This is a genomic window from Nonomuraea sp. NPDC052129 (assembly GCF_040680095.1).
Classification (GTDB): domain Bacteria; phylum Actinomycetota; class Actinomycetes; order Streptosporangiales; family Streptosporangiaceae; genus Nonomuraea.
This window is the reverse complement of record NZ_JBFAVX010000035.1, coordinates 1-109,457: the sequence shown is the minus strand read 5'-3', so window position 1 is coordinate 109,457 and position 109,457 is coordinate 1. Positions and strand designations below refer to the sequence as shown.

Sequence of the window (109,457 nt, the reverse complement as noted above, 5' to 3'; positions counted from 1 at the left end):
TCTCGACTATTGCCTCGCGGCAGGAGACGCGGGGCAGAAGGCCGGTCGGTGGAGGGACTGGGCCTGCTATTACCCCCCAGAGGGTTACGACCTCTGGGTCCTACTGCCCTAGCCAACGCTCACCACAACCGAGAAACCTGTCAGGTCAACAGGAGGGACTTGCCCAGGGTGTCGCGGTTCTCGAGGGCGGCGTGCGCTTCGGCGGCGTGTTCCAGCGGGAACGTCTGGCCGATGAGCGGACGGATCCGGCCGGCTACCGCCTCTTTCAGCGCTCGCCGCGCCCACGTCTTTCGATGCGGCTGGCCCTCGACAAGCTGCTCCATACCGATCGAGGTCACCCCGCGTCGCGCCGCCTCGTCACGGTCGATCTCGGTGAACCCGCCGCCGGAGAATCCGTAGTTGGAGTACGTGCCGCCCGGCTCCACCAGGTCGAAGACGGCCCGGCCGAGCTCCCCGCCGACGCCGTCGAAGACCACGTCCACCCTGCCGACCTGGTCGAGCCAGCCGGGCGTGGTGTAGTCGACCACCACGTCGGCGCCGAGCTCCTCGACGGCCTTGAGCTTGCGGGCGCCACGGGCGGCGCCGATGACCCGGGCACCGGCGGCGTGGGCGAGCTGCACCAGCCCGCTGCCCAGGCCGCCGGCGGCGGGTTGGACCAACACGGTCGCGCCGGGCCGCAGGTCGACCCGGTCGAAGAGCTGCATCGCCCCGGCGCCGTCGTGCAGCAACGCCAACGCTTCCCGCGTCCCCAAGCCATCCGGGATCGGGATGAGGTTCTCCAGCGTTGTGCTGATCTGCTCGGCGTACGCGCCGTTCTCGACGTCGGCGAGGACCCGCCGGCCGATCCACTCCCGATCGACGCCCTCGCCGACCGCGCTGACCCGCCCCGCCGCACCTACGCCCGGCACGTAGGGCAGCTGCACCGGGAAGATCTCACCGGCCAGCCCGCCGCGGATCACCGTGTCGATCGACAGGACTCCGGCGGCCTCGACGTCGACGACGACCTCACCCGGCCCAGGGTCCGGGTCCGGCACGGTCGCGATCCGCAAGACCTCCGGGCCGCCGAACTCCGCCACTCGTACAACTCGCACAGCTGCTCACTTTCCTCGCTTGACGACTACGAGCCTCAGTCTGGAACCTCAACTTCGGTTGAGGTCAAGCGCGGCCATTCACCGCTGACCGATCAGGGCCGCTACGCCTGGAGGTCGGCGAGGCGCTGCGCGGCATCCCCTGACTTCTGGTCGGGAAAGGCTTGATTTGTGAGATAGATCGCTCGTAGAGTCGGAATAGTGTCCTGTTAACTACGGTTAAGTGGTCCTGTGAGGTTCATCGTCCTGTCTGTGTGGCTTGTTGAGCGGCTGCACATCGATCTCTGTCGTCTGACCGGCTCCCTCTGTCGCTGACCGCGCTCTGACGAGCGCTGGATTCCCCGACCCCTCACCCGCCCCCCTTTCGCATGCCTTCTTAGGCATGCCGTCTTTCGGAGCCTTCCTCATCGTGAAGAGATTCTCTTTTTCCCTGCAGTTGCTGCTGGGCCTGGTCGTGGGCGTGGCCCTCGGCTTCGCCGCCCGTATCTGGGACCTCGCCTGGCTGGCCACCACGCTCACCGAAGTCGGAAAACTCTTTGTTCAGCTGCTGAAGCTGGCCGTGCCGCCGCTGGTGTTCACCGCCGTGGTGGTCAGCGTCGCCAACCTCCGCAACGTCAACGGCGCGGCCCGGCTGGCGGGCAAGACGCTGTTCTGGTTCCTGGCCACCGCGCTGATCGCCGTCATCATCGGCATCGGCCTCGGTCTGATCATCAACCCGGGCCAGGGCATCACCCTGAACACGGCGGGCGCGAAGGCGCCCGAGAACGTCGGCACCTGGGTCGACTTCCTCACCGGCATCATCCCGACGAACATCGTGACGGCGTTCACCGAGCTCAACGTCCTCCAGATCGTCTTCCTGGGGATCGTCCTCGGCGCGGCGGCCATCGCGATCGGCGAGAAGGCCGAGCCGTTCCTCACCTTCAGCCGTTCCATCCTCGAACTGGTCCAGAAGGCGCTGTGGTGGGTCATCCGCCTGGCCCCCATCGGGACCGCCGGCCTGATCGGCAAGTCGGTCGCCACGTACGGCTGGGACCTGATCGCGCCGCTGGCCAAGTTCAGTCTCGGCGTCTACATCGGCTGCTTCATCGTCCTGCTGGCCGTCTACCCGACGCTGCTCGCGGTGGTCGGCAAGGTCAACCCCATCACGTTCTTCCGCAACGCGTGGCCCGCGATCGAGCTGGCCTTCGTCTCCCGCTCCTCGGTCGGCACGCTGCCGCTGACGCAGAAGGTCACCATCGAGCGCCTGGGCGTCGACCGCGACTACGCCTCCTTCGCCGTGCCGTTCGGCGCGACCACCAAGATGGACGGCTGCGCCTCGATCTACCCGGCGCTGGCGGCGATCTTCGTGGCGCAGGTGTTCAACGTCCCGCTGGGGATCGGCGAGTACCTGTTGATCGCGTTCGTCTCCGTGGTCGGCTCGGCCGCGACGGCCGGTCTGACCGGCGCGATCGTCATGCTCACGCTGACGCTGAGCACCCTTGGCCTGCCGCTTGAGGGCGTCGGCCTGCTGCTGGCCATCGACCCGATCCTCGACATGATCCGCACCGCGACCAACGTCGCGGGCCAGATGGTGGTGCCGGTCCTCGTCGCCCGCGGCGAGGGTCGTCTCGACGAGGCGGTGCTCAACGCTCCCCCGCAGTCGCTCGACGAGGCTCCGGTGAGCGCGCCGCGCTCCTCGGGCGAACCGGCGATCGCCTGACACCCTCCCCCTCCTGAAAAGACCGGGCGGCCCCGCACAAGGGCCGCCCGGTCTTGCTATTCGGTGGCGCGCAACCCTCGCATCATGGTGTCAAAGGCGTCGTCCCAGTGGCGGCGTGCCTCGTCGGTGCCACCAAGGGCGCCGCGCAGGTCGAGGCTGCACAGCCCGTGCGCGAGCGCGTTGATCCGCACGGCGAGGGCATAAGGCTCACCGGGCGCGAATTCGCCTTCCTGTACGCAGCGGGCCACGGCGGCGACGAGAGTGTCGAAGGTCGGCTGGATCAGCGCGGCCGTGGCGGCGTCGGGCTGGAAGGCGGGGATCGGCCGGCCGAACATGAGCTCGTACAGGTGCGGGTTGGCCACGGCGTTGGCCCGGTAAGCGTGGCCGAGTGCGAGCAGGTCGGCGACCGGGTCGCTGGTGTGGGGGACGGCGGCGAAGGCCTCGGCGAGGCGCTCGAAGCCGGCCAGGAACATCTCGCGGACGAGTCCGGCCTTGTCACCGAAGAGCTGGTAGACGGCCGTGGTGGACACGCCCGTCTCCTGTGCGACCCGGCGGGTGGTCAGCGCGGCCGGGCCCTCCGAGGCCAGGAGCCGGCCGCCGGCATCGACGAGTTCGTGCCGAAGCTCGCCGTAGTCACGGTTTCTCGGTCTTGCCATGGGAGCAAGATTAGCATAACGTTGTTACATAACAACGGTTTGAAACCGGCTTCCGGGGGATCAATACTATGTCTGACCTGCATGTCGTCCTTGGCGCCACCGGCGCGATCGGCTCGGCCGTCGTCGCCGAGCTCACCGCCCGCGGCCACCGGGTCCGCGCCGTCAGCCGGGGCGCGGCAGTCGACCGGCACGACGTCACCACCTCTGAGGGCGCCCTCGCCGCCTGCCAGGGCGCCGCGGTCGTCTACCAGTGCGCGCAGCCGAAGTACGAGCGCTGGGCCGAGGAGTTCCCCGGCCTCATCCGTACGATCCTGACCGGGGTGGAGGCCGCCGGGGCGAAGCTGGTCATGGCCGACAACTTGTACGTCTACGGACCCGTCGACGGCCACATGACCGAAGGCCTGCCGCACGCCGCCACCAACCCCAAGGGCCGGGCCCGCGCCAAGGTCGACGAGTTGATCCTCGACGCCCACCGGTCCGGGCGCGTCCGCGCGACCATGGGGCGCGCCTCCGACTACTACGGCCCCGGAGGCGTCAACACCACCATCGGCCCGACCGTCTTCGCCGCCGCCCTGGCCGGCAAGACCGCCCGCTGGGTCGGCGACCTCGACCAGCCGCACACCATCGCCTACCTGCCGGACATCGCCGCCGGGCTGGTCACCCTCGGCGAGCGCGCCGACGCCGACGGCCGCTCCTGGCACCTGCCCGCCGCCGAGGCGATCACCGGCCGCCAGTTCCTCGACCTCGTGCGCGCCGAGGTGGGAGGCGAGCTGAAGACCGCCGGGCTAGGCCGGGGTATGCAGCGCCTCATCGGCCTGTTCAACCCCACCGTGCGCGCACTCGGCGAAACCTGGTATCAGCGCGACCGCCCGTTCATCGCCGACGACTCGGCCTTCCGCGAAACGTTCGGACCGGTCGAGGTCACCCCGCATGCCAAGGGCATCGCCGCGACGCTCGACTGGTTTCGCCACAACGCCGGCTGATGACCGCTACTCAATACGTGCAGGCCGGTGCGATGCCAGGCTGGATGGTGACGCTTGCCGACCGGCGAAATTCGGCAGGCACGCTCCCGCGGCCGACGCACAGCACTTTCGGGGTGCCCGATAGGTTGACCAGGACGGCCTGACAGCCGGGCAGCGGCTCGTTGACGAATGCGTCGATCTCGTACTGCTGCACCGGGTACTGCCGCGGACTCTGACAAGTGGAGTACGCGATGGTGGCGGCGGCTGTGCCGCTGATCAAGGTCAGCCGCCCGGTGGCCGCGTTCGCCGTACCCGCGGTGCCCACCACTGCCACGCAGGCCAATGCCGACGCGGCGAGAAATGCCTTCACTGTCGATTTCATGGGCCAAGTGTCAATCGCGGTTGGCCGCCGATCCAGGGCATTGACCGGACATCGGCAATGCCCGGCCAGACGATCATCCGGAGAAGGCGGCGCGCAGTCGGGACCCGTTGACGATGAAGGCGACCGCGGCGATGGCGAGCGCGCAGGTGGCCTGCAGCATGGCGAACCACGCCGTGGTGACACCGGGGATCAGGTCGACGCCGATGATCGCGAGCGGCATGACGATCGAGATGATGCGTACGCGGAGAAAGGCCCCTCGCGCTCCCCGTGCGGCGAGGCCGGTCAGCCAGTAGGTCACCGCCGCGCTCGCGAGCACTCCGGCTGATCGGCCCCACATGAACGAGGTCACCGTGTGTCCGGTGATCGCGAGGATGGCGACCGTGATGAGGACCGCGGTGCTGAGCGCTCCATAGGCCGCGATGAAGATCTTCGCCTTGCCGAAGGCTCGCTGGGTGGCTTGATGGTTGGTGGTTTCCATGTCTCTTCTTCCCTCGTGTCGTCTGGAGTCGTGTCGACGTTAGGGAGCGCATGAGTCGCGCGGTATCGGCCTGGACGTACAGGTGAGTGGGGCTAGACCCACTCCACAGCCGATCTGGTGGGGACCAGGGGCGGGTGCGGTACACAGTGGAGACACCAAGCCGTACTGGCCGGATCGGCGCAGGGTCATGAAGTGAGAAGGAAGAATCATGCGACAGTGGGTGACGAGCGCCTGCGTGGGGTTCGTGCGAGCGTGCGTCGTGGTGGTCGTCGCCATGCTGGTGCCGGCCGTGTGGGCCGCTGCCGTGGCGCTGTGGTTCTGGTGGTGGGGCGGAAACCCGTGGTCGGGGATAGCGCCGTTCATATGGGCGTGTATCGGCACGCTCGCCCTGTCCCGCCCGGTGTGCCGAATGGTCCGCTCCCTGGTCGCGAAGTGGACGGGCACCGACATTCCCGCCGGATATCGGCAGGCCGGGCCGGTGACACAGATGGCGACCGGGCACTGGTGGAACGGCTACTCCTACGAGCGCACCAGCCGGGACGCCCGCATGGATCTGCAGTGGCGAACCCGGTGGCGCGATCCCGCCGTCTGGCGTGACCTGCGGTTCACGGCGATCGTGCCGATGACCGCGGGCGTGATCTGCGCGATCCCACCGGCCGGAGTCGCGGCCGCGGTCCACGGGTTGTCCCAGCCGGCGCTCTCCGCGCGCCTGGTCGGGGTGCTCGGCCTGGCCGTGGCGATCGGCGCCGCCCCGTACGCCTGGCGGTCCGTCGAGCCGGTAGCCGTCCGCTTCCTGCGCGCCTCGCCCGAGACGGCCCTGGCGGACCGGGTGGACGAGCTGACTGCCCAGCGCGCGGACATCACGATCGCGCAGGCCGCCGAGATCCGCCGGATCGAGCGGGACCTGCACGACGGAGCGCAGGCCCGCCTGGTCGCGCTCGGGCTCTCCCTGGCGACCGCGGAGAAGCTGATGGAAACCAACCCCGACCAGGCCAAGGCGCTGATGCGGGAAGCACGGGTCGGCGCCGCCACGTCACTGACCGAGCTCCGCGAGCTGGTCAAGGGAATCAACCCGCCGGTGCTGAATGAGCGAGGACTCGTCGACGCCGTACGCGCTCTCGCCCTGGACAGCCCGCTCGAAGCGACGGTCAGCACCGACCTTCAGCTACGCCTGGACCCGCCGATCGAGTCCGCCGTGTACTTCGGAGTCGCCGAACTGCTGACCAACGCCGCCAAACACGCCCATGCCACCCGGGCGCGCATCTCCATCGCCAGGGATGACACCGGCATCGTCGTGGATGTCGAGGACAACGGTCGGGGTGGGGCCGACATGTCAGCCGGCGGTGGACTAGCGGGGCTACGCCGCCGCCTCGCGGCCTTCGACGGCACTCTGGAGATCACCAGCCCGGCGGGCGGTCCGACCTGTGTGAGGATGGTGGTGCCATGCGAATCGTTGTAGCCGAAGACCTCTACCTCCTGCGTGACGGGATGGTCCGCCTCATCGAGGCGTACGGACACCAGGTCGTGGCGACGGCGACGACCGGGCCCGAGACGCTCGACGCGCTGCTGAAGTGGCGGCCTGATGTGTCCATCGTCGACGTCCGCATGCCGCCGACGCAGTCGGACGAGGGCCTGCGGGCGGCGCTCGCCGCCCGTCGCGAGCTGCCCGGACTGCCGATCCTGATCCTCTCTCAGCACGTCGAACAGCTGTACGCTCGCGAACTCCTGGCCGACGGCGCCGGAGGCATCGGCTATCTCCTGAAAGACAGCGTGTTCGACGCCGACCAGTTCATCGACGCTCTGCACCGAGTCGCCGATGGCGGGACCGCCATGGACCCGGCCGTGATCTCCAAGCTGCTGTCCCGCGGGTCCTCGACCCGGCGGCTCGGCGGACTCACCGAACGCGAACACTCCGTGCTCAGCCTCATGGCCGAAGGGCTGTCCAATCAGGCGATCGGCCAGCGGCTCTTCCTCAGTGAAAGCGCCATCAGCAAGTACACGACCTCCATGTTCGGCAAGCTCGGCATCGCCGATGACGACGGCAGCAATCGCCGCGTCCTCGCCGTCCTCACTTACCTCAACGAGCCCTGATTCGGCCTCACCTGGTGAAGAGGGCGCGGTGCAGCATGCCCCGAACCCGCCTGATGCGCCCCTCGCGGCGGACCAGGTCATCGCTGGCCACGACGCTCTCGCCCATCGAGATGGCCAGCATCAGGTCCTCGATGTCGATGACCGGGTGGACGATTCCGGCCGTACGACCTCGCTCGAGCAGCGGCTCGAAAGAAGCGGCGATGCGGCTGTAGAGGTCGGTGAACCACTGCATGTCCACCCCGGCCAGGACCTGCGCGAGGCCGCGATTCTCCACCTGCATGTCCAGCACGAAGTCAAGCAGCTTCACCACACCGTCGGGCACCTCACGCAGCTCTGCTGCATAGCGCTCGATCTGGGCGGCGTTGTCGTCGAAGACCGTGGCCACGAGCTCTTCACGAGTCGCGAAATTTCGGTAGATGGTGGTGCGGCTGACCCCGGCTACCCGCGCGACCTCTTCCAGCGCCACGTCATGACCGTGCTCGGCGAACACCTGCCGGGCCGCCGACAGCAATCGGTCTCGGTTGCGGGCAGCGTCACGCCGCATCGTCGGTGGGCCGTCTTCACGCACGGTCCAACCCTAGCGGGCATAAACGTACACAGGTGTACGGTTAGCTGCTGTGTGGTCCGGCATCTGCTGGACCACACACTTCACGCACCCAGACGTCCCTGCACGCCAGGACGTCGCATGGATCGGAGCACAACACAATGCGCGGTTTGCGGGAGAAGACGTTCATCGTGGCCGGCGGAGCGACCGGCATCGGCGCTGGTACCGCGGTCAGACTCGCCGAGGAGGGCGCCAACGTCGTCGTCGGCGACATCAACCTGCCCGGGGCGGAGTCCACCGCCGCCAAGATCACCGAGGCGGGCGGCTCGGCGATCGCGGTGCACTTCGACCTCGCCGACGAGCCGTCCATCAACGCGATGGTGGCCAGGACGATGGAAGCGTTCGGCGCGGTGCACGGCCTGTTCAATGTCGGCGCGGATCTCTCGCCGGGCAATCTCGGGCGTGACAAGTCGCTGCTCGACACCGATCTCGACGTGTGGGAGCGCACCATGGACGTCAACGTGGTCGGGTACGTCCGGACCGTCCGCGCCGTCCTGCCCCACCTGCTCGCGAACGGCGGGGGCAGCATCGTCAACACGTCCTCAGGCACCGCCGTGAGCGGCGGCGACCGCAAGCGCCCCGCCTACGCGGCCTCGAAGTCGGCCATCAACGCGCTCACGCGTCACATCGCCGGGAACTGGGGCGCCGCGGGCGTGCGCTGCAACGGCGTGATGCCCGGTCTCGTCATGGGCGAGACGCAGAAGGAACAGAACGACGTCCACCTCCAGAAGATGTTCCTGGAGATGGTCCCCACGACCCGCCTGGGCCGCCCGAGCGACCTGGCCGCGACCGTGGCCTTCCTGCTGTCGGACGACGCCGAGTGGATCAACGGCCAGGTGTGGGCCGTCGACGGCGGCGCCAACATGCGCGCCTGAACCGCCGTATTTCGCGCCCGACCCACCCCCTGCGGAGCCGAAGGGCGGGCCCGAATCACCGCCCGTGGAGCTGCGGCCAAGTGGTGGAGCCCGAGTCCTAACCCACCTGAGCGGGACGTCGCATCAGACGGCGAGCCGCCCAGATGAGGACCGTGAGCGCGAAGCCGTACACAGCGACCAGACCGTGGCCGTTGTCCCGCAGAAACCACATGAGCAGCCCGAGCGCCGGGACGCCGACTGCCAGGACCCGCTGCTTCACGCCCCTGGTGCGGGCCAGCAGGGCCAGGGCCAGTGACGCCCCAAGGAAGTAGGTGGCGCCCGAGCTGCCGGCGAAGTTACGGAATCGGTGCTGGGACCGCCCATGCCGAGCAGGGCGTCGATGCGTTCCGGAAGGAGGACGCCGGCCAGGAAAAGGATGGCGCTCGTCCACGTGCCCCAGAGCCACTGGGCGAGCGCCGCCACGATGGCGAGGGGGGCGATGTTCCAGACGGCCGACCGGGTCTGCGGGCAGGCCTACGACCCGGGCACCGCCGCCCTGACCGCGCTCCCGCCCGGCGCCACCTGGCAGGACGAGATCCAGGCCCAGGCCGGCGCGCTGCGCCACGTCATCCTGCGCCACCCCAGCGGCGCGATCCTGCTGGCCGACAGCCCCCAGATGCTCAGCCCCGGCGCCCTGTCCCTCATGGAACGCCTCCTGTCCACCCTGGAGGAGGCGGGCGTACCCGCCGGACCGCGCATCGTCGCCGCCGGCTGACTGGCCGAGTCCCGTCGCGCTCGCCGACCCGACGCCGAGGCCGCTGCCCGACCCCGTCTACCTGGACGAGGACCATCAGGAGTACGCCTGGCACTTCGACCTGAGCAACTCGTTCGTCCACTTCGACGAGGAGGTGCTCGACGGTCCGTTCTCCGGTGCTTTCGCGGACGACGTCCGTGCCGCCGCCACGCTGGACGGCGTCGACCTGCTGATTCGCGGCGCGGACCTGGCTCCCCTCCTGACCCGCCACGGGATCGACCTGACCGCCGAGGACCTCGGCGACTTCCACTACTCGATCACCGCGACCCTGCACCTGGCCACCGACGGCACCCTCCTGGACGCCCTGCGCGCCGCGCGCCGCGGTCGTTCGCCTTCCTAGCCCCTGAAGTGACCGGTGGGAGCCCGCCCAAGGGCTCCCACCTCGCGCGACGCGCTTACCACTTGCCGCCCGCCTGCTGGCGGGTCGGCGCGTTGAGGCGGTTGAAAGCGTTGGTGATGGCGATGTTGAGTACGAGTGCGGCGAGCTCCTTCTGATCGAAATGCTTGGCGGCCATGTCCCATACCTCGTTGGGCACCGGGTCGGGCCGGTCGGCGAGCCGGGTGATGGCCTCGGTCAGGGCCAGCGCGGCGCGTTCCTCCTCGCTGAACCAGGGCGTCTCACGCCATGCGACGACGGCGTGAGCCTGTTCGTCGGTGGCGCCGTGATGGCGAAGCTGCTGGGCGCCACCGGCCACGCACGGGCTGCAGCCGTTGATCTGACTGGCCCGCAGGTGGCACAGCGCCAGCAACTTCCCGTCCACTCCGGCGCCCACGATGGCCTTGTTGACGGCCATCAGCGCCTGCATCGCCTCGGGGATCAGGGTGGCCGGGTTCGGCATGCGTTCGGTGGGCATCGCTTTCTCCTTCGTGGTCATGTTCTGGCGGAAGTCAGTGGCAGTGTTCTGGCGGGAGTCAGTGGCAGTGTTCTGGCGGGAGTCAGTGGCAGTGTTCTGGCGGGAGTCAGTGGCTGTGTTCTGGCGGAAGCCAGGCTGGAGTCGGTCGTGTTCCGACGGGAGTCATCTGACCACCGGCGCGTCCGGAAGCGCCCCGTCCGTGGGACAGCGTGGGACACTCGGAATGCGGCCCAGCTGCGGAAACGACCCTCTGTTCCGTGATCGCGGGCTGGGACGGGTACCGTGTGCGGGTGTCCAGCGCACCTGAGCACCTGACCGCCCAGCTCACCCAGATCAAGGAGTTGAGCGGGCTCAGCGTGCGCGCCCTCGCCCGCCAGGCGGGCCTCAGCAGTTCCTCCCTGTCCCGGTACATGACCGGCCGGCTGGTGCCGCCCTGGGAAGCCGTCGTGGCGCTGTGCCGGGTCGTGGCCCGCGATCCCCGTCCGCTGCGCGCGGTGTGGGTCGAGGCGTCCAAGGCCGGCGCGGCGCCCAGCCCGCGCCGGAACGACCTTCCGGCCGACCTCGCCGACTTCACCGGACGCGAGAGGGAGGCGGCGCTGGTCGAGGAGTTGCTGCGTACCACGGGCGCGGTCGCGATCGACGGCATGGCGGGTGTCGGGAAGACCAGCCTCTCCGTGCACGTGGCGCACCGGCTCGCGCCGTCCTTTCCTGACGGTGGGCTCTATCTCGACCTGCGCGGCTTCACTCCGGGCCAGGAGCCGTTGGAGCCGTCGGCCGCGCTCGGCCGGCTCCTGGGCGCCCTGGGTGTCGCGCATCCCCCGGCTGACACGGTCGAACGCGCGGCGCTCTGGCGCTCGGAGCTGTCTCGGCGTCGGGCACTCGTCCTGCTCGACAACGCGGTCGACGCGGAGCACGTACGTCCGCTCCTTCCTGGTGCGGGCAAGTCCGCGGTGCTGGTCACCAGCCGCAACCGGCTGGTGAGCCTGGACGGGGTGCCCCCGGTGTCCTTGGAGGCGCTCCCTCCGGCGGACGCGGCGTCGCTGTTCGGCCGGGCTGCCGGGGTGGACCTGACCGAGGAGGAGGCGGTCGCCCAGGTGCTGCGGCAGTGCGGTGGCCTGCCGTTGGCGCTGCGGATGGCGGGTGCGAGGCTGCGGCACCGGCCGGGTTGGACGGTGGCGGTGCTGGCCGAGCGGCTGCGTGACAGCGCCAGTCGCTTCGACTCGGTGTTCGGCATGTCGCTGCAGCAGCTCGACGCGGGACAGCGCCGGGTGTTCCGGTTGCTGGGGGTGCTGCCCGGCGCCGATTTCGACGCGGCAGTGGCGGGCGCGCTCGCCGACATGACGCCGGACCGCGTCAACGCGGTTCTGGAAGAGCTGGTGGACGCGCATCTGGTCCAGGAGCCCTCGCCCGGACGGTATCGGCTGCACGACCTGATCCGGCGGTACGCGGCGGACATCGCCGCCGATGAGGAGCCACAGGCGGATGCCGCCGTACACCGTGTCTTGCGCCACTATCTGGCGCGGGCGACCACCTACGATCGGACGCTGCCCCTGCCCCACCGCAAGGAGGGCGATCCGGCGAAGGCCATGGCCTGGTTCGACACCGAGTACGCCAACCTGATCGCCTGTTTCGACGCCGCTGTCCGGCTCGGCGCGGACGAGGTGGTGGCTGAGCTGCCGCCGGCCATGCGCGTCTGGTTCTTCCGGCATCGCGGAACCGACGACCAGATACGTCTGCTCGACGCGGCCGCGGCCGCCGCCGAACGTCTCGGGCGCGACCAGCAGCGTGCCTCACTGCTCGTGGATCTCGGGTTCGCCCGCGCCGCCGCCGGACGTCTCACCGAGGCGCTCGCCGCGTACGAACTGGCCGAACAGTCCGATGTCGCCGATGACGAGCTGGCCGGCGCGCTGGCGCTGCGTACCGGCTTCGTCCACCGGGATCTCGGCGACTTCGAGGCGGCACAGGCGAAGTTCCGGCTGGCGCGCCTGCTGTTCGAGAAGATCGGGCATCGCTCCGGACTGTCCCAGGCGCTGGCCTTCGACGGATGGGTGACCCTCCACCTCGGGCGGCACAGCGAAGCCGCCGAACTCGCCCGCGCGTCACTGGCTCTGGCCGACGGGCCTGCCCGGATGACCGGGCTGGTCACGCTCGGTGTCGCCCTGGCACCGGACGACCCGGCGGAGTCGCTGCGAGCGCTGCATGAGGCGTTGGAGCTCGCCGAGGCTCAGCACAACAAGGCGTGGTGCCACAACTATCTCGGTGTCGCGCTGCGCGTCATGGGTTCGCTCGACGAGGCGCTCGAACACCATCGACAGGCCTTCGAGCTGCTGGAACCGCTGGCCGAGGCCCAGCTGGAGATCGACTTCCTGCCCGCGTACGCCGAGACGTGCCGCGCGGCGGGCCGCCACGACGAGGCGCTGGCGCTGCACGAGCGCACGATCGAGCTGGCGCGCAAGCTCGGGCGGCCGCACAATGAGAAGCTCGCGCGTGAGGCGTACCAAGCCACCACGGGTGCCGTCCCAACCCGCGAACATGGAACGGAGCCTCGTTTCCGCAGCTAGGCCGCGTTCCCGATGTCCCACGGTGTCCCACGGACGATGCGGGCCTTGACGCGTCGGTGGTCAGATAACTCCTGTCGGAACGCACCGACGAACTGCCACCCAGACGGAAGGACGCCCACCATGAGCGCCGCCAAGCAGCCCGCCAAGACCGCCAGGACCGCCACCACCGCCACCGAAGCCGACAAGAAGTACGACGGGTTCACCGACGAGGAGCGGAGCGCGATGAAGGAGCGCTCCAAGGAGCTGAAGGCGACCGCCCGGCGCGGCTCGCGCTCGGCCAAGGCCGACGGGGAGAGCGAGGTGCTCGCGAAGCTCGCCGAGATGTCGGAGCCGGACCGCGCCACCGGCGAGCGGCTGCACGCCATCATCAAGGCCAACGCGCCGGAGCTGTCGCCGAAGCTGTGGTACGGAATGCCGGCCTACGCCAGGGACGGCAAGATCGTCTGTTTCTTCCAGCCCGCGCAGAAGTTCAAGACGCGGTATGCGACGCTCGGCTTCAACGACCAGGCGTACCTCGACGACGGCACCATGTGGCCGACCGCCTTCGCCCTGACGACGTTGACCGCCGAGGACGAGGCACGGATCGGCGAGCTCGTGAAGCGGGCGGCGGGCTGAGAGGCCCGCCGCTCTGGCGGTCACCCAAAAGGCCCTGCCCGCCGCCCGGGTCTCGGGTGACTACTTTCCCAAGCCCTGGAATCTGTTCTCGATGAAGTCGCCCCATGTCGCGTTCAGCGTCATCAGCTCGCCGTCCACCATCTTCCACTGCCGGGCCTTGTGCGGCGGGTAGGCGAAGAGCACGGACGACAGGCGCCGGTAGCCCGCGGGCATGGGCCGCGTGTGCACCCGATGCGTGGACGGCCGGAAGCGTCCGTCGGAGGCGCTGGTCAGCATGCGGCCGATGTTGCACAGGACCACGTCGGTCTTGGCTATCACCGGCTCGACCCAGGTGCCGTCGTGCAGGACGTACTGGAGGCCCTGGTCGGAGGGGGGAAGCTGGAGGCCGAGCATCTGGATCCCCGAGTGCTCGTGCGCCAGCACCCGGCGGTCGCCGACGTCCCGGTAGTTGATCACCCGCAGGTTCGTCGCGTCACGCGACAGCTCCAGCTCCGGGGTGCCGTCCGGCAGCATGCCACGTACGACCTCACCGAAGCGGGAGATCAGCCTGAACGCGATGTCGAACACCTCGGTGGCGGCGGTGCCGAAGGCCGGGAAGGCGCGAATGAGGTCTCCGGCGCCGGGCGGCTGGTCGGAGATCATGGCTCCGCTGACGTGAATGAATTCCTTGGGATCCGGTACGCCGTTGGCCAGCCGGGGGATCTCCGAATTGTACGGGAAGAACCCGTGGGTGCCGCCGACGCCTAATTGCGGCACGGCTGTGTGCGCGTAATCGGAAAGGCTCGGCTCGGTCGACGCGCAGGCTGCGGCGAATTCGTTCATCATGGTCTCGACGCGGGCGCCGATGCCGGGGACCTCGGCGGCCATGAATCCCCATCCGGTCAGCTGCGACCTGATGGCTTCCGTGGCGGAAGCCATGTCCGCCTCGATTTTCGCCGACCGGACCGTGGGAACGCGACCACTGAGTTCCAGGGGAGGGATTTCCATTGTCACTCCATTTCTCGATGACTTTTTCCTGTTTGCGGTTCATACCTTTCATTGGGGGGCGGCCAAGAAAGACATATTTTTGGGGCGCAAATAAAGCGGATCAATTCTGGCGATGCTTACATGGCCTTCGGCGGCGCGGAATCCAGCCCCAGCCGCTGGGCGACCAGGGCCACCTCTGTCCGGTTGGAGCAGTTGAACTTCACCAGCAGGTTCGAGACATGCCGTTTGACGCCGTGGATGGATATCCCCATGGCCCGGCCGATCTGGTGGTTGCTCATCCCCCGCAGCAGCAGAGTCAGCACGAAGTGCTCCCGCTGGGTCAACTTCCCGTCCAGCGGCGTGGCCGGGCCGTGCACCGTAGTGGGCACGTCGCCGTGGATCAGCCGGTCGAAGGTGCGGGCCAGGCTCGCGACATTGATCTCGTCCCACAGGAGGCAGCCGGCCACGCCGTGGCGCCAGGCGAGGCGCGAGACGATCTCTCCTTGCTCCCGCACGAGGGCCAATATCCTCGGGCGGTTTCGCCGGGAACCGCCTTCCAGCACCTCCGGCAACATGGTGAGCGGTATCACCGCCACGTCGAAATCCTCGCCGGCGAGCCGCGATCTGGCCTCCGCCGCGCTCCGCCCGACCGCGGCCTTGGCGACGTTCGGCACCTTCATGAGCAGCAGTGGCAGCCCGTAATAGGAGACCTCGTTCATGGCGAGGCAGAAGACCGACAGCTTGGGGCACCCTGCCCGGTGGCCGGAAAGGGAGGCTGGGAACGGCCTGGTGACCTCCAATGTTCTCGTACTCATCGCATGATCCTCTCTTCTTGATCCATGAACCGCGGATCCCGGATTTGGTCAGATATTCGGTGGCTTACCTGAGGTCATTGTGTTGAGGAAGTGCTGGTAGAACCGGTCGGCGTCGACCGCGCGTGCGCATCTGACAGGCCGCCCGTCAGGGAGCCGGACGATCCGTCCCTGGCTCTCTCCTTGGGTGATCACGTCGCAGCGCACTGTCTCGAACGTGCAGATGTCAGGTTCGGCCAAGTAGGAAGTGGTCAGGCTGTCCCAGCAGCAGTACGGCAGGCCGGTGGTCTCCAAGGTGCCGAATGTCAGCGCGAGCAGCGATCCGGCGAGGTCGCTGACGTGCCACCCGTAGTGGCGGCCGAAGGCCCGGACGAAGTCGTGGGTCACCGGCACGAGGTTGGTCACGTCCAGGGGGAACATCGTGATGGGGACGGAGGAGTCGAAGACCCGCTTGAGCGCGTCGGGGTCCCAGAAGACGTTCCATTCCGCGGTGCCGTCGTGATCCGGCTGTCTGACGTTCCCGGCGACGTCGAGCGCGCCGCCCATGAAGACCACCTCTTCGATGCGTGACTCGACGTGCGGGTGGTGATCGAGACACCAGGCGAGGTTGGTCAGCGGGCCGGTGGCGAGCACGGTGACGGGAGCCGGAGCCTGCATGAGCCAGGTGGCGAGCTGTTCGTGCGCGGGAAGCGCGTCCGCGTCGCGGGGGCGCTCATCCTTCTGATTGAGCACGGGTAACGCGTCCGCCCGCAGGGCATCGATCCGCCAGGCGAGCGGGAACGGGTTGCGTCCGGGCAGCACGCCCACGGCCGTCGGCACGTCCCTGCCCACCAGGTCGAGGATCTTGTGGGTGGCCGACAGGGCCGGCCGGGGAAGGCAGTCGGCGGGGGTCACCGCGACTCCGCGCAGGTCGACGTTGTCGTACTGGGTCAGCAGGAGAAGCGACAGCAGGTCGTCCGGTGCGCCGTCCTGGTCCAGCAGCACCTGACGCCGACGTCTGGAGGTCTCGGTCACGGCGCCTCCCCCCGTTCTCAAGGTGTCAGTCACGGTGCCTCACCAGGTGGAAGGAGAAGTCGGTGCCCCGGTGGTAGTCCTGGGAGTACAGCAGCGGCCGGCCCGCGCTGTCGTGGTGGGTCTGGATCAGCAGCAGCCACGCGCCGTCGGCTTCGAGGCTGCCGATGCGCTCCGCCTGTGTCTGGCTGAGGGTGACGGCGCGGACCTGGGTGATCGCGTAGGCGATGTTGTGGCCGTACTCGGTGAGCAGTTGGAACAGCGACCCGGTCCAGTCCACCTCGTCCAGCGGGCGGCCGATGAGCGAGCGGGGGAACAGGTCGATCGAGTAGAGCAGCGCGTCGTCCTGGTAGCGGCGCAGGCGCTCCAGCCGGACGATGGCCTCGCTGCCAGGTAGCTGAAGCAGTTCGCGCTGGTTGCGGTCCGGTTCCGTCGCCGCGATGTCCAGCACCGTGTTGACGCCGGTGTAGCCGCGGCTGGCCAGCATCTCCGTCACGCCTTCGAGGCGGGTCAGCGGGCGGTCCAGGCTGGGCTGAGAGGTGAGATACCGGCCGTCGCCGTGGCGGGACTGGATGAGTCCTTCCTGCTCAAGGAGCTTGAACGCTTCTCTGATGCTGGTGCGGCCGACGTCGAAGAGGGTGATGAGCTCGTTCTCCGAGGGCAGTCTGTCCCCGGGGCGCAGCCCCTGTTCGACGATCAGCGCGTGGAGCCGATCACGTACCTGAATCGCGAGGGTGGGGTGTCGTCGTGTCACGTGGTTCTCTCCTGCCCGGGCGCACCTTGGAGCGGCGCGACACCGAGCTCTGCGGCTGATGGATAACTGGGAGCACAGAACCGGCGCGTGACGGAAACGGCTGCCACCCGGCAGGCGAGCCGGACTCCTTGCGCCAGGCTCGCGCCGGTGCAGAGGGCGGCCGCCAGGGCCCCGGTGAAGGCGTCACCCGCGCCGGTCGTATCCACAGCGTTCACGCTGGGTACGTCGATCAGCATAGTGCCGTGGTCGTCGGTGATCTCGGCACCGTGCTCGCCGCGGGTGACGATCACCGTGCGCCCTCTGGTTCTGCGGCGCAGGCGCTCCACCGCGTCGTCGGTGTTCTCAGCCAGCGCGGACAGCTCGCTCTCGTTGAGCACCAGCACGTCGGCCCGGCTGAGCAGGTCCTCTCCGGTTTCGCTGAGGAACGGTCCGGCCGGGCTGGGATTGAGCAGGACCCGCACGTCCGGCGAGGCAGCGGCAGCCGCCGCGGACGAGGTCGCCACGGGGATCTCGCCCTGGAGGACGAGTACGGAAGTGTCCGGCAGTTCGGACACTGTGGCGGCCGCCCGGGAAGGGGGGAGCAGGTTGGCCGCCCCCGGCCAGGTCATGACGATCTGCTGACCATGGGCGTCGACGTAGACGAAGCTACGCCCGGTCGCGATGCCGTCGGCCGTGGCGCAGCCGTCGACCTCGACGCCGTCGGCGCGCAGCGCGGCCAGCGCCGTCAGCCGGTCGGTGTCGTCTCCCAGGCAGCCGACGAAGCGGGTGGGCGCGCCCAGCCGAGCCGACGCGACCGCCACGTTCGCCGCCTTGCCGCCGTGCGCGGTGGCGTAGTCGACCGCGTCGACGCTTTCCCCCTTGGCCGGCAGGTGGTCGCCGAACATGTAGAGGTCCACGGTGTAGGCGCCGATGGCGAGGACGGTCATGAGCCGAGTCCCAACGCGCAGGGGGCGATGCTGTCGGCGTCCAGGCTCACGTGCACGTTGGGGTGGCGATGCGCGAGAGTGACCGGGAGCTGCACCTCGGGTTCGGTGGTGAGCAGGAGAACCCGCACGATGTAGCGCTTCCAGGCGCCCCCGTCGGTGATGAGGTGCAGCCTCCTGGACGAAAGGATCTCCGACATGCCCAGGGTGATGGCCATGCGGGGAATGGCCTGGGTGTAGCCGCCGGTCACCCGGTGGGAGTGGGCCATGATCGTGTCGTCGAGCAGCGGGACGATGCGCGTGGTCGAGGCGGCGAACTCCTCCAGGCCGTAGTGGTGCCAGCGCGTCGTCGGCGGCTCGTTGAAGGCCAGATGTCCCCGGTAGCCGAATCCGGCGAAGCAGGTGTCGGCGCCGCCCACCTGGCGCAGGCGCGCACCGTACGCGTCGGGGTCGAACACGTCCGGGTAGATGATGTTGTCGGGGTGGGGCCGCAGATCGGGGTCGAGCAGCTGGTAGAGGTTGCGGTCGCAGTAGCCGCGGAAGCTGAAGGGGTGTGACGGGTCCACGGGCCGGCCCTGCCAGTCGAGGAACTCATCCATGTGGAAGGCGAACACCTCGGTCCAGCTGATGCGCTCCTGATTGCAGATGCGGGCGAGGATGGGATATTGCGCCTTGGGGCCGACGGGGAGGATCCAGCGGGTAGGTTCGCCGCGCATGTTGTTCGCGCGCAGCTCGTCGGCCATCTGGCGGGCCAGCCGGTGATAGAGCTCGGTGGTATCGGCGTACACGGTCAGGGGGTGGCGGGCGATCGCCGCGAGGTCTTCGGCGGGCATGGACAACTGCTCATCGGTGAGGTCACTCGACTTGTCGGGATAGGGGTAACCAATGTGCCGCTCGCTGACGTTGGTCATGTCACTCCTCCTCACAGGGGCGGGGAGAGCAGGAATCTGGACAGGACGTTCCGGGTGACGCGTCTGATGTCGCCGTCGCAGCAGGCGAGGCTGGCAACCCAGTTGATGGATCCGGCCGCGAACACCGCGCCGCCGTTGCCGAGGCGTCGCAGGGTCATGTCGGCGCGGACGGTATGTGCGCCCAGCGCGGCCTCCTCGGTGGCCGGCTGGTAATGGTGGCTGTGCCCGCCCGCGGATGTGGCCAGCAGCAAGGTGCCGGGCGGGGTGCCGAGCTCTGGCGCGGCGCGGTCGATCTCGTCTCCGGCCGCTCCATCGAGCGCGAGCCCGCAGCGGCCCACGGAGTCCGTCTCGACACCGGCGAAGATCCAGGACGCGTCGTCGCGGTAACTGTCGGGCAGGCGGGTGTAGCCGGGTGCCGGCCCCCAGCCTTGGGCGGCGAAGCCGACGCCGAGGAGCTCCTGTGGTGCCAGGCCCCGGTGGCGCCAGAGCCCGCCGGGCTCACCGGTGGAGGTGAGGACGTCCTCGCCCGGCTCGTTGTCCCACCAGTCGCCGGCGTGGCCGCGGCGGACCTCGATGGCGTGGGGGTGGCGGGGGTCGACGCCGGTCACCCAGTAGAAGCCGTTGCCGCCGAGGTACATCAGCCGTCCGCCGCCGGATACGTACGCGCTCACGGCCGCGCGCTCCGGCGCGCTGATGTACTCGGGGTGGCTGCCGGTCATGACGACGCGGTAGCCGGCGAGCAGGCCGGCTCCGCCCGCGTGTACGTCCTCGTCCGTGAGGACGTCGAAGGCGAACCCCTCGGACCGCAGCCAGCGCAGGAGCAGGAGGTCGGCGGAGAAGTGCCGTGGCGCTCCGGTCATCCACCAGCGGTAGCCGGGGGCGAAGTTCAGCACGGGGCGGCGCCCGGAGGAGTAGTAGACGGGGCCGCCCTCCTGCCGCTGGTCGTACAGCGACAGGCCGAGCTCCCGGTGGTCGTTGAGGTAGACGTCCGTCGGCGAGAGCGTGATCCCGTGGTCGGTGACCCGCGAGTAGTCCCCGAAGTACTCGGCCTCGCTGAGCTGGCGGTGGTTGGCATAGGCCAGATAGGTGAACGTGGGCAGGACGACCGCGACCGGCGCGCGCTCCGGACCGGCGGGACGGACGACCACCGGGATGACGCAGGACTGGCTCCGGGTCCGCAGGCGGATGCCGAGCACGGTGGAGGTCGTCTCCTCGGGGATGGTCAGCGCGCACGTCTCTTTCCATCGGGCGTCGTCGAGGTCTTCGGGACTCAGCTGTACGGCGGTGCGATCCGTGTCGCTGCCCGGCCCGATCAGCCCGGCGAGTGGCCGGTTGACGGCGCGGGCGTGGTTGCCGTTCCCGCTGATGTCGGTGACGAGGCAGGCGCCCGGATCGATGGAGGCGTCCCAGAGGGCCAAGACGTCCTCACCGATGTGCTTGGCCAGCTCGGAACCGGTGGTCAGGTCGAGCAGCGGAGCGCATGTGATGATCAGGCTGCTCGTCAGCATCGGCAGGGCGATCCGTCCCGGGAAGGAGCCCGCTCCGAGCCGCAGCTCTCCGGTCTCATGCGGCAGCGCCAGGCCCGCGGCCTGCACGCTCACGCCAGGAGCACGGCCAACGGCCAACCGCACGGTGGTCGTCGACGGCGTCGCCTCCCAGGCCGCCACCAGCAGCGACCAGGATCCCCGCTGAACGGCGGTGTGCCCATGGCAGCTCAGGAGTCCCGATGCCGTCTCCACACTCGCCTCGGCCCGGTTCTCCTCGTCCAGCGCGAGCAGCAGTCGCCAGCCGGGTGTGCCCAGCTCCGCCACGACCTGGCGGGTGCCGAGCCGGTGCGGGCGAATCCACAGCGCGATGCTCCCCCTGGCGGGCACCGGGACGGAGGCTTCCAGGCAGGAGCCGGTTTTCAGGGGTTGTGGCGCGAGGGAGATCGGTGCGGCCGGGGTGCGGGTGGTTTCGTCTATCAGGTCGACGAGGTCCACGGTCCCGGCTCCCTGCGGGCCTGCGGCGTACAAGGTCAGCCGCTGTCCGGGGACGGCGGACCAGCGGTCGGCGTACCCCATCAGGCGCGGTTCCATCCGCTCACGCACCTCCTCGGCGGTACGGGATGCCGACACAGGCCGGCATGCGCAGCCGCTGGGCGACCGTGACCAGCACCAGCAGGGTGACGAGGTACGGCGTGGCGTAGATGAGCTGCGTGGGGACCGAATCGGTGCTCTGGAAGACCACGAAGGCGGCCGCGCCGAGCAGCGCCAGGGTCAAGGGCAGGCGGGGCCGCCGGCGTACGAAGACGATCGCCGCGGTCCACAGCAGCACGGCGGCCAGGAGCAGCAGTACGTGTACCGCGCTCGGCTCACGCAGTTGCAGGGCGTCGGCGTACCCGAACAGCAGGGCTCCCCCCGCCGTGCCGGCCGGGCGCCAGTTGCCGAAGATCATGGCGGCGAGCCCGATGAAGCCCCGGCCGCCGGTCTGACCCTCCCGGTAGATGGTGGAGGAGACGGTGACCAGGTACGCCCCGCCGAGTCCGGCGAGCGCACCGGACACCAGCACCCCGTAGTACCTCATCCGCTGGACCGGGACGCCGAGCGAGTCCGCCGCGGCGGGGTGCTCGCCGACGGAGCGCAGGCGCAGCCCGAAGGCGGTCTTCCATAGCACCACGAAGCTGACCGGGATCAGCGCGACGGCGAGCACGGTGAACCAGGAGACCTCGTGCAGGAATCCCCGCAGGATGCCGCTGACGTCGGGCAGGAGGAACCACCGGCTCCGCTCAAGCTGTCCGAGCAGGTCCGGCGTGCCCCAGCCGCCCGCCAGGAACGGCATGCTCACGGTGCCGATGGCACCCGTGACAGGAGGCGACTGGGTGGCTCCCGCCCCCGGCAGGCCGCTGAAGGCGATGACGGACAGGAAGCGGGCGACACCCACCGCCAGGATGTTGACGGCGATGCCGCAGACGACCTGGTCCACGCCGAACGTCACGGTGACGACCGCATGGAGCAGACCGGCGATGACGCCGCCGAGCGCACCGGCGAGCACCCCGGCCCAGACACCGTAGAAGTGGCCGGCCCAGGCCCCGCACACGGTCCCGATGATCATCATACCTTCGATGCCGAGGTTGACGACGCCCGCGCGCTCGCTCCACAGGCCGCTGAGGGCGGCCAGCCCGATGGGGACCGCCAGCCGAAGCGCGGCGCCCATCGCGCCGGAGCCGGTGAGGGCCTCGGCTCCGGTGAAGGTTCTGACGGCCGACATCGCGAGCAGGAGAATGAGTACAGCGAGCAGCCGGCCGCGCGGATTGTTCATGGTCATGTCGCGGGCCTCACCGGCTCGGGCGTGACGACCGGGACGCTCTCCTCGCGCATGAGCCGGGCGGCGCGCCTGAGGTCCATGCGGCGCACCACTTCATGGGCGCCCACGACGCTGATCACGATGACGCCCTGCATGATCGTGACGATCTCCTTGGGCAGGCCCTGGATGTCGAGGATCAGCGCCGAGCGCTCCAGGAAGCCGAACAGCAGCGCGGACAGCGCGATGCCGACCGGGGTGTTGCGGCCGAGCATGGCCACGGCGATCCCGGTGAATCCCGCCCCGGAGGGGAAGTCCACGCCGTAGCTGTAGGTGTTGCCCAGCAGGTCCGGCAGCCCGGCCAGGCCGGCCAGCCCGCCCGAGACGAGCATTGTGAGGAGGATCATGCGGCGCGGCTCGATGCCGTGGACGTGGGCCGCCGCCGGGTTCAGCCCGCTGGCCTTCAGCTCGTAGCCGTACCGCGTGCGCGTGAGCAGCAGATGCACCGCCACCCCCAGCACGACCGCGCCCAGTGCGGCCCCTCCGAGGTGGGTGCCCGCAGGCAGCGAGAGCCCGAACAATGACACCAGCCCGTCGAGTTCGGGCAGCCGGGCCGACGGCGGAAGCTCCGGCGTCGACCCGGAGGCGCTGCCGGCCGCGAAGAAGTCGGCCAGCAGGTAGGCGATGACAGCGGTGGCGACGTAGTTCAGCAGGAGCGTGGACAGCACCTCCGAGACCCCGCGCCACACCTTGAGCACCGCGGCGATCCCGGCCCAGAGGGCGCCGGCGAGCACGGCGACCAGGCCGACGAGGGCCAGGTGCAGCGGACCTGGCAGGTTCACGGACGCGCCGACGACCGCGGCGAACAGCGCGGCGACGCGGTACTGGCCTTCGACCCCGATGTTGAACAGCTTCATGCGGAAGGCCACGGCCACGGCCAGGCCGGCGAAGAAGTAGATCGTCGACCTGTTGACCGCGGAGACGAGCGAGTCCGGCCGGAGCCCGAACTCCAGCATCGTCAGGTACGCCCGTCCCGGCGAGGCGCCCACCGCGGCGAGGAGCGCCGTGGTGACCGTGAGCGCGATCAGCAGCGCGAACGCGGGAGCAGTGAGCGCGCTCGACATCCGCCTGGTGAGCGAAGCTGCGCGGGGGGACATCGGGCCTCCTCTCCTCCCGGGTCGGTCGGTCAGGGGACGACCGGGACGGTGATCCCGCCAGAGATGATCTTTTTGCGGATCTCCTCAAGACGCGACTCGACGTCGGTGAGACCGCCGCCACTCGTGGCGTAGCCCACCCCGTCCTCCTTGAGCCCGAACTCGCGCAGCCCGGAGATCGTCTTGCCCCGCACCGCCTCCTGGATGATGCGCAGGACCGCGACGTCGAGCTTCTTGGTGGCGCTGGTGAGAATCACCTGGGAGAGCCCCTGGTCGACCGTCTTGCGCTGGTCGACGTCGACCCCGATCGCCCACTTGCCCGCCGCCTTGGCCGCCTGGAACACCCCGATCCCTGAGGCGCCGGCAGCGTGGTAGACGACGTCGGCGCCGCCGTCGTACATGCCGCGAGCCGCTTCCTGGGCCTTGTCCGGCGCGGAGAATCCGCTGAAGTCGGGCGGCTGGCTCATGAACACGCTGGAGAGCTGGATCTTGGGGTTGGTCGCTCGGGCGCCGGCCGCGTACCCGGCCAGGAACTTCTGCTGAGGCGGCGTCTGCACGCCCCCGATGAAGCCGATCCGCCCGGTGCGCGACTTGAGCGCCGCGGCCACGCCGACCAGGTAGCTGGCCTGCTCTTCGCGGAAGACCACGTTGGTGACGTTCGGCAGCTTCACGGTCGCGTCGTCGATGATGACGAACTGCGTGTGGGGGAAGGCGGGCGCGATCTTCGTCAGTGGCTGGGCGTAGAAGAAGCCGACTGCCAGTACGGGGTTGTGGCCCGTCTCGGCCAGCAGCCGCAGGACCTCCTCCAGGTCCGATCCGGCCGAGTTGGGGCTGAGTTCCTTCACCGACACGCCCAGCTGCGCCTTGGCCTGGTCCACGGCGGACCCGACCGAGTCGTTGAAGGACTTGTCACCGCGTCCACCGCGGCTGTAGGCCACGCCGACCGCGATGCCGGAGTCGGCGGCCGCGCCGTTCCTGCCGGGAGCCGGGTTCACGGTGGCACAGGCCACGAGCGAACACAGCACCAGGCAGAGGGTGACTAATCGGGACACGGCGCACCTCCGCTGACCGGATCTTGGCCGGGTGAATCCCGGCTCAGCGCCCATCGTGAATACTCATCAGACAAGTGTCAAGAGTTCTCAGATGACTCGTTCCAGCCATGCGGCGACCCCGTCGTCGTCGTTGGACGCGGTCGTCTCGTCGGCCGAGGCGAGCACCGCCGCATGGGCGTTGGCGACGGCCACCGCTGTTCCCGCCCAGGTCAGCATGGGCAGATCGTTCGGCATGTCGCCGAACGCGATGACGTCCGCGCTGCCGAATCCGAGCCGCCCCGCCATCGACTCCAGGGCGGCCGCCTTGGTGACACCGGCGCGCATCACCTCGCAGAACACGTCCGCCGAGATAGTTACCTCGCACCCGGAAAGGAGCGCGCGCACGCCCTCGTAGTACTCGCGGGCGGTCCCCTCCAACTGCACCATGAGCTTGCCGACCTCGTGCCGGGCAAGCGCCTCCTCCAGGCGTGGCACCCGCCGCGCGCTCCGTGACAGGAGGGCGGGCAGTTCGAAGGCGTCCTCCAGCAGCAGCTCCATCCGGCACTCCGCGCCCAGACGCACGCCGGGAAACCGGTCGCGCAACACCGACAGCGCCGTCACCAGACGTGTCTCGGCCAGCGGGCAGTAGTCGACCACCTCCTCCCGGGCGAAGTCGAAGGTGATGGAGCCGTTGCCGCAGACCGCGATGGGCGCGCCGCCGACCGCCACGGCCACGTGCCGGGTGTCACGGACCGGCCGGGCCGTCGCGATGACGAACACGTGTCCCGCGTCCTGTACGCGGCGCACGGCCGCCCGCGTACGTTCCGACACCAGGCCACGGGAGTCCAGGAGGGTCCCGTCGAGGTCGCACACGATCATCCGGCGCTTCACAGCGGCTGCTCGGTCAGGTGCGGCGTCACCCATTTCGCGACCTGCGATTCGATGACGTCGAGGGCGCCCGCCGTCAGGACGCCGTCGATGGTCTCGGCCAGGTTCCGCCGCGGCGCCAGCCCCTGGAGGACCACCAGGTCGCCGTCCGCGAGGCCGGTGCCGGCCCGCCAGGACGACTCCGGCATAGATCTGGCCACGCTCGGCAGGTCGCGCGCGGAGGTGCGCACCGTGAGCAGCGCACATGCCGCGCCCGCGCCGACCGAACCCAGGAGCCGGGCGACCTTCTGGATTCTGGTCCGCCTGTCCGTGTCACGCCAGGCGGCCGGACTGGCGATGAGGTGGGGGACGCACGACCGCAATGTGCAAATAATCCGCATATGGTGGTGCGCCATCGCGGAATCGGGTCCATCGACATCAATGACGGCATCGGCGAGTTCGGGAATCTTGCCCTCTCCGGCACCGAAGGAATGAATCACCTCGGCCGGCAATGACCGGCTCTCGAAGAATTGCCGGGCGATTTTCGGATACTCGGTGACGACCCGGATTCCGGGCGGCAGGTCGCCGGCGCTCTCCGCCGGATGATCACCCGGAACGGCGAGCACCATCCGCCAGGGCGGATCCGCCCCCACGACGTGCGTGAACGCCTCCACGAACTCGACCTTCGCACCGGTCTCCTCGATCCAGTCGGTGCCGGTCAGGCCGAGGTCGAAGGCGCCACTCTCGACGACCAGCGGTATTTCGCGCGGTTTGTAGAACGCCACTTTCAGGCGATCGCCGTACTCGATACTCGCCCGATAACTGCGGTCCGAGGTTCTGCGTACGTCGAGACCGGCGGCGGCGAATAGACTCAGGATCGGCCGCTCAAGATACGACCCCTTGGGCAGCGCGAGCGAGACCATGCAGTCCTCCTAAGCCTGTTTCATGAGAGCTCGCAGGGCGAGGTCGATCATGCCGGTGTCGGTGGCCTCCGACGCCAGGCGCCGTAGCGTGGCCCGGTCCATCCAGCGGGCCTCGACGAACTTGTCCTGCTCGATCCGGGGCCGGGTCAGGTCGCCCGCGACGGTGGCGAGCACGTCGATCTCGCGTCTGCGCGCACCGTCGCCACCGCTCCAGTCGAAGACGTCCACCACGCCGTCCACCTTGACCAGCCGCCACCTCGTCTCCTCCTCGATCTCCCTCGCGAGTGCCGCGCACAGCGTCTCCCCCTCTTCGACGTGCCCTCCGACGATGTCCCAGCAGCCGGGAAAGAGCCGTACGTGGGGCGCGCGCCGCTGCATGAACACCGCACCGACCGGGTTGACGAGAACGGCGCCCACCACGCACCGCACGCCTTCCGCCGCCGCCTCCCGCTGGACCCGCTCGAACTCCGCCGGATGCGGAGCACAGCCGCTCATACCGCCTCCTGGTGCGCGTAGTAGGTCGCGTACAGGGCGGCGAACGGCCCGTCGCGCCGCAGCAGCTCGTCGAAGCGGCCCTCCTCGGCGACCTCGCCCTGGTCGAGGACCAGCACGCGATCGGCCCGCCGGATGGTCGAGAGCCGGTGCGCGATCACCAGCACCGTCCGGCCGGTGAACAGCCGGGACAACGCGTCCTGGATGCCCCGCTCGGTCAGCGGGTCAACGCTGGCCGTCGGCTCGTCCAACAGCAGAATGTCCGGTTCGCGGAGGAACATCCGGGCCAGGGCGATGAGCTGCCGCTGCCCGACCGACACCCCCCGGCCGCCGGCGCTCACGTGGTCGTCCAAGGACATCGGCATGCTCCGCGACCACACGTGGTGCCCCATCCGCTCGATGGCGCATTCGGCGTCCGCGCGGCTCGCCCCCGGCCGGCCGTACGCGATGTTCTCCGCGAGCGTGCCCGCGAAGACGAACGGGTGCTGAGGGACGACACCCACCCGTCGCCGGTACGCCCGCAGGTCGAGCGAGCGGATGTCGCGGCCGTCGACCAGCAGCTCGCCGCCTTGGAACTCATAAGCCCTGGCGATCAGCTTGGCCAGCGTGGACTTGCCGCCGCCGGTGTGCCCGACCACGGCGACCGTCTCCCGTGCGGCGAGCCGTACCTCGAAATCCTCGAACACCGTGCTGCCGGGCCCGTAACCGAAGCGCAGGCCGCGCGCCTCGATCTCACCGGCCAGGCCGGTCACCGGCTCGTTCCCGCGCTGGACGACGGCGTGCTCGCTGTCGATCAGCGCGAAGACCCGCTCGGCGGCCGCGAGCCCCTGCTGGAAGAGGCTCCAGAAGGCCGCCGCCTGCGTGACCGGCTGCCACAGCATGCCGAGCGCCTGCAGGGCGAAGTACCACTCCCCCGGCGAGAGGCCGCCGAGCACCGCGAACCGGCCGCCCTGGTAGAGCACCACGGCCGTGGCCAGACCGGCCAGCAGGGTCAGGACGGGCAGGATGACCGCGTAGATGAGGCCCTGTCTGACGTAGACCTGGTACGACAGCCGGTTGACCGCGTCGAAGTCGCGATACACCGTCTGTTCCCGGCCGAAGCTCTTGGCGACCGAGATGCCCATCATCGTCTCGTGCACGTTGGCGTTGACCCTGGCCATCACCCGGCGCGTGGCCGCCGCCGCCGTCCTGGCCACCCTGCGGAAGGCCAGGGCCGCGGCGAGCAGGATCGGCAGCGCCGCCAGGATGATCAGGCCGAGGTCGACGTCGATCCAGAACACCGCGCCGCCGAGCAGCAGCACCAGGAGCATCTGACTGAGCAGGTTCAGGGCGAGGGTCATCACCGAGCCGAAGCCCTCGGTGTCGCCGGTGACGCGGCTCAGCACCTTCCCGACCGAGTTCTCGTCGTAGAACGCGACGTCCTTGGCGAGCGCGGCGTCGGCGGCCTCGCATTGCAGGCGGTAGACCATCCTCCCCACCAGCCGGGCGGTGATGGCCTGGCGGGCCCAGTTCATCGCCCAGGCCAGCGCCGCCGCGGCGACCACGAACACGCACAGCTGAAGGCCCAGCCCGGCTCCCCCACCGATCTGGTCGATCATGCGGGAGATGACGATCGGCACCGAGGCGGTCAGCAGGACCGACCCCACGACAAGCACGGCCGAGCCGAGCATGGCGCCGTGCTGGGCCCGCAGGTAGCGGAGGATTCGGGCCAGCAGCCGGCGGTTGCCGTAGACGCGGTCGTACTCGTCGGCGTGCAGTCCCGCGAAGAGGTCGCTCACGTGTAGATCTCCCGGTACAGCGCGCAGCGCGCGATCAGTTCGTCGTGCGATCCCTGGTCGACGACCCGCCCGCCGTCCAGCAGCAGGATGACGTCGGCGCGCCGGATCTGTCCGGGGCGGTGCGAGACCAGCACGGTGGTACGGCCGGCCGCCGCGCGCTCGATCGCCTCGGTGATGGCCGTCTCGGTCCGGGCGTCGACCGCGCTGGTCGCGTCGTCCAGGGTGAGGACGCGCGGCTCGGTCAGCAGCGCCCTGGCGATGGCCAGCCGCTGCCGCTGGCCGCCGGACAGCGTCGTCCCGCCCTCGTTGAGGATGGTGGCGTAGCCGTGCTCCATCGCCTGTACGAACTCCTCCGCGCACGCCTGCTTGGCGACGCGCAGCACGTTCTCGTACTCGGCCTCGTCCGGCGAGCCGAAGGCGATGTTGTCCAGCACGCTCTTGGCGAACAGGAAGATCTCCTGGTCCACGTGGCCGATCTGGCGGCGCAGCGCGCCCGGTTCCCACTCGCGCACGTCCCGGCCGTCGATCAGCACCCGTCCCTCGGTGGCGTCGTACATCCGGTTGACCAGCTTGACGAGCATGCTCTTGCCGCTGCCGGTGGGTCCGACGACGGCCAGGGTGCGGCCGGCGGGCAGGTGGAAGGAGATGTCGCGCAGGATGTCCTTGCCTTCGTGGCGGAAGGACACGCGGTCGAAGGTGATCGCGCCGTGGATCTCCGCCGCCGTGCCCCGGGCGTCCTCACGCTCGGCGGGGTCGCCCTCGATGATCTGCCGCATCCGACCGGCGGCGACGAAGCCCTCCTGGATGACCGGAACGGCCTGCTCGGACATGGTGACCGGCTGCGCGAACAGCACCAGCCAGCCGAGATAGGTCACCACCTGGGCCAGACCCAGCTCGCCCTGGGAGTAGAGGTAGAGGGAGTGGAGGGCGCCGATCGCCATCGCGAGCGCGAAGCTCAGCGCCGGCAGGTAGACGGCCTGCGCTCTGCCCCGCCTGACGAACGCGTCCCGGTAGGCGGCGGCGGTGTCCCTGAACGCGTGCCGTTCGAGGTCCTCCTGCGTGGACGCCTTGACGGTGGCGATGCCGGCGAGGGTGGCGGAGAAGCGTTCGTTGAGGTCGGCGAAGGTCTCGCGGGTGCGGATGACCAGCGGGTTCAGCCGCCGCAGGTGGTAGTACAGCGCGTACGCGAACACCAGCACCAGCACACCGGGAGCCAGGAGCAGTTGGGCGTTCAAGGTGGCGATGAACAGGATCGGGACCAGCAGCGCCAGGACACCGTTGGCGGCGGTGGCGACCCCCGGGCTGAGCATGTAGTCGACGAGCCTGGCGTCGTTGATGGCCCGCGCCAGGATGTCGCCGATGCGCTGCTGGTCGTGGAAGGACATGCGTTTGGCCAGCAGGCTGCGGTACAGCTCGTCGCGTACATCCCGTTTGACCCGCTGGGCGATGATCTCCATCGAGCCGTTGGACATCAGGTCGGCGGCGAACCGGCCGGCCGCCAGCAGGCCGGCCGTGATCGCCGCCGCCCCGACCGCGGCGAGGTCGTGACGTGCGCCGGTGGCCTCGGCGAACGCCGCGCCGACCTGTACGGGGATGAGCGTCGAACAGAGGTTGGCCGCCACCGCCGTGATGGCGAACAGCAGCAGGAGCATCCTGTGCCGCCGGAGATGACCGGCGACCCATCCCCCTATGCTCCGGGACGCGACCGGTGGCGCATCACCGGCCGGTCGCGTCTCCTCAGCCATGTCTCACTCCGCTCACCGCGACTTCCGCCTACGCCCACGCCTGGACCGGATGCTTCAGCAGGCCGGAGCCGTTCTCCCCCGCCGCGTTCAGCTCCTCCATCGCCCGGTCGCAGAGCGCGGACGCCGCCAGGGCATCGGTGATCGACGGTGCGTCCTTGGCGTGGCCGTTCGTCTGGTGCCCGTCCCGCCTCCCGCGACAGGCGTCGACGAAGGCCTGGAGCTCTGGCCCGAACCCGCTGCGCGCCCAGCCGTGGTCCAGGTTGCGCGTGCTGTGCAGTTCCTGGCCGTACGGCAGGCCGTCGGACAGTTCGAGCGTCACGCGCTCCAGGGAAGGGGCGCTGTAGCGGCTGCCGTCCATGCCCTGCACCTCGACGCCCACCAGGAAGCGCTTGACATGGTTGCCCATGCGCAGCGTCGAGAGTGAGCCGTCGTCGTGACGCAGGAAGAGGTTCACCTGGAAGCGGTCGGGCGCGCCCGGGATGGCGTGCGCGTCCACCTGGACGACAGGCGAGGGCACGAACCAGCGGGCCAGGTCGAGGGCGTGCACCCCGTTGTGCCGGATCCACGCCTCCAGGGTCGTGTCCACCCCCCACTGCGGAGCGGACGGGTGGCGGCTGTAGAAATCGATGGTCACCGAGCACGGACTGGACCGGATGTCGGTGCTCAACTCGTGCAGCCGCTGGAGGGTTTCGGCGTAGCGGAAGTTGAAGCCCACCTGGACGTGCCGGCCGCTGCGGCACACCACGCCCTCCAGATCCTGGAGCGTGTCGGTGGACGGCCCGGCCGGCTTCTCGACGAAGCAGTCGACGCCGCGTTCGGCCAGCTGCCGGGTGAGCCGGTAGGAAGGCTCCGGGGGCACGGCGAGGATCGCCGCGTCCACGGTCTTGAGGTCGATCGCCTCGATGGAGTCGGCGCAGACCGCGCCGCGGGCCAGGGCTTGCACCTCGGCGGCCAGCGACAGGTCAGGGTCGACGCAGGCCACGACCTGGTAGCCGCGGATCCGCTGCAGGAAGGGGAAGAGGTTCTGCTGCATCTGGCGGCCGCAGCCGACGAGCGCGAGGCGCAGGAGATCAGCCACGGTCGGCTCCGTTCCAGTCTTGGAAGGCGCGGCGCGCCCGGTCATGGAAGTCGCTCCAATCGAGGTCACGATGGGCCAGGCTCACGAAGGACGGGTGCCCTTCGAGCAGGAGGATGCCGGCGCCGGTGAGAGCGCCGAGCAGCGCCTCACGCCGCTCCTTGTCACCAAGGAGCGCTTCGTCGTGGTAGACCAGCTCGAACATCCCGCCGCCGAGCACCGGGCGGGCGCCGAGCAGGTCCGCCACCCCCGCCTCCTTGGCGGCCGCGGAGAGAACGGCCGCCACCTCGGTGCCGATCCGGCCGACCTCCGCCCACCCGTCCGGCGCGTCCTGGGTGGGCTTCTCCAGAATGTCCCTGGTCGCCAGTGCGGCGTAAACAGCGATCATCTCCTTGGAGAACGTGCCGCTCAGCCGGGCCCGCTCCGCATGGGCGAGCAGGTCGGCGCCGCCCACCAGGATGCTCAGTGGCGCCCCGTTGGCCAGCGCCTTGCCGATCACGATCAGGTCCGAGCCGATGCCGTTGTCGTGGTCATAGCCCAGCGCCGAGATCCGGCCGCCGGTCTTGGTCTCGTCGAAGACGGTGAGCAGGCCGGCCTCGCGGCACATCGCGACGGCCTGCCGCAGCACGTCGGGTGTGGTGAACGAGGCCAGGTAGGCGTCGAAGACGAAGCAGCCCAACCGGCCCCGGTGCCGCTCCAGCAGCTCCGACAGAGACTCCAGGCGGAGATCGACCCAGTTCAGTACGGGCTCGGACTCGCCGATCCCGCGCATCCCGTCGGTGTACCGGAGCTTTTCGCGCAGTGGCGAGTGCAGCGGCTCGTGCCACTTCAGGGAGTTGGCGATCTGGGAGTCGTGCCAGCCGACATAGCCGCTGCGGACGATACCGAGCCGGCCGGTCCGCATAGCGGCCAGCCGGAAAGCCGCAGTGACGGCCTCCGAGGCGGTCTTGAAGAACGCGCCCCTATCTCCGGGCCGCTCGCCAAGCAGCCGTTCCAGATATTCCTGGTGGAAGGTGGTGAACCCCGGCATCATGATGCCGTTGGTCAGATAGCCGCCGAGAATTTCGTTGAAGAGGTCGTCCGAGTGGCCGATTATCACTGGCCCATAACCCATGACGAAGTCGATGTACGGCACGCCGTTCGCGTCCGATACCTCGCCTCCCTTACCTCGCGAGAACAGGAGCTGCTGCCCTTCTGCCCTGAACTTTTTGGTGATCTTCGAGTGAGCGATCCGCTCATATTGCAACAATGATCCTCTCCTTCCGGGCCATGCTTAATAAGATCGAAATGCAATTCCAGCGACAATACCTTCGCCCGGCCGGACTCCGTCAAGTACTCCTTTTTCCAGGGTCACCCGATATTCCGGTTTCCTCGCGCGATGAAAAGAAAAGAGATCACGCAGAGCCGATCACGCGCGGGCCAGGCGACTCGGCGGCGACATAGCAAGGCTTCGAGAGCGCCGTCAAGTGCTCCTTATTCCAGGGTTGACAAAACGGTCGCCGCATATCAAGTTGTGTGGGCCATTGTCGGCGTGATGTGGAGGCGACGTGGACCACGAAGCGACCCGGGGAAGCCCGGATATCATCGGGCGCAGTAAGCGTCTGTGGTTACTGCCCGGCGGGCGGTGCCTCGTGCAGATAATCCCCAGCCTGCGCAGTTTCACCTACCAGCGTGATGAAATCGTCGAGCGCACCGGCCCGCTGCGTCTGGCTTTCTACGAAAGGGCCGCGGCCAGGATCGAGGCCGCAGGGGTGCGGTGCGCGTTCAGGGAACGGGTCGCCGAGGACTCCTACCTCGCCGACTACTGCCCCGCGCCCCCCTTCGAAGTGATCGTGAAGAACAGGGCGACCGGCTCGACCACCCGGAAGTACCCCGGCCTGTTCGAGGACGGCGCGCCGCTGCCCCGCCCGGTCGTGAAGTTCGACTACCGGATCGACCCCGAGGACCAGCCGATCGGCGAGGACTACCTGAGGGTCCTCGGGCTGCCGGTCGATGAGATGCGCGAACGCGCGCTCGCCGTCAACGAGGTGCTGCGATCGTGGCTGCGCCCGCTGGACGTGTGGGACTTCTGCCTCATCTTCGGGCAGGCGGGCAACGGCGAGCTGACCGTCATCTCCGAGATCTCCCAGGACTGCATCCGGCTGCGGCACGAGGACGGATCCCCCCTGGACAAGGACCTGTTCCGGGACGGCGTCGAAGCAGACGAGATCGTCAACCAGTGGAGTCGCGTCCTCGATGTCATCAAGTGACGGCCGGGTCGCGCTGGTCACCGGCACCAATCGCGGCAGCGGAAAGGCCATCGCCGAGGAACTCCGCGACCGCGGCTATCGCCTCTTCTCCCTGAACCGGTCCTTGGCGAGGGAGGACTGGCTCGGGGAGCTCCGGTGCGATCTGGCCGACCCCGCGCAGATCAGGAGGGGGGTCGGCCAGGTGCTCGACGAGGCGGGCCGGATCGACGTCTGCGTGTCCAACGCGGTCGAGCGGGTTCTCGACCCGATAGCCGAGTTGAGCGAGGCGGACTGGGAACGGCTGGTCTCGATCAACCTCAGCGCCAGCTTCCACCTGGTCAAGGCCGTCCTGCCCGCGTTGCGGACCGGCCGTGGCGTCTTCGTCGCGATGGGCAGCCACGCCGGCACCCGCTACTTCGAGGGCGGCGCCGCCTACAGCGCCACCAAGGCCGGGCTGAAGGCGCTGGTCGAGACGCTGTTGCTGGAGGAACGCCGCAACGGGGTCCGGGCCTGCCTCGTCTCTCCGGGAGCCATCGCCAACCTGGACGGCGATGACTCGGCGCACAAGATGAGCACGCGGTCGGTCGCCCGCTGCGTGGGCACCATCGTCGACTCCTGGCCGACGGACCTCGTGGTGGGAGAAATAGAGGTACGCCCGGCCGATCTTGCCGAACCGCCCATCACCGGCATCGACCGTCTTCTGCATGTGTAGTTTCCGAGGAGGAATCATGCTCTCCCTCGTACTGCCGAAGGGGTCGCTGGAGCGGCGGGCCCTGCAACTGTTCGCGGCCGCGGGGCTGCCCATCCGGCGGCCCTCCGAACGGTCGTACCGTGGCGTGATCGACTACACCGGGGTGGCGCACGTCGCGTTCTACAAGCCGCGCGAGATCCCCCTGGCGGTCGAGAGCGGGACGTTCGACCTCGGACTGACCGGGGCCGACTGGATCGAGGAGACCGGGGCCAAGGTCGAGGTGGCGGAGTCCTTCGACTACTCCAGGAACACCGAGCGGCCATGGCGGCTGGTGCTCGCGGCCCCGGCCGACCACCCCGCCACCAGCGTGAGCGACCTGCCCGACGGCGTCCGCGTGGCCACCGAATACCCGAACATCGGCCGCCGCTTCTTCCAGGCCGCCGGACGGCGGGCCGAGGTGGTCGTGTCCTACGGCGCGACGGAAGCCAAGATCCCGGAACTGGCCGACGTGATGATGGACGTCGTGGAGACGGGCCATTCGCTCCGCCAGAACAACCTGCGGATCATCGAGACCATCCGGACCTGCGGCGCGCAGCTGATCGCCAACCCGGCCGCATACGCCGAGAAGGGCAAACGCGGCGTGATCCAGAACATCGCGCTGCTGCTGCGTGGCGCCTGGGTCGGCCCGTCCCACGTGCTGCTGACGGTCCGGACGCTGGCCGAAAGCCTGCCTCAGGTGGTCACCGCGATGCCCGGCCGATCGTGGCGCGCCGGGTCGGACCTGGCGGACGAGAACCTGGTCGTGCTCCAGGGGGTGCTGCTGCGCGGGGACGTCCCTGAGACGATCGACGTCCTGCTGTCGGCCGGAGCGGTCGACGTCACCGAATCGGGAATCGGCCTCCTCGCCTCGAACGTGTCGCGATGCTGATCCGTACCACGAACGACCGGCTCGTCCCCGCGGACGGAGCCGGCTGGCGCGCGTCCTCCGGCCTGCTCGAACTGTGTCTGGCCTCTCCTGTCTCCGCCGATTCCATAGTGGCGGTCACCCGCAGCGTCCTGCTCGCCGTTGACATGGATGGTCGTTCCCGGGTGCTCGACGTCGACCTCATCGGGCTGCCCGCCGAACTGCTGGCGCCACTGAGCCGGTACGCCGTCCCTCCCCGCCCGTCCACCGGCAGCGGCCCCGTCGCCTTGGACCTGGACGCGGCCTGGTTGTGGATCCATGTCCAGGACGGTCACCGCGTGTCCCGGCATCGCCGGTCCGCCGACGTGCGCTTCTCCTTCGCCGGAGCCGGACTGGTGGCCATCCAGGCGCGCCTGACCGCAGCGGCGGATGAACCAGATTAGATCGAAGGAGATTCATGGATCGCCAGCCAACGCCAGGCGTCTCGGAGCCGGGCGAGAAATCGCCGCAGCGCTCCCCGTGGGTGCTGATCGCCATCGTCTACCTCGGCGGGGTCGCCGCGGCGATGAGCCTCGGCAAGTTCGCCTCCGTCGGCCCGGCGGTGGCCGGTGAGCTCGGGCTGTCGCTGTCGGAACTGGGCTGGGTGATCTCGGCGGTCGTCGGCGTGGGCGCCGTCGTGGGCCTGCCCGCCGGATACCTGGTCCGCCGCTTCGGCACGGAGCGGTCGCTGATCACCGGGCTGGTCCTGATGGGTGCGGCGAGCGCGGCGAGCGTGTGGGCGGGCGGCTTCGGCTGGTTGCTGACCGCCAGAGGTGTCGAGGGCACCGGATACGTCCTGGTCACCATCGCCTGCCCGGCGCTGATCCTCCGCCTGGCCAGTGAACGGGACCGCGGCACCGCCCTGTCGATCTGGGCCACGTTCGTCGCCGTCGGCATCGGACTGAGCACCCTTGGGGGCGGCGTACTGGGCTCCGCTCTGGGCTGGCGTGGCTGGATCGGGCTGATCGCCGCACTGACGCTGGCGATGGCCCTGGTGGTCTGGGTACGGCTGCCACGCGGGTCCGGCCGGCTGGTGGCGGCCGGACCCGTTCCCAAGATCGGGGCCCTGAAGTGGCCGGCGGCACTCGCCCTCGCCTTCTGCCTGGGCGCGCTGGTGACCATTCCGGTGATCGTCCTGCTGCCCACGCTCCTCATCGAGGAGTACGGCCGCACGGCCACCGCCGCCGGCGCGGTGACCTCGGTGATCTCCCTGCTCAGCGCGCTCGGCGGATTGGCTGTGGGAGTGCTGCTCCGCCGTGGCACGCCGGTCCGCGTGCTCGCGCTGGTCGGCCTCCTCACCGTCCCGGCGGCCTGGCTCATGTACGGTGGCGCGGCTTCGCTGACGGCGGCGCAGGTCGGCGCGGCGATCATCTCGATGGAGAACGGCTTCCTGGGAGCCCTCGTCTTCGCCGCGCTCCCGATGGTGCTGGACCGCCTCGACCACGCCGATGTCGGTAACGGCGTCGTCGCTCAGGCGGGCAGCCTCGGGTCGTTGCTCGGTCCGCCGATGTTCGGCCTGGTGGTCGCCGGGCCGGGCTTCCAGGCCCTCGTACCGGTCATCGCCGTCGGGATGATCGCCGCCGTCGGTGCGCTGCTGCTGGTCGGCGGGCGGGCGGCCCGGTCATCGACTGAGCCCTTCAAAGCGCAACCCATGTAGCCATCGCGAACGCCGGAGGGGGCGTCAGCATGCGTGGACAGAGCCCGCTCGAAGACACCGAACAACGCCTCCTGCCCGCCCCGGCCTGGGGTCTGGTGATCGCGCTCACGCTGACCGCCGTGGCCGCCGTGTCGCTCCTGATGGTCTTCGGCTGGGGTGTCCACCCGGTGGAGCGCGCGGTGGTGGTGCCGCCGGTCGCGGAGGCGACGCCCATCCAGTCGATCCTGAGGTTGTTCCTCGCCGTGGCGGTCATCGGCGGACTGGCCTCGCTCGGCGGCATCGTGGCCCGTCGTATCGGCCAACCCTCGGTGGTGGGACAGATAGTGGCCGGGCTGCTGCTGGGGCCGTCCGCGCTGGGCGCGCTGGCGCCGGCGGCGACCGAGTTGATCATGCCCGCCGCCGCCATGCAGCATTTGAACCTGCTCGCCCAGGCCGGGCTGGCGATCTTCATCTTCACCGTGGGAACGGAGTTCGATCACACCGCCCTGGGCAGGCAACGCACTGTCGTGGGCGTCGCCGCCCTGGCGATGGTGGCCGTCCCCTTCGCCCTGGGCACGGTCGCGGCGATCCCGTTCGCTTCCGCGCTCGCCGGCCCGGCGGCGGGCAAGACGGAGTTCGTCCTGTTCATCGGGACCGCGCTGAGCGTCACCGCGTTACCCGTGCTGGCCAGGATCCTCCAGGAAGTCGGCCTGACCGGCACCCGGCTGGGCTCGCTGGCCATCCTGTGCGCCGGGATCGCCGACGTACTCGCGTGGTGTGCGCTCGCCGCGGTGATCGCACTCGCGCACGCCCGCTCACCCGCCGGCGCGCTGACCACGATGGTGCTCTCCGCCGTCCTGGTCCTCGTCGCGCTCCTCGTGGTCCGCCCCGCGCTCAGGACCCTGGCCGACAGGTACGCGGCGACCAGGTTGCCCGCGCCCGCCAGCCTCGTGCTCGTCCTGGGCCTGATCTTCTCCCTGGCGGCGGCGACGGACGTCATCGGCGCGCACGCGATCTTCGGCGCCCTCCTGGCCGGCGTGGTGATCCCCCGTAACGCCCGCGTCCTGGGCACGGTCCCCGACCGTCTCGCCTCACTCAACCGCGCGCTGCTGCTGCCGGTGTTCTTCGCCTCGATCGGGCTGCAGGCCGACGTACGCATGGCCTTCGACGACCCGACGGTGCTGTTGGGCGGGGCGGTCCTGCTGGTGGCCGCGGTCCTCGGCAAACTCGGCACCGCCGCCGTGACCGCCTGGGCCGGTGGCATGCCGGGACGGCTCGCGCTCGGCCTCGGCGTCCTCATGAACGCGCGCGGCGTCACCGAGATCGTCGTGCTCAGCACGGGGCTCAGCATCGGCGTGATCGGGCCGGGCACGTTCACCGTGCTAGTGATGATGGCGCTGATCACCACCGTGATGACGGTACCCGCACTTCGCCTGCTGGGGCTGTGCCATCCGGAGCGGACGCTCCCCGCCCCGATGCCGCGACCAGCCGAAAAGGAGCGTCTTACCTGAGCCGGCATCACGAACGCGCACGTGGTGGGCTCTTCGATGGCGGGCACCACCCGGCGGGCATGATGGCTCGCCGGGTGATGTCGCGCATCGTCAGACGACCCGGATGAACACGCGGTCGTAGCGGGTGAGGGGGAACGTGCCGTCGTCGGTGCCTTGGAGGATGATCGAGATGGTCTGGCCCGGTGTGGCGTCCGCCGGGACGGTGACGGCGGCCCGGCCGCGACCGCGGTCGGTGATCGTGGCGGTGCCGGGGTAGCTGCCTTCTTCTCGGTACTGCGACCAGCGGAGCGTCACAGAGTCCTGGTCAGGATCGGTGGTGCGGCCGGTCAGCGTGACGACGGAGCCGGGCCGGGCCCGGACGGTGTCGTTGCCGTCGATGTCGACCGTGGGCGGGTGGTTACCGTCGCGGTACTTGGGGGTCAGGGTCCACCGCATCCGGGCCGCGAAGTCGTTCTGCGCGGCTCCGGCCCATCGCAGCGTCGTGTAGTTCTTGACGTCGGCGCCGGTGTCGTCCTTCTCCGCGCCCACCATGGTCCACAGGTTCGGCGTGGTGGTCGTCTGGGTCGCCCGGCCACCCCAGCCGCCGAGCAGCGGGTTCTCCGGATCCTGGATGCCGGTGTTGAGCAGAGGGTTGAAGGCGACGTTGTCGCCCTCCGAGAGGAAGTCGTACGGCGCCAGCGGCTTGCACCAGCCGCCCGCGGCACGCTCGGGGTCGCCGAAGATGTCGAGTTGGTCGCCCGGCATCGACTGGCCGTCCAGCCATGACCGGTAGAGCGAGCCCAGCGGCCCGATCTGGATGTTCTGCTTGATCCACGCGCCGCTGAAGTAGACGCGGTCAGCCGGTAGGCCTCGGACGTTGCCCTGCCCGCGCTCGCAGTTGTAGCCCCAGGTGGCGTAGCCGGCCGCCATGTTCTCGACGCGGATCTCCGGCCAGACGGGAGCGATGTACTGGGCGTAGGTGTCGTCCTGGAATCCGCTGGCCAGGATCACCGCCTTCTTCGAGATCGCGGCCTTGACGCGAGGCCATTGCCTCGTGCTGCCGAATCGGTCCTCGATCGACTTGAGGGCCCGGGCGATCGTGTTGGTGCCGCCCCACGCCTGGAGGTACAGGGGCCGGGAATCGTGGTCCAGCAGCAGGTCGCGGATGAGGTCGGAGCCCTCGGTGTCCTTGGCCATCTCGTTCTCGAACTCGATGTTGCCGATCTTGACCTTGGCCAGCAGCTCGCCCGGCGCGGGGTAGCGGGAGTCATGCCTGCGCAGATTGGGGTAGACCTCGGCGTACGCGCGCAGGGCCTGGTCCTGGATGGTCCGCGTCCCGGTCCATCGCCATGAGGTCTGCGGCGTGGTGTACTCCCGGTTGGGGAGGAAGAACGTCGTGCCCTTGCCGTCTCCCGACCAGTGGAACTTGCCGCTGCTGTAGATGATCCCCTCGGTGTCGACCTCGTTGGTGTAGAGCAGATAGCGGATGAGCGAGGCGTAGTCGTCCTGCTCCATGTCGGTGGTGACGACCGTTCTGGGCAGGTTCCCTTCCGGGTGGAGGCTGTCGGCCTCGGCCGCCGCTGGGAGCGTGGCGACAGTCATGCCGACAGCCGCGATCACGCAGGTCAATACCCGGATAGGTCGCCTGCTCCGGGGGGCTGGGAGTCTGGAGGGGGGCACGGCAACTCCTTCTGCGAATACCTATTCACCGCTGAGTGGCGAATAGCATGCGCAGTATTCATGCTGCTCCTGGATGTCGTCAAGGTTGCCGACACATGACCAAGGGCACCCCATTGACACCTCTTTTCATCCTCCCGTAACTTGCTTGCATGTCTGATCGTGATCGCATAAACATTCATCCCCACGATGAGCCGGTCTACGGGGCCGGCATCTGGCACTTCGCCACCTATGTCGACCGGTATGCGACCGACGGCTACGGCGAGCCGAAGACGGTCTTGGACTGCATCAAGCTTGCCGGGGCAGTGGGCGACCTGTCCGTCGTCGACCTGAACTGGCCCTTTCCGCCCGGCGGCATCAGCACCGCCGAGGTGCGGGCGGCGCTCGACGAGCAGAACCTGCGCGCGATCGCGGTCACGCCCGAGTTCTACACGGGCAAGTTCGCCAAGGGCGGTTTCACCAACCCCGACCCCGCCGTACGCCAGGACGCCATCGACCTGGTGGCGGCCGCGGCCGAAGTCGGGCGTGAGCTGGGTGTCGACTACATCAAGTTGTGGCCCGGGCAGGACGGTTACGACTATCCCTTCCAGGCCGACTACACCGACCTGTGGGACAAGTCGGTCGGCGCGGTCCGCGAGCTCGCGCAGGCCTTCCCCGACTTGAAGTTCGCGATCGAGTACAAGCCGCGCGAGCCGCGCAACCGGATGGTCTTCTCCTCCGTCGCGCGCACCCTGCTCGCGATCGAGGACATGGGCGTGGACAACGTCGGCATCCTGCTCGACTTCGGCCACTCCCTGTACGGCGGCGAGACGCCGGCCGAGGCCGCCAAGATGGCGATGAGCCGCGGAAAACTCTTCGCGATCGACGTCAACGACAACTTCCGCGGCTGGGACGACGACATGGTCGTCGGCTCGGTGCACCTGCTGGAGACGTTCGAGTTCTTCTTCGCCCTGCGCGACGCCGGCTGGGAGGGCGTCTGGCAGCTCGACCAGTTCCCGTTCCGCGAGGACTCCGTCGAGGCGGCGCGGGCGGGCATCCGCACCATGCGCGCCTTCCACCACGCACTGGGCTACCTCGACCGCGACGCGCTCGCCGCCGCCCAGTCGGCGCAGGACGCCCTCGGCGCCCAGCGCATCGCGAAGCGGGCGCTCTACCGGGCACTCGCCGAGAGCGAGTCCGAATGACCGCCGTGAAGACCGCGTCCAGGCCCCTCGAACTGGACACGCCCGTCGCCAACGCCTACGTCGAGCGCAGCGCGCTCCTGCGCGCGGCCTCGCCCGCCGAGGCGGCCCCCGAGCTGGCCGGAATCGCCACCCGCATCCGGCGCGACATCCTCACGACCATCCAGGCGGCCCGGATGGGACACGTCGGTGGCGACCTGTCGGTGACGGACCTGCTGGTGACCGCCATGTGGGGGACGCTCCGGCTCGACCCGCACGACCCGGCCAACCCGCTGCGCGACCGGTTCGTGCTGAGCAAGGGCCACTGCGCCGCGGCGCTGTACTCGACGCTGGCCTCCTGCGGCTTCTTCCCCCAGGAGCGGCTCGCCGAGTACATGGCGCCGCTGTCGCCGCTGAACGGCCACCCCAACCGGGTCAAGGTGCCCGGCGTGGAGACCAACACGGGCCCGCTCGGGCACGGCTTCCCGGTCGCCACCGGCTGCGCCCTCGGCGCCAAGCTGCGCGGCGAGACCTGGCGCACCATCGTCGTCCTGGGCGACGGCGAGATGCAGGAGGGCAGCAACTGGGAGGCGGCCATGACGGCCGCCCACTACGGGCTGGACAACCTCACCGCCGTGGTCGACCGCAACCGGCTGCAGCAGGGCGCCCGCACTGAGGACACCAAGTCGCTGGAGCCGCTCGACCAGAAGTGGGCGAGCTTCGGCTGGGAGGTGCGCGTCATCGACGGCCACGACCACGCCGCGATCAAGCAGGCGTACGCGCCGTCGTCGACGGGCAAGCCCGTCGCCGTCATCGCCAACACCGTCAAGGGCAAGGGTGTCTCATTCATGGAAGACCGGGTCGAGTGGCACCACAAGGTGCCCACCGACGAGCAGGTCCAGCTCGCGCTCGAGGAGCTGAGCCGATGACCGCTCTCGCCGAGCAGGCCCCCACGTTCGACTGCCGCGTCGACTTCGGCGAGGAGCTGGCCGCCCTGGCCCGCGCCGACGAGCGGATCGTGGCGGTCTGCAATGACTCGGTCGGATCCAGCAACCTGGTCAAATTCCGCGAGGAGTTCCCCGACCGCCTGATCAACGTCGGCATCGCCGAACAGGACCTCGTCGGCGTGTCGGCCGGCCTGGCCAACGCCGGTTTCATCCCCTTCGTCTCCGCGGCGGCGCCGTTCCTCACCGGGCGCGCCCTGGAGCAGATCAAGGCGGACGTGGCCTACAGCGACCGGCACGTGGTGCTGTGCGGGCAGAGCCCGGGCATGGCGTACGGCGAGCTGGGGCCCACCCACCACTCCATCGAGGATCTGTCCTGGATGCGCGCCGTCCCCGGGCTGCGAATCGTCGTCCCGGCCGACCCGTCGCAGACTCGCGACGCCGTCCGCTGGGCCGCGGCGTCCGGTCTCCCCTCCTATATCCGGATCCCCCGCTTCAAGGTCCCCGCGGTGACACCGGCGGGCACGCCCTTCGAGGCCGGCCGGGCGACGCGCCTGGCCGAAGGCGACGACGTGACCGTGATCGCGATCGGCACGATGGTCTCGCGAGCCCTCGACGCCGCCGCGCTCCTGCGCGCGGAGGGCCTCACCGCGCGGGTGGTCAACATGACCTTCGTCGAGCCGCTGGACGTGGCCGAGGTCGTCGCCGCCGCGGAGCAGACCGGCGCGATCGTCACCGCGGAGGAGGGTCTGCTGTCCGGCGGCCTGGGCGCCGCCGTCGCCAAGGTCGTCGCGGAGCGTCATCCGGTCCCCGTACGCATGCTGGGCGTCCCGACGTTCGCACCGACGGGAAGCACGTCCTTCCTGCTCGACCACTTCGGCCTGAACGCCGAGGGCATCGTCAAGGCCGCCCGTAAGGCTTTGGGACGGGTCTGATGGAACCGCTCGTCCTCGCCATCGATCAGGGCACCGGCTCCACCAAGGCCCTGCTGGTCGACGCCGCCGGCCAGGTCGTGGCCCGCGCCAGTGCGCCGCTGTCCCAGAGCCACCCGGCTCCGGGGCTGGCGGAGCAGGACGCCGAGGAACTGCTCGGCAGCGTCCGCGACGCCGCCGCCGCCTGCCTGCGGCAGGCCGATCCGCGGGCCGTACGCGGGATCGGGCTGAGCACCCAGCGCGAGTCGGTGGTCCTGTGGGACGCGGCGACCGGACGGCCGGTCGCGCCACTGGTCGGCTGGCAGGACCAGCGCGGCGCGGACCGAGCGGCCCAGCTCTTGGACGAAGGGTACGGCGACCTGGTCCGGAGTCGTACCGGGCTCCCGCTGGACCCGATGTTCTCGGCGCTGAAGATGGGCGCCCTGCTCGACCGGCACGACCCGGCGCGCGAGCGCAGCGGGCGCGGCGAGTTGCGCCTGGGCACCGTGGACGCGTGGCTGCTCGACGCGCTCACCGGCGAATTCGTCACCGAGGTGGGCAACGCCTCCCGCACTCAGCTGCTGAACCTCGCGACCGGTGACTGGGACGACGAACTGCTGGACATCTTCGACGTCCCCCGCGCGGCGCTGGGCCGCGTCGTCGCCTCCACCGGCCCCTTCGGCACGGTCCGCGACCTGGACCCGCTGCCCGCCGGGGTGCCCGTGCTCGCGGTGCTGGGCGATTCGCACGCCGCGCTGTTCGCGCACGCGGGCTGGCGGCCGGGCGTGGTCAAGGTGACCTACGGCACGGGATCGTCGGTGATGACGGTCGCGGAGTCGCCGGGCGGCCTGGGCGGCCCAGGTGGACCGGGTGGCCCGGGTGGGTCGGGAAGCCCGGTATGCGACACGATCGCCTGGTCGACCGGGCAGCCGACGTTCGCCAGGGAGGCGAACATCCGCTCCACCGGCCGGACCCTGACCTGGCTGGCGGAGTTGCTCGGCATCTCCGCGGACCAGGTCGTCGACCTGGCGGCCGGCTCCGACGCGGGCGACGTCACCCTCGTACCGGCCTTTGGCGGCCTAGGAGCGCCGTGGTGGGACCCCCGGGCGGTGCCGGTGCTGGCCGGGTTCGATCTCGGCACCGGGCGGGAGCAGCTCGCGCGGGCGGCCCTGGAGTCGGTGGCGCACCAGGTCGACGACGTTCTGACCGCCATGCCGGGCCTGCGCCGGATCGTCGCCGACGGCGGCCTGACCCGCAGCACCGCGCTCATGCGGCTGCAGGCCGGCCTGAGCGATGTCGAGGTGGCCCGCACCCGGCATCACGAGCTGTCGGCGGGCGGCGCGGCGGACCTGGCCGGTCTCGGACTGGGCCTGTGGACCACCGCCGACCTCGAACGCCGGGCCGACGGCGACGTGGAGATCTTCACCCCTGACTGGAGCGCGGAGCACCGCAGGGCAGCCGCGGCGAGATGGCACCAGCGCCTCACGGTCGCCCGCGACCTCGGCGCACGCGCGAACGGGAGTACGTCATGACAGCAGTGCAATCCACCCGGCCCGGTCGGCTCACGCTGGGGCGTGGCAGCCTGATCGCGCTCGTGCTCGTGATCATCGCGATCATCGCCAGTACGACGTACCGCTCGGACACCGCGCCGCGCGCCGGCGAGCAGGCGAAGTTCGACCCGGCCCGCTACGGCGCCGCGACCTACGGGCCGAAGGTCGTACCGGCGATCAAGAGCAAGGCCGTCGACATCGTCACGCTGAGCAAGGCGATCGCCGACGACACGGACGCGGCCGGCCAGAAGTACGGTCACCGCGCCGGCACCGGGCCCTACAGCTACGCCGTCACGCTGACCGGCACCGCCGGTTCGGCGAAGAGCGGTCTGCTGCCGGTCGAGGTGCCCGGCATCGGCAAGGCCAGGGTCCAGGTGCAGATCGGCCCGGCGATCAACGGCACGGCGCTGCGCGACGCGGTCGGTTTCATCGCGTTCGGCCAGTTCGTCAACCAGGTCGACTACGCCGACGCGGGCACCGCCCTGAACAACGAGGTCAAGTCGAAGGTGCTGTCGTCGCTCGACGTCCCGTCGCTCGACGGCAAGAAGGTCACCGTGGTCGGCGCGATGACACCGCTGACCGCCGACGTGCTGACCATCACCCCGATCTCCGTCGAGGCGGCGTCGTGACGGCGACGCGGGACAGCGCCACGACCCCGGTGCTGCGGGCGGTCGACGTCACCAAGGTGTACGGCGGGACGCAGGCGCTCAAGGGCGTCTCGCTCGACATCGTCCCGGGGCGCGTGGTGGTGCTGTTCGGCGAGAACGGCGCCGGCAAGTCGACGCTGATGAAGATCCTCAGCGCGGTCGAGTCGCCCACCACCGGCCAGGTGGAGCTCGACGGAAAGGTCGTCGAGTTCGGCAGCGCCCGGGACGCGGCCGATCGCGGCATCTCGATCATCCATCAGGAACTCAGCCTGTGCTCGAACCTGAGCATCCAAGACAACCTGTTCCTCGGTCGGGAGCGGACCCGCAGCGGCGTCCTCGTCGACCGCGCGGCCGAGCGATCGCTGGCGGCCGGCGTGCTCCGCCGTCTGGACGGGGCGCTGAACCCCGATCTGATGGTCGGCGACCTGCGGCTGGGCCAGCAGCAACTCGTCGAGATCGCCCGCGCGCTGCTGCAGGACGCCCGGATCCTGATCATGGACGAGCCGACGTCGGCGCTGAGCGCCCCGGAGGTGGAGGTCCTCTTCCAGGTCATCCGCGAGCTCACGGCCGAAGGCGTGGCGATCGTCTACATCTCCCACCATCTGGAAGAGGCGCTCGACATCGCCGACGACGTGGCCGTGCTCCGCGACGGCTCCATGGTCGCCACGGCCGCCGCCGCCGACGTCGACCTCGCCTGGGTCGTACGCAAGATGGTCGGCCGCGACCAGGACGACCTCTTCCCGGCCCGCGAGCCCAAGCTCGGGCCCGTGGCGCTCGAGATGGTCGAGCTGTCGGTCGCCGACCCCGCCAACCCCGACCGCCTGGCCGTCGACGGCGTCTCGCTCACCGTCCGCGCCGGGGAGACCGTCGGCATCTACGGGCTCATGGGCAGCGGCCGTACCGAACTTCTGGAATGCCTGGCCGGCCGCCTGCACGCCGAATCGGGAGAGGTCCGCCTGTACGGGGAGCCGGTCGTCGGCACCGTACGGCGCCGCATCCAGGCCGGGTTGGCTCTGGTCCCCGAGGACCGCCAGCGCGACGGACTGGTCCAGACGATGAGCGTGGGCCAGAACCTGTCCCTGGCCGCGCTGACCGGTTTCGTGCGCCGCCTCTTCGTGAACCGCACGAAGGAACGCGCCGCCGTCCAGACGATGATCACCGATGTCACCGTCAAGACCAGCGGCCCCGACGCGCCGATCGGTTCGCTGAGCGGCGGCAACCAGCAGAAGGTCGTCATCGGCAAGGCCCTGATGACCGGCCCCCGCGTGCTGCTGCTCGACGAACCCTCCCGCGGCGTGGACGTCGCCGCCAAGGCCGACGTCTTCGAACTGATGGCGCGGCAGGCCGAACGCGGCCTGGCGGTGCTGTTCACCACATCTGAGACCGAAGAGGCGCTGCACATTCCCGATCGCCTGCTCGTCCTGGTCCGCGGCAGGCTGATCGCCGACCTCCGCGCCGGCGAGATCACCCGCGACCAGCTGATGAGCCTGGCCGACAGCGCCGACACCACCGAAGAGGTCAGCCAATGAGCCTGGCCGACAGCGCCGACACCACCGAAGAGGTCAGCCAATGAGCCTGGCCGACTGCGCCGACACCATCGAAGAGGTTAGCCATGGCTGACACCCTGACCAGCGACCACGCAGCCGTGCTGCGCCAACGCCGCCGGGCGGCGGCGGAGGCGCGCCGCCTGAAAACGCTCAATTCGATCTTCGAGCTACGTGCGTTCATCGCGCTCGGTGTCCTGATCATCGTCTTCGCCCTGCTGTCCGACTCCTTCCTCACCGTCGACAACCTGATCACGATGATCAAGCACGTGGCCATCAACGCCGTCCTGGCACTCGGCATGCTGCTGGTGATCCTCAAGGGCGGCATCGACCTGTCGGTCGGCTCCATCGTCGGGCTGTCGGGCGTGATCGCCGGCGAACTGCTCCAGGGCGTACATCTGAGCCTGTTCGGCGTCATCGCCTACCCGCCGGTGTGGGCGGTGGTCATCCTGTGCATCGCGGCCGGCACCGTGATGGGCAGCATCAACGGCCTCCTCATCACCAGACTGAACGTCGCGCCCTTCATCGCGACGCTGGGCATGCTGTACGTCGCGCGCGGCGCCGCTCTTCTGATCTCCGGCGGCACCACCTATCCCAAGCTCGGCGGCGACCCCAGCACCCACAACACCGGCTTCGACTGGATCGGCGGCGGCCGGCCACTCGGCCTTCCGGTGGCGATCTGGATCATGATCATCCTCGCCGCCGTCGTCGCCGTACTCCTGCGCTCGACGCCCTTCGGCCGTTGGCTCTACGCCACGGGCGGCAACGAGCGGGCCACCGAACTCACCGGCGTCCCCGTCCAGCGCGTCAAGGTGATCGTCTACATGATCTCCGGAGCCTGCGCCGCGATGTCCGGCCTCATCATCGCCTCCGAGCTCACCTCGGCCGCGCCGCAGGCCGGCGACAGTTTCGAGCTGAACGCCATCGCGGCCGTCGTCATCGGCGGGGCCGCCCTGTCCGGCGGACGCGGGAACGTACGCGGCACTCTCGTCGGCGCCCTGGTCATCGGCTTCCTCGCCGACGGCCTGGTCATCGTCGGCGTCTCGACGTTCTGGCAGATCTTCATCAAGGGCACCGTGATCATCGTCGCGGTCATCCTCGACCAGACCCAGCAGCGCTTCCAGCGCCGCGGCGCCGCCGCATCGGCGGTCGCGGTGGCGGTCGCCGACGAACCGGCGACCACCGACGACGAACCGGTCAGGCCCAGCGCCCCGGCCCGCTGACCCCTGCTCCACCCATTGCCAGATGCCAGACCGGAACGGTTTCAGAACCGGTCCCATCCCCCATCCCGCGTCCACGCCGGCGCGTCTTCCAGGAGGTAAACCATGTCCCACCCCAGCCGTCGCCTGGTCGTCCAGGCCGCGGCGGCCCTGACCACAGGGCTGCTGACGCTGACCGCATGCGGATCATCCGGCGAACCCGCGGCCTCGACGTCGTCGAGCGCCTCCTCGTCGTCGAGCGCCTCCGCGCCCAAGAGCAACCTGATCGCGATCATCACCCCCTCGCCGGACAACCCGTTCTTCAAGGCCGAGGCGGACGCGGCCAAGAAGAAGGCCGAGTCGCTCGGCTACCAGACCTCGGTGGACTCCCACGACGACGACCCGAACAAGCAGAGCGAGCTGATCGACTCGGCCATCTCGCGCAAGGCCGCGGCGATCATCCTCGACAACGCCGGCGCCGACGCCTCCATCGGCCCCGTGCAGAAGGCCACGACCGCCGGGATCCCGGTCTTCCTGATCGACCGGGAGATCAACCAGACCGGCATCGCCAAGGCCCAGATCGTCTCCAACAACGCCCAGGGAGCCCAGCTCGCCGCCCAGGAGTTCGTGAAGGGTATGAAGGAGAAGGGCAACTACGTCGAGCTGACCGGCAAGGAATCCGACACCAACGCCGGCGTGCGTTCCAAGGGCTTCGGCGACGTCATCTCGCAGTACCCGGGCCTGAAGCGGGTGGCCCAGCAGACCGCGAACTGGGACCAGCAGGAGGCTTTCAGCAAGATGGAGACCATCCTCCAGCGCAACCCGGACATTCAAGGCGTGATCGCCGGCAACGACACGATGGCACTCGGCGCCGTGGCGGCGTTGAAGGCCGCCAAGAAGAGCGGCGTCATCGTCGTCGGCTTCGACGGCAGCCCGGACGCCATCGCGCAGATCAAGGCCGGAACCATGCTCGCCACGTCCCTGCAGCCGGCCGCGCTCGGCGCCACGACCGCGGTCGAGCAGGCCGACAAGTTCGTCAAAACCGGCGCGACCGGGCAGCCGGAGAAGCAGTCGATCGACTGCGAGATCATTACGAAGGACAACGCCGACCAGTACGGCGTCTTCGCGAAACTCTGAGGCGCCGGAGGCTAGGGGCGACGACATCGCCTCTAGCCATTCCAACGTCTAGCATGCAGACCGGACGCTCCGGGCGACGCGCTCACCGGAGCGAGGAAGGACGGGGAACTCACGTGGTGATCGCTTCGACTCCCAGCCCCGACCACATGCGGCTGCTGGTCAAGGTGGCCCGCATGTACCACGAGCGCGGGCTACGCCAGCCAGAGATCGCCGCCCATCTCAACATGTCGCAGCCGCGCGTCTCGCGCCTCCTCAAAGAGGCCGCCGACCGCGCTGTCGTACGCACCGTGGTCGTCTCCCCCGACGGCGTGCACGCCGAGCTCGAGGAAGCCCTCGTCGAGCAGTACGGGCTGCGCGACGCCGTCGTCGTCGAGACCGAGGGCGTGGGGCCTGACGTCATCCCCGCGCTCGCCGCCGCGACGGCCACCTACCTCGACGCCACGCTCAAAGGCGGCGACGTCATCGGCATCTCCTCCTGGAGCGCGACGCTCCTGGAGGCGATCAACGTCATGCGGGCCAAGACGACTCCCGTCGCCGAAGAGGTCGTCCAGATAGTCGGCGGATCGGGCAGCCCCGAAGTACAACTGCACGCGACCCGCCTCACCAGCCGCCTCGCCGAGCTGACCGGAGCGCGCCCCGTCTTCGCGCCGTCGGCCGCGCTCGTCCACAGCCGCGAACTCCGCGACATGCTGTCGAAGGAACCCGCCGTCGCCGAGGTCATGAAGTCATGGTCGCGCCTCACGCTGGCCCTCCTCGGCATCGGCACCCTTGAACCCTCCCCACTGCTCCGCCGCTCCGGCAACGCCATCGCCCCCGAGGACCAGCGCCAGCTCCAGGAGCTCGGCGCCGTGGGCGACGTCTGCACCCGATACTTCGACGCCGACGGGCGAGCCGTGGAAGCCGACTTCGACGACCGCATCATCGGCATCGCCCCTGACCAGCTGCGCGCGGTGGAGCGCCGCATCGGGGTCGCGGGCGGCGCGGCCAAGCTCGCCGCGATCCGGGGAGCGGTACGCGGGCGCTGGATCAACATCCTCATCACGGACGTCGACGTGGCCCGGGCCCTGCTGGGCCGCGCGTAGACCCGCGAGCACGTGTCTCCTGCCAGCCAGTAGCGCCCAGGACCTCCCACTGAGGGCGGTCCTGAGCGCTTCCGGCTGCGAAGAAGCCGATCAGGAAGCGAATCCGAAGGCCGCAGGAGAATCAGGCAGGCCCCACTGCTGGTCGGGGTGGAGGTGGCAGTCCCAGATCACCAGCGGAGTGCCATTGGCCGTGCTGCCGTTGTTGGCCAGACCGACACACTTGGCGGTGCTGGCGGCGAAGCTGCGGATGGAGTAGATGTTGGCGCCCAGGGCCGCGAACCTCCATTGCTGGTCCGGGTGGAGGTGGCAGTCCCAGATCACCAGCGGAGTGCCATTGGCCGTGCTGCCGTTGTTCGCCAGCCCCACACACTTGCCGCTGCCGGCGAGCGTACGGATGGAGCGGTCGTTGTTGCCCTGCCAGATCTGGTCGGGGTGGAAATGACAGTCCCAGATCACGAGCGGGGTGCCGTTGGCGGTGCTGCCGTTGTTCGCCAGGCCGATGCACTTGGCGGTGCCGGCGGCGTTGCTGCGCAAGGCAGTCGAGGAAAGAGCGCTCGCCTGGGCGGCGGCCGGGAGCCCGAGGGCCATGGCTAACATGACCAGGACGGTTAACACGCGGCGCTGGAAGCCAGTCTGGTGGCGCATGTGGTCTCTTTTCGAACGGTGACGGTTCTCCTCTCTAAGGGCGTTCCATGGCCGTTCCACCGGGATGGTGCGCTAGGGGTGATCGGGCATCGGCCATAAAGAACCGCAAGCCTGGAATATCTCCGCATTTATCACGCATGGCTATGATCTTGGATCTGCGCGGATCCGCTTCACCTTCTGGGGCGCCGAGGAGGGCGGCGACCTCGGCTCCAAGTACTACGTGGCGAACCTCAGCGCCGAAGAGAAGGCCAAGATCGCGCTCTACCTGAACCTCGACATGATCGGCTCCCCGAACGGGGTCCGCGGCGTCCTGGATGGTGACGACTCACTCGGCACCAACAGCTCCAAGCCGCCGGCCGGCTCGGACACGATCGAGAAGACCTTCACCGACTACTACGCCGGGCGCAAGCTCCCGCTCAAGCAGGACGCGTTCACCGGTACCTCCGACTACCAGTCGTTCATGGACGCGGGCATCCCGGCGGGCGGCGTACGGTCCGGCACCGACACCGTCAAGACGGCTGAGGAGGCCGCTGTCTTCGGCGGCACGGCCGGGGTGGCCTATGACCCCTGCTACCACAAGGCCTGCGACACCTACAACAACGTCAACGCGACGCTCCTGAACGAGCTCGCGGATGGCGCGGCGTACGCGACTGAGACATTCGCCAACAGCGTGCCGACGGTGAAGCGCGGCAACGTACGGACACCTACCAGCCAGACCGGTGAGGATCACACCCCCGCCAGCTGATTCCGGGGGCAGCCCGGGGGGCTTACCGCCGGGCTGCCATGGCCGTTCCGATGGATCGTTCGCTCAGCCGCCGGCGGCCGCCTGCTTGATCAGCGCGACGACGGCCTCCGGCTGGGAGATGTAGATGGCGTGGCTACCCTCGGCTTCCACCACGGTGGCACCCGCCCGCTCGGACATCGTCCGCTGCAGCGGCGGCGGGATGGTCTGGTCGCCGGTAGCGACCATGTACCAGGCGGGCTTGGTGCGCCAGGCGGGTTCGGTGACCGCGGCGCCGGCCGCGCCAACGCCCCACGGCACCTGCGAGTCGGCCATGAACGCCGCCAACTCCGCCGGCAGATCGCCCGCGAACGCGCCATGGAACTTGTCCCGCTCAATAGCGAGGAACCCACCCTCCAGAGGCACGATCGGCGGCGCCGGCGCACCCGGCGGCGAGTCGGCGAGCAGCGACTGCACACTCTCGCCCTTGTCGGGCGCGAACGCGGCGACGTAGACGAGCGCCGACACCCGCGGATGAGTACCGGCCTCGGTGATGACCGAGCCACCGTAGGAGTGCCCAACGAGCACGGTGGGACCGTCCTGGAGATCCAGCACCCGCCGCGTGACCTCGGCGTCCCCCTCCAGCGTCACCGTGGGGTTCTGGACGACGCTGACCCGGTAGCCGTCCTTTTTGAGCAGGTTGTAGACACCCTGCCAGCCCGACCCGTCGACGAACGCGCCGTGCACGAGCACGACGTTGACCGCAGTGGAGCTCATGACGCTTTCTCCTCGCGTAGCGGTGGGATGCAGACGTGACTGGACGTCAACAGCCATGCGTGCGCTCTGAACTCAAGCGCCCGCCAGTTGCATCGCCTCGTCACTCACTTCCGAAGCGTAGGAGTGCGTACTTCCTAGTTTGTGAACGGCGAGTGGAACCAGCGCCCGCAGCACTGACCCGGCTGAAGGCACGCCCCGGTTTGGCGTTATGCGGAACGACCGTTGCCGTTGAGTGCTTCGCGGCGGTATTTGCGGCCGGTGGTCTCGTGCACCCCGAGCGTACGGGCGAGCGCGGCGCCGGTCATGTTGGGATCCTGAGCGAGCAAGGCCGCCACCCGCGCTCGCCGGTCGCTGTCCGCGCGGGTTTCGCCCGCCGATGCGTCTTGGTCTGCCCGTGTGGCAGCCGGTTCGGGCTCGGCGGGCGCTGACCGGCGCTCGCCTGTTTCTTGCGTCGGCTCGCCCGGGTCGATCTGCGGCGTGGCGTGCACCTCTGGCCCGGGCTGCGGCACCCGCAGCGCCTGGTCTGAGTGACCGCTCGGTACGCTCGGGGCGCTCAGGGGTGCGGGCTCGACGAGCGCTCCCTCCGACTGCCCGGCGTCGTACGCGCGCTCGGGCTCCCCCGCGTCGTACACGCGATCGGCAAGTTCGCGACCCGAGCGCACCACCCACATGATCAGCTCGTAGGAGATCACCAGCGCGATCGCCGGCCACGCGGCCAGCGCCGCGGCCAGGGGTCCCCGCTCAATCCCGTGCAAGATGTTCGCCGCCAGCGTCGCGGCAACTCCCAGTGCCAGCGCCCAGCGAGCCAGCGACGGCACCTTCAGCCGGTAGCGAGCACACCACAGCAGCACCATCGAGGAGGCGTAGATCATGCCGTCCACGGTCGCCGGGACCAGATGCGCCGACATCTCGTCCTCGGCGCCGTACTTCTCGATCACCGCCACCGCATGCCAGTACGACACCCACGCGGCCACCGCCGCGACCGCCAACACCACAACCGTCATGGACACACGGATCAGCCGATCCCCGCCCCGAGGCACCTGCTTGACCCTATTCACACCAGAAATGGTGCCATGCCCGATGTATCACTATGTGCCCATCCGTCACTTCTGCCTCAGGCAGGCGGCGTGGATGAGGGCGACAGCCGATCTGCTGGGGTCGGACCTCGGTGGACATGCCAGCCGACACGGTCGAAGATTGGCGCGTGCCTCGAACCCCACCTGGGCGCGTGTTCAACCGAGCGATCGTCGCACTGGTCGCGGCCGCCATCCTCGCGGAGGGACGGGATCTCCCGTGGACCCCGATGCAGTGGAAATGGATTGAAGTAGCCGGGAGACTCGGTTCATGAAGATCACAAAGCCCGGGGCGCCTAATGAGGAGACCCGCCGGAGGAACCTCGGGGCGTTACTACGCCATCTCCACCTGAATGGCCCGACTTCGCGTGCTGTGCTCGGGGAGAAGTTGGGGCTGAACCGCACCACGATCATGGGGCTGACCGCCGAACTTGCCGCCCTGGGCATGGTCGAAGAAAAGCTTCCCCAGGACACCCACAGAGCGGGCAGACCGTCCCTGGTGGTCAGCCCAAACACTGATCGCGTATTCGTGCTCGCCTTTGACGTGGCAGTGGACCGCCTGCTGGCCGCGCGAGTGGGCCTGGGCGGCGTGATACTCGATCGCCGTGAGGCCGTACGCCAACGCAAGTACCCCGACCTGGACGATGTCGTTGGAACTCTCGCCGAGTTCGCCCGCCAACTGCTCCGCGACGTCCCAAGCGATGCCGTGTGCGTCGGCATTGGCGCGTCGTTCTGCGGCATGATCCGGCCGGCGGACGGCACCGTGCGATTCGGCCCCAACACCGGCTGGGTAGATCAGGCATTCGGGCCGGAACTCGAGCGCCGTTTGGCCCTGGGCCTGCCTGTGCGAGTTGGCAACGAAGCTCACCTGGGCGCAGTCGCGGAGAACCAGAGGGGCGCTGGGATCGGATTCCGGAATCTCATCTATCTGCACGGCGATGTTGGCGTGGGCGGCGGCATCATCGTCGACGGCAAGCGCCTGGACGGCAATGACGGCTACGCCGCCGAAGCCGGTCACATGATCGTGAACGCACACGACGGGCGGCCGTGCGGGTGCGGTTCGCGCGGCTGCCTGGAAGCGGAGGTCGGGGAGGACGCACTGCTCAGTGCGGCCAACTGGCCCCCTGGGTTGATCGGGCGGGACGCGGTGGCGTCCGTGGTACATGCCGCTGAGCGAGGCGACGAATCCGCCAAGGCGGCGCTGACCCATGTGGGAGATTGGCTGGGTGTCGGGGTTGCCAATCTGATCAACCTGTTCAACCCGGGTGTCGTGGTCTTCGGCGGGATACTGCGCGATATTTACCGAGGGGCCTCAGCACAGGTGCAGAGTCGTATCGCCGCCAACGTACTGCCAGTTTCACGCGAACGAGTGAAACTGCGGATCGCAGCGCTGGGAGATGACACCACCCTTGTCGGCGGCGCTGAGCTGGGGTTCGCCGAGCTGCTGGACAATCCGGTTGAGGTCGTCAGCAGGGGGTATCGTCGCCAGGCTGACGCCAACATGAAATCGCAGGCTACAGGCCTTGCTTAGTGTCTCCGCTCTACCCCGAACGAGAGGCCCCGTGAATGCAGAGCGTGATGCCTCCCGAAAGGGTTGCCTCTCAGTCGTGAGTGTCCCTGGCCAGCGCCCCCCGCAGATATTCCATGTCGGTGCCAAGGGCCTTCCGGGTCGTCAGCCGTAACACCGGAACGAGCAGCGGACTGCGTAGATCCAGGTCGATGCGGTGGAGGATTCGGGTACCCTCCGGTACGCGATCGAGCCGGAAGCTGAGTTCGGCCCGTCGGAACAGGCGGGACTCCAGCAGCACGAAGGCCAATTCCCGCTCGGCGTCGTACTGGGTGATGCGAAACCGCTGGCGTTTACCCGACGGCGCGATGGTCATCGCCTCATATCCCAGGCCGACCGGCGCGGTCGACAGCGGGACCACCTCCGCGATACTGCGGTCCCAGCGGGGCGCGGTCAGCGGATCACCGAGGAAGCGCCACACCTGCCGGATGTCCTGCGGGACGACGATGGACGAGTTGAGCTGCATCAGACGACTGCCTCCTTCACAGGATGGGGCGGAACACCGCGCAGCGCGACTGCCCGAGCCGCAATATCTGCTTGGCACAGAGGCTGCCGCACTCGATCCTGCACCGCCTGGCCGCCAGGTCGTGACCGGAACGGGGGCGGGTTGGCCGAAGTAGTTGGCGAGAACGAGCTTCTCCATAGCTATGAGCGGGTCACCTTCGAGTGGCAACGGGAGCGAGAGCCAGGCGGGCATGCGCACCGCTTCAGCCCAGGCGTCGCCTACTCTGGCCTACGCGATTATCGGCAACGGGGACGACACCGGCTCAGGCCGGGGCGGGCAGCTGGATCGAGGCGAGTTTGGCCGGGTCGACCACGATGTGGATGCCAGTGATCCGGCCTTCGGCGACGGTGAAAGCGATGACCGACAGCGGCGTTCCGTCCGAGCGCCAAGACATGTGCCCCGGGATGCCGTTGACCAGCACGGGTCGTTGGCGGGCGACCTCACCGGAGAACACGCGGGCACCGGCGGCGACCTCGGTGGCGCCGAGGGTGACGACCATGCCGTCGGGGGTGTCAACTGTCAGCTTCACGTTCGGATCGAGGACCCGCAGCAGCGCTTCGAAGTCGCCACTGACTGCGGCAGCACGGAATGCCTGGACGACCTGCTGGTGCTCGCGGCCGGGGCACGCCGGCCGGTCCGTGGCGTGGACCTTGCGGCGGGCGCGGCTGGCGGCAGCGGGTGGAATCACGTTCTTGCAAGATCTTCGTGTAGGGGTGAGCAGGAGTCCGGAAAGCCTCTCAGCTGGCCCGGCCCAAGGTCACGGTGCGGGTTCCGGGTGTGAAGTCGCCGAAGGACTGTTGCCAGGACTCACCGGGCCAGTAGTACGTCACAAGGCCCTCGGCGGGCCGGTAGTGGGCGGTGTAGAGCGTTACCGTCCCCTGCTCGTCGACGGATCGATACAGCGGCGGCTTGAGCATTGCCGCCACGTCCGTACCCGCGGCGCGGATGGCTCGCAGCCGTTCCTGCGTCCGCATGGCCCGCTCCTGCTCGTCGGTTACCGGCAGGTGCTGGTGATTGGCGGCGCAGGCGTCCGGTGCCACCGTCGGGGACATATCCGGTCCCACGAACACCGTCATCGCCTTGATGGGATCGACAAGGGTGAGGTTCTGGGGGACGGCGACCGGCAGGGACCGCAGCCTGTCGACCGCCTCATCGACGGTGTCGCACGTCTCCAGTAGGTAGCGCACGAGGATGAGAATGGCGAAGCCGCGTCCGTAGACGGAACGTCCGCCCCAGGTGAGCGAGACCGCGAGACCGGCGTCGTTCATCCCGTCCAGCAAGCCCCACAGCATGTCCTGCATCCCGATCACAGGGCGCAGGAAGCAGGAGGAGACGATGGTCCCCTCGCACTGATCGGGCCGTAGGTCATAGTTGCGCAGCAGAGTGCCGTTCTGGCCGATCTGAGTGCATGCCTGGGAGAACGGCCGCAGTGCCGCATGGGTGAGGAAGACTTCCGCCTCGGGCCGGTCGAGTTGGCCGGCCAGGCGGTCCAGAACCGGGACCAGTTCTGGCATGTGCGCACGAAACAGCGCCCGAACGCGGTCCGTGCCCTCCGGAGTCCGGCCCTCCTCGGTCAGCAGGCGCTCCATGTCCTGCCACAGGGCCCGGGCGTAGGCGGCCCACCGCCCGTCGCCGCCGTCGCCGACCTCGATCGCCTGGAAGGTTTTGTGCTGTTGCCGCATGGCTGCCACTCCCCTGTGAGAATCGGACGAGGTGGGGGCAACCTAGCTAATTGGGCAGGTGTTCACCAGGTGGCCGCCATCGGCGACGGCCAGGCGCTGGATCTGATGAAGCCGCTGAACGCGAGCGTGGCCGATTCCAAGTAGGCGATCATGTCCCGCGTTGGAGAAGCCGGGAGTCAAGGGCGAGAAACGACATGTCGAGCGGTCGAAGCTGAAGCGGCTCGCCACGAGGGACTGGCTGAGCGAGAGCGAGCCGGGAGCCTTCGCCTTGACCCGGCAAGGGGTCCGGCAGCCAGGCATCATGATCGCAAGCGGCGAGGCTCTTCGCCGCGCTGGAGGGTGTCAACCACCCCCTGCAGAGAGAAGAGCCCGCATGTCACGCTACGCCGACCCGCCATCCTCGTAGGGGTTATCGAGGAGATCGAGGGGGTTGCCGCCTCCGCGAGCCTGTTCGCCGCGCCGGCGGACCCCGCCGGCGCGGCGATGACCCACGATGAGCTGGAGAATCTCCTCCCGGCCCTGATCGCAGGAGCGGCGATGGCGTTCTCCAGCGTGTTCGTGGTCAGCAACGGCCTTCGGCTGCGGAGTTTCAAGGAGAGCTGCGCAGTTTCAAGGAGAAGGGCCTTGGGCGGACTCGGCTCCGGTCCTCATTCTCTGGCTCGGCGCCCTCCAGCTCCCGCCTTGACTTATGGTGCTGCGCCCCCCACCGTAAGTCGTACATATCTGTTCGAGTTAACGAGAATCGAGGGTAATGGTGGTGGTGCTGAGCACGGAAGCCAAGCTGGTTCTCCTGGCGGCCGGACTGATCTTTCTGTTGGCGTTAGTGCTCGGCGTGTGGAAATACCGCCAGATGGCCGTCTCGGCCGAACACATGGCTCATCCCTACGTCGACATCGCGCATCGAGCCGCCTTGCTCTACTCGTTCGCTACGCTGCTGCTCGCAGTCTTTGTCGCCCTGAGCGGCTGGTCGGCGTGGGTGAACCTGGCTGCGGCGGGCATCGTGATCTTCTTCTTCGTAGCCGCAATCGGGACCTACGCTTACCACGGCTGGCGCCGTGACACCGACAACCAGTTGTGCCATCCGGTACGCGGCACAACCGCGTTCATGGTCTCGCTGATCGTCGGCGAGATCGGCGGCTTCGCCGTACTTCTGGCCGGTTTCGTGCAGGCACAACTGCTGTGACGCGGGCGGCGTTTAGAGATCATTCGTCGGGCAGCAGATAGCGCCAGGAGACCGCGAGCGAGGCACCCGACCGAGCACGGAACACCCGCCACCCGCCACGCTGGTCCGCGTCGCGCGGAATCAGTCGGATGGCGGCCATGGCGGCCTTCCCGGACAGGTCGCGGGTGCGAACGGGTGAGCCCGCGGCCCGTGGTTCAGGCACCCCCTTCGGCCAGGGTCGGGCCTTGCCACCCCTCAATGTCGTCTGCTCCGCGACCAGCCGTACGCGTCTGGACACGTAGTTCTGGCCCTTGGCCGTGATGCGCCGGGCGAGACGGTCGAAACGATCGCGTGCGTCGTACAGGGCCTTCGCGTAGGAGCCGCGCGTCTCGTCAAGGGCCGGGATCCTCACCTCTCGCTTGCCTCCCGCCGTACGGACGCCCAACACCGTGGTGGGTGCGTCCATCACTACGGGAGCGCCGGGCCGGGGCGTGGCCGTCGCCGGCTGGCCCGACATATCGCGATCAAGCGCCGCGAGCAGCTTGTTCAGATCGGCCTTCGCAAGCCGCAGGGTTCGGGCCGCATCCACGATCGCCCACCCGTCGGCGTACACGACGACCCGTGGCGGACGGATCGCGAGCAGTCCCGGGGGGAGGAAGCCGCCCTCCAGGCGCCACATGGCCACAGGCCCTTTGTCTGTCGCGACAGGTAACGCGGAATTCCATCCCGCAGGCGACGCCGAGCGGTGGGGGTGTCGGTCCGGCCGCACGATGTGGTCACGAGCAAGGCGGCGAGGATCAGTGCCAGGGGCCTGTACCTCATACCGCCCATCATGCGAGCGACGGGCGCAAGGTTCAAGCCGATGCTGTGGCTGGCGGGTGCCCGTACGTTCCCCTCTGCCACAGCGGCTGAAGCGGACATGGTGCTCCGGCGATCGGCGGGCCAGGCGGCCACTGTCATGTCAGTCCGGCCATCGCGACGGCCCAGCAGTTGGGGAGAGATAGGGGCGTCGTCTCATCGATACATGCATATTGCAACTTCGACATGTCTTCCAGAGGGCAAGCCTGCTACGACAATCCGTCGTACAAGCTCACCCCTCAGAGACGAGATTCCGATGACGGTGAACCCGAGGCCATCAGCCCGCGTACCCAATAGCACCCGCCTCCTCTAACGCCTGCGAGGTGCCCGCATTGGGACGGCGCCTGACGCGGGATGAGGCGGAAGATTCCCGGTTGGGAGGTGACATGAGCTGGACGGGCCGACGCTGGATGGTCTGGCTGCTGCTCGTCACACTCACCTCCGGCATCGTCGCCGGGCACGTTCTGGAATGCCAGGATCGGTCGGGGCACACGAGTTCGCAGCTTGTCGCATCCGGCTCTCCAGGCGATGGCGCCAGGGTGGCCTGCGCCGCATCTCACGGACCCGCGTCGATGTGCGTAGCCGTACTGACCACGGCGATCGCCTTTCTGCTGGCCCTGGCATTGCCGAGCGAGCGGCGCAGTGACGCCCGTGATGGTCGCGGCTGGAGGCTGGTACAGCAAGGGAGGGAGCCACCGGCGGCCGATCTGGCTTTTCTTTCGGTTCTGCGGATTTAGGAGGGTCGTTCCAATCCGACCCGTCCTATCCGATCCCCCATTTCCGAAGGAGAGATTCCCCATGACCGTCGCACACCGGATCACCATGCTCACCGTCGCCGGAATCGGCGCCGTCGCCCTGCTCACCGCCTGCGGCTCATCCACCCCCACGACCACCGCCGCCGGTGCGGGAGCCGCTCCGGCCGCCTCGTCGAACGACGGGGCCAGCGCAGATGTCACGAACATGGACGGCATGGACATGTCCTCGTCGAAGCCCAAGGCGGACTTCAACGATGGCGACGTGATGTTCGTCCAGATGATGCTCCCGCATCACCAGGAGGCCCTGCGGATGGCCAAGTGGGCCCAGACCAACGCCTCCAACGCCAAGGTCAAGGATCTCGCCATGAAGATGCAGATGGAGGCGCAGCCGCAGCTCAGCAAGCTCAACAACTGGCTCACCGCCTGGGATAAGGAGCCCATGGCCGACGACGACCCGATGATGACGTCGATGCCCGGCATGATGTCCTCCGCCGAGATGACCAAGATGCGGCAGATGAAGGGTGGCATGTTCGACCGCATGTTCACCCAGATGATGATCAGCCACCATCAGGGCGCCATCAAGGTGACCCAGAACGAGATCGCCAGGGGCAGCAACGCCAAGACGAAGACGATGGCCAAGACCATCCAGACGAGCCTGCGCAGCGAGCTCGCTGAGCTGAAGCAGCTGCTCCCGACGCTCTAGCCGCGGCGGATCCCGTACGGCGCCCGGCCGTACGGGGCCGAGGCATGCCAGATTCAACCAGCGGCTTTGACCTCGGAGGTCACGAAGCTGAGTTTCACTCCGCTGACCTGCCCAGTGACCTCCCAGAACCTTCCCTTCCGAAGAACGGACCGAGCGTCTGGCCAGAGGGCCGGGGAGCGCTCGGCAGCGTCACAGAACAGCCACCGGAGGTGGCGGCCGTGCGCGATGGGATCGTGGACGTGGACGACGTGGCTACAGGTGGCGCCGTTGTGGCCCGTGATGTGTGTCCGCGATGGACGAACAGCCCGCCGACAGCAGGGCAAGTTGAGCACCTGAACACTCCGGAGATGGCGCGCGTATCCACACATGGGCGGCGGCCTTCCGCTATGCCGGGTAGTACGTCCCGCCCTCGAGGCCAATCGACTCGAACAGGCTAATAAAACCCTTCACTTCGGTACTATTCGCCCCAGATCTTGGATGTTTACGAGGAGGCATCGTAGTGGCTGCGCCGACAAGGCTTGGGCAGATGGCAGGGGCCACAGCGCTGGCATTGGTCACATTAGTCTCCGCCCCCGGCACCGCCGCCGCCGCGCCGTCACCTGCCAAGGCCAGGGCCAAGTTGGTGAAGCTGAACGAGCGGGCCGACAAGGTGGTCGAGCAGTACAACCAGGCCACCGAGGCGTACAAGAAGGCCAAGCAGAAGTACGACGCGGCCAACGCCGACCTCGGCCGCAAGACGGTGCGCTCGGACGCCCTGCGCGCGGATCTCGTCACGGTGGCGGTCAACCAGTACCAGTACGGCGGCTTCGAGAACTGGCAGACCTACGCCGGCCAGGGCGAGACGCTGAGCAGCATGGCGGCACTGGGCCAGATCGCCACCGAGCGGTCGGCCAAACTACGGGCGTACGAGGACAGCATCAAGGACCTGCGCGACCGGCGCAACGAGGCCAAGAATGTCCTGGCCGAGGCCGACAAGGCGCGCGAGAAGGTGGACGACGACAAGACCGAGGTCGAGAAGCTGATCGCCCAGCAGACCAAGATCCTTCGCAAGCTCGGCGCCTTCAAGTCGGGCAATCCCAACAGCACGGGAATCAAGTACACCGGCCCGGCCTCGGGCAACGCCCGCATCGCGCTGCAGTTCGCGTTCGCGCAAGTGGGCAAGCCGTATGGGTACGGCGCCAATGGGCCGAACTCCTACGACTGCTCCAGCCTCACCCAGGCCTCCTGGCGTACCGCCGGGGTCGCCATTCCCCGCACGACGTACACACAGTGGGCCTGGGGCGCCAGTCGTCGCGTCTCGCTGGACGCCCTCCAGCCTGGGGACCTGCTGTTCAGCAAGGGCCTGGGACATATGGGCATGTACGCGGGCAACGGGAAGATGGTCCACGCGCCGCAGACCGGAGACGTGATCAAGGTCGTCGAGCTCGACGACTACTGGCGCAACCGCCTCCTCGGCGCAGTCCGCCCATAAAGCCGCCGCCGAGCCCCGCACGTCGAAATGGCGCTGGAAGTACTGGCAACGTGGAGCTATGTGCGTTGTCCACAAGGTTGCACACTGTGGCCCCGTATCAACGATCCCAAGTAGCATGAAAACAAATCGCGGCAGGAGGCCACAAGAAGATGCGGACGTTGGGCGACCTGGAGTCGGTGATCATGGACCGGATGTGGTCGTACCACCGCCCCGCCGCGGTGAGAGACGTGCTGAAGGATTTGCGACAGGATCGCGAGATCGCCTACACCACCGTGATGACCGTGATGGACAAGCTCTACAAAAAGGGCCTGCTGAAGCGCGAGCCGGTGGGTAAGGCGTACGTGTACAAGCCAGTCGGCACCAAGGAGTCCTACACCGCCGAGCTGATGCGCGAGACGCTGGCCAGCGGCGGTAACCAGGCGGCCACGCTGGTTCACTTCCTTGAGCGGCTGACCCCGGAGGAGGCTGCCGCGCTGGAATCCGCCCTTCAGGTGTTCCCGGCGCACACCCGTCGATCATGACGGTCGCCCTGGTCCTCGTCGTCTACGCCGTGGGTGCCGCCACGGTGTTGCCGCGACTGCTCGTCAAGGCCGCCTGGGCCGAGCGGGCCCCCCGATTGGCGATCTCCATGTGGCTGGCCGCGGACATCTCCGCGGTCCTCTCGGCGGTGATGGCCGCGCTGAGTGCCGCGATCCCCGGCGACGCGGTCGGGCACGGGTTGGCCAGGCTGTTCGAGGTGTGCAAGCAGTTTCTCGGCCACGGATCCGACGTCGACGTGGCCTCCGCCGGATTCCGGCTGGCCGTCCTGGTCAGCGGGTTCATCACCGCACGGACTGTGTTCTGCGTGATCAGGGTGCTGCTGACCTCACGGCGCGAGCGTGCCCGGCACTCGGAGATGCTGAGCCTGCTGGGCCGGCGTGACGGCGAGTTGGACGCGGTGGTCCTGGAGTACGACGAGCCGCTCGCGTACTGCCTGCCCGGCAGGGCGAACAAGGCCGTGATCACCACGGCGGCGCTCCACGCTCTGCCGCCCGAGCATGTGGCCGCGGTGCTGGCGCACGAGCGAGCCCATCTCCGGGGACGCCACCATCTTCTCCTTGCCCTGGCTGAAGGCCTGGCCAAGGCATTTCCTGCTCTCCCGCTGTTCGCAACGGCCAAAGCGGAGGTGGCCCGCCTGGTGGAGTTGCGGGCCGACGATGTGGCCGCGGGACAGCATCCGCGCCTGCACCTCGCCGCGGCTCTGGTCGGTCTGGCCACCGGGCGGGTGCCCGCGTTCGCGCTGGGCGCTGCAGGCGAGAACGCGTTGAGCAGGGTGCGCCGCATGCTCAATCCGGCCGCGCCGCTCCACCGCCGCGAGCGGCTGGTGGGCACGGTGGCCGTCACCTTGTTCCTCGCAGGACCGGCGGCTCTGGCGGTGTTTCCGGGGGTGAGCGCGCTGATCGCGCATCATTGCCACACGCTCTCGCTGCTCTGAGCTCAGGCGTACAGCAACTCCTGATCGATCACGAGGGCCGCGGTGACGCCCTGACCGGCGGCGATGATCACCTGGCCAGCCGGGGAACGGCATGGACGCCCGCCTGGCCATGTCGCCGGCCGCGAAGACTCCCTTCACCGAGCTCTGCCCGAACTCGTTGACCTCCACCAAGCCGTCCTTCAACATGGCGCAGCCCAGTTGCTTCGGCAGGTTGCTGCGCTGGCGGACACCCGACCCGCAGCGACTGGTAGCCGCCACCGAGGACGGCACGGTCTATGGGTCCAAGAACGGCGGGCCGGACTTCACCGCCGCCTTCCGCCCTGCCAGATCATGAACCGCTACGCCATGATCGAACGGTGACGGCCGGCATACCGCTGCTGCCTGCCTCTGGCAGAGCTTCGACGTCTCACCTGCCTGACCACGACGGCAACGCAAAGCACGCCCGCGAACACGACCCCAGACACCGCGATGCTCTCCGTGGAGGCCGTCGGCAGGACGACATCGGTCTCCTGCGCCTTCCCCGCCGCCTGCACGACCCCTTTCCGGACCAGAGGCGTCCGCGGGTTGCCGCCCGTCAGGACGAACGTCTCACCCTCCCCGAACTTCTCCTTGACCTTGCGGGGAAGGCCGTAGCCGACGACCTTGCTCTGGTCCCTGTCCTTGCGCTTGAGCCACACCTTGTCGACGTTGGCCTCGATCGTGGAGATCTGGTCTCCCTGTACCTTCTCGACGATGCCCGCATGGTCGATCCGCTCCACATCGCGTGACCCGCTCCAGTCGTAAAAGACGATGGCGCCGGGCTCCGGCTTGTCACTCCAGGCGTCCTGCTCCTTGAACCACTTGGCGTGGTCGACGGTGTAGGCGAAATCCCCCACGTACTTCTCGACGCCCGCCTGGTTGGCGGCCCAGGTAATGAACATGTCGCACCATGGGGCGGTCTTGAAGTAGGGGTCGCTGTTGTCCACGTTGGCGTAGTACCAGTTACCGAACTTGCTGTAGCCGTCGGTTTTCTCGCGATAGCCGAGATTTTTCTGGGCAGCGTCGAGCAGCCCGTCCACAATGGATGGCATAGGTCCGGGGTTTGACCCTTTCTCCTTATGGCCTACCGGGTTAGCTGACGGGTTCGGGCCAGGAGATGACGCCCTACCGCCGCATCCGTGGCGGATTCACCCCATGCGTGGATCGCTCCAGGCTCTGGTTCCCCCGTTCCCGCGGCGCGGGCCTCGGCACCAGCCGGCCGCCTCCACCGCGAAGGCAAGTCACCGGCAAGTACGAAGGACTGTAGTAGGTAGAAAGGGTGACTGGTTACCGAAATGAGATTTTTGGCATAAAAGATCTATCCAACGCAGACCGACCAATACCGTGCGCTACACGTTGTTATACGCAAGGCAAGCACCGCAGCGGGTCAACGCGTGATCACTCAATCACCCTCACCACGCCTGCGAGATTGCGCGTGTGGGCGGGCACCAGTTTGACGACGTCCCCCGTCCGCCGGGCTTGGATCATCTTTCCGTCGCCCCAGTAGATCGCGGCATGGGAAATGTAGCCCGGGTTGGTGGGGTCCAGCCGCCAGAAGATCAGGTCACCCGATCGCATCTGGGAAAACGGGACCCGGGGTCCACTGGCGAACTGCTGATGCGTCACCCGCGGCAGCCGAATGCCCGCCCTGCCAAAGGCCCACTGGATCAGGCCGGAACAGTCGAAGGCGTCAGGTCCCTCGGCGCCCCAGACATACGGGGCGCCCAGTTTGCTCTTCGCCGCCGCGCACGGTCGGCTTGGGCGTGTAGGCCCGGAAGGTCGATGGTTCCACCCCCACCGTTCCCACCCTCCTACCGCCGAGCGGTATCGCCGCCGCATCGACGATCTCCATGGAGCTCACGCCTTTGCGTACTCGAACCCGCTCGATCATTTGTTCAGGCAGCGGACGATTCGCGACCACAAGCAGGTGTGGCTCCCGCAGACGGTCGAGGGCCGCCACAACGGGCGGTTCAGGCGCCGGCGAGGCTTTGCCCGGCTTCCCGGGTCCAGCCCGAAGACGCCGGGGCGGCTTCGCCGGTCGCTCGTAGTCGACGAGGGCTAACATCCCCGCTACCAGCGTTGCAACCACGAGTCCGGCCACTAGGTACACCGCTCGGGGCAGCACGCTACTACGGTTCATAGTCACTGCGACATTATGCACAACCCGAACAGCGACACAGCGGCCCACCGCTCAGGCACGGCACCACGCCGTGGTAAAGGTAAAGGATTAATGGCTGAACCCTAGGCCACACAGGGCATTGGGGTCGGCTTCCAAAGGTTTCGCTTGCGCTGGCCATTTGGCTTGCATACCTTTACAGGCCCAAGGCCGCAGCGTTCCGATGGTGGCCTGTAATGCCGAGACCGCGTCTCGTCTGCACCGGCGTTGTGTGCAGATCGTAGCCGCGGCCGCCGAGTCCGCTTTCTCGCGGAGCCGGGGATCCACTTTCTTGGGGTGAATCGGTGCGCCCGTCCCAACGGGGCTCCGTAGGGCACTTCCACGCCCGAACCCGTCAGCTAACCCGGTAGGCGGCATGGAAGCAAGGAGCCATTCCCCGCATGTCCAAACACCTCTTGCCGAACTACGGCAGGTCCGCCCGTAAGCACGGCCTCACCCTCGCCGCAGCGGCCGTGGCCAGTGCACTCATCACCAGTACGCCCGCCTTCGCCAGCGACCACGCCAGCGAGACCCAAACTGGCGTCTCGCGGTCTGCGACTTCCTCCCAGCCCCAGCGCCAGGTCACAGCGGACGCCGTGCTGAAGCTGGCCCAGCAGCAGGTGGGGACGACGGAGAACGCCAGCGGCGGCGGCACCCGATTCCACAGCTGGTACATGACTTCCCCCAGGGCCCAGGAGACTCTGGCCCGCGACGGAGGAAGCCTTCAGGCCTACGCCAACGCTCCGTGGTGCGCCATGTTCGTCTCTTGGGTCGGTGAGCAGACCGGCGTTAGGCCGACGATGGGATGGGACGCCTATACGGTCACATGGGCGCGGTGGTTCAAGAACAACGGACGCTGGGGCACCCTTGCCAAGCCCGGAGCCGTCGTTTACTACGCATGGGGCGGCGACAAGAGCATTACTTCCATCGACCACATGGGCCTGGTGAAGAAGGACAACCGCGACGGCACCATCACCGCGATCGAAGGCAACACCGGCAATGGGAAGGTCGAGGAGCGGGTGCGACCCAAGTCCGACGTCGTCGGCTATGGCTATCCGCAGTACAAGTCCTGACATCAGGGAAGCCGTCGCTTCGGCAATTGCTGTAAGAGAGCTGCTATGCGGCTATCCGCGCATCAGCATTAGCGGCCGATCCTACTATGTCATATAGTGAAAAGTCGGCTGGCTGGTCCTCCCGGGAGGGGACAACCGCAGCCATCCGTTCGGACGTACTCGGCATTCGCCCCCGTGATGCCGGGCACGTCGTCCTAGGAGATCGACTTCCGGTCGTGCCGAGGCCTAGCCGAGAACCCCAAGCAGGTCCCGGCAAGCGCGTTCGCAGTCACGGCAGGCCTGTGCACAGATGCCACAGTGGGCGTGCTTGGTGTGCCGCCCGCACTCGTCGCCGCACGCCTTGCATGCCTGGGCGCAGGCTTCGAGGACCACACGCGTCATGTTCGCGTCATAGCCCGTGTGCCGCGAGAGCACGCGCGCAGTGGTCTCGCAGATGTCCGCGCAGTCCAGATCGCTGCGTATGCATTTGACCATTTCGGCCACCATGTCCTCACTCAGGCAGGCGTCCGCGCAGGCCGTACACGTTTGAGCGCACCGGAGACACTCTTCGATGCATTTCGTAAGCTTCGCCTGGTCGACATCACCAAGGTCCTTGGGGTAGGCGGAGAGCATCTCCCCGACTTGCAACGTCATCTCTCGTCCTCGCTTTCGCTGCACCGGCCACCGCGACGGCGGCTCAGACCTCCGTTACCCATCCCCCCGCGCACGTAACACCTCTCCCACTACACGAAGCAGTAGATAGTCGACCGCTCCGGACGGAGATGAATGCAGGGAGACGGGCCACATCCGAGCAGCAGTCTTCGCGCCGTCGCCAACCATCGCTACTATGATGGATAGGATTAGGAGGGGCGGGATGGCGCGCGGTCTTGGTGAGCTGGAGTCCGCCGTCATGGGCCACATCTGGTCATGCGACGGCCCTGTGTCTGTTCGTGAGGTGCTTCAGGCGCTGCAGCGCCGCCGGGTCCTTGCCTACACCACGGTGATGACGGTCATGGACAACCTCCACAAGAAGGGCTTGTTGCGCCGCCACCCATCCGGCCGGGCCTACCTGTACGAGCCCGTGATGAGCCACGAGGCTTACAGTGCCCAGATCATGCAGGAGGCCCTGGCCAAGGGCGGCAACCAGGCCATGACGCTCGTCCATTTCCTGGAGCGGCTCACCCCTGAGGAGCACGCTGCCCTCGATGCCGCCATTCACCGAAGCGACCAGCAGTGATCGTCGAGGGCGCCCTTGTTGCGCATGCGGCGATCACGGCATGGGGACTGCCACGACTAATCATGCGCAGCCAACGGCTTCGCGACTCTCCCCGGCTGTCGATCGCCGCGTGGCTGGCCGGCTGTGCATCGGTGATCGCGTCGGGAGCCTTGGCCGGGCTGCAGCTCGCCTTCCCCGCCCACGCCATCGGGGACGAGGTCGCCGCGCTGATCATGGCCTGTGGTGAGATGCTGTCGGGTCATGTTTCTCCGTTCACGGCCCGCCCGCTGGCCGCGCTGGCGGGCCTGTCCGTCGCCGGCGGCATCGCCATCAGGGTCGGCTGGGCCAGCCTGACCGTGCTCTGGACCGGACGGCGTTGCCGAATCAGGCACCGGAAGGCTGTCCGGCTGATCGGACGCGAGCGGCAAGAGCTCGGCGCGCTCGTCGTCCAGCACGACGAGCCCGCTGCCTATTGCGTCCCAGGCCGCCGCGCTGTGATCGTGATCACCAGTGGAGCACTCGCGGCGCTTGATCACCGTCAGGTGGCTGCGGTGCTCGCCCACGAACGGGCCCATGTGACCGGCCGTCATCACCTCCTGCTCACGGCCGCCCAGGTCGCCGCCAAGGCATTTCCCGGACTTCCCGTGTTCGCCGCGACGGGAACCGCGGTGCCCCACCTTGTAGAGCTGCTGGCCGATGACGTCGCCGCACGGAAGCATGCGCGCGGCGTAATCGCGTCGGCGCTGATAGCCGTCGCCAGGGCATCCACCCCCGCGGCCACCTTGGGAGCCGGCGGCGAGTCGACCGTCACCCGTGTCAAGCGCCTGCTCAGCCCCGTCACGCCGGCCTGCGGGCGCGACAGAGTGCTTGGCATTCTCGGTGTCAGCGGGCTGTTGGCGGCGCCGGGGTTCGCGCTGATCGTCCCCTCCTTGATCACCTTTCTGATTTCCTGCCCGGTCATCGGGTAGTCGAAAGGACCTCTCGCGATGCGTATCTGGACCAGGAGACAGTGGCTCGTTGGATTCGTGGCCGGGTGCGTCACCGCAGTGATCGTCGGCGTTCCCACCGGGATCATTCCCACCTCGTACTTTTCTCGCATGACGCCGGTGTTGTGGTGGAACTACCCGGTGTGGCTGCTCACCGCGATCCTGAGCGGTCTGATCGTCGCCACCTATGTCGCCCCGGTTCAGCCCCCGCCGAGCCAGCAGAAGAAGACGCTGAGCGGAGGGTTGCTCTCTGCCTTCGCCGTCGGCTGCCCCATATGCAACAAGCTCGTCGTCACCGCTCTCGGGACGAGCGGCGCACTCACCTACTTCGCTCCGGTGCAGCCTGTACTGGCGATCGCCTCGGTGTTCATGCTCGGCGAGGCGCTCCGCCGCCGGATGCGCGCCCTCAAGATTTGCCCTACCTACTATGAACGTTAGTAGAGATGGCTACACTCTTCCCATGCGCGATCCACGGCTAGGGATGTCTGCCTACCGTCCCGCGACGCCATGAACCGCTCGACGAGCACCCAGCCAAGCCCGCCGGTGTCTCGGAGCGGCTCCCGGCGTGCCCTGCGGAGTCGGCGGGCCCGGTTGGCCGTCGTCGTGACCGCCGTCATCGCCGTTCCAGTGCTGGCTTACGCCCTGCCCGCCATCGCGCTTGCCGGAGAGGTTCCGCCGGGCACACGTGTCGACAACGTCGACATCGGCGGTCTGTCTCCGGCCGAAGCCCGCTCCCGCTTGGAGCGGGAGTTCGGCAAACGGACCGCGCTTCCGCTCGCGCTTGTCGCGGTCGGCAAGACCAGACGGGTGACTCCCACCGACCTGGGCCTGGCCTTCGATGCAGAAGCAACCGTACGGGCCGCCCTCGACGGCGCGACCACGCCGGCGGGCATCCTCCGATCACTCTTCGGCAGCCGTCAACTCCAGCCAACGGTCACCGTGGACGAGCAGCGCCTCACCACCAAGCTCGCCGACCTGGCCAAGAGCATCGATGCCACGCCCCGCGAGGGCACCGTACGGTACCGCGGGCTCGAACCTCAGGTCGTACGGCCCAAAGCCGGACGCGCTCTCGACCGTGAAGCCGCAGGGAGAGCCATACGCGCGGCCTTCACCAGCAAACGCCAGTCAGTCGACCTGCAAGTACGTGCGCTGCCCCCCATAACCCCCGCCGCCGAAATGCAGGCTCCGCTGACCCTGGTCAACGGCGGCAAGCGGGCCACCGTATCCAGGGTTCAACTGGCCGCCGGGATGCGCTTCGTCTCTGATGGCCAGGGCAAGCTGCGCCCCTCCTACAACGCCTCCCGGATCAGGACCGACCTGGACAAGTCCCTGTTCGAGGCCGCTCAACGCCCCAGGGACGCCTCGTTCAAGATCTCGAACGGCAAGCCGCAGCTCATCCACGCCCGCGTTGGACGCGGTATCGACGTCCACGCCCTTGGCACGGCGATCTCCGCCACTCTGGCGGCGGGCGGCCGACGTGTGGACGTGCCCGTCGCCCTGACACAACCTCGGGTGATCACCGAGGCGGCCAAGAAGCTCGGCATCAAGGAGAAGGTCAGCTCCTTCACCACCCGCCATCCCTGCTGCGCGCCACGCGTGACCAACATCCACCGCATCGCCGACATCGTCGATGGATACGTGGTCAAGCCCGGCGAGACGTTCTCGCTCAACGGCCTGGTCGGCAAGCGGGACAAGGCACGCGGCTTCGTCGAGGCACCCATGATCCTTAACAACCGGTTCGTCAACGACGTCGGCGGCGGCGTCTCGCAGTTCGCCACCACCATGTTCAACGCGGTGTTCTTCGGCGGCTTCCAAGACGTGCAGCACACTCCGCACCAGTACTACATCTCCCGATACCCGGCCGGACGTGAGTCCACGGTCTCCTTCCCCCAGCCCGATTTCCGCTGGCGCAACGACTCCCCGTACGGCGTGCTGATCAAAACCTCGTACACGGGCACCTCGATCACCGTCCAGTTCTGGAGCACCAAGCGCTACGACATCGAGTCGCAAAGCTCATCCCGCTACCAGGTCAAACCCATCACCACGATCACCGACTCCGGCCCCGAGTGCATCCCGATGGGCGGCGCCGAGGGCTTCACCATCGACGTGTGGCGCATCTTCAAAGAGAACGGCAAGACCGTACGCAAGCAGCAGTTTCACACCGTGTACGCCCCCGAACCCCGCCTCACCTGCACTTAAGGGCTCTTGGGGTGGTCGGTGCGATCCGCGGCGTGGAGTCGGCGAGCGCCATGACTGGGCGTGAGCCTCAGTCCGGAGCCAGGAAGAGTGAATCTACGATACGTGATAGGAGAGTGCCTGCCGGGCACCCTCCGGTGTGAAGGAGGCAGGCCCGTGACAGGTCCCATGCATGCCCACCACGATCATCACAAGGGCTCCCGCACCGCGATCCTGGACGTGAGCGGCCTCCAGTGGGCGTCGGAGCAGAACGCCGTGGCCGCCCGGCTCGGCCGCCGGCCAGGCGTGCTCGACGTCGAGGTGAATCCGGTCGGCCAGACGGCGACGGTGGTGTTCGACCCGTCCCGGACGTCGCTGGCCGACCTCCGGAAGTGGGTGATCGAGTGCGGTTACCACTGCGCCGGGCAGGCGGTGCCGTCTCACATCTGCGACCCGATGGCCGAACCCGGCCAGCCTCGTCAAAACATACCGGGGAGCCACGCAGCGCCCGCACACGTAGAGCATCAGGCAGAACACGGCGACGGCCGGGAGCCATCCTCTCCGCACGAGATGATGGGACATGGCGGGCACGCCGGCATGTCGATGGCCGCGATGGTGGCCGACATGCGTAACCGGTTCCTGGTGGCGGCGCTGCTGTCGGTTCCGATCGTGGCGTGGTCGCCGATCGGCCGAGACGTGCTGGGCTTGAACCTGGCGGTGCCGTTCGGGCTGCGCATAGACGTCTGGGCGTTGCTGCTCAGCCTGCCGGTGATCTTCTATTCGTGCTGGATCTTCTTCGACGGGGCAGTGCGGGCACTGCGGGCGCGCACCCTGGACATGATGGTGCTGGTCGCCGTCGCAGTGGGCGCAGGCTGGCTGTACTCGGTGGTGGTGACCCTCACCGGCGGTGGGGAGGTGTTCTACAAGGCGGCCACCGTGCTGGCCTCGTTCGTGCTGCTGGGGCACTGGTTCGAGATGCGCGCCCGGGGCGGCGCCAGCGACGCCATCCGTACCCTGCTCGACTTGGCCCCGCCCAAGGCGGTCGTTATCCGCGACGGACAGCCGGTGGAGGTGCCCACCGCCGAAGTGGCCGTCGGGGATCTGCTGCTGATCCGCCCGGGGGCCAAGGTCCCCGTCGACGGCGTCGTCGAGGAGGGCGAGAGCGAGGTGGACGAATCCATGGTCACCGGCGAGAGCCTCCCGGTGCACAAGCGGCCGGACTCGGCCGTCGTCGGAGCGACCATCAACCGCAACGGCACGCTGCGGGTGCGGGCCACCAACGTCGGCGCCGACACCGCGCTGGCCCAGATCGTCAAGCTCGTCCAGCAGGCCCAGAACTCCAAGGCCCCCGGGCAGCGTCTGGCCGACAGGGCCGCGTTCTGGCTGGTGTTCGTCGCTTTGATCGGCGGTGGACTCACCTTCGCCGTCTGGTTGCTGGCCGCCGGTCGGCCGTTCAGCGCCGCGATCCTGTTCGCCATCACGGTGGTGGTCGTCACCTGCCCGGACGCGCTCGGCCTGGCCACCCCTACGGCCATCATGGTAGGCACCGGGTTGGGCGCCAAGCGCGGCGTACTGTTCAAGAACGCCATGGCGCTGGAGACCTCCGCACGTATCCAGGTCGTGGTCATGGACAAAACCGGCACCCTGACCAAGGGCGAACCCGAGGTCACCGATGTGATCACCGACGGCTGGACGGAAGACGAACTGCTGCGGTTGGTGGCCGCCGTGGAACGCGAATCCGAGCATCCCCTGGCCGAGGCGATCGTCCACCATGTCGACGCGCGTGGCCTGGGCATCGTGCGCGCCGACCGGTTCGAGAACGTGCCGGGGCATGGTGCGATCGCCGAAGTGACCGGACACACCGTGGTCGTGGGCAACCGGCGCCTGCTGGAGCGCGAGGGAATCGAGTTGAGCGAACTCGGTCCGCGCCGTGAGGAGGTGGCCGCCGGCGGCCGGACGGCGGTCATGGTGGCCGTCGACGGCACGGTGGCCGCGGTGATCGGCATCGCCGACGCGCCCCGCGAGACCTCCGCGGCGGCGGTGGCCGCCCTGCACGAACTCGGCGTCGAGGTCGTCATGCTCACCGGCGACAACGCCGCCACCGCCCAGCGGATCGCCGAACGACTGGGCATCGACACCGTGATCGCCGAAGTGCTGCCCGGCGACAAGGCCGCCAAGGTGGGCGAACTGCAGGCGGGCGGACGAAAAGTCGCCATGGTCGGCGACGGCGTCAACGATGCGCCCGCCCTGGCCCAGGCCGACCTGGGCATCGCCATCGGCGCAGGCACTGATGTGGCGATCGAGACCGCCGACGTGGTGCTCATGCGCTCCGACCCGCTGGACGTGCCCACCGTACTGCGCATCGGCCGCGGCACCCTGCGCAAGATGCGTCAGAACCTCGGCTGGGCGATCGGCTACAACGCCATCGCCCTGCCCATCGCCGCGGGCGTCTTCGAACCCGCCTTCGGCCTGGTGCTGCGCCCCGAGATCGCGGCGCTGTCGATGTCCGGCTCCAGCGTCATCGTCGCCGTCAACGCCCTGGCACTCAAACGCCTGCGCCTGCCCGTCCCAGGCAAGGTCGAAGCCGCAGACGCCGAACCTCTCCCGGCCCGATGAGTCGCCCATCCCTCGCTCGCGCTGCACAGCACCTTCCAGGCAGCGATGTGATTGAGGCGTACCACCAGATCTATGAGGACGCGATCATCGCGGAAGCGACCCGGCAAAGTCTGTTCACGGGGCGGTTGCTACTGTCTCCACGCATTTGTCCTCAAGATCGGCGGTCATGGCATGAGGTTCGCGCAGAAGTACGGGAAGTGGGCGGTGATCGCCGGCGCCTCCGAGGGCATCGGCGCCGCGTTCGCGGGCGCGCTGGCCGAGCGGGGGCTCAACCTGGTGCTGGTCGCCCGGCGTCCGGAGCCGCTGAGCGAGTTGTCCACGCAGCTGGGCGTCCAGACGATTACCGTCAGCGCCGACCTGTCCACCGCGGACGGGCTGGCTGAGGTGTTCGCGGCCACGGAGGACCGCGAGGTCGGACTGGTGGTGTGCAACGCGGCATACGCGCCGGTCGGTTCGTTTCTGGACCTCGATCAGGCCGCGCTGACCGCGATGCTGGACCTGAATTGCCGCACTCCCCTCCTGCTGGCGCGGCACTACCTGCCGGCGATGGCGGCCCGGCACCGTGGCGGGCTCGTGGTGATGTCCTCACTGGCCGGCAATCAGGGCTCGCCCGGCATTGCGGCGTACGCGGCGACCAAGGCGTTCGGCGCCGTGCTGGCCGAGGGGCTGTGGTCGGAGCTTCACGGCAGCGGTGTCGATGTCCTCACCTGCGTCGCCGGGGCGGTCGCGACACCGAACCTGCGCGAGGCCATGGCCAAGCCGGCCCCCGGCACGGTCACGCCCGACGTCGTGGCCGCCGCCGCCCTGCGGGCACTTGGGCGAGGACCACGTATCGTCCCGGGTGCACTGATGCGTGCCTGCGCGCCGCTGATCAGCCATCTGCTACCGCGCCGGACCGCCATCACCCTGATGGGCCGCGCATCGCGAGGCCTCTCGGCACCCTGAGTCTCGGCTTGGCAGCGCCTACGGATTGACGGCAGGCCACAGTATGTACGATCTTGTGTAGTAGATACTCATCTCGACCGAACGTGAGCCCAAGATACGGCGCCTCTTAGGTCATTTGCCACGTCGCCGTCGATCGCGTGACGGCAGGTTACAGACTCTGCCTTTGATTACTCAACGTCTACAGGTGATTTACAGTTAGCGATGTAGCGTTGCGTCTGTGATCGTCGGCGGCCGCGCATCCAATCTCACGCCTCGCGTGCGTGCGCGGCTATGGCTTGGCGGGCTCGCGATCATCGCCGTCCTCCATCTCCTGATGTGCGGTCTAGGGCACCATGCTCACGGCAGCCCGCTGTCATCTTCACGTCACGCTCACTCCACCGCGCAGGCGAACGAGCTGCCGGACCCCGGCACGGGCGGCGATCGGCACTTGACGTCGTGCGAGTGTCTCTCCGTCCAACCGCCGTCGGAGTTCACACCTGCTGGTGCCGAGCGTTGCCGGGTGACCGTGCCTGTCGCAGGCGTGGTGGCTGGACTCTCGCGTTCAGTTCTGTCTGCCGGTCTGTCACGAGCTGATTCGCGTGCGGGCACTTCCCTGCTGTCTGTGGTGTGCGTTTCTCGGGTGTAGTCGTCCCTGGCGTGTGCCTTGTCTGGCCGCGCCTGCCGTACATCCATGTGTAGCCATCAGGGGCGAGGACTTACATCATGAACACCATCTATTGGCGTCAGCCTGCCCGAATACGGGCGGCCACCCGGCGTACCTCTCTCGCGGGACTTGTCGGCGGTACGCCTGTCCTGCGGATCCCGGAGCTGTGGGGCGGCGGTTCGCACCGCTTCTGGGCCAAGCTGGAGGGTCACAATCCCGGGGGGATCAAGGACCGACCTGGACTGTACATGATCGGTCAGGCGCGGTGCCGGGGGCAGCTGCGGCCGGGTGAGCCGATCATCGAATCCACCAGCGGCACGCTTGGCCTGGGGCTGGCGCTGGCCGGGATCGTCTACCGGCATCCGGTCATCCTGGTCAGCGATCCGGGGATGGAGCCGATGATGCACCATCTGCTCAGCGCGTACGGCACGCAGGTGGAAACCGTGACTCGGCCGCATCCTGTCGGCGGCTGGCAGGAGGCCAGGCGCCAGCGGGTGCGTGAGCTGAAGCTGGAGTATCCGGGCGCGTACTGCCCGGACCAGTACAACAACCCCGACAACATCAGTGCCTACGATTCGCTGGCCCGTGAACTGGCCGAGCAGGTGGGTGGCGTCGACATCCTGGTCTGCAGCGTCGGCACCGGTGGACACAGCGCGGGCGTGTACCGCACGCTCAAGCGACTCTGCCCAGAGGTACGTCTCGTGGGCGTGGACACGATCGGGTCGACCATCTTCGGCCAGCCTGCCCGCCCTCGGCTGATGCGCGGCCTGGGCAGCAGCATCCACCCCGGCAACGTCGCCTACGACAGCTTCAGCGAGGTCCACTGGGTGGCACCGGCCGAGGCGGTGTGGGCCTGCCGCCAGCTGGCCGCGGGGCACTACGCCTCCGGTGGATGGAGCGTTGGCGCGGTCGCGCTGGTCGCCTCTTGGCTGGCCAGAACGCAACCCGCTGGTACCCGCATCGCGGCGATCTTCCCCGACGGGCCACAACGATACTTCGACACGATATTCAACGACGTCTACTGCGCCGAGCACGGCCTGCTCGACTGCGAGCCCGAAACCGAACCCGACCACATCGGCCACCCAGCGGACGCCGAGGTGACGCGCTGGACCCGGTGCACGACGGTCGTGGCCCCGTGACGGCCACGGTGGCGCAGGTGCGCTCGTTCAACCGGCCGATCCAGCTGCTACTGGTCAACCAGCTCACCATCAACATCGGCTTCTACATGCTCATGCCCTACCTGGCCACCTACCTGACCAGCGACCTGGGGCTGGCCGTATGGCTGGCCGGATTGATCCTCGGCGTGCGAAACCTCAGTCAGCAGGGCATTTTCCTGCTCGGCGGCAGCCTGGCCGATCGGATCGGCTACAAGCCGATGATCCTGGCCGGGCTGCTGCTGCGGACGGTGGGGTTCGCGCTGCTCGGGCTGGTCCAGGCCGTACCAGCGCTGATCGTCGCCTCCGTGCTGACCGGGTTGGCAGGCGCGCTGTTCAATCCTGCCGCCCGCGTCTACCTGGCGCGGGAAGCGGGCGAGCGCAAGGTCGAGGCGTTCGCCGTCTTCAACGTGTTCTACCAGTGCGGGATCCTCATCGGCCCGCTCATCGGCCTGCTGCTGCAGGCCGCAGCCTTCCGGATCACCTGCCTGGTCGCGGCGGGGCTGTTCGCCGTCCTGGCCGTTGCCCAGGCTCGCGCGTTGCCCGCGCGCCGCGGTGGCCGAGCGGGCGCGCCGGGCGGCATGCTGCGCGACTGGCGGAGCGTGCTGGCCAACCGGCCCTTCCTGCTGTTCTCGCTGGCGATGATCGGCTCTTATGTGCTCAACTTCCAGGTCTACCTGAGCCTGCCGATCGAGGTACGCCGCGCCACCGGCGGGGAGCTCGGCACCTACTACGGCTTCTACAACACCCTGTCCGGGCTAGGCATCGCGGCTGGGAACCTCGCGACCGGCGCCGCCCTGGATGCCGGTTGGTTGCTCGGGTTGCCGACGCTGCCATGGTGGATGCTGGTCGGGCTCGGATCGGCCTGCGCGGGAGCCGTGTTCGCGCTGAGCAGGACCGGGTGGTTGCCGACAAGATGCGCAAAGACCTCGCGCGTCGCGCCGGCCTGTCGGTAGGCACCTTCTACCTGTACTTCGAAGGCAAGGACGACCTGTTCGTCAACCTCGTCGTCACCTACACCGGCTTGCTCCAGGCACGGCTGCGCCAGGCGTACGAAAGGCGAGGGCACATCCCGTGAGCGACTGGCCATGGCGCCGGACGCGTACCTCGACTTCGTCACCGAGACCGAACCCGGCTTCCTGCACTTCCTGGAGGCCGGAAACGTGCAGACCACCGTCGGCCCGCTTGTACCGCGCCGCGGCGCGGATCGGACGCGCCCACATCGCCTCGGTGATCAACACGATCATCCTCGCCTACGCGGGCCCCTCGCTGCCCCTGCTGTTGTTGATCAGCATCGGCGAGCAACCCCTCGGCCAGGCGCTGACCAACCCGATGGTGACCCAGGAGATCATCCGCAGCGTCGTGGGCACCCTGGGGCTGATCTCCGCCGTACCCATCACCACCGCCCTGGCCGCCCTGACCCAGGCTCGCCAGGCCACCTCCACGGACCAACCCGTTCAGGACCAGTCCGATAACGACCGGCCTGCCCACGACCAACCGGGCCAGCCTCAACCGCTGAACGCCAGGCACCGCCGCGCCACGGATGCCAGTTGGGATTCCGAGCCCGAATCAGTGTTCTGGCAGACGCGGTGAGGTCGCTAACAGGATGCGGTCGGCGATGTCGCGCAGTCGTGCGTCGTGACTGACCAGGATGACGCTCCGGCCGTCCTGGGCGGCCAGGTCGCAGGTGCCGAGCGACCTCGCGGCCCGCGCCGGACCACTCTTCGATAGAGCCTTGACAGACGTGATGGCACGAGGCCACGAGGGCTCGTGCCACCACATCTACTATGAACGATAGAACGTTAGCGCGGGATACGGCTCAGTGCCCGGTGTACCGGAAAATCCACAGGCCGCTGTCCCGGTCGCTGCCGAAGAAGTACGTCTTGCCCTTGATCTTCTGAGCCTCGATGCCCCAGAAGTTGTTGCCATTGGCGTCCACATAACGGCCGACCTCCTGGATACCGTGATTGCCGACCTTGATGACACGTACGCCGCCCGCATAGTAGGACAGGTACGCCAGGTCGTCGCGGCCCGGATCGGTGGCCACCTCATGCACGGTCAGGTCGCCGGATCCGGTGGCGAATGCAGGGTCCAGCCCTTCCTTGATCGCGTAGTTGTCGATCTCCTTGAGCGTGCGCGCGTCGAGCAGGTGCACGGTCCCCCACCCGTCATACGTGGACGAGGCCCTGACCCCGGCGCCGATCGTGCCGAGCGCGGGCATGTCCGAGCCCTCCGGCTGGGAGGTGTACTCCGGCGAGTCGCCGAACAGCAGGTGCCCGGCCCGGTGGCCCAGGCAGATCGCCGACGCGGTGACCGTGAACTCATGGCCCTGGGACCCGCACAGGTACGACTCGCTGAACCGCCCCGCGCTCGTGGCCACATGGCTCTGAATGACGATCACCTTGTCGTAGCCGGCGAGTTGCCCGGACTCGACCTTTTTGGAGAAGAAGCAACCGCCACGGGTGAACACCACGACGTCGGCGCTGGTGGACGCCTTGGTGGGCACCTCGGCCCGGTCGCTGACGCCGTTGCCGTTCACGTCCTCCTCACACCCGCTGCCGCCCCAGACGGTCGTGCCGCCCTGGAAGTTCTGGCCGATCGGGACGGTCCAGTCGAACTCGCCCGCGCCGTAGGTGCCCGTGTTCGGCCCGCTGGTGATCGCGAAGGCGGTGCGGTTGGGCGAGAAGTCCTCATCGGTGCCGACGATGAACTTGTCGTCGCGGGTCCACTCCGCCTGGTGGCCGTTGCCCTCCGGCGGGCTGAAGCCGAGCAGCCAGCTGGACCGCGGCCTGTACGCGCCGCTGATCGTGGAGGACCCGCGCGAGCCGCTGGACTACGACGAGGAATGGGTCGTGGTACTCGACGACTGGCTCGACGGTGTCACCGGCAACCCGGACGAGGTACTGGCCGAGCTCTCGCGCGGTATGAGCGGCATGATGCAACCGAGCTCGTCGGCGTCCTCGATGCCCGGAATGGACCACGGCAGCATGAACATGACGCCCAGCCCATCATCGGGCATGGGCAACCACATGCTCATGGGGGCGACAAGTCCGCTGCTGGGCGGCGACGCGGGCGACGTGCGCTACCCGCACTTCCTGCTCAATGGCCACATCCCGGCAGATCCGGCGACCTTCCGCGCCAAGCCGGGCACCCGGCTACGCATCCGGATCATCAACGCGGGCGGCGACACCGCCTTCCGCGTCGCTCTCGCCGGCCACCGGCTGACCGTCACCCACACCGACGGCTTCGCCGTACAACCCGCCGACACCGACGCGCTGCTCATCGGCATGGGCGAACGCTACGACGTCCTGGTCACCCTCAAAGACGGCGTCTTCCCCCTGGTCGCCCTGGCAGAGGGCAAGGACGCGCTGACCCGGGGCCTGATCCGAACCAGCACGCAAGCCTCCGCGCCAAACCCCACGCTGCGCCCCAAAGAGCTGGACAGCGACGTCATCGACTACGCCAAGCTCCAACCCCAGGACGCCGTACGACTCCCACAGAAGCAGCCGGATCGGACCATCAGGCTGGAGCTCACCGGCAGCATGATGGACTACAGCTGGGCGATCAACGGCAAGAAGTACGACCCGAGGACCATCACGCCCATCCGATCAGGAGAACGGGTCCGCCTCTCCTTCGTCAACCGCACCACCATGTGGCACCCGATGCACCTGCACGGACACACCTTCGCCCTGCCCACCGGCATCCGCAAGGACACCGCCATCGTGATGCCCAACGACAAGCTCGACGTGGACTTCAACGCCGACAACCCGGGCATCTGGATGATCCACTGCCACAACGTCTACCACGCCGAGTCCGGGATGATGACCCTCCTCGGATACCAGCAGACCTGATCCGCGACGACCGCGGACCGTCGTTGGATCGCTCTTCGAGCGCGTCGCCACGAGAGGCTTCATGCTGTACACCGTAGCGACACTATGACTTGACATAGACATAATGGAGCCGCGCTCTCGTGATCATGAAGCCCAGGCTGCGCAAACTCGCCCTGACCGCGCACATCACCTGCTCGGTGGGCTGGATCGGCGCGGTCGCCGCCTCCCTGGCTCTGTCCATCGCCGCCATGAGCAGCCAGGACATCACTATGGTGCGGGCCGCGTACCTCACGCTGGACGTGATCGGCTGGTACGTCCTCGTTCCCGTGAGCATCGCCTCGCTGGCCACCGGACTGCTGCGGTCATGGGGCACCAGATGGGGACTGTTCCAGCACTACTGGGTGGTGATTTCACTGCTCATGGGCACAAGGGCAGGGTCGCGGCGGACGCCGACACCGCCTCGCTCGCGCTCGCGCTGGTCGGCGCGGCGCACCAGCTCCTGCTCACCCGTGGCCTGTATGCCCCCGACCTGCGTGAACGCTGCGCCAGGTGGTCACGGCGTTGATAGCGGGCGTCACCTGAGATCTGCCTACCCGGTGGCCTTTGCCTGCCTCCTGCCGACGTGGCAGTCCGCTCGGGCGAGCCGTCGCAGCGCGTCGAAGAGCTTTTCGTAGAAGACGGCGGCCTGCGTCAGCGGCGGAGTTCGACGCGACGTTCTGACCAGGCGCATTTCGATGGCGACCGTTTCCCTGGCGAGCCGTGCGTATCCGGCCAGCAGGGCGGGCTGGAGGTCGTGGCCGAGCTCTTCGAAGGCCACGAGCACGTCCGCCACCGTGTCGAGCGCTTCCGCCTCGAGCTGCACCCGCCATCCGCCCGCGAGGAGCAGGTTGATCAGCTGTTCCCTGGTCTGGCCCCACTTGGCGGGCCGAATCGGGGTGCGCCGCGAACCCGCGGGCGGGTGTTGCCGTACCGGCTGCGACGGGTCCTCCGTCGCGTCGATTAGTGTGCGGATGGTGGGCAGTGACAGGTCGCCGATCTCTACCAGAGCCCGGATCAGCCGTAGGCGATAGAGGTGGCCGTCGTCGTATTCGACCTGGTTGCAGCGCAGCGGACGCCCAGGAGGAAGCAGGCCCTCGCGCCGGTAGAACTTGATCGTAGCGATTGACAAGCCGCTCTTGTTGCTCAGCTCGCCTATCCGCAAGGTGCTCACCCCTACCGGTTCGAGACGGACATCAGCGGGGTGAGCCCCACCCACCCCGCTGACCTGTATTGCCGTTATGCGTGCCGACGGACCTGGGCGAGGAACGCGTCCTGCTGCGTGCCGTTCAGACGCGCCACACCCGGAACCGTGCTGAAGGTGCGGACCACGCCGCCGTCCAGCAGGTACCGGCCTTCGGGTGAAAGTACGACCTGCCGGCCGTCGGTCCGCTTGCCGTCCAGGATCAGTACATACTGCTGGCCAATCTGGTAGGCCGGGTCGTCGGCGATGCCGGAGGCGTCGTCACCGGTCCTGAACAGCGTGACCGTCGCGTCCGCGGACCCCTTGAGGGTCTCATCGGTCCGCAGGGTGATCGCCTGGGTGGGCACCCGGTCTACTCCGCCCGGCTCGGCCTGGGCTCCGACGACCAGGTCGTCTGCCTGACGCACCTCGGTCACAGTCGCCCGCACCACGGCGCTGCCCATCCGTACCGCCTGGCTCAGTGACCTGGGCTGGCTGCGCCAGATGGCCGCGTACTGCGGCGGGCCGCCGATCGTCTCGGTGCCCTCGACCGCCGCCGTGTGGTGCGAGGTGCGGTACATGGCCGAGATGTCGTTCCAGTTGTGCTGGACGGTGTTAGTGAGGTTGTTGTAGTAGCCCATCCCCATGCAGCCGTCGTTGGAGTGGTCCAGCCCGAACAGGTGGCCGACCTCCTGGCAGAAGATGCCGGTCTTCTCGGCCGAGGTGTAGCTGTAGTAGTAGTTCAGCCGGGCATGACCGTGGGTGATGTGGCTGCCGGAGGTGTAGTTGATGATCTCGGCGAGGCCGCCCCAGCCGGTGTTGCCATAGTTGCCGTCGAAGACACTGATGTCGGTGTGGGAGCCCACACGGGGCAGGGACAGGAGGGTGTGGCTGTCCCAGTCGTTGATGGACGCCTCGGCCTGGCTGAAGTTGGTCGCGGTGTCCTGGATCTGGATGGTGACGGTGGCGCCGTAGCGGTTCCAGTGCCAGCTGCCCCACTGGTGCGCGAACGCGGGTGGCGTTGTGGAGACCAGGACGAGTCCGATCGTTGCGGCCATTGCGAGTGCTGCCCTGATGGGTCGCAAGGCTGCACCTCCTTCGACACGGGGGGGTGAAAGTGCGGAAGGCACGTGCCAGCGTTTGTTACGCATGTCAGATCTGAGGCGAACGAAACGTAACAGGCTGGTCAAAGCCGGACAAGAGGGCATGGCGATTCCGCATTACCGCATCCCGTCAACCTGCGGCAATCGTCGTGTCGAGCTGATAGGTCAACTATCAGCTATAGGAGCGCGGCGCAGCCATCGATAGAGAACCAGCACTCCGCCCACCAGCGCGACACCTAGGAAGACCAACAGGTACGGGGAGGTCCCGCCCTGCTCGATGGCGATCGACCTGGTACGAGTACAGGCGTTGTCCTGGAACGGACTGCTCGCGTTGAGCGGATGGAACTCGTACCGCGCACCGGTCTTATACGTCCGATCAGCCGTAGTAATACCGCTCTCCGACGGCGTACCGACCACTTGGACGTCCTGACCGTCGTCCGTGCGTACGTGCGCGACGCGCCCCTCTCGCTCCACCGACAGCACCACGCCGATGAACACGTGCGGAGAAGGCGGAGGGGTCCCTGTGCAGTCGGCGAGAGCAGCTGCCGGCGCGACCGCCAGGGCCGCGCCCACGATGGCGCATAGGAGGCTGATCCGCAGTATGGCGGCCATACCCTTTTGACGTTTCGCAGCCCCTAGACGTTCACCAACTCGTATCCGGCCTCTTCCACGCCGGAGGAGCCCCAGGTCAAGCGTGGTCACGAACAGCCCCTTATGCGCCTCGGCGGCGGCTGTGGCGCCCCCAGCGGTACGGAGCCGGCCGCGAAAGGGTATGGCCTCGCTGAACCATGGGCACCCGGGCCGCAGCCCGGGTGCCGCTGTTGGTCAGAGTCGCTTGAGCAGGCCCTGCATCTGCTCGACTTCCGTCTGCTGGGCGGTCTCGATGGTCTTGGCCAGAGCCTTGGCCTCAGGGTTGGAGCCCTGGGACTGCTCGGTGCGGGCCATCTCAATCGCCCCGTTATGGTGAGCGGTCATCAGCTGGACGAACTGCTTGTCGAACGCGGCGCCCTTGGCCGCCTCCAGCTTCTTCATGTCCGCCTCGGACATGATCCCGGGCATGTTGTGACCCATGCCGCCGGAGGGCGCGGGCTTGCCCCAGGTCTTCAGCCAGCCCTGCATGGTCTGGATTTCCGGATCCTGCGCCGCCTTGATCTTCGCAGCCAGCTCCTTGACCTCCTTGTCGCTCGCGCGCGTCTCCGCCATCTCGGCCATCTCGACCGCCTGCTGATGGTGCGGGATCATCATCTGCGCGAACATCACGTCGGCGTCGTTGAACGCCGCACTACTCGACTCGGTCGCGGTCGGAGCACTGCTCGCTTGGCTAGCGGCCGGAGCGCTGCTGGACATGGTGGACATGTCGTGCTCGCTGCCCCCGCCGCACGCCGTTAGCAGCGCCAGGGCGCCTGCGGCGATGCCGATGCTGAATACCCGGTTCGTGGTCATATTTGGCCATCTCTCTGCTGGTCTGCGTACGGGTCCTGAGCTGCCAAGCAGCCGGGCCTATATGCGCAGCACCGATAGGTGAGCCAGCCGTATCGAGGTCGGCGAGGGAGGCGGCCTAGCCGTCCGGGCCACCCAGGAGGGCCTGCTGGACTCGGCCTCCGGTGTCCACCGCGCCAGAGCGGCGCTCGCGATCAGCGCGATTGTCAGAAGCGACGTCAGTACGGCAAGGCAGACAGACGTCGGGTCGAGCCCGGGCATCTCATCGTTCAACACCCGACTGGCGTAGGACGGCAGCGCTGCAGCCGCTTGGTGCGACTCCATGGCGCGGTCGCCGGACATCTCGCCCATGGCCACGTGCCCGAGCGTGTGCATCCCACAGACGCCAAGTACGAGCATGACGAACAGGAGCCAACGCCCGGCAGCCAGCCCGGTAACGCGGATTGACCTGCCCATCGTCCCCCGAATCGCAATGGCGCCCTCCTCGTACATGAGACATCTTACGAGGATGGGTCGTAGAACATTGCGGCATTGCACGATCTGGAGCAGGCCGGAGTCGCCCTGTTCGCCGCCGACGAGCCCATCACCTTGAACGGCAAGCGCGCCGACAAGGTGCCCCACCCGGTGCCCGCCAAAGCCGCCGAAGGCAAGCACAAGACGCGCCTGATCCCCGATCCCATCAAAGGACCGATCGTCACTCAGATCTACACCTGGCGGGTCACCGAGCACCTCGGGTACGGCGACATCGTCGATCGGCTCAACGCCGACCTGGACCGCTATCCCCCAGGGCAGTCGCTCAATCCCAATTACCGCGGCACGCCCGGATGGGGGCGCTCTGCCATCGTCGAAATCCTGAAGAACCCCAAGTACACCGGCTACATGGTGTGGAACCGCAAGGCCACCACCAGCCGCAAGGGCAAAGGTCGGGGCACAAACAACCCGCCCAGCGCCTGGGTCTGGTCCGACTACCCCACGCACGAACCGCTCGTCACCTGCGAGATGTACGACGCCGCCCAAGGCGTCGGCCGGCAGCGTGCCCGTTCGCGCGTCGGCTCAACGGTGAACAAGCATCCCCAGACCAAGCGGACCTATGTGCTGAGGTCGTTCGTTGTATGCGAGATCTGTGGCACCCGCATGTACGGCAAATGCGATCTGCGTCATGCCGCCAAGACCGTCTACATGTCCTGCCAGCCGGGTCAGAACCGCAAGAACCGAGCGGTTCCGGAAGGCCACCGCACTGGCATTCGAGTCCGTGAGGACCATCTCCTCACGGCCGTTCACGACCTGTTCGCGCGTCGCGTGTTCGGACCGCACCGCCGTGAACTACTGGCAGTCGAACTGCCCAAGACCGACCAACGGGCACTGACGGACTGGAAGGCGACCCGGGGGGCGGTGAGTCGGACTCTGACCGAGTTGGGCCTGCGCATAGACCGACTGACCCGGCAGTTCGAGGAGACCGACCTCAATCCGGTCCTGGCACAGAAGCTGAACGTCCGCTTCATCGAGTTGCAGTCCGACCACCGCGCCAGGTCCGACCGGCTCGCCGAACTCGACGCCAACCCGCCTGAACCCGACCACGCGGAAGATCTGATCGACCGCCTGCCCATCCTGACCGGCAACTTGGCGCACGCCCCGGAGGAACTCCAGCGTGAACTGTTCGAGGTCTTCAAGCTGGAGATCCGCTACGACGCCCGCACCAACCTCGCCACCATCAGGGTCACGCTGGACAGTGACACGATCGGCCATCTGATGACGGTGAGCAGAAAAGTGGTAAGTGAGCTGTCACCTTCCGGCAGGCCCGTAACCTGCACCGTGTCGGTCGGGTCGAGACCGCCTGGCGCATCAGCGACCGATCGCCTCCCGACGCATCGCGGTGAAGCAAGTCGGGCGAACCGCCCTCAACAAGACGAAAACGGGCCCCCTTTGCCCCGAAAGGCGAAGAGTGCCCGCTACGCAGATCTGATGAGTGCCCCCTGTAGGATTCGAACCTACGCACCCGGCTCCGGAGACCCCTTCACGATCAAGCATTTACCTGCGCATTCTTCCCGGAACGGTAAGGGTGGAACGTGCGTGGCACGTGACACGTCCAAAAGCGCCAGCGGTACCGCAACTGATGGGCTGTGACGGCCTGCCGGACGCCGCATGACCGCCTTCAAGGCGGACCCGACAGATCAGGCACCCCTCGGCGGCGCGCGAAAGCGCGCCGCTCGCATTTCAGACGCGCCTGACTTCACACGGTCGCCGCCCAGAGCGCTGATCGCCGCGGCGGTACCGCGCGGCATGCGGCGCGCGTCGTCGCAGAAGGCGTTCCTCCGCGCCCTGCGGGAGGATCCCGGAGTCCTGGACCTCCGCTACGACGGGTACGGCAACCTCTTGCGCGTCGCCCAGATAGTCGCCTGGGCGGCTGACTGGAAGACGATGTGCTCCCGGCCGACTATCGCCAAGATCGTTGAGGAGACCGGCCTGTCCAAGGCGACCGTCAAGCGCTGGATCAGGTGGCTGCGCGAGCACGGCTGGTTGGGCGTGGTCGAGCAGGGCTCCACCGTCCGCTTCCGCAAGGGTACGAGCGCGGGCCTGGACGATGACGGCCTGGGCAATCGCGCGGCCCTCTGGGTGATCTGCATCCCTCGCGACATCGCGCGTGTTTCGACCCCCGGCACCCCATCTGACGAGGAAAGATGCGTAAGTGAACCCCCCTCCTTGTCTCTCCCTAGGAGAGACAAGGAAGATCCCACGCGCACGCGCGAGGCCCCTCGCCGCGCTCGCGGCAACCCACGCATCTCGCCGACCTGGGGACTGCACCAATCGCCGAGGACCAAACGTGATCGACTCGCTGCCTGCGAACGTCTCCGGCAGGAATCCAGCGTGCTGCGCCGGATGACGGCCTGGTACCTGCGGTGGCTGCTGCGCGCCTTCCTGCTCGCCGGCTGGACGCCCGCGGACGTGCTCCACGCGCTCGACGTCCGCCCGGACGACAGCGTCTGGACCTACACGTGGTCCAGTGCGGACGAGCTACGGCACATCCCCGGCTGGGTTCGGAACCGCCTCGCGGCCTGGGTGAGCGGGGATGGCCAAGTTCTGTCGTCTCGGTCGCAGCGCGTGGCCGCAATCGCGCGGGAGGTGGAGGAGCTGAGGCGCCGCCGCGCCGAGGAGCAGGAGCGGCGTCTGGCGCAGCGCGTGGACGCGGGTGGCCAGGACGGGCCGGCCGCGCGCGCGCGGGCGCTGTTGGTGGCGACGAGTCCGAGCTTCGCTGCCGCGTTGCGTCGGACTGGCCAACGTCGCAGAAATGCACGCTAGACCTGTCGTTGTCCACGGAGATGCGCGATCAGGTCCGGTCCGGTCGCAGTGGTACCGGACACGTCCTAGATCCGCGTGGAGCGATTACAAGGCATCTGAGGTGCGGTTTCCTGACTCAGATGCATTGTCCCCTTTAGGTATACATACGTTCGGTGATCCTGATAAGATCGAGATCCAACCGAATATCAAGATCACATAGCTCCTCACCAGCGGAAACATCGAAAGGACACGGCACATGAACGCCCCCGCCACCACATTCGATCCGATCCCCTCCGATGCCATCCCCCTCCCCGCCGACATCGCCTCCTGGGCCTTGTCCGCGAAGGGCGGTAGCGTCGACCACGCGATGAACGCCATCGCCTACAGCGTCGCCGCGCACCTCCACGGCGCCACCATCCACCACCTGCGATGGGACGCGGTGCTCCACGAAACGCTCTGGGAGTGGCGCAACTTCGCCACCAACTACGTCGCGGCGCACTTCGCGGACAACTACAGCAACTTCTACGACGGTCTCACCTTCGACCAGCTCACCAGCAAGGACGCCACGCAACTACTCGGCGCCCTCGTCGAACTGGCCACCAAGCAACTGCCTGAAAGTGACGGCCACCTCGCCAGAACCTTCATTGCGTAACAACAAGCGACAGCGGTTCCGAAAGCACAACACGCCTCGCCCGACCCGGGCGGGGCGTTCCTGTTCACGCAGAGAGGCAGCCCCCGATGACCACCACCACGGCGACCGTCGCCACCCCGCCCGAGATCGGCGAGCAGCTCGTCCAGCTCCTCCGCGCCGCCGATCAGTGCACCAACCAGGTAATCGCGCGCGAACCTGGTGTGTTCGGCCACCTCCGCGCGGCGCTCCTTGAGCTGCTGCGGACCCAAGGCTGGGGGCAGGCCCAGGCTGAGGAAGTGGTCACCACCGTCGTGGGCGACCCGAGCGCCACGCTGCGGGAGACGATGCGCACCCTCCAGGTGCCCGTCGTCACTCGCTGGATGGCCGAGCAGGTCCGCCACGCGATCTGCAGGCAGTTCGGCATCACCCCGGACGCGCCGCCGGAACACGGCCCCGAACTTCGACCCGAGTGGGACGACGACAACCACCAGTGGGTCATCACCTGGCCTTTCGATGGGTGGACCTACACCTTCCCGCACGGCGGCGAAGACGAGAACGGTTGCGAATACCCCGAGGTCCCGCTCCCGCCTGGCGTGTGGGTCGAGCGGATCAGCGCCTTCGCCATATCCATCAACGCCCGCTGACCTCAACAAGCCCAACGAAAGGACATCATCATGCAGACGATCACCCGTACCCGCGCCAAACTGCTCAAGGCTGTGGAGGAGTGCCGCGACGCGGGCGGCACCACCACCCACATGCTCCACACCATCGCCCGCATGACGACCGGCCCGGCCGCGGCCCCGCCGCAGTTCGAGCGGGAGACGGCCAACGTGTTCGACACGGCAGGCTTCTACTACCTCGACCTGTCCAGCGAGTACGAGCGCACGACCGGCGCCACGCCGTACCCGTGGCAGACGGCATCGTTCGACGACCTGACTGGCGACGACCAAATGAAGGTCATCCAGTACGTCATCAACGAGTTCGGCGAGCCCGACGTACAGACCGAGAAGCCCGCCCCGATGGTGCTCGCCGACCACCTACTCGACGGGCTGAGGGTGATCAGGAAGCTGCGCGTCGAGTGCGGCGACCACATTCGCCCCGCCGAGAACCGGGTACGGACCGCGCTGGTAGCGCTGCTGAACACGCAATCGGTGACGGGCAGCCTCGCCCTTGAGGCGATCGGGCACGCCCTGGCAACCGGCTGCGGCATCCACCAGGCCGTCGCGGAGATGGACGGGCAGCTCTGATGGCGTTGCCCGTCGTCATCCCGATCTTTGCCTTCTACGGCGAGGTCCCGCTTGCTGGCCAGGTGTTCGTGAAGCCGGACGGCCTGTTCCACTGCGGGTGCGGCAACATCCCTGAGTACGGCGGATTCCACCCCTGCGACCGCGCCGGGAAGCTCATGGCAGGCCGCCGCTACACCAACGGCGAGGAGAACCCCTCCTGGGAGGGCTACTACCTGTGCGGCGGCTGTGGCCAGGTGGTCGTGGACGCCCGCAGCCTCACGTTTCCCCCCTCGTAAATGCCAGTGGCCGGACCTGTCATCAGGTCCGGCCACCGAAGAAACCCCCGCGCCACCACAACGCGGAAGAGAAACCAGCCACCGCCAGAAGATCCGGTGAGTTGGGTTCTTCCACCCTAACGCACCCACCACTGCACACCGAAGAGAGCGAGATCAGCATGTTCGATGACGACTTCGGCACCGAGACCGAAGCCATCGCGGCTGCACGACATGACGCCGATCTGGAGCAGGCCGAACTCGACGCCGCGGGTGATGCCTTGTACGCCGCCTGCGACGAGATGGACATCTGCCTGCACGGCGTGGTCGACGACCACCGCAACCGGCCGGAGCTGCCGAAGGGTCACCAGCGGTGCCGCTTCTGCAAGAAGGTCGAGCCGTTCGAGTGGTTCCGCGACGACCGCGCCGCCTCTTACGCGCGGCTGGAGGAGGCCGGAGCCCTGTGACCTTGCTCGACATCGAGGCCCCGTGCCGACACTGCGGCGCCCGCCCTGGCCAGCCGTGCCACTGGTGGTGCTTTCTGCGCGACGACGAGTTCGACGGCGACGACTACGAAGTGTTCTCCGATGCCGACCCGGGCCTATGACCGGATCAGCCGAGGGGATCGCGTGGGACCGGTTGCGGATGGACGAGCGCGGGCCCTGCCGGGCCGTTGGCTGCAAAGCCGGACATGCGGCTACCACCGTGATCATCGACGGACGCCGGTATCCCGTGTGCGCCGAGGACGGCGCGTTGATCCCCGGATTCCCTCCCGACCTGCTCGAAAGGAGCACGACATGACCGACCGCGATCCGCCGTACGACCTGGAGGAACACGCCGCCCTGGCGACCGAGGACGACGCCGACGACAGCGCGGCGGCCGGCCCGGACCCGCTGCGCGTCGTGGGCGACTGCTACGACTGCGGCGCCAAGCGCGGCGAGCTGCACTGGCCCACCTGCGCGAGCTTGTGGGGCACCGACGAGGAGAAGTTGTGACCGAGTTCCAGCCCAACCAGGTAGCCCGCCAGATCATCACACGCCTGGAGCAGAACAGGTTCACCGTCAAGGTGCCCGACGCCCCGCACCGGGCGGTGTGGGAGCTCGTCTTGGACAAGCCCGGCGCCCGGTGGTTCGGCGTGCTGTACGTGTCGGAGCGGAAGGGGCGGGCGCTGCGCGTCTCGATTACGTGGCATCCCGAAGACCGGCCGCACCAGACCCGCAAGGCCGAGGGCGCCCACGCTATTCGCGCCCTCATCAACCAGGTAACCCCGAATGGATGGGAGATCACGAATGCGTGACCAGCTCGTCGCCACCGGCGACGCCACGCTCGACGCCTTCCTATTACTGGCGCGCGGCGTGCGCCACCCGCAGCGCAAGCTCGAAGACGCCGAGAGTGCACTCGACGAGGCTCAGCGGCGCGACCGCGAGCACAACGGCTTCCACGGCACCGCCGAGGCCCGCCAGCGCGCCGAGCGGTCATACGGCAAGGCCAAACAAGCGATCACCGACGCACGCCGCGCCGAGGACCAGGCCGAACGCACCGCGCAGGCGGCCGCGCTGCCGCGCCTGTTCGCGCTGGCCAATGCCGAGGTCGAAGCCATGTGGAACGACTTCTATGGCCGCCGCGATCCCCAGCGCTACCGCGACGACAAGGGCATGCCCGACGACGACACCCTGTGGTGCGACCTCGAACCCGGCGCCGAAGTGCACATCCGCTACGCCACCACGGGCCAGGTCATGGTGTGGCAGTTCGTGGAGCTCGGCGAGGAGCACCCGGAGAACGAGGAGTTGCGGATCGCCCGGTACGTCGAGAGCAGCCGGTGGCGTGCCGTCCCCGACCTGGTCGAGCTGGCCGTCCACCCGGAGGACCTGGTGGGGCTGCACGCCCGATCCGACCAGATGACCATCATCCAACCCCGAAAGGAGCAGGTATGAACCCGCAAACGTTAGAGGCCCGCGCCTGCATGGCGCACTGGCAGCTCAGCCACGAGGGCCGGGCGCTCATGCTGACCCGCGACGACTGGAGCATCCGCGTCCTGTTCGACGGGTCCGCGCCGGCGAAGGCCGCCATCCGCAAGCCCGGCTCGGCCGAGTGGCAGCACCTTGACCGGCGCGCGATCACCACGCACGTGCGTGGCCACCGCGACCAGATGACCATGTTCCGCCTCGGCGACCGGGTGATGGTCGGCCCCCGGTACGGGACCGTCACCGACATCTACGTCGACACCCCGACCGCGCTCACCAACCGGGCCTGCCCCGTCAAGCTGCACGTCCTCTACGCCGATGGCGAGTCCGGCACCCCGTACGCCACGTCCGCGCTACGCCTCAGGGAGGCCCTCGCATGACCCGCAATCCCCTCAAGCCGCTGAAGTTCTCGGTCGAGCTACTCAACAGCGCCCCGTACCAGGATCCAGACGGCATCCACAGCTACGTGATAGCCCCCAGCAGCATCGTGTCCCGCGACCTCCTGCACATCGAGGGCTGCCCGGTGCTCGACCAGGCCACCGAGCGGCGCGCGGCGGTGTCCACGTACAAAGAGGCCACCAGCATCGCCACGGACACGCTGGGCTGCACCCGCTGCCAGCCGCACGCGTTCACCCACGTGACCCTCCCAGACGGCACCAAGCGGTACCGGCCGGCTGGGCCGATCCTGTCGGGCGGCGACGACTCCGACCCGCGCTACGGCAAGTACGCGCTCGTCAACCAGAGCGGCGGCCGGTGGCAGGTCCGCGAGTGGGCTGCGACCGGACAGGACGCCCTCGACCGGGCGAGCAAGCTCGGCATCACCGTCATCCTCGGCGAGGTCAATGAAGCGCTGGGCCTGCCGACCTCCAACCCCAGCTAGCCCCCACCCCCACCACCACAACAACCATGCGATGCCGCTGTCTGCGCAATGCGACAGCGGTACCGCTGTCATTTGAAGAAAGGCCATCGATGACCACCACCAGAGGCCGCCGCAGGCGCCCCCGCTCCGGATGGAGCCCCGGCGACAAGCAGGCGTGGCAGGAGCGCAAGGACCGCGACAAGGCCATCGCCAACGACGCCGTCATCAAGGCCGCCCGTGCGCTGTCGGAGCGGCCGGATCTGATCGACGCGTTCCGTGAGTACGCGGCCCGAGTCCAGGCGCACCGGACGTTGCGCAACGCGCTGGCGCTGCTTGGACAGGACCCCACCGCGACCCGCGTCAAGAGCGCGTTCTTCTGGGCGAAGGAGGATCGCGCGGTTCTGCCTACGGCCGAGCCGATGCGGATCGTCGCCCGCCGCCGCGGCGGCAAGCGGGTCGAGGAGTTCGAGGACAAGGAAACCGGCGAGACGAAGGAAGCCGACGCGGGCACTTGGACCGGTTTCACGAGCGAGCGCGTTTTCGACGTGAGGGGCACCACGCCGAAGAACCGGCCGTGCGACCACTGCGGCACCCATGTAGGGCTGCGCTGCCCTGACTCCTGCCCCGTCTACGAGCCCGTGCGCGGCCCGGCACCAACTCGGGACGAGGTCCTCGAACTGCTCGACCAGGTGCTGAAGGACGACGTCGGGTTCTACCCGGCCGACCTCGACGGCGGCAAGGGCGATGGCGGCGAAGGTGAGTAAGCGCCGTCGCCCGAAGGCAAGGCAGGTCCAGCTCGACCTGTTCGACCTCGCCGGGTCCGAGGAGACCACCGCGCCGACCCTCCCGGCGCCGACCAGGGAAACCACGATCGAGCTGCCTGAGCCGCCCAAGGCAGCGCCCCCGGCCGCACTCGCGACGGCCGCACTGGCCACCACGAAGAAGAACCCAGCGCCAGTCCGGCCGGCCCCGGCGCTCCGCTCGTCCCCGCTCCGGATCGCTGAACGAGTCGCGGACGCCTGGCATTCGCACCACGGCGGCGGCGACATCGCCATCCCTGTCGGCGTGGTGGCGGCCCTGTCGATGTTCTCCCAGTGGGACCGCAACGGCCAGGACGTGGCGGCGCAGTTCCTCGCGCTCGACGCCGATGAGCTGCTGAACGTGCTGCGGGACCTCTGGAGCTGCATGTGGGTCCAGGCGCCGTACCTCATCGGGACGGTCGCACGGCCCCTGCACTGGTGGCTGTACGAGGAGCGCACGCCGGAGCGGTACATCGTCAAGGCCGTCCAGGCGGTCGCGCACGCCGCGCTCAAGGGCGGCCTGCTGGCCATCACCGGCTATCGCGCGCCGGAGATGCGCACCGACGACGACGCGCTCGGCCTGGTGCTGACTCTGCTACGCAGCAAGGGAGCCATGAGCGGGCTCGCCCAGTACTTCACGCCGGGCCCAGTGTGCGAGGTGATGGCCCGCTTCGTTCTCGGCAACGGCGACGACCTGCGGGCGGGCATGTGGATCGGCGAGCCCGCCGCCGGCACGGGCGGCATGCTGCGCGCCGCGGCGGTCGTGCTGCGCGACCTCGGCCACAACCCGGCCAACTTCGGGTGGGGGCTGAGCGAACTCGACCCGATCGCCGCCGCATGCGCGGCCGTTAACTCGATCACTTGGGGACTCGGGCCGAACGTACTCATCCACGTCGGCAACACCCTCGCCGCCGACGACTGGATGGCGCTGGCGTTCAAGCAGCGCGCCGACGCTCTCGACCACTTCGAGAACGTGCAGTTCGTGGCAGCCACCATCGCGGCCACCGAGCAAGCGACGGCCCTGATGAAGAAGCTCGGCGCCGCGTAGAGGCAGACCAGCCCCGGCCCTGATCGCACAGCCCCGTCTCTCCACGAGGCGGGGCTATTCCCCTTACTACCTATGGAGAAATCTGTGTTTTACCACGACGGCTTGCCTCCCCTGCCGCCCCTGTCTCCTCGCGAGGCGGCGAACCACGGAGCGATGGCGATCGTCGCGACGCTCAACGCCTTCAAGACGCCCCATCAGCCGCATGTCATCGAGAACGTCGTCACCGAGCGGCTCTGGCCAATGCACTGGGCGTCCCCCCGTTACTTCATGGCGATGGCCTCCGCCACCGGGCGGACCATCTACATCCAAGCCCCCGCGCTGGCACCGATCCCGATCACCGCGCAAGGCGAGCTGTCCAAGGCCGTCGCACAGACCCGCGCCGCCAAGGCTGCGGCCCCCGAGCAGACCAGGTCGGAGGCTTCGTGGGCACGCTGATCCGGCACAAGGGCATCGACACTGTCACCGTCGCCGAGATGTTCGCCGGAGCAGGAGGCTCCGGCGATGGCATCCGCCGCGTCCCCGGCACAGAGCTGATCTTCGGCGCGAACCACTTCGAGCCCGCCAAGTGGACGTACATGGAGAACCACCAGGGCGTCGACTTCTGGCTCGGCGACGTGCAGAAGCCGGACGCGATCGAGAAGTTCCCATACTCCACATTTTTCTGGGCCTCGCCGGCGTGCCCCCGCTTCTCCACGGCCCGCGGCGACAAGCGGTGGTTCGACAAAGAGAACCAAATGGCCTTGTGGGACCTCGACGACATGACCGAGGACGACAAAGCCGGGGTCAGGTCGCGGGCGCTGATGGAAGAGGTCGTCGTCTACCTGCGCTACTGCCAGGAGAAGCACGGGCGGCCCGTACTCGGCTTCGGCGTCGAAAATGTGATTCAGGCCAGATTGTGGGTTCATTGGGACCGCTGGGTCCAAGAACTGCGGAAACTCGGCTACATCATCCAAGTCCACGCGATCAACGCCATGCACGCCCAGGGCCGCACCACCTCGCTCACACCACAGTCACGAGACCGGCTGATGGTGTCCGGCATCCACGAGTCTGTGCGCCGCACCCCGAACTACGCCAAGTGGTTCGACCCCTACGCCTGGTGCCCCAAGCACGAGGGATGGATCCAGGCGCGGCAGGCGTGGAAGAAGCCCGGCCAGGACATGGGCGCCTACGGCAAGCACGGACAATACCTGTACGTGTGCCCGCTGCCGTCATGCGGCAACCAGGTGATCGAACCCCCGGCGCTGCCCGCGGCTGCAACCATCGACTGGACCGACCTCGGCACGCCCATCGGCTCCCGCAAGAAGACGAAGGAAAAGCCCGAGGGCATGGCACCGAAGACGATCGACCGGGTCCGCGCAGGGGTGATAAAGCACTGGATCACCCCGTTCCTGTCGCCCGCGGGCGGCACATGGAACGACGACCCGACCAGCGTGATCGACCCGGCCCGGACGCTGACCACGCGGGAGTCACAAGCGCTCGTCGTCCCGTGCGAAGGACGCGAAGGCAAGATGGCGCGGCCGGTCAGCGACCCGAAGCGGACCAGCACAACCCGCCTGGAAGACGCCGTCGCTTTCCCTCCGGACTCGTTCCTCAGCCTGTTCCGATCAGATCGGGTGCGGACGTTCGACCCGTCCAAGGACCCCACGGCGACGCTCGTCGCGGGCGGCTCGAATCACGCGCTGGGGTCGAAGCCGGAGATGACGCCGCTCGTGTTCCCGATGCGCGGCGGCGGCGACACACTGAAGTCCCGACCTGCGTTCGAGAACCCCGCCCACTGCGTCACAGCGAGCGGTTTCTACCACGGGCTCGGTGTTCACCCCGACTGGATGCCGCCCTCGTTCGTGATGCGCAACAACGGCAGCAGGGGTGACGGGAAAGAGCACTGCATCGGCACCGGCGAGCCCGCGCGCACCATCACGTCGACAGGGCATCAGTCGCTCGCCAGGGTGCCGGAGGGCCTGCGGTCGCTGCTCATGGCCTACTACGGCAACGGCGGAACCACGCGGACAACCGAACCGGTCGGCACCCTGCCGACACGCGACCGGTGGGCGCTCATGGCCACCAGCGGCGAGATCACCCCAGACGCGATCGACGTGTCGTCGATCAAGTTCCGGATGCTCAAACTGCGCGAGCTGCAGCGGGCCCAGTCGTTCGACGACGACTACCGGTTCATCGCCAACAGCCAGCGCCACAAGGTCAAGTTGATCGGTAACGCTGTACCTCCGCCGATGGCGGAGATCCTTGCCTGTGCCGTCATTGAGGCGATTCTCGGCGTCGAGTTCGACCGGTTCGCCCACGACTACGCCCTCATCTCCTAATGCCTAGTTCGTGAGCGGTATCGCTTACGAACTTGTCCGTCCCAACCCTGGGACGGCCCTATTCCCTCAAGGAGAATCCACATAACGAAGCGAAAGCAAGACTGTGACAACCCGTACATCCGTCCCGCCGCCCCCAGCCGGTGTGCTTCACACCGATGTGACACTCGTGAGACGCATGCCGCGCCTAGTAGTGGCCACTCTTTCCATGCATCTCAGAAGGTCAAGACCATAGCCCAGTCGAAATGTCCAGCGACATCGCTGGCAATCCCAGCTCGCGACGAACAGACAGTTGGAATGTCCGTTCAGCTAGGAGGAACGCGTCGAAGAGTTCAGAGGGTATCTCTCCCGGCGTGGCAGTTGCCCGAGCCGCAGCGATGGCGCGGGCGTGCTTCACCAACATGTTCAGGTCATTCCGGGTCTCGGGAAACCCCGATACGAGTCTGGCCGCAGTCGCTGCGGACTCAAATCGCTCCTTGTAGGGCCTTCCCGACTCGTCAAAGAACGGCATGAGCTCCTTGGCTCTCCTGGGATGAGGTACAGCGGTGATCTTCGCCGTTGGCTCAAGGGCAAAGGCTACATATTGTTGATAAGCGGACAGAAATTCCCGGTAGAACTCCAATCGGATGTCACGCCACTGACGTGCATGGTCTCGGTTCCAGAGCCGATCCTGGTTCCTAATTGTCAGCCATCCGCCCAGCAGGACGGCGAGCAGCGTGACCAGCGCAGTAATCCCGTTGCCGAGAAGACTCATCTGGACCTCACTCCGAATCAAGGAGTCCGAGAACTCAGCATGGACGACTTCGACTGGGTGCGCCACATATCCGCGACCCGTGGATGCGTTGCAGATCGTGGACATCTACGAACAGCCGAACTGTCCACCCCCAGACAACGCCCGACGGCCGCCGCGACCGAACCGATCTTGCAAGAAGCCTTGTTCTAGGAGATGGCCATGCCCCAACCCGACAGTGCGATCTACAAGCCGCGTGGGTACTCGATCACCGTCTGCCGCCACAGCTTCCTTGGCCACCTCGCCGCCCGAGCGGAAGGCGAGACGTGGTTCTGGTCGCTCGTCATGCCACTCGACGTGGCCGAGTTGACCCTCTGGGCGGCTCACATGGCGGCGATCGAGTGGCACAAGCTAATCAGCGCACTCGTCAAGGCCGAGACGCTGACGTGGAAGGAGGCGCATGCGAAGACCGCCGCGATGATAAAGGAGGCCCGACCGTGACGCGGGTGGGTGAACTGCCCAAGATGCGTAAGCACAAGAAGGCCAAGTTCCAGGCATTCCGGGAGCTGTGGGAGGCAAACGAGACCATCCCAGTGATCGCTAAGCGGCTCCGTGTGACCAGCCGAACGGTTGAGCGGTACCGCCGCGATCTGCAAGGTGAATCTCGGCGACCCGACTACTACGCACGCTGGATGCCGCTCGTCCTGGAGCACATGCGCCGCTTCCCCAACTCCTGGTTCACCGATGGAGAGCTATCGCGGGTCCTCCTCAACCGCGACAACGTGCTGAGATGCACGCTGCAGCGGATGGAGCGTGAGAGCCTTGCCGTCTCGGAGCGCCGCACCATCAACGCCCGCGGCTATGAGTCGAAACAAGGAGTGTGGTGGTGGCGGCTCGCCCGAACGGACGAGCGGCGATGACCGAGGAACCGCGCGGCGCGGTCGCCCGGCACAGGCTGTGGCAGAGCCTGCCGCCCGACGAGACGCAAGGCGTCTGGTGCATCCTGATCAACCAGCCAGGATGGGGCCGAGGCCGCGGGGACCATGTCGAGGAGACCGAGGAGCACCAGCCAACCGTGCTGGCCTGCCGTACGTCGGAAGGCAAGCAGCAACGCCGCGGCGCCTGCCTCGGCTGCGACTGGGAAGGCCCGGACCGGAGACGGCTCAACGAGGCGATCGAGGATGCGAACGACCATGCCTTCCCCGACTGGCGGAATATGCCATCCGTGCAGCCGCCTCCACGGTTCGGAAGCCGCCTTCGCTGGCTGGAGAAGGTGGCGAAGGGATATCCGCCTGGTTGGTTCCAGCGAGGCGCGCCGATCATCACCCTGCGCGAGGAGAGCAACGGGCTGCACTGGGCGATGCGTGCTCCTGGGGGCGGCTACGACATTGCGTCGCCGTACGACTGGCCTGCGAAGAAGTCGAGACAGATGTCGGCCTATCAGCCATCTTTGCTCGAAGCTGAATTCGACAGCGGTATTGCAGGTGAGATGGGCTACGCTGCGTCTAGCGGCATGGAAGAGACGGGAGACTCCCACGATGGAGAAGAGAACGAAGGCTGACGTGGCGAAGGCCGCCGGCGTGCCGACCGCGACGGTGGACGCCATGCTCAGCTACGTCGTCGCCGAGGTGGCGGCCGGGAACGCAGTGCAGTTCATGGGCTTCGGCTCATTCCAGCCCGTAGAGCAGGCCGCACGTGAAGTCAACGTGCCATCCACGGGCAAGAAGACCGCGGCCCCGGCCAAGTACCGGCCGAAGTTCAAGGCGGGGACCAGTTTCAAGGACGCGGTGGCCACGGCGCGGAAGCCGTAGACCGCCAGGAGCAGTCAAAGGGCGCGAGCCGCAGGGGGCGGCTCGCGCCCTTTGTCGTTTCGACACAGATGGGGCCATCACTCTGGGCGTGGGATCCCGAGATGATCGCAGAAGTCGTTCAGTGCCTCGGCGATGACTTCCCCGCCCGTCCGCGACTGCTGCACACACACCGCCACCAGGCGTGCGCGCGTGTTCTCTGTCAAGCGGACGGATGCTGGCTTCGGCCCGCCGCTCGACTTCGCTTTGCGCGGTGTCGGCAGAGTTACCTCCGCCCCCTTCGGCATCGTCTCCGGCACACCACAGCGAGACGCGTACGCGTTGATGGCCTCCTCCCACACCCCTTGGAGGCCGTTGCCTGTCTGATCCGCCGCCGTCTTCACCCGCTTACGCGTGGCGTCGTCGAGTCGTGCGCCAGTTGAGTACAACGTGGGCCGCTCGAACACCTTGTCACGGTCGTACTCGCCGGGGATGCCCAGATCGTCGAACCAGGCGTTGAGCGCCTCGACAATGCACTCACTTCCACCCAGGCCGAGCCGGGACGCTACAGCGGCGAGTCGCGCCCGCGTGTTCGTCGTGAGCCGTACCGTCGCGCGAGCGAAGCCATGTCCGGCCGTCCGGTACTCCGCAGGGGAAGGCAGTTCCAGGTCGGCGTTGGCCGGCATCTCCTCAGGGATGCCGTTCTGGTCGGCGAAGAAGTTGATGGCCTCTTCCCAGGCACCCTGAATCCCTTGCCCGGTGCGGTTGACGGCAGCCGTGAGCCGATCGTCGGTGTCCGGGTCCAGGCGGGCGCTCGTGCTGTGCAGGTTCGTCCACTGCACTTCGCGGACACGCATCGGCCTGCGCTGGGGGGATGCCTGCGGTTCCGCTGCCGCTTTGCCAGGCTCTACGAATGTGACGGACCTGGGGTCGGGCTGTTTGCGGGGCATGGCGGGTGCTCCGGGTGATGGTGGCGGGTCGGTGCTGTGTTTCACAGTATTGGGTCGGCGGTCCTTTGTCGCGTTCTCAATATTCGATCAGGGGCTGGCGATTGATCAGCCCATGGCCCCTGGCCCCGGTTGTCCGGGCCGGGCCAGCCCCGCCCCGGACAACGTGCCGCACCGTGTGGACTGTGCTTGACCTCTAACGGCAATTGCTTCGTCCGTCCCACCCACCTGACCCAGCGCGAGTCCGGCACATGACAGGTCGTCGGTGAGGTGGCTCGCGCTGGGCGTGTTCGCCCCCACATCTGCATGGCCGCCGGCGCCACTCGGTCGAAGCTGGCGCCGGTCGGCCCGAATGGAGGGGCTGGTGGTCAGGACAGGGTGTCTTTGACCTTGATGTGGCTTTCGTCGATCACGAACTTCTGGTTGGCGTGGTTAGAGCACCGCCATATGCGGACTTTGTCGCCGTTGTTGCGGGTGTTGCCGACGTCCAGGCACATGGGGTTGCCAGCGGTGAGGGTGTCCTTGAGGATGATCTCGCCGTTCTTGATGATCCACCTTTGGTTCGCGTGGTTCATGCACTGCCACAGGCGCACCTTGGTGTCGTTGGTGCGGTCGTTACCGGCGTCGAGGCAGACTTCGCGGCTGGTGCCAAAGGTGTCTTCGACCTTGATGTGGCTTTCGTCGATCACGAACTTCTGGTTGGCGTGGTTCATGCACTGCCACAGGCGCACCTGGGTGCCGTTGGTGCGGTCGTTGGTGGCGTCGATGCACATCGGGGGGCCGGCGAGGGCGGTGCGGGCGGCGGTGTGGCCGGTGGGCGGTTGGGCCGAGGCCGTGGCGGGCAGGGCGGTGATCGCGGTCAAGGCGGCGGAGGCGAGGGCGCCAGCCAGTAGGCGGCGAGCAGGCAGCATGGGTCCTCCCAGGACGTTTGATCAGGTCCCAAGCAGCGTGTCGTGACTCTCTGTCATCAGACAATTACTTTTTGTTTACAGAACGCTCCCCCCCGTCGCGCACGCCCCGCTGACCGGCGCGCCGAGCGACTCTTCGCGGAGCGGTAGGTAGCTGTCACCGCGCCGGTAGTGACACGCAAGCCCATCCGCATTGATTACTTAGAGTCGCCATTCACAACTTTGAGTAATGGATGCTTCGGGTTGGAGAAACATGCCTGTCCCCATACGGCACACCCTGACGGCCATCGCGGCACTCCTAACCACCACCCTTGCCATTGGAAACACCCCGGCCACCGCTGCGGCACGGACGTCCCCCGCCGCGACCGTCGAAGGACCCCTGCTGGAGGAGGCGGTGCAGGGCCTGCCGACGGCCGTGGAGGACCGCACCGGCTACAAACGCACATCGTTCAAACACTGGATCGACGTCGACCGCGACGGCTGCGACACCCGCGCGGAAGTCCTGATCGACGAGGCGACCACCCCGCCGGACATCGGCCCCGGCTGCGTGCTGACCGGCGGAACCTGGAACTCCTACTACGACGACCAGCTCGTCGATGCGGCGTCCAAGCTGGACGTCGACCACCTGGTGCCGCTGGCAGAGGCGTGGGATTCGGGCGCCCACGCCTGGGACGCCGCCCAGCGCCAGGCCTACGCCAACGACCTGGACGAGCCGTGGCACCTGGTCGCGGTCACCGCGCGCAGCAACCGGCAAAAGGCTGACAAGGACCCCGCCCAGTGGCTGCCCCCGCACGAGCCGGCCCGCTGCCGGTACGCCGCCGAATGGACCGCGGTCAAACTTCGCTGGCACCTGTCGGTGGACCCCGCTGAAAAGGACGCCCTGGCCGCCATCGCCCGCACGTGTCCCGACCAGCCGCTTCCAAGCCCAGACCGCTGACCCCTGCGGCCCGATCCGCCGGACCACCGGCCCTCCGGCATCACCACGGGCCGCGCCCACCACACCGGGGCGGCCCTGGCCTCCGGCAGGACCACGCCCAGGCCGCCCCGTACACCACAAGGCCGCCAATAACGTTGCCGCCGACCACATGCCGGGACGCAGGCCGGCCTTGCCACAAGCCGAGCACGACCTCGACCAGCTCGCCTCAGCCGAGCAGATAAGGAGATCACGATGAAGTACCTCGCACGCCTGGCAGCCACGGCGGTGGCCACCCTAGCGATCGGCGCGGTCGCCGGCACATCGGCACCCGCCCAAGCCGCCACCCCCGCCCAAGCTGCCGCCCTCGTCCGGGCCGCCGCCGAGGACACCTTCTCCTTCGTCGGAGCCCGGGGGACGCCCTCTCCCAAAGACATCACCATGCACTGGCGCGGCACCTGCCAGCCCGGCGCGAGGATCCACGTCGTCGTCACCGGGGAGCATTGGGGAGGCAAGATCGAAACATCGTGCGGCTCTGAGGGAACCTTCGAGGGCGGCATCATGATCTACGACTACGAGAACAGGGGCTTGAGGTTCGGACGGTCCTTCACGTACCAGGCCGGGGTGCTGCAGATACCCGGAGGCTTCACCAGCCATTCCGGGCAGGCCACGCTGCACTGATGTAAACCGCACGATTGCCCTGACAGGCCGGGGCACCCCACCGTGCATGCTCACGCCGGGGCGCCCAGCCCACCCGCGCCCCGGCCCGCCTCGGCATCGGGTCAGCGTGAAGTTCTCCGCCAGTTCCCGCGCCGAGACCACCCACGCGAAGCTCGACCATGCCACAACGGCGTGCCTGCCCCTCCGCGGCAACGCGTACACCATCTGTCACAAAGCTATATCGGGCCTCGCCGACCTCAGCGTGCTGCTCACCAGCACTCCGGCAACGGGCCAGCCCACAGCCGACATCGAGGTCGCCGTCGACGACAAGGCCCTCGTCTCCGACATCCTCAACGCCGTCTTCGGGCCCAGCCGCCCCGCCTGCGGTCCGGGCCTCGGCGGGTTCCCCCGCTACCCGTACTTCTGAGCCGCACCCCCGGCAAGGCCCAATAGGTGTATCAGTTGTTGGGGGAGCGGAGTACCGTGGACGAGTGACCGTACCCCTCGACGAGCGCACAGCCCATAACATAACGCCGGGCCAGCGGGTGGCGACCAGCGTACTGGCCGACATCAAGTCGGGCCGGTTTAAGCACGGCGACCAGCTTCCGTCCGAACCGGACCTTCAAGCCACTTACGGCGTCGGCCGCGCGGCTGTCCGCTCGGGCCTGGAGCGTCTGCGCGAGCAGGGCAAGATCGTCACCGTGCACGGCAGCGGGTCGTTCGTCGTCGGCCCCGGTCGACAAGAGCCGCCGATCTCCGCCAGCGGCCGGCTGGTGAAGGATATCCGCGACGGCATCGCGTCCGGCCGGTTGAAGCCTGGGGATCAACTCCCGAAAGAACCGGAGCTGATGGACACCTACCGGCTGTCGTCGCCAGCAATCCGCGCAGCTCTCCGGGAACTCCGCGAGGAAGGGCTGATCCACTCGCGGGGCAGGTTCGGCCGGTTCGTCGGCCCCGAAGGCACGCCGGTGCGCCGAGAGCCGACGAAGGGCGAGACGATCGCCGAAACGGTGGCCGCCCGGATCCGTGCAGGCGATTACCGTCCAGACGGGTGCCTGCCGGGGGAAACCATGCTGGCGCAGGAATTCGGCGTGACCCGCAAGGTAGTGCGGGCTGGGCTCGCGCTGCTGAGAGACCAGGGTTGGGCGTACACAGTCCCACACAAGGGCACATTTGCTAATAAATCGGATAAATGGCCCAAGTTGGCTGATTGATAGAACAATGGAGTCTCTGTAGCCATACTCGGGCTTCCCGCCTGGAAGAATTCCCGCATGTCTGAGTCGCGGATCAGCCCGCCGCTACGGCTTTTCATGCTGGGTCGCAGGCTAACTGGCTTGCGTGACGCTGCTGGCCTGACCTGCGGCCAGGTGGCCAACCGCCTGGAGTGGAGCCCATCCAAGGTCTCTCGCTTGGAACGTGGCGTCAACAGCTACGCCACCGCAGGGGAACTCACGCGCCTCCTTGATTTGTACGGCGTCGACGCCACCGTGCGCGCGGAGTGCCAACACCTGCTGCGTACTGGCCGCATCACGCCGCCCTGGGAGGAGCACAAGCGCGGCCTCGGCGGCCTTGTCGATTACGTCGTGTGGGAGACCGAAGCGTCCCGGCTTCGGCATTGGCATCCGCTGCTCATCCCCGGCCAACTCCAAACCGAGACGTACGCCCGCGCCGTCATCGCCGCCGGCATGCTCGAACCGGACGAGGCCCTGCTGACGATGAAGGTCCGCGCACGGCTCGCCCGTCAGTGGATCACCTACTGCGACAACCCAGTCCACCTGCATGCCCTCATCGGGGAACAGGCGCTGCGACAGCAGGTCGGCGGGCCGGAGGTGATGGCCGCGCAACTCGACAAGCTGGTGCTCGACACCAGCAGGCCGAACGTCATAATCCAGATCATCCCCCAGGAACGGGCAGTCGGCCTGTCCAGCGGATTCGTCGTGCTTACGCTGCCGGATCTGGGGGAAGTGCTGTTCCTGGAAGCGGGCACCGCGGGCATAATCGACCAAGGTCCGCGCGTCGTCGAGTTCAAGAAACGCTTCGGCTACTTCCTTGAGCGGGCCCTGCCCGCTGATCAGTCCGCGGGCCTCATCACGGACATACGGAAGGGCCTTGCGTGCTGAGCGACCAGTGGATCACCGCCTCCGAGTCCGGCGACTGCGTTGAGGCGCGTCGGGTTGGCGCCGACCGTGTAGAGGTGCGCAATAGCAAGCGCCCAGACGAGGCGACTGTGTGGTTCACGTCCTCCGAGTGGTGGGAGTTCGTCGCTGGAGCCCGGCGCGGTGTGTTCGACCTTCCCGAGTGGGGTGCTAGCGCTGCTGGCGTATGCGTCGGGCCTCGCTGATGATCCCACGTTGGTAGGCGAGGTCTCTCTGGGCCTTGGGCCGACCGGGAAGGATCGCAGCGGTGACGCTGACGAGGCCGAGAATGGCCATGGTTACGGTGAGGAACGTATCGGCGTCGCTGAGCGCTAGGTCGCAGATGAGCAGAGCGTAAGCGGCGCAGCCGACGACAGCGATGGAGTGGGCGAGACGTCGTCCAGTCATGGGTGGTTCCTTGTCTAATCAACCCAAATGCGTGCCACGTCACCGTAGTGAGTCATGACCGTGTCGCGATATGCCACTGTGCTGCCCTGTTGCATGATCGTTACTGTATGCACAGGTTGACTGACAACAAAGTGTCATGGCCCTGAAACGTCACCAATAATTCTGGACATACCAGTATTCACGTATTTACATGGTTCCCTCCGGCGCGCACAATGCGTAACGCCTCAAGGTGGGAAACCGCTTCCCGGGATGACGACGTATGCGCCGCCTCACTAGACATCACTACAGAAAGTCACTCATGATCAAGCGCCTCCGCGCCACACTGGCCGCTCTCGCCGTCGCCCTTCTCCTCAGCGTGTCCATCTCGGTGGCGGCCCAGGCCGAACCCGTAGCGACGCCCACGCCGACCGCTACGGACCCCAACTCCATCCCGGAGCCCAGCCCGACCGCTACCAGCACGACGCCAGCCACCACGCCGGGCACCGTGCAAACACACACCGAGACAACGCAGACGGTCACTCACCCTGACGGCAGCAAGACCACCACCAAGACAGTTACCGACACCACCACCACGACCACCTCCACGACGACCAAGCCCGGCAGCACCCAGAACAGCGACACTGGCGGCTGGTGAACTTGGCTCCAAGCCTCACACGTCACGCAGTCGCGGCCGTCGTCGCCGTCGCCACAGCCGTGGCGGCCGCGGGGGCGGCCACGGCTGCATCTGACGCCGTCATTCTGGTGGCGATCGTCTGGATGGCCGTCGCCGTACTCGCGACGACCAAGGCCGTCACGCTCACCCGTGCCGTGTTGGCCTACCGTCGTGCCTACCGCACTGGCCAAGAGCACGCACGCTGGGCAGCCGCCCTGACATGGGACACGGTGCCGCACGTCGCAGGTGTCGAGTAACACGGGGAACGAAAAGGAGCACAACGTTGAGGTCCGGCCTGGGAATCGGCGCAATCGGGGAACAGCTCTACCGCTACCTGGTCGAGCACGGGCCCACACCCACGGACGAGTTGGAACGTATCATCGGGCCAGGATCCGACGAGGCGCTCGCCAGAATGCGAGACGTCGGCCTGGTCGTCGGAGAACCGGCCACCGCCCGTCACCCCGACTACGCGTTACGTCCCCTTGTGGCCAATGCCGAATCGGCTCTGACCAAGCTCAAGACTCAGGCTGCCGAGATGCGCGACATGTTCGACAGCACCGCAGCGGGCATGCGGGGCCCCAACACACCTGTCGAGGTCCTAACCTCCCGCCAGCGCATTGCCGCAGCCTTCGACGATCTATCACTTGGCGCAAACCATGAAGTGCTCCAGTTCGTGACCTGGCCTTTTGTGCCGCTGACCACCCTGCATGCACCGGGAGACCCGGCTCGCCGCAACCCCGACGGGTCGGTGCGCCAGCCTAGACGCCGGCTCCTCTACGAGCGGGCAGTGCTCGATAGCGAGGTGGCGGTGATCGGCCTACACAACGCGATCAGGCTCGGCGCCGACGTACGCGTCGCCAGAGAACTGCCGCTCAAGCTCATCATCTCGGATCGTGACCGGGCGCTGGTCCCGCGCTTCCCGCGCGGCTTCTCCGACCAGGCATCCACGCTGCTCATCAGGGGCGGCGCCCTGGTCGAATGCATGCTCGTGATGTTCGAGCACTTCTGGTCCGAGGCCACGCCACTGGAAGCCGACTACAACGGGTTCGAGCCTGAGGCCGCCAGCGAGATCGATGAACAGGACATGGCCATCCTCCAGCACATCATCGCAGGCCAGACCGACGACAGCATGGCCAGGCTGATGGGCACGAGCAAGAGCACCATCCTGCGCCGCGTCAAGCGGATGCGCGAGCTCGCGGGCGTGGAGACCAGGCCGGCATTGATCTTTCATGCCGCCCGAAACTGGATGAACTAGTCAGCGGACGCGAAGCATCTGAATCTGCTGATCGTAGGTTCGCAGCACCAGGTCGAGGTGTTGGAGAAGGGTCTCCTCCATGTTGGCGCGCTCCTCGTCGGTGATGCCCGGCATGGAGCGGATCTCTCGTAGCTTCTCCTGCAGCTCGGCCTGGATGTGTTGCGGTGTGATGGACGGGTCCAGGCTAGGCCGCGTCGTGTCGGTGGCAGAGTGCTTGGCGATGATGTCACGGAGCAGTCGGGCGGCCTCAGGCCGGCCGATCTCCTCGACCTGACCGACTGACGCACCTACAGCCCACGCGACCCAGGCGTAATCGAGATCACTGGCTCGGGTCTCGCCGCCTTCGATGCGCCGCAGCTTGTTGGGATAGAAGTTATAGCCCGCTGTCTTGGCAATGCGGTCGGCGACGGCCTTGAGCGAGATCTCGGGCAGAAGTTCGTCTTGCCGAGTGCGTAGGCGGTGGAGGAGTTCTGCATCGGCGGGCCTGTGTGGCGACTTGGGCACGGCTGGGTCCTTCTGCGTGGCGTATTTGTCGCAACAGTACCAACAGGCGTGCCACACCGCCCAGACATCCCAGGCATTGATTTCACATATGGTGATCATTAGATGACAGTTTCGAATGTCTCATCTGTCTCATATGTACCTCCAAAGTGGACATGAGCGACATGCGCGCGATAGAGTCAAGGCGTCGGACAGCCCTGTCCATTCAAGATCAACAGAGTAACCGACACGCATGTTGACCAGCCGCAACGGTGCCGACCAAGCGGAACCACCACATCAGGCACATAGCCAATTTTGCCAGCGGTACCGCAATCGAAACCAGGAGAACAATGACCATCACCCAGCTCCCGCCCGCCATTCGGGTCACCGGCGAGCGCATTGACAGCCTCGTCGAGGCGATCACCAGCCACCGCATCAGCGACGTCGCCGTGGGCGCCCGCGCCCGCCTCATCCGCTTGCTTGACGAGGACAGCGCGGCAGCAGACCGGCTGATCAACGAGCGCACCCGGGACATCGAGAACGACCCGGTGTACCGCATCGAATGCGAATGCCTGCCGAACCCGATCGAGCTGGCAGCCGTCAACGCCAACCACCTGGCCGACCGGCTCGCCGCTTACCTCGGGTACTACCACGACCTGCCGTGCGAAATCTCCATCGACCTGAAACAGGGCGACGGCCAGGTGATCCCGCGTGAAGGCGCCACGCGGCCCCTGTTCGTGACGGAGACGTCGCCCATCTACACCGTGATGTGGATGAGCCCGGACGGGGCCCGCGAGATGAAGCGGATGCCCGCCGACAGCTTCATTAACCGACTCTGCAAGAACCTTGCCCGCCGCGCGGCCCTGCCTCCCGGCCACGCCAGCCGCGTGTGGGACATCACCGTCTGCGACCAGTCCGGGGAGAACATCACCTCTGAATTCCCAATGCTCACCCCGCGCAGAGACGAGGGCGTACTCCCGTTCGCCGAGGCATACGTTCCGCTCGACACCCACCCCCTCCAGGTGGTCGCCCACATGGAGAAGCTCGTTCAGCGTTACCCCGACGTGTGGGAAGGGGGTGTCACCAACGGGCTCGGCATTTTCCACTGGAAGCGGAGCGGCTTCCTGGTCGAGGTCCAGACCGTGAAGGGCGGCCGCGCTGCGTGCATCCCGCTCCGGGTCGCTATCCACCGCATCAACTGCGTCGCGCTCGGCCTGCCAATGTCCGCACCGGAGAACGCGGTCGAGCGGCTGGTGCGCATCGCCGAAGGCTCGCCCCGCCTGGACCGTGCCGCCCTCTACCAGCTCGCCATCGGCGAGGGGACGGAGACGGCCGCGTGACCACCGACCCGACGCCCCGCCCGCGCCTGTGGCGCGACCCCGCCAACCCGGCCGAGCAGGCGATGACCACCTACGACGAGTGGGTCTACGGCCGAGAGCAGGAGAACTGATGCAGGGGAACATCAAGAAGGGTGACCGGCTTCGGGTCACCATCCTCGACTGCCACGTCGAGGAGGTATCGACGACGTCGCGCGGCCGATTCCTGTACCTCAACTTCCGGGACCAGTACAGCACCCTGAACGTGGGCCCGCTCCCCATCGCGGCCCAACTCCTCAAGATCGAGGCGCTCGCCCCATACTCCTGGCCGCCCCGCCAGGATGACGTCTGGGAGGACGGCCAGGGCCTGAAGTGGTTCGGCGTCCGTCCTGGTGACGGGACCAAGGTCACCCTGTTCAGCGCTCGAGGCGGCTACCCCGCGGACGGCCTCGACGAACTCCTCGTGACGAATGCCCCGTGGCGACTGGTCTACCGCAACGAGGATGAGCCGCCGTTCTGATGACCACACTCAGCACACCCACCGGCCGGTACCTCGGCCGGTGGGCCTCCGGAAGCCCCGAATGGCACGCCGCCCGGGAACACCGCATGACTGGTGATTTCAGGGGTGAGAGCTGGCTCCACCTACCGGCGAGTTTTGGCCCCATTTAGCGATCTTGGGGGTCTTGATCACGGGTGAGTTTTGGCCCCA

Annotated in this window: 125 protein-coding genes and 2 riboswitches; of the genes, 78 read left to right on the top strand and 47 right to left on the bottom strand. The window is 67.9% G+C overall.

Annotation, left to right across the window (positions count from 1 at the left end):
- Window positions 1-140: 140 nt before the first annotated feature.
- Window positions 141-1,091: a zinc-binding dehydrogenase gene (locus tag AB0L53_RS47500; RefSeq protein WP_364009827.1), complete on the bottom strand. Its 951-nt coding sequence runs from the start codon at window positions 1,089-1,091 to the stop codon at window positions 141-143.
- Between the two features lie 228 nt (window positions 1,092-1,319).
- Between AB0L53_RS47500 and AB0L53_RS47495 the strand changes: the two genes are divergently transcribed.
- Together AB0L53_RS47495 and AB0L53_RS47490 are read left to right on the top strand one after the other, a co-directional pair.
- Window positions 1,320-1,403 carry a putative leader peptide gene (locus tag AB0L53_RS47495; RefSeq protein ID WP_357943094.1) on the top strand — a complete coding sequence of 28 codons (84 nt, stop codon included), beginning with the start codon at window positions 1,320-1,322 and terminating at the stop codon, window positions 1,401-1,403.
- A 94-nt stretch (window positions 1,404-1,497) separates the two neighbouring features.
- A complete protein-coding gene (locus AB0L53_RS47490) occupies window positions 1,498-2,787 on the top strand; it encodes a dicarboxylate/amino acid:cation symporter (protein WP_364009824.1) in 1,290 nt (429 codons plus the stop codon).
- Window positions 2,788-2,843: 56 nt separating this feature from the next.
- Here AB0L53_RS47490 and AB0L53_RS47485 read toward each other — a convergent pair whose 3' ends face one another.
- Window positions 2,844-3,443 (bottom strand): TetR/AcrR family transcriptional regulator, encoded by a 600-nt coding sequence (locus tag AB0L53_RS47485; RefSeq protein ID WP_364009821.1) that lies wholly within the window; start codon window positions 3,441-3,443, stop codon window positions 2,844-2,846.
- Window positions 3,444-3,511: 68 nt separating this feature from the next.
- On the opposite strand from AB0L53_RS47485, the gene AB0L53_RS47480 reads away from it, so the two are divergent.
- Window positions 3,512-4,426, top strand: coding sequence for an NAD-dependent epimerase/dehydratase family protein (locus AB0L53_RS47480; RefSeq protein WP_364009818.1), 915 nt, complete (start codon window positions 3,512-3,514; stop codon window positions 4,424-4,426).
- A gap of 10 nt (window positions 4,427-4,436) precedes the next feature.
- Here AB0L53_RS47480 and AB0L53_RS47475 read toward each other — a convergent pair whose 3' ends face one another.
- Complete coding sequence (locus tag AB0L53_RS47475) at window positions 4,437-4,787, bottom strand: hypothetical protein (RefSeq protein ID WP_364009815.1); 351 nt, start codon at window positions 4,785-4,787, stop codon at window positions 4,437-4,439.
- A 73-nt stretch (window positions 4,788-4,860) separates the two neighbouring features.
- The gene (locus AB0L53_RS47470; protein ID WP_364009812.1) at window positions 4,861-5,265 is read right to left on the bottom strand and encodes a hypothetical protein; all 405 of its coding nucleotides are present in this window, start codon (window positions 5,263-5,265) and stop codon (window positions 4,861-4,863) included.
- Window positions 5,266-5,473: 208 nt separating this feature from the next.
- Between AB0L53_RS47470 and AB0L53_RS47465 the strand changes: the two genes are divergently transcribed.
- Together AB0L53_RS47465 and AB0L53_RS47460 are read left to right on the top strand one after the other, a co-directional pair.
- Complete coding sequence (locus AB0L53_RS47465) at window positions 5,474-6,724, top strand: sensor histidine kinase (protein WP_364009809.1); 1,251 nt, start codon at window positions 5,474-5,476, stop codon at window positions 6,722-6,724.
- Window positions 6,709-7,356 (top strand): response regulator transcription factor, encoded by a 648-nt coding sequence (locus tag AB0L53_RS47460; protein WP_364009806.1) that lies wholly within the window; start codon window positions 6,709-6,711, stop codon window positions 7,354-7,356. Before AB0L53_RS47465 ends, AB0L53_RS47460 begins: the two co-directional genes overlap by 16 nt.
- 7 nt (window positions 7,357-7,363) lie before the next feature.
- On the opposite strand, the gene AB0L53_RS47455 is transcribed toward AB0L53_RS47460, so the two are convergent.
- Window positions 7,364-7,924: a helix-turn-helix domain-containing protein gene (locus AB0L53_RS47455; protein WP_364009804.1), complete on the bottom strand. Its 561-nt coding sequence runs from the start codon at window positions 7,922-7,924 to the stop codon at window positions 7,364-7,366.
- Window positions 7,925-8,070: 146 nt separating this feature from the next.
- Here AB0L53_RS47455 and AB0L53_RS47450 point away from each other — a divergent pair, with 146 nt between their 5' ends.
- A complete protein-coding gene (locus AB0L53_RS47450) occupies window positions 8,071-8,835 on the top strand; it encodes an SDR family oxidoreductase (protein ID WP_364009801.1) in 765 nt (254 codons plus the stop codon).
- Window positions 8,836-8,932: 97 nt separating this feature from the next.
- Here AB0L53_RS47450 and AB0L53_RS47445 read toward each other — a convergent pair whose 3' ends face one another.
- Window positions 8,933-9,094 carry a hypothetical protein gene (locus tag AB0L53_RS47445; RefSeq protein ID WP_364009798.1) on the bottom strand — a complete coding sequence of 54 codons (162 nt, stop codon included), beginning with the start codon at window positions 9,092-9,094 and terminating at the stop codon, window positions 8,933-8,935.
- A gap of 156 nt (window positions 9,095-9,250) precedes the next feature.
- Here AB0L53_RS47445 and AB0L53_RS47440 point away from each other — a divergent pair, with 156 nt between their 5' ends.
- Both AB0L53_RS47440 and AB0L53_RS47435 read left to right on the top strand, forming a co-directional pair.
- Window positions 9,251-9,589: a TetR/AcrR family transcriptional regulator C-terminal domain-containing protein gene (locus AB0L53_RS47440; protein WP_364009795.1), complete on the top strand. Its 339-nt coding sequence runs from the start codon at window positions 9,251-9,253 to the stop codon at window positions 9,587-9,589.
- A 133-nt stretch (window positions 9,590-9,722) separates the two neighbouring features.
- Window positions 9,723-9,968, top strand: coding sequence for a hypothetical protein (locus tag AB0L53_RS47435; protein ID WP_364009792.1), 246 nt, complete (start codon window positions 9,723-9,725; stop codon window positions 9,966-9,968).
- A gap of 55 nt (window positions 9,969-10,023) precedes the next feature.
- Here AB0L53_RS47435 and AB0L53_RS47430 read toward each other — a convergent pair whose 3' ends face one another.
- Window positions 10,024-10,482 (bottom strand): carboxymuconolactone decarboxylase family protein, encoded by a 459-nt coding sequence (locus AB0L53_RS47430; protein WP_357941693.1) that lies wholly within the window; start codon window positions 10,480-10,482, stop codon window positions 10,024-10,026.
- Between the two features lie 290 nt (window positions 10,483-10,772).
- Between AB0L53_RS47430 and AB0L53_RS47425 the strand changes: the two genes are divergently transcribed.
- Both AB0L53_RS47425 and AB0L53_RS47420 read left to right on the top strand, forming a co-directional pair.
- Entirely contained in the window at window positions 10,773-13,043 is a 2,271-nt protein-coding gene (locus tag AB0L53_RS47425; RefSeq protein WP_364009789.1) for a helix-turn-helix domain-containing protein, read from the top strand.
- A 120-nt stretch (window positions 13,044-13,163) separates the two neighbouring features.
- The gene (locus AB0L53_RS47420; RefSeq protein WP_364009786.1) at window positions 13,164-13,658 is read left to right on the top strand and encodes a DUF1801 domain-containing protein; all 495 of its coding nucleotides are present in this window, start codon (window positions 13,164-13,166) and stop codon (window positions 13,656-13,658) included.
- Between the two features lie 60 nt (window positions 13,659-13,718).
- Here the strand turns inward: AB0L53_RS47420 and AB0L53_RS47415 are convergent, their stop codons facing one another.
- The 17 genes from AB0L53_RS47415 to AB0L53_RS47335 form a co-directional block, all read right to left on the bottom strand.
- The gene (locus AB0L53_RS47415) at window positions 13,719-14,576 is read right to left on the bottom strand and encodes a 2OG-Fe(II) oxygenase family protein (RefSeq protein WP_364009783.1); all 858 of its coding nucleotides are present in this window, start codon (window positions 14,574-14,576) and stop codon (window positions 13,719-13,721) included.
- Window positions 14,577-14,761: 185 nt separating this feature from the next.
- Window positions 14,762-15,439 (bottom strand): LuxR C-terminal-related transcriptional regulator, encoded by a 678-nt coding sequence (locus AB0L53_RS47410; RefSeq protein WP_364009780.1) that lies wholly within the window; start codon window positions 15,437-15,439, stop codon window positions 14,762-14,764.
- Between the two features lie 48 nt (window positions 15,440-15,487).
- Window positions 15,488-16,450, bottom strand: coding sequence for a nucleoside hydrolase (locus AB0L53_RS47405; RefSeq protein WP_364009778.1), 963 nt, complete (start codon window positions 16,448-16,450; stop codon window positions 15,488-15,490).
- Window positions 16,451-16,475: 25 nt separating this feature from the next.
- Window positions 16,476-17,201, bottom strand: coding sequence for a GntR family transcriptional regulator (locus AB0L53_RS47400; protein ID WP_364009775.1), 726 nt, complete (start codon window positions 17,199-17,201; stop codon window positions 16,476-16,478).
- On the bottom strand, window positions 17,198-18,127 hold the full coding sequence (locus AB0L53_RS47395; protein ID WP_364009772.1) for a ribokinase: 930 nt from the start codon (window positions 18,125-18,127) through the stop codon (window positions 17,198-17,200). Before AB0L53_RS47395 ends, AB0L53_RS47400 begins: the two co-directional genes overlap by 4 nt.
- Window positions 18,124-19,035: a hypothetical protein gene (locus AB0L53_RS47390; protein ID WP_364009769.1), complete on the bottom strand. Its 912-nt coding sequence runs from the start codon at window positions 19,033-19,035 to the stop codon at window positions 18,124-18,126. The genes AB0L53_RS47395 and AB0L53_RS47390 overlap by 4 nt, the downstream gene beginning before the upstream one ends.
- An 11-nt stretch (window positions 19,036-19,046) precedes the next feature.
- Window positions 19,047-21,113 (bottom strand): N,N-dimethylformamidase beta subunit family domain-containing protein, encoded by a 2,067-nt coding sequence (locus tag AB0L53_RS47385; protein ID WP_364009766.1) that lies wholly within the window; start codon window positions 21,111-21,113, stop codon window positions 19,047-19,049.
- Window positions 21,114-21,117: 4 nt separating this feature from the next.
- On the bottom strand, window positions 21,118-22,341 hold the full coding sequence (locus AB0L53_RS47380; RefSeq protein WP_364009763.1) for an ABC transporter permease: 1,224 nt from the start codon (window positions 22,339-22,341) through the stop codon (window positions 21,118-21,120).
- Window positions 22,338-23,474, bottom strand: coding sequence for an ABC transporter permease (locus AB0L53_RS47375; protein ID WP_364009761.1), 1,137 nt, complete (start codon window positions 23,472-23,474; stop codon window positions 22,338-22,340). The genes AB0L53_RS47380 and AB0L53_RS47375 overlap by 4 nt, the downstream gene beginning before the upstream one ends.
- 29 nt (window positions 23,475-23,503) lie before the next feature.
- A complete protein-coding gene (locus AB0L53_RS47370) occupies window positions 23,504-24,523 on the bottom strand; it encodes a BMP family ABC transporter substrate-binding protein (protein ID WP_364009758.1) in 1,020 nt (339 codons plus the stop codon).
- An 87-nt stretch (window positions 24,524-24,610) separates the two neighbouring features.
- Window positions 24,611-25,393 (bottom strand): HAD family hydrolase, encoded by a 783-nt coding sequence (locus AB0L53_RS47365; RefSeq protein ID WP_364009755.1) that lies wholly within the window; start codon window positions 25,391-25,393, stop codon window positions 24,611-24,613.
- The gene (gene hisG / locus AB0L53_RS47360) at window positions 25,390-26,292 is read right to left on the bottom strand and encodes an ATP phosphoribosyltransferase (RefSeq protein WP_364009752.1); all 903 of its coding nucleotides are present in this window, start codon (window positions 26,290-26,292) and stop codon (window positions 25,390-25,392) included. The genes AB0L53_RS47365 and hisG (AB0L53_RS47360) overlap by 4 nt, the downstream gene beginning before the upstream one ends.
- A gap of 9 nt (window positions 26,293-26,301) precedes the next feature.
- Window positions 26,302-26,787, bottom strand: a complete 486-nt coding sequence (locus tag AB0L53_RS47355) for an NUDIX domain-containing protein (protein WP_364009749.1) — start codon at window positions 26,785-26,787, stop codon at window positions 26,302-26,304.
- Window positions 26,784-28,562, bottom strand: coding sequence for an ABC transporter ATP-binding protein (locus AB0L53_RS47350; RefSeq protein WP_364009746.1), 1,779 nt, complete (start codon window positions 28,560-28,562; stop codon window positions 26,784-26,786). Before AB0L53_RS47350 ends, AB0L53_RS47355 begins: the two co-directional genes overlap by 4 nt.
- Window positions 28,559-30,214: an ABC transporter ATP-binding protein gene (locus AB0L53_RS47345; RefSeq protein WP_364009743.1), complete on the bottom strand. Its 1,656-nt coding sequence runs from the start codon at window positions 30,212-30,214 to the stop codon at window positions 28,559-28,561. The genes AB0L53_RS47350 and AB0L53_RS47345 overlap by 4 nt, the downstream gene beginning before the upstream one ends.
- Window positions 30,215-30,335: 121 nt before the next feature.
- Complete coding sequence (locus tag AB0L53_RS47340; protein ID WP_364009740.1) at window positions 30,336-31,385, bottom strand: Gfo/Idh/MocA family oxidoreductase; 1,050 nt, start codon at window positions 31,383-31,385, stop codon at window positions 30,336-30,338.
- A complete protein-coding gene (locus tag AB0L53_RS47335; protein WP_364009737.1) occupies window positions 31,378-32,631 on the bottom strand; it encodes an aminotransferase class III-fold pyridoxal phosphate-dependent enzyme in 1,254 nt (417 codons plus the stop codon). Before AB0L53_RS47335 ends, AB0L53_RS47340 begins: the two co-directional genes overlap by 8 nt.
- A gap of 382 nt (window positions 32,632-33,013) precedes the next feature.
- Between AB0L53_RS47335 and AB0L53_RS47330 the strand changes: the two genes are divergently transcribed.
- The 6 genes from AB0L53_RS47330 to AB0L53_RS47305 are packed head-to-tail and all read left to right on the top strand — an operon-like array spanning window position 33,014 to window position 38,391.
- Window positions 33,014-33,631, top strand: coding sequence for a phosphoribosylaminoimidazolesuccinocarboxamide synthase (locus AB0L53_RS47330; RefSeq protein WP_364009734.1), 618 nt, complete (start codon window positions 33,014-33,016; stop codon window positions 33,629-33,631).
- Window positions 33,618-34,322 (top strand): SDR family NAD(P)-dependent oxidoreductase, encoded by a 705-nt coding sequence (locus tag AB0L53_RS47325; protein ID WP_364009732.1) that lies wholly within the window; start codon window positions 33,618-33,620, stop codon window positions 34,320-34,322. The genes AB0L53_RS47330 and AB0L53_RS47325 overlap by 14 nt, the downstream gene beginning before the upstream one ends.
- A gap of 16 nt (window positions 34,323-34,338) precedes the next feature.
- Window positions 34,339-35,229, top strand: a complete 891-nt coding sequence (hisG, locus tag AB0L53_RS47320; RefSeq protein ID WP_364009729.1) for an ATP phosphoribosyltransferase — start codon at window positions 34,339-34,341, stop codon at window positions 35,227-35,229.
- Window positions 35,223-35,648: a hypothetical protein gene (locus AB0L53_RS47315; RefSeq protein ID WP_364009726.1), complete on the top strand. Its 426-nt coding sequence runs from the start codon at window positions 35,223-35,225 to the stop codon at window positions 35,646-35,648. The genes hisG (AB0L53_RS47320) and AB0L53_RS47315 overlap by 7 nt, the downstream gene beginning before the upstream one ends.
- 14 nt (window positions 35,649-35,662) lie before the next feature.
- Window positions 35,663-36,901: an MFS transporter gene (locus AB0L53_RS47310; protein ID WP_364009723.1), complete on the top strand. Its 1,239-nt coding sequence runs from the start codon at window positions 35,663-35,665 to the stop codon at window positions 36,899-36,901.
- Window positions 36,902-36,930: 29 nt separating this feature from the next.
- A complete protein-coding gene (locus tag AB0L53_RS47305) occupies window positions 36,931-38,391 on the top strand; it encodes a cation:proton antiporter (protein ID WP_364009720.1) in 1,461 nt (486 codons plus the stop codon).
- 90 nt (window positions 38,392-38,481) lie between these two features.
- Here AB0L53_RS47305 and AB0L53_RS47300 read toward each other — a convergent pair whose 3' ends face one another.
- Window positions 38,482-39,972, bottom strand: a complete 1,491-nt coding sequence (locus AB0L53_RS47300; RefSeq protein ID WP_364009718.1) for a nucleoside hydrolase-like domain-containing protein — start codon at window positions 39,970-39,972, stop codon at window positions 38,482-38,484.
- A gap of 227 nt (window positions 39,973-40,199) precedes the next feature.
- On the opposite strand from AB0L53_RS47300, the gene AB0L53_RS47295 reads away from it, so the two are divergent.
- From AB0L53_RS47295 to AB0L53_RS47255, 9 genes are all read left to right on the top strand, one after another.
- The gene (locus tag AB0L53_RS47295; RefSeq protein ID WP_364009715.1) at window positions 40,200-41,231 is read left to right on the top strand and encodes a sugar phosphate isomerase/epimerase family protein; all 1,032 of its coding nucleotides are present in this window, start codon (window positions 40,200-40,202) and stop codon (window positions 41,229-41,231) included.
- The gene (locus tag AB0L53_RS47290) at window positions 41,228-42,136 is read left to right on the top strand and encodes a transketolase (RefSeq protein WP_364009713.1); all 909 of its coding nucleotides are present in this window, start codon (window positions 41,228-41,230) and stop codon (window positions 42,134-42,136) included. Before AB0L53_RS47295 ends, AB0L53_RS47290 begins: the two co-directional genes overlap by 4 nt.
- Window positions 42,133-43,086 (top strand): transketolase C-terminal domain-containing protein, encoded by a 954-nt coding sequence (locus AB0L53_RS47285; RefSeq protein WP_364009710.1) that lies wholly within the window; start codon window positions 42,133-42,135, stop codon window positions 43,084-43,086. Before AB0L53_RS47290 ends, AB0L53_RS47285 begins: the two co-directional genes overlap by 4 nt.
- The gene (locus AB0L53_RS47280) at window positions 43,086-44,594 is read left to right on the top strand and encodes an FGGY family carbohydrate kinase (protein ID WP_364009707.1); all 1,509 of its coding nucleotides are present in this window, start codon (window positions 43,086-43,088) and stop codon (window positions 44,592-44,594) included. Before AB0L53_RS47285 ends, AB0L53_RS47280 begins: the two co-directional genes overlap by 1 nt.
- A complete protein-coding gene (locus AB0L53_RS47275; protein WP_364009704.1) occupies window positions 44,591-45,241 on the top strand; it encodes a DUF2291 domain-containing protein in 651 nt (216 codons plus the stop codon). The genes AB0L53_RS47280 and AB0L53_RS47275 overlap by 4 nt, the downstream gene beginning before the upstream one ends.
- Window positions 45,238-46,788: a sugar ABC transporter ATP-binding protein gene (locus AB0L53_RS47270; protein WP_364009701.1), complete on the top strand. Its 1,551-nt coding sequence runs from the start codon at window positions 45,238-45,240 to the stop codon at window positions 46,786-46,788. The genes AB0L53_RS47275 and AB0L53_RS47270 overlap by 4 nt, the downstream gene beginning before the upstream one ends.
- Window positions 46,789-46,871: 83 nt before the next feature.
- On the top strand, window positions 46,872-48,026 hold the full coding sequence (locus tag AB0L53_RS47265) for an ABC transporter permease (RefSeq protein ID WP_364009698.1): 1,155 nt from the start codon (window positions 46,872-46,874) through the stop codon (window positions 48,024-48,026).
- Between the two features lie 102 nt (window positions 48,027-48,128).
- On the top strand, window positions 48,129-49,139 hold the full coding sequence (locus tag AB0L53_RS47260; RefSeq protein WP_364009695.1) for a D-ribose ABC transporter substrate-binding protein: 1,011 nt from the start codon (window positions 48,129-48,131) through the stop codon (window positions 49,137-49,139).
- Between the two features lie 113 nt (window positions 49,140-49,252).
- Window positions 49,253-50,221, top strand: a complete 969-nt coding sequence (locus AB0L53_RS47255) for a sugar-binding domain-containing protein (protein WP_357941625.1) — start codon at window positions 49,253-49,255, stop codon at window positions 50,219-50,221.
- Between the two features lie 90 nt (window positions 50,222-50,311).
- Here AB0L53_RS47255 and AB0L53_RS47250 read toward each other — a convergent pair whose 3' ends face one another.
- A complete protein-coding gene (locus AB0L53_RS47250) occupies window positions 50,312-50,866 on the bottom strand; it encodes an RICIN domain-containing protein (RefSeq protein ID WP_364009692.1) in 555 nt (184 codons plus the stop codon).
- A gap of 88 nt (window positions 50,867-50,954) precedes the next feature.
- Here AB0L53_RS47250 and AB0L53_RS47245 point away from each other — a divergent pair, with 88 nt between their 5' ends.
- Window positions 50,955-51,611: a M28 family peptidase gene (locus tag AB0L53_RS47245; RefSeq protein ID WP_364009906.1), complete on the top strand. Its 657-nt coding sequence runs from the start codon at window positions 50,955-50,957 to the stop codon at window positions 51,609-51,611.
- A gap of 63 nt (window positions 51,612-51,674) precedes the next feature.
- On the opposite strand, the gene AB0L53_RS47240 is transcribed toward AB0L53_RS47245, so the two are convergent.
- Window positions 51,675-52,364 (bottom strand): alpha/beta hydrolase, encoded by a 690-nt coding sequence (locus tag AB0L53_RS47240; protein ID WP_364009689.1) that lies wholly within the window; start codon window positions 52,362-52,364, stop codon window positions 51,675-51,677.
- A 206-nt stretch (window positions 52,365-52,570) separates the two neighbouring features.
- Complete coding sequence (locus tag AB0L53_RS47235; protein WP_364009686.1) at window positions 52,571-53,368, bottom strand: DUF2637 domain-containing protein; 798 nt, start codon at window positions 53,366-53,368, stop codon at window positions 52,571-52,573.
- 340 nt (window positions 53,369-53,708) lie between these two features.
- On the opposite strand from AB0L53_RS47235, the gene AB0L53_RS47230 reads away from it, so the two are divergent.
- Window positions 53,709-54,968: an ROK family transcriptional regulator gene (locus AB0L53_RS47230; protein WP_358176975.1), complete on the top strand. Its 1,260-nt coding sequence runs from the start codon at window positions 53,709-53,711 to the stop codon at window positions 54,966-54,968.
- Between the two features lie 70 nt (window positions 54,969-55,038).
- Here AB0L53_RS47230 and AB0L53_RS47225 read toward each other — a convergent pair whose 3' ends face one another.
- The 3 genes from AB0L53_RS47225 to AB0L53_RS47215 form a co-directional block, all read right to left on the bottom strand.
- Window positions 55,039-55,470: an SRPBCC family protein gene (locus tag AB0L53_RS47225; RefSeq protein WP_364009683.1), complete on the bottom strand. Its 432-nt coding sequence runs from the start codon at window positions 55,468-55,470 to the stop codon at window positions 55,039-55,041.
- Window positions 55,471-55,771: 301 nt separating this feature from the next.
- Window positions 55,772-56,197 carry a hypothetical protein gene (locus AB0L53_RS47220; RefSeq protein WP_364009680.1) on the bottom strand — a complete coding sequence of 142 codons (426 nt, stop codon included), beginning with the start codon at window positions 56,195-56,197 and terminating at the stop codon, window positions 55,772-55,774.
- 49 nt (window positions 56,198-56,246) lie between these two features.
- On the bottom strand, window positions 56,247-57,191 hold the full coding sequence (locus AB0L53_RS47215; protein WP_364009677.1) for a C45 family peptidase: 945 nt from the start codon (window positions 57,189-57,191) through the stop codon (window positions 56,247-56,249).
- A 751-nt stretch (window positions 57,192-57,942) separates the two neighbouring features.
- On the opposite strand from AB0L53_RS47215, the gene AB0L53_RS47210 reads away from it, so the two are divergent.
- A complete protein-coding gene (locus tag AB0L53_RS47210) occupies window positions 57,943-58,374 on the top strand; it encodes a hypothetical protein (protein ID WP_357941608.1) in 432 nt (143 codons plus the stop codon).
- A gap of 19 nt (window positions 58,375-58,393) precedes the next feature.
- Here AB0L53_RS47210 and AB0L53_RS47205 read toward each other — a convergent pair whose 3' ends face one another.
- Complete coding sequence (locus AB0L53_RS47205) at window positions 58,394-59,032, bottom strand: hypothetical protein (RefSeq protein WP_364009673.1); 639 nt, start codon at window positions 59,030-59,032, stop codon at window positions 58,394-58,396.
- Window positions 59,033-59,597: 565 nt separating this feature from the next.
- On the opposite strand from AB0L53_RS47205, the gene AB0L53_RS47200 reads away from it, so the two are divergent.
- The 5 genes from AB0L53_RS47200 (at window position 59,598) to AB0L53_RS47180 (ending at window position 63,614) form a co-directional block, all read left to right on the top strand.
- Window positions 59,598-59,948, top strand: a complete 351-nt coding sequence (locus AB0L53_RS47200) for a hypothetical protein (protein WP_364009671.1) — start codon at window positions 59,598-59,600, stop codon at window positions 59,946-59,948.
- A 61-nt stretch (window positions 59,949-60,009) separates the two neighbouring features.
- Window positions 60,010-60,669: a DUF305 domain-containing protein gene (locus tag AB0L53_RS47195; RefSeq protein ID WP_364009669.1), complete on the top strand. Its 660-nt coding sequence runs from the start codon at window positions 60,010-60,012 to the stop codon at window positions 60,667-60,669.
- A 526-nt stretch (window positions 60,670-61,195) separates the two neighbouring features.
- A complete protein-coding gene (locus tag AB0L53_RS47190; protein WP_358176961.1) occupies window positions 61,196-62,140 on the top strand; it encodes a C40 family peptidase in 945 nt (314 codons plus the stop codon).
- 149 nt (window positions 62,141-62,289) lie between these two features.
- Window positions 62,290-62,661, top strand: a complete 372-nt coding sequence (locus AB0L53_RS47185) for a BlaI/MecI/CopY family transcriptional regulator (protein WP_357941598.1) — start codon at window positions 62,290-62,292, stop codon at window positions 62,659-62,661.
- Complete coding sequence (locus AB0L53_RS47180; protein WP_364009665.1) at window positions 62,658-63,614, top strand: M56 family metallopeptidase; 957 nt, start codon at window positions 62,658-62,660, stop codon at window positions 63,612-63,614. The genes AB0L53_RS47185 and AB0L53_RS47180 overlap by 4 nt, the downstream gene beginning before the upstream one ends.
- 338 nt (window positions 63,615-63,952) lie before the next feature.
- Here AB0L53_RS47180 and AB0L53_RS47175 read toward each other — a convergent pair whose 3' ends face one another.
- Window positions 63,953-64,684 (bottom strand): CHAP domain-containing protein, encoded by a 732-nt coding sequence (locus tag AB0L53_RS47175; RefSeq protein WP_357941594.1) that lies wholly within the window; start codon window positions 64,682-64,684, stop codon window positions 63,953-63,955.
- A gap of 14 nt (window positions 64,685-64,698) precedes the next feature.
- Window positions 64,699-64,853, bottom strand: a riboswitch (cyclic di-AMP (ydaO/yuaA leader).
- 177 nt (window positions 64,854-65,030) lie between these two features.
- Complete coding sequence (locus tag AB0L53_RS47170; RefSeq protein ID WP_364009662.1) at window positions 65,031-65,471, bottom strand: NlpC/P60 family protein; 441 nt, start codon at window positions 65,469-65,471, stop codon at window positions 65,031-65,033.
- A gap of 558 nt (window positions 65,472-66,029) precedes the next feature.
- Window positions 66,030-66,176: riboswitch (cyclic di-AMP (ydaO/yuaA leader) on the top strand.
- A gap of 12 nt (window positions 66,177-66,188) precedes the next feature.
- Between AB0L53_RS47170 and AB0L53_RS47165 the strand changes: the two genes are divergently transcribed.
- Window positions 66,189-66,860 (top strand): CHAP domain-containing protein, encoded by a 672-nt coding sequence (locus AB0L53_RS47165; RefSeq protein ID WP_364009659.1) that lies wholly within the window; start codon window positions 66,189-66,191, stop codon window positions 66,858-66,860.
- Between the two features lie 225 nt (window positions 66,861-67,085).
- Here the strand turns inward: AB0L53_RS47165 and AB0L53_RS47160 are convergent, their stop codons facing one another.
- Window positions 67,086-67,493, bottom strand: a complete 408-nt coding sequence (locus AB0L53_RS47160; RefSeq protein WP_364009656.1) for a four-helix bundle copper-binding protein — start codon at window positions 67,491-67,493, stop codon at window positions 67,086-67,088.
- A 220-nt stretch (window positions 67,494-67,713) separates the two neighbouring features.
- On the opposite strand from AB0L53_RS47160, the gene AB0L53_RS47155 reads away from it, so the two are divergent.
- The 10 genes from AB0L53_RS47155 (at window position 67,714) to AB0L53_RS47110 (ending at window position 78,167) form a co-directional block, all read left to right on the top strand.
- The gene (locus AB0L53_RS47155; RefSeq protein ID WP_358176952.1) at window positions 67,714-68,076 is read left to right on the top strand and encodes a BlaI/MecI/CopY family transcriptional regulator; all 363 of its coding nucleotides are present in this window, start codon (window positions 67,714-67,716) and stop codon (window positions 68,074-68,076) included.
- Window positions 68,073-69,023, top strand: coding sequence for a M48 family metalloprotease (locus tag AB0L53_RS47150; RefSeq protein WP_357941586.1), 951 nt, complete (start codon window positions 68,073-68,075; stop codon window positions 69,021-69,023). Before AB0L53_RS47155 ends, AB0L53_RS47150 begins: the two co-directional genes overlap by 4 nt.
- Window positions 69,024-69,041: 18 nt before the next feature.
- Window positions 69,042-69,479 carry a hypothetical protein gene (locus AB0L53_RS47145; protein WP_358176946.1) on the top strand — a complete coding sequence of 146 codons (438 nt, stop codon included), beginning with the start codon at window positions 69,042-69,044 and terminating at the stop codon, window positions 69,477-69,479.
- 153 nt (window positions 69,480-69,632) lie between these two features.
- Entirely contained in the window at window positions 69,633-71,240 is a 1,608-nt protein-coding gene (locus tag AB0L53_RS47140) for a VanW family protein (RefSeq protein WP_364009652.1), read from the top strand.
- A gap of 153 nt (window positions 71,241-71,393) precedes the next feature.
- Window positions 71,394-73,832 (top strand): heavy metal translocating P-type ATPase, encoded by a 2,439-nt coding sequence (locus tag AB0L53_RS47135; protein ID WP_364009649.1) that lies wholly within the window; start codon window positions 71,394-71,396, stop codon window positions 73,830-73,832.
- 171 nt (window positions 73,833-74,003) lie between these two features.
- Entirely contained in the window at window positions 74,004-74,777 is a 774-nt protein-coding gene (locus AB0L53_RS47130; protein ID WP_357941578.1) for an SDR family NAD(P)-dependent oxidoreductase, read from the top strand.
- A gap of 702 nt (window positions 74,778-75,479) precedes the next feature.
- Window positions 75,480-76,559 (top strand): PLP-dependent cysteine synthase family protein, encoded by a 1,080-nt coding sequence (locus AB0L53_RS47125; RefSeq protein WP_364009646.1) that lies wholly within the window; start codon window positions 75,480-75,482, stop codon window positions 76,557-76,559.
- The gene (locus tag AB0L53_RS47120) at window positions 76,556-77,530 is read left to right on the top strand and encodes an MFS transporter (protein WP_364009643.1); all 975 of its coding nucleotides are present in this window, start codon (window positions 76,556-76,558) and stop codon (window positions 77,528-77,530) included. The genes AB0L53_RS47125 and AB0L53_RS47120 overlap by 4 nt, the downstream gene beginning before the upstream one ends.
- Window positions 77,491-77,652, top strand: a complete 162-nt coding sequence (locus AB0L53_RS47115) for a helix-turn-helix domain-containing protein (protein ID WP_364009640.1) — start codon at window positions 77,491-77,493, stop codon at window positions 77,650-77,652. The genes AB0L53_RS47120 and AB0L53_RS47115 overlap by 40 nt, the downstream gene beginning before the upstream one ends.
- A 107-nt stretch (window positions 77,653-77,759) precedes the next feature.
- On the top strand, window positions 77,760-78,167 hold the full coding sequence (locus AB0L53_RS47110; protein WP_364009639.1) for a YibE/F family protein: 408 nt from the start codon (window positions 77,760-77,762) through the stop codon (window positions 78,165-78,167).
- A 226-nt stretch (window positions 78,168-78,393) separates the two neighbouring features.
- Here AB0L53_RS47110 and AB0L53_RS47105 read toward each other — a convergent pair whose 3' ends face one another.
- Complete coding sequence (locus tag AB0L53_RS47105; RefSeq protein ID WP_364009636.1) at window positions 78,394-79,113, bottom strand: hypothetical protein; 720 nt, start codon at window positions 79,111-79,113, stop codon at window positions 78,394-78,396.
- 100 nt (window positions 79,114-79,213) lie between these two features.
- Here AB0L53_RS47105 and AB0L53_RS47100 point away from each other — a divergent pair, with 100 nt between their 5' ends.
- The gene (locus AB0L53_RS47100) at window positions 79,214-80,425 is read left to right on the top strand and encodes a multicopper oxidase domain-containing protein (RefSeq protein WP_364009633.1); all 1,212 of its coding nucleotides are present in this window, start codon (window positions 79,214-79,216) and stop codon (window positions 80,423-80,425) included.
- A gap of 82 nt (window positions 80,426-80,507) precedes the next feature.
- Here the strand turns inward: AB0L53_RS47100 and AB0L53_RS47095 are convergent, their stop codons facing one another.
- The gene (locus AB0L53_RS47095; RefSeq protein ID WP_364009630.1) at window positions 80,508-80,777 is read right to left on the bottom strand and encodes a hypothetical protein; all 270 of its coding nucleotides are present in this window, start codon (window positions 80,775-80,777) and stop codon (window positions 80,508-80,510) included.
- A 3-nt stretch (window positions 80,778-80,780) separates the two neighbouring features.
- On the opposite strand from AB0L53_RS47095, the gene AB0L53_RS47090 reads away from it, so the two are divergent.
- Window positions 80,781-80,969 (top strand): hypothetical protein, encoded by a 189-nt coding sequence (locus AB0L53_RS47090; protein WP_364009627.1) that lies wholly within the window; start codon window positions 80,781-80,783, stop codon window positions 80,967-80,969.
- A gap of 24 nt (window positions 80,970-80,993) precedes the next feature.
- On the opposite strand, the gene AB0L53_RS47085 is transcribed toward AB0L53_RS47090, so the two are convergent.
- The 5 genes from AB0L53_RS47085 to AB0L53_RS47065 all read right to left on the bottom strand — a co-directional run bounded on the left by AB0L53_RS47085 (window position 80,994) and on the right by AB0L53_RS47065 (window position 84,565).
- Window positions 80,994-81,614, bottom strand: a complete 621-nt coding sequence (locus AB0L53_RS47085; protein WP_364009624.1) for a MerR family transcriptional regulator — start codon at window positions 81,612-81,614, stop codon at window positions 80,994-80,996.
- Between the two features lie 65 nt (window positions 81,615-81,679).
- Window positions 81,680-82,681, bottom strand: coding sequence for a hypothetical protein (locus AB0L53_RS47080; protein WP_357941564.1), 1,002 nt, complete (start codon window positions 82,679-82,681; stop codon window positions 81,680-81,682).
- A gap of 210 nt (window positions 82,682-82,891) precedes the next feature.
- Entirely contained in the window at window positions 82,892-83,338 is a 447-nt protein-coding gene (locus AB0L53_RS47075) for a hypothetical protein (RefSeq protein ID WP_358206910.1), read from the bottom strand.
- Between the two features lie 213 nt (window positions 83,339-83,551).
- Entirely contained in the window at window positions 83,552-84,169 is a 618-nt protein-coding gene (locus tag AB0L53_RS47070) for a DUF305 domain-containing protein (RefSeq protein ID WP_357941560.1), read from the bottom strand.
- Window positions 84,170-84,226: 57 nt separating this feature from the next.
- Complete coding sequence (locus AB0L53_RS47065) at window positions 84,227-84,565, bottom strand: DUF6153 family protein (protein ID WP_364009903.1); 339 nt, start codon at window positions 84,563-84,565, stop codon at window positions 84,227-84,229.
- Between the two features lie 132 nt (window positions 84,566-84,697).
- Here AB0L53_RS47065 and AB0L53_RS47060 point away from each other — a divergent pair, with 132 nt between their 5' ends.
- From AB0L53_RS47060 to AB0L53_RS46980, 17 genes are all read left to right on the top strand, one after another.
- Window positions 84,698-86,290 carry a recombinase family protein gene (locus tag AB0L53_RS47060; protein ID WP_364009619.1) on the top strand — a complete coding sequence of 531 codons (1,593 nt, stop codon included), beginning with the start codon at window positions 84,698-84,700 and terminating at the stop codon, window positions 86,288-86,290.
- A gap of 18 nt (window positions 86,291-86,308) precedes the next feature.
- Complete coding sequence (locus tag AB0L53_RS47055) at window positions 86,309-87,463, top strand: helix-turn-helix domain-containing protein (RefSeq protein WP_364009616.1); 1,155 nt, start codon at window positions 86,309-86,311, stop codon at window positions 87,461-87,463.
- Between the two features lie 235 nt (window positions 87,464-87,698).
- Window positions 87,699-88,094: a hypothetical protein gene (locus tag AB0L53_RS47050; protein ID WP_364009613.1), complete on the top strand. Its 396-nt coding sequence runs from the start codon at window positions 87,699-87,701 to the stop codon at window positions 88,092-88,094.
- An 86-nt stretch (window positions 88,095-88,180) separates the two neighbouring features.
- Window positions 88,181-88,717 carry a hypothetical protein gene (locus tag AB0L53_RS47045; RefSeq protein WP_364009610.1) on the top strand — a complete coding sequence of 179 codons (537 nt, stop codon included), beginning with the start codon at window positions 88,181-88,183 and terminating at the stop codon, window positions 88,715-88,717.
- 30 nt (window positions 88,718-88,747) lie between these two features.
- Window positions 88,748-89,320, top strand: coding sequence for a hypothetical protein (locus AB0L53_RS47040; RefSeq protein ID WP_364009607.1), 573 nt, complete (start codon window positions 88,748-88,750; stop codon window positions 89,318-89,320).
- On the top strand, window positions 89,320-89,595 hold the full coding sequence (locus AB0L53_RS47035) for a hypothetical protein (RefSeq protein WP_364009604.1): 276 nt from the start codon (window positions 89,320-89,322) through the stop codon (window positions 89,593-89,595). The genes AB0L53_RS47040 and AB0L53_RS47035 overlap by 1 nt, the downstream gene beginning before the upstream one ends.
- A gap of 158 nt (window positions 89,596-89,753) precedes the next feature.
- A complete protein-coding gene (locus AB0L53_RS47030; protein WP_364009601.1) occupies window positions 89,754-90,038 on the top strand; it encodes a hypothetical protein in 285 nt (94 codons plus the stop codon).
- The gene (locus AB0L53_RS47025) at window positions 90,035-90,178 is read left to right on the top strand and encodes a hypothetical protein (RefSeq protein WP_364009598.1); all 144 of its coding nucleotides are present in this window, start codon (window positions 90,035-90,037) and stop codon (window positions 90,176-90,178) included. The genes AB0L53_RS47030 and AB0L53_RS47025 overlap by 4 nt, the downstream gene beginning before the upstream one ends.
- Before the next feature lie 190 nt (window positions 90,179-90,368).
- A complete protein-coding gene (locus tag AB0L53_RS47020; RefSeq protein ID WP_364009595.1) occupies window positions 90,369-90,566 on the top strand; it encodes a hypothetical protein in 198 nt (65 codons plus the stop codon).
- A complete protein-coding gene (locus AB0L53_RS47015; protein ID WP_364009592.1) occupies window positions 90,563-90,868 on the top strand; it encodes a hypothetical protein in 306 nt (101 codons plus the stop codon). The genes AB0L53_RS47020 and AB0L53_RS47015 overlap by 4 nt, the downstream gene beginning before the upstream one ends.
- Complete coding sequence (locus AB0L53_RS47010; RefSeq protein WP_364009589.1) at window positions 90,861-91,505, top strand: hypothetical protein; 645 nt, start codon at window positions 90,861-90,863, stop codon at window positions 91,503-91,505. The genes AB0L53_RS47015 and AB0L53_RS47010 overlap by 8 nt, the downstream gene beginning before the upstream one ends.
- Window positions 91,502-91,915: a hypothetical protein gene (locus tag AB0L53_RS47005; protein ID WP_364009586.1), complete on the top strand. Its 414-nt coding sequence runs from the start codon at window positions 91,502-91,504 to the stop codon at window positions 91,913-91,915. Before AB0L53_RS47010 ends, AB0L53_RS47005 begins: the two co-directional genes overlap by 4 nt.
- Window positions 91,912-92,415 (top strand): hypothetical protein, encoded by a 504-nt coding sequence (locus AB0L53_RS47000; protein WP_364009583.1) that lies wholly within the window; start codon window positions 91,912-91,914, stop codon window positions 92,413-92,415. Before AB0L53_RS47005 ends, AB0L53_RS47000 begins: the two co-directional genes overlap by 4 nt.
- 89 nt (window positions 92,416-92,504) lie before the next feature.
- Complete coding sequence (locus tag AB0L53_RS46995) at window positions 92,505-93,158, top strand: hypothetical protein (RefSeq protein ID WP_364009580.1); 654 nt, start codon at window positions 92,505-92,507, stop codon at window positions 93,156-93,158.
- Window positions 93,151-94,242, top strand: a complete 1,092-nt coding sequence (locus AB0L53_RS46990; protein ID WP_364009577.1) for an N-6 DNA methylase — start codon at window positions 93,151-93,153, stop codon at window positions 94,240-94,242. Before AB0L53_RS46995 ends, AB0L53_RS46990 begins: the two co-directional genes overlap by 8 nt.
- Window positions 94,243-94,395: 153 nt before the next feature.
- Window positions 94,396-94,677: a hypothetical protein gene (locus AB0L53_RS46985; protein ID WP_364009574.1), complete on the top strand. Its 282-nt coding sequence runs from the start codon at window positions 94,396-94,398 to the stop codon at window positions 94,675-94,677.
- Window positions 94,665-96,560: a DNA cytosine methyltransferase gene (locus AB0L53_RS46980; protein WP_364009571.1), complete on the top strand. Its 1,896-nt coding sequence runs from the start codon at window positions 94,665-94,667 to the stop codon at window positions 96,558-96,560. The genes AB0L53_RS46985 and AB0L53_RS46980 overlap by 13 nt, the downstream gene beginning before the upstream one ends.
- A gap of 220 nt (window positions 96,561-96,780) precedes the next feature.
- Here AB0L53_RS46980 and AB0L53_RS46975 read toward each other — a convergent pair whose 3' ends face one another.
- Complete coding sequence (locus AB0L53_RS46975) at window positions 96,781-97,311, bottom strand: hypothetical protein (protein WP_364009568.1); 531 nt, start codon at window positions 97,309-97,311, stop codon at window positions 96,781-96,783.
- A gap of 198 nt (window positions 97,312-97,509) precedes the next feature.
- Between AB0L53_RS46975 and AB0L53_RS46970 the strand changes: the two genes are divergently transcribed.
- The 4 genes from AB0L53_RS46970 to AB0L53_RS46955 are packed head-to-tail and all read left to right on the top strand — an operon-like array spanning window position 97,510 to window position 99,098.
- Window positions 97,510-97,788, top strand: coding sequence for a hypothetical protein (locus AB0L53_RS46970; protein WP_364009565.1), 279 nt, complete (start codon window positions 97,510-97,512; stop codon window positions 97,786-97,788).
- On the top strand, window positions 97,785-98,207 hold the full coding sequence (locus tag AB0L53_RS46965) for a hypothetical protein (RefSeq protein WP_364009562.1): 423 nt from the start codon (window positions 97,785-97,787) through the stop codon (window positions 98,205-98,207). The genes AB0L53_RS46970 and AB0L53_RS46965 overlap by 4 nt, the downstream gene beginning before the upstream one ends.
- Complete coding sequence (locus AB0L53_RS46960) at window positions 98,204-98,848, top strand: DUF6349 family protein (protein ID WP_364009559.1); 645 nt, start codon at window positions 98,204-98,206, stop codon at window positions 98,846-98,848. Before AB0L53_RS46965 ends, AB0L53_RS46960 begins: the two co-directional genes overlap by 4 nt.
- Window positions 98,826-99,098 carry an HU family DNA-binding protein gene (locus AB0L53_RS46955; RefSeq protein WP_364009556.1) on the top strand — a complete coding sequence of 91 codons (273 nt, stop codon included), beginning with the start codon at window positions 98,826-98,828 and terminating at the stop codon, window positions 99,096-99,098. The genes AB0L53_RS46960 and AB0L53_RS46955 overlap by 23 nt, the downstream gene beginning before the upstream one ends.
- 77 nt (window positions 99,099-99,175) lie before the next feature.
- Here the strand turns inward: AB0L53_RS46955 and AB0L53_RS46950 are convergent, their stop codons facing one another.
- A complete protein-coding gene (locus tag AB0L53_RS46950; RefSeq protein WP_364009553.1) occupies window positions 99,176-99,931 on the bottom strand; it encodes a hypothetical protein in 756 nt (251 codons plus the stop codon).
- Window positions 99,932-100,389: 458 nt separating this feature from the next.
- The gene (locus AB0L53_RS46945; protein WP_364009550.1) at window positions 100,390-100,932 is read right to left on the bottom strand and encodes an RICIN domain-containing protein; all 543 of its coding nucleotides are present in this window, start codon (window positions 100,930-100,932) and stop codon (window positions 100,390-100,392) included.
- 250 nt (window positions 100,933-101,182) lie between these two features.
- Here AB0L53_RS46945 and AB0L53_RS46940 point away from each other — a divergent pair, with 250 nt between their 5' ends.
- From AB0L53_RS46940 to AB0L53_RS46915, 6 genes are all read left to right on the top strand, one after another.
- Window positions 101,183-101,866: an HNH endonuclease family protein gene (locus tag AB0L53_RS46940; RefSeq protein WP_364009548.1), complete on the top strand. Its 684-nt coding sequence runs from the start codon at window positions 101,183-101,185 to the stop codon at window positions 101,864-101,866.
- 231 nt (window positions 101,867-102,097) lie between these two features.
- A complete protein-coding gene (locus AB0L53_RS46935) occupies window positions 102,098-102,523 on the top strand; it encodes a hypothetical protein (protein ID WP_364009545.1) in 426 nt (141 codons plus the stop codon).
- A 106-nt stretch (window positions 102,524-102,629) separates the two neighbouring features.
- Window positions 102,630-102,929: a hypothetical protein gene (locus tag AB0L53_RS46930; RefSeq protein WP_364009542.1), complete on the top strand. Its 300-nt coding sequence runs from the start codon at window positions 102,630-102,632 to the stop codon at window positions 102,927-102,929.
- Window positions 102,930-102,993: 64 nt separating this feature from the next.
- A complete protein-coding gene (locus tag AB0L53_RS46925) occupies window positions 102,994-103,716 on the top strand; it encodes a GntR family transcriptional regulator (RefSeq protein ID WP_364009539.1) in 723 nt (240 codons plus the stop codon).
- A gap of 57 nt (window positions 103,717-103,773) precedes the next feature.
- On the top strand, window positions 103,774-104,622 hold the full coding sequence (locus tag AB0L53_RS46920; protein ID WP_364009536.1) for a helix-turn-helix transcriptional regulator: 849 nt from the start codon (window positions 103,774-103,776) through the stop codon (window positions 104,620-104,622).
- A complete protein-coding gene (locus AB0L53_RS46915; protein WP_364009533.1) occupies window positions 104,616-104,843 on the top strand; it encodes a DUF397 domain-containing protein in 228 nt (75 codons plus the stop codon). Before AB0L53_RS46920 ends, AB0L53_RS46915 begins: the two co-directional genes overlap by 7 nt.
- Here AB0L53_RS46915 and AB0L53_RS46910 read toward each other — a convergent pair.
- Window positions 104,809-105,045, bottom strand: coding sequence for a hypothetical protein (locus tag AB0L53_RS46910; RefSeq protein WP_364009909.1), 237 nt, complete (start codon window positions 105,043-105,045; stop codon window positions 104,809-104,811). The two genes, AB0L53_RS46915 and AB0L53_RS46910, sit on opposite strands and share 35 nt — an antisense overlap.
- A gap of 298 nt (window positions 105,046-105,343) precedes the next feature.
- On the opposite strand from AB0L53_RS46910, the gene AB0L53_RS46905 reads away from it, so the two are divergent.
- Genes AB0L53_RS46905 through AB0L53_RS46895 form a run of 3 tightly spaced genes read left to right on the top strand, consistent with a single transcriptional unit; the run spans window position 105,344 to window position 106,952 of the window.
- Window positions 105,344-105,679, top strand: a complete 336-nt coding sequence (locus tag AB0L53_RS46905) for a hypothetical protein (protein WP_364009530.1) — start codon at window positions 105,344-105,346, stop codon at window positions 105,677-105,679.
- Entirely contained in the window at window positions 105,676-105,954 is a 279-nt protein-coding gene (locus AB0L53_RS46900; RefSeq protein ID WP_364009527.1) for a hypothetical protein, read from the top strand. The genes AB0L53_RS46905 and AB0L53_RS46900 overlap by 4 nt, the downstream gene beginning before the upstream one ends.
- A gap of 26 nt (window positions 105,955-105,980) precedes the next feature.
- Window positions 105,981-106,952 carry a hypothetical protein gene (locus AB0L53_RS46895; protein WP_364009524.1) on the top strand — a complete coding sequence of 324 codons (972 nt, stop codon included), beginning with the start codon at window positions 105,981-105,983 and terminating at the stop codon, window positions 106,950-106,952.
- Here AB0L53_RS46895 and AB0L53_RS46890 read toward each other — a convergent pair whose 3' ends face one another.
- Window positions 106,953-107,456 carry a hypothetical protein gene (locus AB0L53_RS46890; RefSeq protein WP_364009521.1) on the bottom strand — a complete coding sequence of 168 codons (504 nt, stop codon included), beginning with the start codon at window positions 107,454-107,456 and terminating at the stop codon, window positions 106,953-106,955.
- A gap of 326 nt (window positions 107,457-107,782) precedes the next feature.
- Between AB0L53_RS46890 and AB0L53_RS46885 the strand changes: the two genes are divergently transcribed.
- The gene (locus tag AB0L53_RS46885) at window positions 107,783-108,772 is read left to right on the top strand and encodes a hypothetical protein (protein ID WP_364009518.1); all 990 of its coding nucleotides are present in this window, start codon (window positions 107,783-107,785) and stop codon (window positions 108,770-108,772) included.
- A 109-nt stretch (window positions 108,773-108,881) separates the two neighbouring features.
- The gene (locus AB0L53_RS46880; protein ID WP_364009515.1) at window positions 108,882-109,268 is read left to right on the top strand and encodes a hypothetical protein; all 387 of its coding nucleotides are present in this window, start codon (window positions 108,882-108,884) and stop codon (window positions 109,266-109,268) included.
- Window positions 109,269-109,457: the final 189 nt, after the last annotated feature.

Bases quoted from the DNA above. Each gene is read 5' to 3' on its own strand.
- AB0L53_RS47310 (WP_364009723.1), top strand. From the start codon at position 35,663: ATGGATCGCCAGCCAACGCCAGGCGTCTCGGAGCCGGGCGAGAAATCG.
- AB0L53_RS47240 (WP_364009689.1), bottom strand. From the start codon at position 52,364: ATGAGCTCCACTGCGGTCAACGTCGTGCTCGTGCACGGCGCGTTCGTC.
- AB0L53_RS47065 (WP_364009903.1), bottom strand. From the start codon at position 84,565: ATGCTCGTACTTGGCGTCTGTGGGATGCACACGCTCGGGCACGTGGCC.
- AB0L53_RS46935 (WP_364009545.1), top strand. From the start codon at position 102,098: ATGAAGTACCTCGCACGCCTGGCAGCCACGGCGGTGGCCACCCTAGCG.
- AB0L53_RS47480 (WP_364009818.1), top strand. From the start codon at position 3,512: ATGTCTGACCTGCATGTCGTCCTTGGCGCCACCGGCGCGATCGGCTCG.
- AB0L53_RS47265 (WP_364009698.1), top strand. From the start codon at position 46,872: ATGGCTGACACCCTGACCAGCGACCACGCAGCCGTGCTGCGCCAACGC.
- AB0L53_RS47185 (WP_357941598.1), top strand. From the start codon at position 62,290: ATGCGGACGTTGGGCGACCTGGAGTCGGTGATCATGGACCGGATGTGG.
- AB0L53_RS46940 (WP_364009548.1), top strand. From the start codon at position 101,183: ATGCCTGTCCCCATACGGCACACCCTGACGGCCATCGCGGCACTCCTA.
- hisG (WP_364009752.1), bottom strand. From the start codon at position 26,292: ATGGTCTCGCTCGCGCTGCCCAAGGGGTCGTATCTTGAGCGGCCGATC.
- AB0L53_RS47470 (WP_364009812.1), bottom strand. From the start codon at position 5,265: ATGGAAACCACCAACCATCAAGCCACCCAGCGAGCCTTCGGCAAGGCG.
- AB0L53_RS47415 (WP_364009783.1), bottom strand. From the start codon at position 14,576: ATGGCTTCCGCCACGGAAGCCATCAGGTCGCAGCTGACCGGATGGGGA.
- AB0L53_RS47485 (WP_364009821.1), bottom strand. From the start codon at position 3,443: ATGGCAAGACCGAGAAACCGTGACTACGGCGAGCTTCGGCACGAACTC.
- AB0L53_RS47020 (WP_364009595.1), top strand. From the start codon at position 90,369: ATGACCGACCGCGATCCGCCGTACGACCTGGAGGAACACGCCGCCCTG.
- AB0L53_RS47390 (WP_364009769.1), bottom strand. From the start codon at position 19,035: ATGACCAACGTCAGCGAGCGGCACATTGGTTACCCCTATCCCGACAAG.
- AB0L53_RS47200 (WP_364009671.1), top strand. From the start codon at position 59,598: ATGAGCTGGACGGGCCGACGCTGGATGGTCTGGCTGCTGCTCGTCACA.
- AB0L53_RS47315 (WP_364009726.1), top strand. From the start codon at position 35,223: ATGCTGATCCGTACCACGAACGACCGGCTCGTCCCCGCGGACGGAGCC.
- AB0L53_RS47160 (WP_364009656.1), bottom strand. From the start codon at position 67,493: ATGACGTTGCAAGTCGGGGAGATGCTCTCCGCCTACCCCAAGGACCTT.
- AB0L53_RS46950 (WP_364009553.1), bottom strand. From the start codon at position 99,931: ATGCGTGTCCGCGAAGTGCAGTGGACGAACCTGCACAGCACGAGCGCC.
- AB0L53_RS47410 (WP_364009780.1), bottom strand. From the start codon at position 15,439: ATGAGTACGAGAACATTGGAGGTCACCAGGCCGTTCCCAGCCTCCCTT.
- AB0L53_RS47325 (WP_364009732.1), top strand. From the start codon at position 33,618: ATGTCATCAAGTGACGGCCGGGTCGCGCTGGTCACCGGCACCAATCGC.
- AB0L53_RS47090 (WP_364009627.1), top strand. From the start codon at position 80,781: ATGGGGACTGTTCCAGCACTACTGGGTGGTGATTTCACTGCTCATGGG.
- AB0L53_RS47070 (WP_357941560.1), bottom strand. From the start codon at position 84,169: ATGACCACGAACCGGGTATTCAGCATCGGCATCGCCGCAGGCGCCCTG.
- AB0L53_RS46970 (WP_364009565.1), top strand. From the start codon at position 97,510: ATGCCCCAACCCGACAGTGCGATCTACAAGCCGCGTGGGTACTCGATC.
- AB0L53_RS47440 (WP_364009795.1), top strand. From the start codon at position 9,251: ATGGCGCTCGTCCACGTGCCCCAGAGCCACTGGGCGAGCGCCGCCACG.
- AB0L53_RS47155 (WP_358176952.1), top strand. From the start codon at position 67,714: ATGGCGCGCGGTCTTGGTGAGCTGGAGTCCGCCGTCATGGGCCACATC.
- AB0L53_RS47055 (WP_364009616.1), top strand. From the start codon at position 86,309: ATGACCGCCTTCAAGGCGGACCCGACAGATCAGGCACCCCTCGGCGGC.
- AB0L53_RS47180 (WP_364009665.1), top strand. From the start codon at position 62,658: ATGACGGTCGCCCTGGTCCTCGTCGTCTACGCCGTGGGTGCCGCCACG.
- AB0L53_RS47040 (WP_364009607.1), top strand. From the start codon at position 88,748: ATGCAGACGATCACCCGTACCCGCGCCAAACTGCTCAAGGCTGTGGAG.
- AB0L53_RS47250 (WP_364009692.1), bottom strand. From the start codon at position 50,866: ATGCGCCACCAGACTGGCTTCCAGCGCCGCGTGTTAACCGTCCTGGTC.
- AB0L53_RS47385 (WP_364009766.1), bottom strand. From the start codon at position 21,113: ATGGAACCGCGCCTGATGGGGTACGCCGACCGCTGGTCCGCCGTCCCC.
- AB0L53_RS47280 (WP_364009707.1), top strand. From the start codon at position 43,086: ATGGAACCGCTCGTCCTCGCCATCGATCAGGGCACCGGCTCCACCAAG.
- AB0L53_RS46955 (WP_364009556.1), top strand. From the start codon at position 98,826: ATGGAGAAGAGAACGAAGGCTGACGTGGCGAAGGCCGCCGGCGTGCCG.
- AB0L53_RS47170 (WP_364009662.1), bottom strand. From the start codon at position 65,471: ATGCGGCGGCGATACCGCTCGGCGGTAGGAGGGTGGGAACGGTGGGGG.
- hisG (WP_364009729.1), top strand. From the start codon at position 34,339: ATGCTCTCCCTCGTACTGCCGAAGGGGTCGCTGGAGCGGCGGGCCCTG.
- AB0L53_RS47230 (WP_358176975.1), top strand. From the start codon at position 53,709: ATGAAGATCACAAAGCCCGGGGCGCCTAATGAGGAGACCCGCCGGAGG.
- AB0L53_RS47205 (WP_364009673.1), bottom strand. From the start codon at position 59,032: ATGTGGCGCCTGGAGGGCGGCTTCCTCCCCCCGGGACTGCTCGCGATC.
- AB0L53_RS46995 (WP_364009580.1), top strand. From the start codon at position 92,505: ATGACCACCACCAGAGGCCGCCGCAGGCGCCCCCGCTCCGGATGGAGC.
- AB0L53_RS47285 (WP_364009710.1), top strand. From the start codon at position 42,133: ATGACCGCTCTCGCCGAGCAGGCCCCCACGTTCGACTGCCGCGTCGAC.
- AB0L53_RS46880 (WP_364009515.1), top strand. From the start codon at position 108,882: ATGCAGGGGAACATCAAGAAGGGTGACCGGCTTCGGGTCACCATCCTC.
- AB0L53_RS47300 (WP_364009718.1), bottom strand. From the start codon at position 39,972: ATGACTGTCGCCACGCTCCCAGCGGCGGCCGAGGCCGACAGCCTCCAC.
- AB0L53_RS47380 (WP_364009763.1), bottom strand. From the start codon at position 22,341: ATGACCATGAACAATCCGCGCGGCCGGCTGCTCGCTGTACTCATTCTC.
- AB0L53_RS47125 (WP_364009646.1), top strand. From the start codon at position 75,480: ATGAACACCATCTATTGGCGTCAGCCTGCCCGAATACGGGCGGCCACC.
- AB0L53_RS47195 (WP_364009669.1), top strand. From the start codon at position 60,010: ATGACCGTCGCACACCGGATCACCATGCTCACCGTCGCCGGAATCGGC.
- AB0L53_RS47050 (WP_364009613.1), top strand. From the start codon at position 87,699: ATGAACGCCCCCGCCACCACATTCGATCCGATCCCCTCCGATGCCATC.
- AB0L53_RS46945 (WP_364009550.1), bottom strand. From the start codon at position 100,932: ATGCTGCCTGCTCGCCGCCTACTGGCTGGCGCCCTCGCCTCCGCCGCC.
- AB0L53_RS47165 (WP_364009659.1), top strand. From the start codon at position 66,189: ATGTCCAAACACCTCTTGCCGAACTACGGCAGGTCCGCCCGTAAGCAC.
- AB0L53_RS47420 (WP_364009786.1), top strand. From the start codon at position 13,164: ATGAGCGCCGCCAAGCAGCCCGCCAAGACCGCCAGGACCGCCACCACC.
- AB0L53_RS47035 (WP_364009604.1), top strand. From the start codon at position 89,320: ATGGCGTTGCCCGTCGTCATCCCGATCTTTGCCTTCTACGGCGAGGTC.
- AB0L53_RS47305 (WP_364009720.1), top strand. From the start codon at position 36,931: ATGCGTGGACAGAGCCCGCTCGAAGACACCGAACAACGCCTCCTGCCC.
- AB0L53_RS46910 (WP_364009909.1), bottom strand. From the start codon at position 105,045: ATGACTGGACGACGTCTCGCCCACTCCATCGCTGTCGTCGGCTGCGCC.
- AB0L53_RS47295 (WP_364009715.1), top strand. From the start codon at position 40,200: ATGTCTGATCGTGATCGCATAAACATTCATCCCCACGATGAGCCGGTC.
- AB0L53_RS47190 (WP_358176961.1), top strand. From the start codon at position 61,196: ATGGCAGGGGCCACAGCGCTGGCATTGGTCACATTAGTCTCCGCCCCC.
- AB0L53_RS47210 (WP_357941608.1), top strand. From the start codon at position 57,943: ATGGTGGTGGTGCTGAGCACGGAAGCCAAGCTGGTTCTCCTGGCGGCC.
- AB0L53_RS47215 (WP_364009677.1), bottom strand. From the start codon at position 57,191: ATGCGGCAACAGCACAAAACCTTCCAGGCGATCGAGGTCGGCGACGGC.
- AB0L53_RS47175 (WP_357941594.1), bottom strand. From the start codon at position 64,684: ATGCCATCCATTGTGGACGGGCTGCTCGACGCTGCCCAGAAAAATCTC.
- AB0L53_RS47275 (WP_364009704.1), top strand. From the start codon at position 44,591: ATGACAGCAGTGCAATCCACCCGGCCCGGTCGGCTCACGCTGGGGCGT.
- AB0L53_RS47225 (WP_364009683.1), bottom strand. From the start codon at position 55,470: ATGCAGCTCAACTCGTCCATCGTCGTCCCGCAGGACATCCGGCAGGTG.
- AB0L53_RS47290 (WP_364009713.1), top strand. From the start codon at position 41,228: ATGACCGCCGTGAAGACCGCGTCCAGGCCCCTCGAACTGGACACGCCC.
- AB0L53_RS47465 (WP_364009809.1), top strand. From the start codon at position 5,474: ATGCGACAGTGGGTGACGAGCGCCTGCGTGGGGTTCGTGCGAGCGTGC.
- AB0L53_RS46975 (WP_364009568.1), bottom strand. From the start codon at position 97,311: ATGAGTCTTCTCGGCAACGGGATTACTGCGCTGGTCACGCTGCTCGCC.
- AB0L53_RS47430 (WP_357941693.1), bottom strand. From the start codon at position 10,482: ATGCCCACCGAACGCATGCCGAACCCGGCCACCCTGATCCCCGAGGCG.
- AB0L53_RS47030 (WP_364009601.1), top strand. From the start codon at position 89,754: ATGTTCGATGACGACTTCGGCACCGAGACCGAAGCCATCGCGGCTGCA.
- AB0L53_RS47000 (WP_364009583.1), top strand. From the start codon at position 91,912: ATGACCCGCAATCCCCTCAAGCCGCTGAAGTTCTCGGTCGAGCTACTC.
- AB0L53_RS47395 (WP_364009772.1), bottom strand. From the start codon at position 18,127: ATGACCGTCCTCGCCATCGGCGCCTACACCGTGGACCTCTACATGTTC.
- AB0L53_RS46905 (WP_364009530.1), top strand. From the start codon at position 105,344: ATGATCAAGCGCCTCCGCGCCACACTGGCCGCTCTCGCCGTCGCCCTT.
- AB0L53_RS47080 (WP_357941564.1), bottom strand. From the start codon at position 82,681: ATGGCCGCAACGATCGGACTCGTCCTGGTCTCCACAACGCCACCCGCG.
- AB0L53_RS46920 (WP_364009536.1), top strand. From the start codon at position 103,774: ATGTCTGAGTCGCGGATCAGCCCGCCGCTACGGCTTTTCATGCTGGGT.
- AB0L53_RS47260 (WP_364009695.1), top strand. From the start codon at position 48,129: ATGTCCCACCCCAGCCGTCGCCTGGTCGTCCAGGCCGCGGCGGCCCTG.
- AB0L53_RS46985 (WP_364009574.1), top strand. From the start codon at position 94,396: ATGGCGATCGTCGCGACGCTCAACGCCTTCAAGACGCCCCATCAGCCG.
- AB0L53_RS47475 (WP_364009815.1), bottom strand. From the start codon at position 4,787: ATGAAATCGACAGTGAAGGCATTTCTCGCCGCGTCGGCATTGGCCTGC.
- AB0L53_RS47115 (WP_364009640.1), top strand. From the start codon at position 77,491: ATGCGCAAAGACCTCGCGCGTCGCGCCGGCCTGTCGGTAGGCACCTTC.
- AB0L53_RS47075 (WP_358206910.1), bottom strand. From the start codon at position 83,338: ATGGCCGCCATACTGCGGATCAGCCTCCTATGCGCCATCGTGGGCGCG.
- AB0L53_RS47130 (WP_357941578.1), top strand. From the start codon at position 74,004: ATGAGGTTCGCGCAGAAGTACGGGAAGTGGGCGGTGATCGCCGGCGCC.
- AB0L53_RS47460 (WP_364009806.1), top strand. From the start codon at position 6,709: ATGCGAATCGTTGTAGCCGAAGACCTCTACCTCCTGCGTGACGGGATG.
- AB0L53_RS47145 (WP_358176946.1), top strand. From the start codon at position 69,042: ATGCGTATCTGGACCAGGAGACAGTGGCTCGTTGGATTCGTGGCCGGG.
- AB0L53_RS47355 (WP_364009749.1), bottom strand. From the start codon at position 26,787: ATGAGCGGCTGTGCTCCGCATCCGGCGGAGTTCGAGCGGGTCCAGCGG.
- AB0L53_RS47005 (WP_364009586.1), top strand. From the start codon at position 91,502: ATGAACCCGCAAACGTTAGAGGCCCGCGCCTGCATGGCGCACTGGCAG.
- AB0L53_RS46960 (WP_364009559.1), top strand. From the start codon at position 98,204: ATGACCGAGGAACCGCGCGGCGCGGTCGCCCGGCACAGGCTGTGGCAG.
- AB0L53_RS47010 (WP_364009589.1), top strand. From the start codon at position 90,861: ATGCGTGACCAGCTCGTCGCCACCGGCGACGCCACGCTCGACGCCTTC.
- AB0L53_RS47345 (WP_364009743.1), bottom strand. From the start codon at position 30,214: ATGCTCCTGCTGCTGTTCGCCATCACGGCGGTGGCGGCCAACCTCTGT.
- AB0L53_RS47235 (WP_364009686.1), bottom strand. From the start codon at position 53,368: ATGACGGTTGTGGTGTTGGCGGTCGCGGCGGTGGCCGCGTGGGTGTCG.
- AB0L53_RS47045 (WP_364009610.1), top strand. From the start codon at position 88,181: ATGACCACCACCACGGCGACCGTCGCCACCCCGCCCGAGATCGGCGAG.
- AB0L53_RS47375 (WP_364009761.1), bottom strand. From the start codon at position 23,474: ATGTCCCCCCGCGCAGCTTCGCTCACCAGGCGGATGTCGAGCGCGCTC.
- AB0L53_RS46885 (WP_364009518.1), top strand. From the start codon at position 107,783: ATGACCATCACCCAGCTCCCGCCCGCCATTCGGGTCACCGGCGAGCGC.